120 protein-coding genes, 1 tRNA gene and 1 pseudogene (2 of these 122 running past the window's edge) are annotated in these 111,947 nt (G+C 69.1%); 59 read left to right on the top strand and 63 right to left on the bottom strand.

The genetic code is table 11. The features are described 5' to 3' along the window. Nucleotides 1-742 carry the 5' portion of an alpha/beta fold hydrolase gene (locus NM203_RS07060; protein ID WP_255059053.1) on the bottom strand. It extends 155 nt beyond the left edge of the window, so 742 of the gene's 897 nt are visible here — the first part of the coding sequence; the start codon lies at nt 740-742; the stop codon falls past the left edge of the window. An 86-nt stretch (nt 743-828) separates the two neighbouring features. Between NM203_RS07060 and NM203_RS07055 the strand changes: the two genes are divergently transcribed. Continuing rightward, nucleotides 829-2,715, top strand: coding sequence for an acetate--CoA ligase (locus NM203_RS07055; protein WP_255059052.1), 1,887 nt, complete (start codon nt 829-831; stop codon nt 2,713-2,715). Nucleotides 2,716-2,915: 200 nt separating this feature from the next. Here the strand turns inward: NM203_RS07055 and NM203_RS07050 are convergent, their stop codons facing one another. The 6 genes from NM203_RS07050 to NM203_RS07025 form a co-directional block, all read right to left on the bottom strand. After that, complete coding sequence (locus NM203_RS07050) at nt 2,916-3,182, bottom strand: hypothetical protein (protein WP_255059051.1); 267 nt, start codon at nt 3,180-3,182, stop codon at nt 2,916-2,918. Nucleotides 3,183-3,261: 79 nt separating this feature from the next. Further along, nucleotides 3,262-4,203: a Ppx/GppA phosphatase family protein gene (locus NM203_RS07045; RefSeq protein WP_255059050.1), complete on the bottom strand. Its 942-nt coding sequence runs from the start codon at nt 4,201-4,203 to the stop codon at nt 3,262-3,264. After that, the gene (locus NM203_RS07040) at nt 4,200-4,694 is read right to left on the bottom strand and encodes a DUF501 domain-containing protein (RefSeq protein ID WP_255059048.1); all 495 of its coding nucleotides are present in this window, start codon (nt 4,692-4,694) and stop codon (nt 4,200-4,202) included. The genes NM203_RS07045 and NM203_RS07040 overlap by 4 nt, the downstream gene beginning before the upstream one ends. Further along, the gene (locus NM203_RS07035; protein ID WP_255059047.1) at nt 4,687-5,385 is read right to left on the bottom strand and encodes a septum formation initiator family protein; all 699 of its coding nucleotides are present in this window, start codon (nt 5,383-5,385) and stop codon (nt 4,687-4,689) included. The genes NM203_RS07040 and NM203_RS07035 overlap by 8 nt, the downstream gene beginning before the upstream one ends. A gap of 42 nt (nt 5,386-5,427) precedes the next feature. After that, entirely contained in the window at nt 5,428-6,708 is a 1,281-nt protein-coding gene (eno, locus tag NM203_RS07030; protein ID WP_255059046.1) for a phosphopyruvate hydratase, read from the bottom strand. Between the two features lie 85 nt (nt 6,709-6,793). Beyond that, complete coding sequence (locus tag NM203_RS07025) at nt 6,794-7,525, bottom strand: lytic transglycosylase domain-containing protein (protein WP_255059045.1); 732 nt, start codon at nt 7,523-7,525, stop codon at nt 6,794-6,796. A 182-nt stretch (nt 7,526-7,707) separates the two neighbouring features. Between NM203_RS07025 and NM203_RS07020 the strand changes: the two genes are divergently transcribed. Beyond that, complete coding sequence (locus tag NM203_RS07020) at nt 7,708-8,637, top strand: EfeM/EfeO family lipoprotein (protein WP_255059044.1); 930 nt, start codon at nt 7,708-7,710, stop codon at nt 8,635-8,637. Next, nucleotides 8,634-9,905, top strand: a complete 1,272-nt coding sequence (locus NM203_RS07015) for a Dyp-type peroxidase (protein ID WP_255059043.1) — start codon at nt 8,634-8,636, stop codon at nt 9,903-9,905. The genes NM203_RS07020 and NM203_RS07015 overlap by 4 nt, the downstream gene beginning before the upstream one ends. 164 nt (nt 9,906-10,069) lie before the next feature. Here NM203_RS07015 and NM203_RS07010 read toward each other — a convergent pair whose 3' ends face one another. The 3 genes from NM203_RS07010 to mfd all read right to left on the bottom strand — a co-directional run bounded on the left by NM203_RS07010 (nt 10,070) and on the right by mfd (nt 15,919). Further along, nucleotides 10,070-10,930: a type IV toxin-antitoxin system AbiEi family antitoxin gene (locus NM203_RS07010; RefSeq protein WP_255059041.1), complete on the bottom strand. Its 861-nt coding sequence runs from the start codon at nt 10,928-10,930 to the stop codon at nt 10,070-10,072. 196 nt (nt 10,931-11,126) lie between these two features. Then, a complete protein-coding gene (locus NM203_RS07005; RefSeq protein ID WP_255059040.1) occupies nt 11,127-12,236 on the bottom strand; it encodes a nucleoside triphosphate pyrophosphohydrolase in 1,110 nt (369 codons plus the stop codon). Beyond that, nucleotides 12,236-15,919, bottom strand: coding sequence for a transcription-repair coupling factor (gene mfd / locus NM203_RS07000; protein WP_255059036.1), 3,684 nt, complete (start codon nt 15,917-15,919; stop codon nt 12,236-12,238). The genes NM203_RS07005 and mfd overlap by 1 nt, the downstream gene beginning before the upstream one ends. 149 nt (nt 15,920-16,068) lie before the next feature. Between mfd and lysA the strand changes: the two genes are divergently transcribed. Further along, nucleotides 16,069-17,409 (top strand): diaminopimelate decarboxylase, encoded by a 1,341-nt coding sequence (lysA, locus tag NM203_RS06995; RefSeq protein ID WP_255059034.1) that lies wholly within the window; start codon nt 16,069-16,071, stop codon nt 17,407-17,409. On the opposite strand, the gene NM203_RS06990 is transcribed toward lysA, so the two are convergent. Then, the gene (locus tag NM203_RS06990; protein ID WP_255059146.1) at nt 17,406-18,005 is read right to left on the bottom strand and encodes a TetR/AcrR family transcriptional regulator; all 600 of its coding nucleotides are present in this window, start codon (nt 18,003-18,005) and stop codon (nt 17,406-17,408) included. The genes lysA and NM203_RS06990 overlap by 4 nt on opposite strands. A gap of 98 nt (nt 18,006-18,103) precedes the next feature. On the opposite strand from NM203_RS06990, the gene NM203_RS06985 reads away from it, so the two are divergent. The 8 genes from NM203_RS06985 (at nt 18,104) to pth (ending at nt 24,041) form a co-directional block, all read left to right on the top strand. Next, nucleotides 18,104-18,175 (top strand) — tRNA-Gln (locus tag NM203_RS06985). Between the two features lie 18 nt (nt 18,176-18,193). Further along, the gene (gene glmU, locus NM203_RS06980) at nt 18,194-19,666 is read left to right on the top strand and encodes a bifunctional UDP-N-acetylglucosamine diphosphorylase/glucosamine-1-phosphate N-acetyltransferase GlmU (RefSeq protein ID WP_255059033.1); all 1,473 of its coding nucleotides are present in this window, start codon (nt 18,194-18,196) and stop codon (nt 19,664-19,666) included. A gap of 100 nt (nt 19,667-19,766) precedes the next feature. Next, complete coding sequence (locus NM203_RS06975) at nt 19,767-20,750, top strand: ribose-phosphate diphosphokinase (RefSeq protein WP_255059032.1); 984 nt, start codon at nt 19,767-19,769, stop codon at nt 20,748-20,750. A gap of 2 nt (nt 20,751-20,752) precedes the next feature. Beyond that, nucleotides 20,753-21,094, top strand: a complete 342-nt coding sequence (arsC, locus tag NM203_RS06970; RefSeq protein ID WP_255059031.1) for an arsenate reductase (glutaredoxin) — start codon at nt 20,753-20,755, stop codon at nt 21,092-21,094. Further along, entirely contained in the window at nt 21,091-21,756 is a 666-nt protein-coding gene (locus tag NM203_RS06965) for an LpqN/LpqT family lipoprotein (protein ID WP_408633302.1), read from the top strand. Before arsC ends, NM203_RS06965 begins: the two co-directional genes overlap by 4 nt. 13 nt (nt 21,757-21,769) lie before the next feature. After that, the gene (locus NM203_RS06960) at nt 21,770-22,648 is read left to right on the top strand and encodes an oxidoreductase (protein ID WP_255059030.1); all 879 of its coding nucleotides are present in this window, start codon (nt 21,770-21,772) and stop codon (nt 22,646-22,648) included. A 127-nt stretch (nt 22,649-22,775) separates the two neighbouring features. After that, entirely contained in the window at nt 22,776-23,450 is a 675-nt protein-coding gene (locus NM203_RS06955; RefSeq protein ID WP_255059028.1) for a 50S ribosomal protein L25/general stress protein Ctc, read from the top strand. A 12-nt stretch (nt 23,451-23,462) separates the two neighbouring features. Further along, on the top strand, nt 23,463-24,041 hold the full coding sequence (gene pth, locus NM203_RS06950) for an aminoacyl-tRNA hydrolase (protein WP_255059026.1): 579 nt from the start codon (nt 23,463-23,465) through the stop codon (nt 24,039-24,041). Here pth and NM203_RS06945 read toward each other — a convergent pair. Next, a complete protein-coding gene (locus NM203_RS06945) occupies nt 24,038-24,739 on the bottom strand; it encodes an MBL fold metallo-hydrolase (RefSeq protein WP_255059025.1) in 702 nt (233 codons plus the stop codon). The two genes, pth and NM203_RS06945, sit on opposite strands and share 4 nt — an antisense overlap. Before the next feature lie 22 nt (nt 24,740-24,761). Next, nucleotides 24,762-25,799, bottom strand: a complete 1,038-nt coding sequence (locus tag NM203_RS06940) for a 4Fe-4S binding protein (protein ID WP_255059023.1) — start codon at nt 25,797-25,799, stop codon at nt 24,762-24,764. A gap of 110 nt (nt 25,800-25,909) precedes the next feature. Between NM203_RS06940 and NM203_RS06935 the strand changes: the two genes are divergently transcribed. Both NM203_RS06935 and NM203_RS06930 read left to right on the top strand, forming a co-directional pair. Continuing rightward, the gene (locus NM203_RS06935; RefSeq protein WP_255059022.1) at nt 25,910-26,440 is read left to right on the top strand and encodes a DUF6611 family protein; all 531 of its coding nucleotides are present in this window, start codon (nt 25,910-25,912) and stop codon (nt 26,438-26,440) included. Between the two features lie 9 nt (nt 26,441-26,449). Next, nucleotides 26,450-26,980: a DUF6611 family protein gene (locus tag NM203_RS06930; protein ID WP_255059021.1), complete on the top strand. Its 531-nt coding sequence runs from the start codon at nt 26,450-26,452 to the stop codon at nt 26,978-26,980. Nucleotides 26,981-27,246: 266 nt separating this feature from the next. Here NM203_RS06930 and NM203_RS33480 read toward each other — a convergent pair. After that, nucleotides 27,247-27,909, bottom strand: a pseudogene (locus NM203_RS33480) (PGRS repeat-containing protein); the annotation flags it as partial. A gap of 655 nt (nt 27,910-28,564) precedes the next feature. On the opposite strand from NM203_RS33480, the gene NM203_RS06920 reads away from it, so the two are divergent. Next, nucleotides 28,565-28,852, top strand: a complete 288-nt coding sequence (locus NM203_RS06920; protein ID WP_255059020.1) for a DUF4242 domain-containing protein — start codon at nt 28,565-28,567, stop codon at nt 28,850-28,852. Nucleotides 28,853-28,859: 7 nt separating this feature from the next. Here the strand turns inward: NM203_RS06920 and NM203_RS06915 are convergent, their stop codons facing one another. From NM203_RS06915 to NM203_RS06900, 4 genes are all read right to left on the bottom strand, one after another. Then, a complete protein-coding gene (locus NM203_RS06915) occupies nt 28,860-29,666 on the bottom strand; it encodes an ABC transporter permease (RefSeq protein WP_255059019.1) in 807 nt (268 codons plus the stop codon). Beyond that, nucleotides 29,663-30,628, bottom strand: coding sequence for an efflux ABC transporter ATPase subunit, DrrA-related (locus NM203_RS06910; protein WP_255059018.1), 966 nt, complete (start codon nt 30,626-30,628; stop codon nt 29,663-29,665). The genes NM203_RS06915 and NM203_RS06910 overlap by 4 nt, the downstream gene beginning before the upstream one ends. A gap of 69 nt (nt 30,629-30,697) precedes the next feature. Then, nucleotides 30,698-32,335: a fatty acyl-AMP ligase gene (locus tag NM203_RS06905; RefSeq protein ID WP_255059017.1), complete on the bottom strand. Its 1,638-nt coding sequence runs from the start codon at nt 32,333-32,335 to the stop codon at nt 30,698-30,700. A 306-nt stretch (nt 32,336-32,641) separates the two neighbouring features. Further along, entirely contained in the window at nt 32,642-33,610 is a 969-nt protein-coding gene (locus NM203_RS06900) for a 4-(cytidine 5'-diphospho)-2-C-methyl-D-erythritol kinase (protein ID WP_255059016.1), read from the bottom strand. 198 nt (nt 33,611-33,808) lie between these two features. On the opposite strand from NM203_RS06900, the gene NM203_RS06895 reads away from it, so the two are divergent. Together NM203_RS06895 and NM203_RS06890 are read left to right on the top strand one after the other, a co-directional pair. Continuing rightward, the gene (locus NM203_RS06895; protein ID WP_255059014.1) at nt 33,809-34,609 is read left to right on the top strand and encodes a serine/threonine-protein kinase; all 801 of its coding nucleotides are present in this window, start codon (nt 33,809-33,811) and stop codon (nt 34,607-34,609) included. A gap of 72 nt (nt 34,610-34,681) precedes the next feature. Then, a complete protein-coding gene (locus NM203_RS06890; protein ID WP_255059013.1) occupies nt 34,682-36,178 on the top strand; it encodes an amino acid permease in 1,497 nt (498 codons plus the stop codon). A gap of 5 nt (nt 36,179-36,183) precedes the next feature. Here the strand turns inward: NM203_RS06890 and rsmA are convergent, their stop codons facing one another. The 3 genes from rsmA to NM203_RS06875 form a co-directional block, all read right to left on the bottom strand. Then, a complete protein-coding gene (rsmA, locus tag NM203_RS06885) occupies nt 36,184-37,113 on the bottom strand; it encodes a 16S rRNA (adenine(1518)-N(6)/adenine(1519)-N(6))-dimethyltransferase RsmA (protein WP_255059011.1) in 930 nt (309 codons plus the stop codon). Nucleotide 37,114: 1 nt separating this feature from the next. Beyond that, a complete protein-coding gene (locus NM203_RS06880; RefSeq protein ID WP_255059009.1) occupies nt 37,115-38,242 on the bottom strand; it encodes a resuscitation-promoting factor in 1,128 nt (375 codons plus the stop codon). Nucleotides 38,243-38,343: 101 nt separating this feature from the next. Further along, a complete protein-coding gene (locus tag NM203_RS06875; RefSeq protein ID WP_255059007.1) occupies nt 38,344-39,177 on the bottom strand; it encodes a TatD family hydrolase in 834 nt (277 codons plus the stop codon). Between the two features lie 25 nt (nt 39,178-39,202). Here NM203_RS06875 and metG point away from each other — a divergent pair, with 25 nt between their 5' ends. From metG to NM203_RS06855, 4 genes are all read left to right on the top strand, one after another. Next, nucleotides 39,203-40,792 carry a methionine--tRNA ligase gene (gene metG, locus NM203_RS06870; RefSeq protein ID WP_255059005.1) on the top strand — a complete coding sequence of 530 codons (1,590 nt, stop codon included), beginning with the start codon at nt 39,203-39,205 and terminating at the stop codon, nt 40,790-40,792. A 103-nt stretch (nt 40,793-40,895) separates the two neighbouring features. Beyond that, entirely contained in the window at nt 40,896-42,068 is a 1,173-nt protein-coding gene (locus tag NM203_RS06865; protein WP_255059004.1) for an NAD(P)/FAD-dependent oxidoreductase, read from the top strand. After that, nucleotides 42,065-42,949 (top strand): RNA polymerase sigma-70 factor, encoded by an 885-nt coding sequence (locus NM203_RS06860; RefSeq protein ID WP_255059001.1) that lies wholly within the window; start codon nt 42,065-42,067, stop codon nt 42,947-42,949. Before NM203_RS06865 ends, NM203_RS06860 begins: the two co-directional genes overlap by 4 nt. Nucleotides 42,950-42,971: 22 nt before the next feature. Beyond that, nucleotides 42,972-44,261 (top strand): aminodeoxychorismate synthase component I, encoded by a 1,290-nt coding sequence (locus NM203_RS06855; RefSeq protein WP_255059000.1) that lies wholly within the window; start codon nt 42,972-42,974, stop codon nt 44,259-44,261. Here NM203_RS06855 and NM203_RS06850 read toward each other — a convergent pair. Both NM203_RS06850 and rsmI read right to left on the bottom strand, forming a co-directional pair. Continuing rightward, nucleotides 44,189-44,578, bottom strand: coding sequence for a hypothetical protein (locus NM203_RS06850; RefSeq protein WP_255058997.1), 390 nt, complete (start codon nt 44,576-44,578; stop codon nt 44,189-44,191). The two genes, NM203_RS06855 and NM203_RS06850, sit on opposite strands and share 73 nt — an antisense overlap. Then, on the bottom strand, nt 44,578-45,438 hold the full coding sequence (gene rsmI, locus NM203_RS06845; RefSeq protein ID WP_255058996.1) for a 16S rRNA (cytidine(1402)-2'-O)-methyltransferase: 861 nt from the start codon (nt 45,436-45,438) through the stop codon (nt 44,578-44,580). Before rsmI ends, NM203_RS06850 begins: the two co-directional genes overlap by 1 nt. Nucleotides 45,439-45,462: 24 nt before the next feature. Between rsmI and NM203_RS06840 the strand changes: the two genes are divergently transcribed. Both NM203_RS06840 and NM203_RS06835 read left to right on the top strand, forming a co-directional pair. Beyond that, nucleotides 45,463-47,004: a dolichyl-phosphate-mannose--protein mannosyltransferase gene (locus tag NM203_RS06840; RefSeq protein ID WP_255058995.1), complete on the top strand. Its 1,542-nt coding sequence runs from the start codon at nt 45,463-45,465 to the stop codon at nt 47,002-47,004. A 129-nt stretch (nt 47,005-47,133) separates the two neighbouring features. Continuing rightward, the gene (locus NM203_RS06835; RefSeq protein ID WP_255058993.1) at nt 47,134-47,925 is read left to right on the top strand and encodes a type IV toxin-antitoxin system AbiEi family antitoxin; all 792 of its coding nucleotides are present in this window, start codon (nt 47,134-47,136) and stop codon (nt 47,923-47,925) included. A 51-nt stretch (nt 47,926-47,976) separates the two neighbouring features. Here NM203_RS06835 and arcA read toward each other — a convergent pair whose 3' ends face one another. Further along, a complete protein-coding gene (arcA, locus tag NM203_RS06830; protein ID WP_255058992.1) occupies nt 47,977-49,182 on the bottom strand; it encodes an arginine deiminase in 1,206 nt (401 codons plus the stop codon). Between the two features lie 46 nt (nt 49,183-49,228). On the opposite strand from arcA, the gene soxR reads away from it, so the two are divergent. Both soxR and NM203_RS06820 read left to right on the top strand, forming a co-directional pair. Then, nucleotides 49,229-49,660, top strand: coding sequence for a redox-sensitive transcriptional activator SoxR (soxR, locus tag NM203_RS06825; RefSeq protein ID WP_255058991.1), 432 nt, complete (start codon nt 49,229-49,231; stop codon nt 49,658-49,660). 40 nt (nt 49,661-49,700) lie between these two features. After that, on the top strand, nt 49,701-50,297 hold the full coding sequence (locus NM203_RS06820) for an alpha-ketoglutarate-dependent dioxygenase AlkB (RefSeq protein ID WP_255059143.1): 597 nt from the start codon (nt 49,701-49,703) through the stop codon (nt 50,295-50,297). Here NM203_RS06820 and NM203_RS06815 read toward each other — a convergent pair. Both NM203_RS06815 and NM203_RS06810 read right to left on the bottom strand, forming a co-directional pair. Then, nucleotides 50,294-50,953, bottom strand: coding sequence for a DUF5642 family protein (locus tag NM203_RS06815; protein WP_255058990.1), 660 nt, complete (start codon nt 50,951-50,953; stop codon nt 50,294-50,296). The two genes, NM203_RS06820 and NM203_RS06815, sit on opposite strands and share 4 nt — an antisense overlap. Nucleotides 50,954-50,963: 10 nt before the next feature. Beyond that, complete coding sequence (locus tag NM203_RS06810; protein ID WP_255059142.1) at nt 50,964-51,611, bottom strand: DUF5642 family protein; 648 nt, start codon at nt 51,609-51,611, stop codon at nt 50,964-50,966. A gap of 39 nt (nt 51,612-51,650) precedes the next feature. Here NM203_RS06810 and NM203_RS06805 point away from each other — a divergent pair, with 39 nt between their 5' ends. Genes NM203_RS06805 through NM203_RS06795 form a run of 3 tightly spaced genes read left to right on the top strand, consistent with a single transcriptional unit; the run spans nt 51,651 to nt 54,281 of the window. After that, on the top strand, nt 51,651-52,622 hold the full coding sequence (locus NM203_RS06805; protein WP_255058989.1) for a bile salt hydrolase: 972 nt from the start codon (nt 51,651-51,653) through the stop codon (nt 52,620-52,622). Nucleotides 52,623-52,675: 53 nt separating this feature from the next. Further along, nucleotides 52,676-53,383 carry an envelope biogenesis lipoprotein LpqN gene (locus NM203_RS06800; RefSeq protein ID WP_255058988.1) on the top strand — a complete coding sequence of 236 codons (708 nt, stop codon included), beginning with the start codon at nt 52,676-52,678 and terminating at the stop codon, nt 53,381-53,383. A gap of 34 nt (nt 53,384-53,417) precedes the next feature. After that, nucleotides 53,418-54,281, top strand: coding sequence for a vacuolar protein sorting-associated family 26 protein (locus NM203_RS06795; protein WP_255058987.1), 864 nt, complete (start codon nt 53,418-53,420; stop codon nt 54,279-54,281). A 5-nt stretch (nt 54,282-54,286) separates the two neighbouring features. Here the strand turns inward: NM203_RS06795 and NM203_RS06790 are convergent, their stop codons facing one another. From NM203_RS06790 to NM203_RS06760, 7 genes are all read right to left on the bottom strand, one after another. Then, entirely contained in the window at nt 54,287-55,111 is an 825-nt protein-coding gene (locus NM203_RS06790; protein WP_255058986.1) for a shikimate 5-dehydrogenase, read from the bottom strand. Beyond that, complete coding sequence (locus tag NM203_RS06785) at nt 55,111-56,112, bottom strand: acetyltransferase Pat (RefSeq protein ID WP_255058985.1); 1,002 nt, start codon at nt 56,110-56,112, stop codon at nt 55,111-55,113. The genes NM203_RS06790 and NM203_RS06785 overlap by 1 nt, the downstream gene beginning before the upstream one ends. A gap of 31 nt (nt 56,113-56,143) precedes the next feature. Next, nucleotides 56,144-56,596 (bottom strand): ATP-binding protein, encoded by a 453-nt coding sequence (locus tag NM203_RS06780; RefSeq protein ID WP_255058984.1) that lies wholly within the window; start codon nt 56,594-56,596, stop codon nt 56,144-56,146. A 32-nt stretch (nt 56,597-56,628) separates the two neighbouring features. Beyond that, nucleotides 56,629-57,003, bottom strand: a complete 375-nt coding sequence (locus tag NM203_RS06775; protein WP_255058983.1) for an STAS domain-containing protein — start codon at nt 57,001-57,003, stop codon at nt 56,629-56,631. A 60-nt stretch (nt 57,004-57,063) separates the two neighbouring features. After that, complete coding sequence (locus NM203_RS06770) at nt 57,064-57,495, bottom strand: hypothetical protein (protein WP_255058982.1); 432 nt, start codon at nt 57,493-57,495, stop codon at nt 57,064-57,066. A gap of 74 nt (nt 57,496-57,569) precedes the next feature. Beyond that, nucleotides 57,570-58,580 carry a DNA topoisomerase IB gene (locus NM203_RS06765; protein WP_255058981.1) on the bottom strand — a complete coding sequence of 337 codons (1,011 nt, stop codon included), beginning with the start codon at nt 58,578-58,580 and terminating at the stop codon, nt 57,570-57,572. 10 nt (nt 58,581-58,590) lie between these two features. After that, on the bottom strand, nt 58,591-58,806 hold the full coding sequence (locus NM203_RS06760; protein WP_255058980.1) for a hypervirulence associated TUDOR domain-containing protein: 216 nt from the start codon (nt 58,804-58,806) through the stop codon (nt 58,591-58,593). 335 nt (nt 58,807-59,141) lie between these two features. On the opposite strand from NM203_RS06760, the gene NM203_RS06755 reads away from it, so the two are divergent. Beyond that, complete coding sequence (locus tag NM203_RS06755; protein ID WP_255058979.1) at nt 59,142-59,567, top strand: STAS domain-containing protein; 426 nt, start codon at nt 59,142-59,144, stop codon at nt 59,565-59,567. A 27-nt stretch (nt 59,568-59,594) separates the two neighbouring features. Here NM203_RS06755 and NM203_RS06750 read toward each other — a convergent pair whose 3' ends face one another. From NM203_RS06750 to usfY, 3 genes are read right to left on the bottom strand one after another with little or no spacing between them, the layout of a single operon-like run. Continuing rightward, nucleotides 59,595-60,533, bottom strand: coding sequence for an acyl-CoA dehydrogenase family protein (locus NM203_RS06750; protein WP_255058978.1), 939 nt, complete (start codon nt 60,531-60,533; stop codon nt 59,595-59,597). After that, nucleotides 60,530-61,243, bottom strand: coding sequence for a glycosyltransferase family 2 protein (locus NM203_RS06745; RefSeq protein WP_255058977.1), 714 nt, complete (start codon nt 61,241-61,243; stop codon nt 60,530-60,532). Before NM203_RS06745 ends, NM203_RS06750 begins: the two co-directional genes overlap by 4 nt. Nucleotides 61,244-61,252: 9 nt before the next feature. Further along, entirely contained in the window at nt 61,253-61,564 is a 312-nt protein-coding gene (gene usfY, locus NM203_RS06740) for a protein UsfY (protein WP_255058976.1), read from the bottom strand. Nucleotides 61,565-61,714: 150 nt separating this feature from the next. Here usfY and NM203_RS06735 point away from each other — a divergent pair, with 150 nt between their 5' ends. Beyond that, nucleotides 61,715-61,876: a hypothetical protein gene (locus NM203_RS06735; protein ID WP_255058975.1), complete on the top strand. Its 162-nt coding sequence runs from the start codon at nt 61,715-61,717 to the stop codon at nt 61,874-61,876. Here the strand turns inward: NM203_RS06735 and NM203_RS06730 are convergent. The 4 genes from NM203_RS06730 to NM203_RS06715 form a co-directional block, all read right to left on the bottom strand. Next, entirely contained in the window at nt 61,873-62,418 is a 546-nt protein-coding gene (locus tag NM203_RS06730; RefSeq protein WP_255058973.1) for a type 1 glutamine amidotransferase domain-containing protein, read from the bottom strand. The two genes, NM203_RS06735 and NM203_RS06730, sit on opposite strands and share 4 nt — an antisense overlap. Before the next feature lie 125 nt (nt 62,419-62,543). Next, entirely contained in the window at nt 62,544-62,801 is a 258-nt protein-coding gene (locus NM203_RS06725; RefSeq protein ID WP_255058972.1) for a DUF7218 family protein, read from the bottom strand. Nucleotides 62,802-62,880: 79 nt separating this feature from the next. Further along, nucleotides 62,881-63,312, bottom strand: a complete 432-nt coding sequence (locus NM203_RS06720; RefSeq protein ID WP_255058971.1) for a hypothetical protein — start codon at nt 63,310-63,312, stop codon at nt 62,881-62,883. Between the two features lie 50 nt (nt 63,313-63,362). Next, on the bottom strand, nt 63,363-64,241 hold the full coding sequence (locus NM203_RS06715) for an alpha/beta fold hydrolase (protein ID WP_255058970.1): 879 nt from the start codon (nt 64,239-64,241) through the stop codon (nt 63,363-63,365). 113 nt (nt 64,242-64,354) lie between these two features. Between NM203_RS06715 and NM203_RS06710 the strand changes: the two genes are divergently transcribed. Then, nucleotides 64,355-65,725, top strand: a complete 1,371-nt coding sequence (locus NM203_RS06710) for a WS/DGAT/MGAT family O-acyltransferase (protein WP_255058969.1) — start codon at nt 64,355-64,357, stop codon at nt 65,723-65,725. Beyond that, complete coding sequence (locus tag NM203_RS06705; protein WP_255058968.1) at nt 65,726-66,529, top strand: siderophore-interacting protein; 804 nt, start codon at nt 65,726-65,728, stop codon at nt 66,527-66,529. A 5-nt stretch (nt 66,530-66,534) separates the two neighbouring features. Here NM203_RS06705 and NM203_RS06700 read toward each other — a convergent pair whose 3' ends face one another. Genes NM203_RS06700 through NM203_RS06685 form a run of 4 tightly spaced genes read right to left on the bottom strand, consistent with a single transcriptional unit; the run spans nt 66,535 to nt 69,023 of the window. Beyond that, complete coding sequence (locus tag NM203_RS06700; protein ID WP_255058966.1) at nt 66,535-67,680, bottom strand: serine/threonine-protein kinase; 1,146 nt, start codon at nt 67,678-67,680, stop codon at nt 66,535-66,537. 37 nt (nt 67,681-67,717) lie between these two features. Beyond that, entirely contained in the window at nt 67,718-68,638 is a 921-nt protein-coding gene (locus NM203_RS06695; RefSeq protein WP_255058964.1) for a TIGR03564 family F420-dependent LLM class oxidoreductase, read from the bottom strand. Nucleotides 68,639-68,645: 7 nt separating this feature from the next. After that, nucleotides 68,646-68,768 carry a hypothetical protein gene (locus NM203_RS06690; RefSeq protein WP_255058962.1) on the bottom strand — a complete coding sequence of 41 codons (123 nt, stop codon included), beginning with the start codon at nt 68,766-68,768 and terminating at the stop codon, nt 68,646-68,648. Nucleotides 68,769-68,825: 57 nt separating this feature from the next. Next, nucleotides 68,826-69,023 carry a hypothetical protein gene (locus tag NM203_RS06685; RefSeq protein ID WP_255058955.1) on the bottom strand — a complete coding sequence of 66 codons (198 nt, stop codon included), beginning with the start codon at nt 69,021-69,023 and terminating at the stop codon, nt 68,826-68,828. Nucleotides 69,024-69,236: 213 nt separating this feature from the next. Here NM203_RS06685 and NM203_RS06680 point away from each other — a divergent pair, with 213 nt between their 5' ends. After that, nucleotides 69,237-69,539, top strand: a complete 303-nt coding sequence (locus NM203_RS06680; RefSeq protein ID WP_255058953.1) for a DUF4193 domain-containing protein — start codon at nt 69,237-69,239, stop codon at nt 69,537-69,539. 1 nt (nt 69,540) lies between these two features. Here the strand turns inward: NM203_RS06680 and NM203_RS06675 are convergent, their stop codons facing one another. Then, complete coding sequence (locus NM203_RS06675) at nt 69,541-70,398, bottom strand: alpha/beta fold hydrolase (protein WP_255058951.1); 858 nt, start codon at nt 70,396-70,398, stop codon at nt 69,541-69,543. A 232-nt stretch (nt 70,399-70,630) separates the two neighbouring features. Continuing rightward, nucleotides 70,631-71,293, bottom strand: coding sequence for a TetR/AcrR family transcriptional regulator (locus tag NM203_RS06670; RefSeq protein WP_255058950.1), 663 nt, complete (start codon nt 71,291-71,293; stop codon nt 70,631-70,633). A gap of 105 nt (nt 71,294-71,398) precedes the next feature. On the opposite strand from NM203_RS06670, the gene NM203_RS06665 reads away from it, so the two are divergent. From NM203_RS06665 to NM203_RS06650, 4 genes are read left to right on the top strand one after another with little or no spacing between them, the layout of a single operon-like run. Next, on the top strand, nt 71,399-72,532 hold the full coding sequence (locus NM203_RS06665) for a VOC family protein (RefSeq protein ID WP_255058948.1): 1,134 nt from the start codon (nt 71,399-71,401) through the stop codon (nt 72,530-72,532). After that, nucleotides 72,529-73,467: a fumarylacetoacetate hydrolase family protein gene (locus NM203_RS06660; protein WP_255058947.1), complete on the top strand. Its 939-nt coding sequence runs from the start codon at nt 72,529-72,531 to the stop codon at nt 73,465-73,467. The genes NM203_RS06665 and NM203_RS06660 overlap by 4 nt, the downstream gene beginning before the upstream one ends. 2 nt (nt 73,468-73,469) lie before the next feature. After that, the gene (gene mhpA / locus NM203_RS06655) at nt 73,470-75,023 is read left to right on the top strand and encodes a bifunctional 3-(3-hydroxy-phenyl)propionate/3-hydroxycinnamic acid hydroxylase MhpA (protein ID WP_255058946.1); all 1,554 of its coding nucleotides are present in this window, start codon (nt 73,470-73,472) and stop codon (nt 75,021-75,023) included. Continuing rightward, on the top strand, nt 75,020-76,210 hold the full coding sequence (locus NM203_RS06650) for a cytochrome P450 (RefSeq protein WP_255058945.1): 1,191 nt from the start codon (nt 75,020-75,022) through the stop codon (nt 76,208-76,210). Before mhpA ends, NM203_RS06650 begins: the two co-directional genes overlap by 4 nt. Before the next feature lie 7 nt (nt 76,211-76,217). On the opposite strand, the gene NM203_RS06645 is transcribed toward NM203_RS06650, so the two are convergent. Both NM203_RS06645 and NM203_RS06640 read right to left on the bottom strand, forming a co-directional pair. Further along, the gene (locus NM203_RS06645) at nt 76,218-77,708 is read right to left on the bottom strand and encodes a serine/threonine-protein kinase (RefSeq protein WP_255058943.1); all 1,491 of its coding nucleotides are present in this window, start codon (nt 77,706-77,708) and stop codon (nt 76,218-76,220) included. Nucleotides 77,709-77,746: 38 nt separating this feature from the next. Beyond that, a complete protein-coding gene (locus NM203_RS06640) occupies nt 77,747-78,229 on the bottom strand; it encodes a Dps family protein (RefSeq protein ID WP_255058941.1) in 483 nt (160 codons plus the stop codon). A gap of 83 nt (nt 78,230-78,312) precedes the next feature. On the opposite strand from NM203_RS06640, the gene NM203_RS06635 reads away from it, so the two are divergent. After that, entirely contained in the window at nt 78,313-78,738 is a 426-nt protein-coding gene (locus NM203_RS06635) for a Fur family transcriptional regulator (RefSeq protein ID WP_255058939.1), read from the top strand. Here NM203_RS06635 and map read toward each other — a convergent pair. Beyond that, on the bottom strand, nt 78,735-79,505 hold the full coding sequence (gene map / locus NM203_RS06630) for a type I methionyl aminopeptidase (protein WP_255058937.1): 771 nt from the start codon (nt 79,503-79,505) through the stop codon (nt 78,735-78,737). The two genes, NM203_RS06635 and map, sit on opposite strands and share 4 nt — an antisense overlap. Before the next feature lie 86 nt (nt 79,506-79,591). Here map and NM203_RS06625 point away from each other — a divergent pair, with 86 nt between their 5' ends. Next, entirely contained in the window at nt 79,592-79,858 is a 267-nt protein-coding gene (locus tag NM203_RS06625; protein ID WP_255058935.1) for a helix-turn-helix domain-containing protein, read from the top strand. Here the strand turns inward: NM203_RS06625 and NM203_RS06620 are convergent. Genes NM203_RS06620 through NM203_RS06610 form a run of 3 tightly spaced genes read right to left on the bottom strand, consistent with a single transcriptional unit; the run spans nt 79,855 to nt 83,718 of the window. Then, nucleotides 79,855-81,390 carry an FAD-binding protein gene (locus NM203_RS06620; protein ID WP_255058933.1) on the bottom strand — a complete coding sequence of 512 codons (1,536 nt, stop codon included), beginning with the start codon at nt 81,388-81,390 and terminating at the stop codon, nt 79,855-79,857. The genes NM203_RS06625 and NM203_RS06620 overlap by 4 nt on opposite strands. Next, entirely contained in the window at nt 81,387-82,256 is an 870-nt protein-coding gene (locus NM203_RS06615; RefSeq protein ID WP_255058931.1) for an SDR family NAD(P)-dependent oxidoreductase, read from the bottom strand. The genes NM203_RS06620 and NM203_RS06615 overlap by 4 nt, the downstream gene beginning before the upstream one ends. A gap of 43 nt (nt 82,257-82,299) precedes the next feature. Continuing rightward, a complete protein-coding gene (locus tag NM203_RS06610; RefSeq protein ID WP_255058928.1) occupies nt 82,300-83,718 on the bottom strand; it encodes an MFS transporter in 1,419 nt (472 codons plus the stop codon). Between the two features lie 183 nt (nt 83,719-83,901). Here NM203_RS06610 and NM203_RS06605 point away from each other — a divergent pair, with 183 nt between their 5' ends. Further along, nucleotides 83,902-84,786, top strand: coding sequence for an endonuclease domain-containing protein (locus tag NM203_RS06605; RefSeq protein WP_255058926.1), 885 nt, complete (start codon nt 83,902-83,904; stop codon nt 84,784-84,786). A gap of 66 nt (nt 84,787-84,852) precedes the next feature. Here NM203_RS06605 and NM203_RS06600 read toward each other — a convergent pair whose 3' ends face one another. Continuing rightward, complete coding sequence (locus NM203_RS06600; RefSeq protein ID WP_255059141.1) at nt 84,853-87,201, bottom strand: AAA family ATPase; 2,349 nt, start codon at nt 87,199-87,201, stop codon at nt 84,853-84,855. A 196-nt stretch (nt 87,202-87,397) separates the two neighbouring features. On the opposite strand from NM203_RS06600, the gene NM203_RS06595 reads away from it, so the two are divergent. From NM203_RS06595 to NM203_RS06565, 7 genes are read left to right on the top strand one after another with little or no spacing between them, the layout of a single operon-like run. Continuing rightward, nucleotides 87,398-88,018 carry a superoxide dismutase gene (locus NM203_RS06595; protein ID WP_255058924.1) on the top strand — a complete coding sequence of 207 codons (621 nt, stop codon included), beginning with the start codon at nt 87,398-87,400 and terminating at the stop codon, nt 88,016-88,018. Nucleotides 88,019-88,059: 41 nt separating this feature from the next. Further along, nucleotides 88,060-88,500, top strand: coding sequence for a cupin domain-containing protein (locus NM203_RS06590; protein ID WP_255058923.1), 441 nt, complete (start codon nt 88,060-88,062; stop codon nt 88,498-88,500). Then, nucleotides 88,497-89,300 carry an SDR family oxidoreductase gene (locus NM203_RS06585; protein WP_255058922.1) on the top strand — a complete coding sequence of 268 codons (804 nt, stop codon included), beginning with the start codon at nt 88,497-88,499 and terminating at the stop codon, nt 89,298-89,300. Before NM203_RS06590 ends, NM203_RS06585 begins: the two co-directional genes overlap by 4 nt. Nucleotides 89,301-89,334: 34 nt before the next feature. Next, on the top strand, nt 89,335-90,294 hold the full coding sequence (locus NM203_RS06580) for a DNA polymerase domain-containing protein (protein ID WP_255058921.1): 960 nt from the start codon (nt 89,335-89,337) through the stop codon (nt 90,292-90,294). Beyond that, nucleotides 90,291-91,187 (top strand): NAD(P)-dependent oxidoreductase, encoded by an 897-nt coding sequence (locus NM203_RS06575; protein WP_255058920.1) that lies wholly within the window; start codon nt 90,291-90,293, stop codon nt 91,185-91,187. The genes NM203_RS06580 and NM203_RS06575 overlap by 4 nt, the downstream gene beginning before the upstream one ends. Then, nucleotides 91,180-92,154, top strand: a complete 975-nt coding sequence (locus NM203_RS06570; RefSeq protein WP_255058919.1) for an FAD-dependent oxidoreductase — start codon at nt 91,180-91,182, stop codon at nt 92,152-92,154. Before NM203_RS06575 ends, NM203_RS06570 begins: the two co-directional genes overlap by 8 nt. A 31-nt stretch (nt 92,155-92,185) precedes the next feature. After that, nucleotides 92,186-92,554 (top strand): SpoIIAA family protein, encoded by a 369-nt coding sequence (locus NM203_RS06565; RefSeq protein WP_255058918.1) that lies wholly within the window; start codon nt 92,186-92,188, stop codon nt 92,552-92,554. Here NM203_RS06565 and NM203_RS06560 read toward each other — a convergent pair. The 6 genes from NM203_RS06560 to NM203_RS06535 form a co-directional block, all read right to left on the bottom strand. Beyond that, nucleotides 92,532-93,827 (bottom strand): flavin monoamine oxidase family protein, encoded by a 1,296-nt coding sequence (locus tag NM203_RS06560; RefSeq protein WP_303624188.1) that lies wholly within the window; start codon nt 93,825-93,827, stop codon nt 92,532-92,534. The genes NM203_RS06565 and NM203_RS06560 overlap by 23 nt on opposite strands. Nucleotides 93,828-93,904: 77 nt before the next feature. Then, entirely contained in the window at nt 93,905-94,525 is a 621-nt protein-coding gene (locus NM203_RS06555; RefSeq protein WP_255058916.1) for a TetR/AcrR family transcriptional regulator, read from the bottom strand. Between the two features lie 45 nt (nt 94,526-94,570). Beyond that, nucleotides 94,571-95,530, bottom strand: coding sequence for a helix-turn-helix transcriptional regulator (locus NM203_RS06550; protein WP_255058915.1), 960 nt, complete (start codon nt 95,528-95,530; stop codon nt 94,571-94,573). A gap of 2 nt (nt 95,531-95,532) precedes the next feature. Continuing rightward, nucleotides 95,533-95,802 (bottom strand): YdeI/OmpD-associated family protein, encoded by a 270-nt coding sequence (locus tag NM203_RS06545; RefSeq protein ID WP_255058914.1) that lies wholly within the window; start codon nt 95,800-95,802, stop codon nt 95,533-95,535. Nucleotides 95,803-95,922: 120 nt separating this feature from the next. Next, on the bottom strand, nt 95,923-96,240 hold the full coding sequence (locus NM203_RS06540) for a hypothetical protein (protein ID WP_255058913.1): 318 nt from the start codon (nt 96,238-96,240) through the stop codon (nt 95,923-95,925). 156 nt (nt 96,241-96,396) lie between these two features. Further along, nucleotides 96,397-97,866: an amidase gene (locus NM203_RS06535; protein ID WP_255058912.1), complete on the bottom strand. Its 1,470-nt coding sequence runs from the start codon at nt 97,864-97,866 to the stop codon at nt 96,397-96,399. A 168-nt stretch (nt 97,867-98,034) separates the two neighbouring features. Between NM203_RS06535 and NM203_RS06530 the strand changes: the two genes are divergently transcribed. The 4 genes from NM203_RS06530 (at nt 98,035) to NM203_RS06515 (ending at nt 101,946) form a co-directional block, all read left to right on the top strand. Continuing rightward, nucleotides 98,035-99,411, top strand: coding sequence for a hemolysin family protein (locus NM203_RS06530; protein ID WP_255058911.1), 1,377 nt, complete (start codon nt 98,035-98,037; stop codon nt 99,409-99,411). Next, complete coding sequence (locus NM203_RS06525) at nt 99,404-100,417, top strand: hemolysin family protein (protein ID WP_255058910.1); 1,014 nt, start codon at nt 99,404-99,406, stop codon at nt 100,415-100,417. The genes NM203_RS06530 and NM203_RS06525 overlap by 8 nt, the downstream gene beginning before the upstream one ends. 115 nt (nt 100,418-100,532) lie before the next feature. Beyond that, nucleotides 100,533-100,841 (top strand): DUF222 domain-containing protein, encoded by a 309-nt coding sequence (locus NM203_RS06520; protein ID WP_255058909.1) that lies wholly within the window; start codon nt 100,533-100,535, stop codon nt 100,839-100,841. After that, nucleotides 100,831-101,946, top strand: a complete 1,116-nt coding sequence (locus NM203_RS06515; RefSeq protein WP_308212814.1) for an HNH endonuclease signature motif containing protein — start codon at nt 100,831-100,833, stop codon at nt 101,944-101,946. The genes NM203_RS06520 and NM203_RS06515 overlap by 11 nt, the downstream gene beginning before the upstream one ends. A 16-nt stretch (nt 101,947-101,962) precedes the next feature. On the opposite strand, the gene NM203_RS06510 is transcribed toward NM203_RS06515, so the two are convergent. Beyond that, complete coding sequence (locus tag NM203_RS06510) at nt 101,963-102,430, bottom strand: nuclear transport factor 2 family protein (RefSeq protein WP_255058908.1); 468 nt, start codon at nt 102,428-102,430, stop codon at nt 101,963-101,965. A 19-nt stretch (nt 102,431-102,449) separates the two neighbouring features. Continuing rightward, a complete protein-coding gene (locus NM203_RS06505) occupies nt 102,450-103,382 on the bottom strand; it encodes a LysR family transcriptional regulator (RefSeq protein ID WP_255058907.1) in 933 nt (310 codons plus the stop codon). 118 nt (nt 103,383-103,500) lie between these two features. On the opposite strand from NM203_RS06505, the gene NM203_RS06500 reads away from it, so the two are divergent. From NM203_RS06500 to NM203_RS06480, 5 genes are all read left to right on the top strand, one after another. Beyond that, nucleotides 103,501-104,373, top strand: a complete 873-nt coding sequence (locus NM203_RS06500) for an alpha/beta fold hydrolase (RefSeq protein WP_255058906.1) — start codon at nt 103,501-103,503, stop codon at nt 104,371-104,373. A gap of 89 nt (nt 104,374-104,462) precedes the next feature. Continuing rightward, a complete protein-coding gene (locus tag NM203_RS06495; RefSeq protein ID WP_255058905.1) occupies nt 104,463-104,741 on the top strand; it encodes a hypothetical protein in 279 nt (92 codons plus the stop codon). A gap of 32 nt (nt 104,742-104,773) precedes the next feature. Continuing rightward, complete coding sequence (locus tag NM203_RS06490; protein WP_255058904.1) at nt 104,774-105,172, top strand: ArsR/SmtB family transcription factor; 399 nt, start codon at nt 104,774-104,776, stop codon at nt 105,170-105,172. Further along, the gene (locus NM203_RS06485; RefSeq protein WP_255058903.1) at nt 105,169-106,413 is read left to right on the top strand and encodes an MFS transporter; all 1,245 of its coding nucleotides are present in this window, start codon (nt 105,169-105,171) and stop codon (nt 106,411-106,413) included. Before NM203_RS06490 ends, NM203_RS06485 begins: the two co-directional genes overlap by 4 nt. Continuing rightward, nucleotides 106,413-106,940, top strand: a complete 528-nt coding sequence (locus NM203_RS06480) for a copper resistance CopC family protein (protein WP_255058902.1) — start codon at nt 106,413-106,415, stop codon at nt 106,938-106,940. The genes NM203_RS06485 and NM203_RS06480 overlap by 1 nt, the downstream gene beginning before the upstream one ends. Nucleotides 106,941-106,953: 13 nt before the next feature. On the opposite strand, the gene NM203_RS06475 is transcribed toward NM203_RS06480, so the two are convergent. Then, entirely contained in the window at nt 106,954-107,997 is a 1,044-nt protein-coding gene (locus NM203_RS06475; RefSeq protein WP_255058901.1) for a hypothetical protein, read from the bottom strand. Nucleotides 107,998-108,207: 210 nt separating this feature from the next. Between NM203_RS06475 and NM203_RS06470 the strand changes: the two genes are divergently transcribed. Both NM203_RS06470 and NM203_RS06465 read left to right on the top strand, forming a co-directional pair. Then, nucleotides 108,208-109,572, top strand: coding sequence for a histidine phosphatase family protein (locus NM203_RS06470; protein ID WP_255058900.1), 1,365 nt, complete (start codon nt 108,208-108,210; stop codon nt 109,570-109,572). Nucleotides 109,573-109,594: 22 nt separating this feature from the next. Then, nucleotides 109,595-110,422, top strand: a complete 828-nt coding sequence (locus NM203_RS06465) for an IclR family transcriptional regulator (protein ID WP_255058899.1) — start codon at nt 109,595-109,597, stop codon at nt 110,420-110,422. 1 nt (nt 110,423) lies between these two features. Here NM203_RS06465 and NM203_RS06460 read toward each other — a convergent pair whose 3' ends face one another. After that, entirely contained in the window at nt 110,424-111,512 is a 1,089-nt protein-coding gene (locus NM203_RS06460) for an acyl-CoA dehydrogenase family protein (protein WP_255058897.1), read from the bottom strand. A gap of 44 nt (nt 111,513-111,556) precedes the next feature. Here NM203_RS06460 and NM203_RS06455 point away from each other — a divergent pair, with 44 nt between their 5' ends. Continuing rightward, a protein-coding gene (locus NM203_RS06455) for an acyl-CoA dehydrogenase family protein (protein WP_255058895.1) crosses the window boundary here: on the top strand, nt 111,557-111,947 show its 5' portion. Its footprint extends 362 nt past the window's final position; only the first 391 of its 753 coding nucleotides appear in the window; it begins with the start codon at nt 111,557-111,559; the stop codon falls past the right edge of the window.

Here is a 111,947-nt window from a genome sequence, read left to right as displayed (position 1 = left end):
CACCGACGCCGAACAACGCGCGAATGGGCATCGTCGCCCGGCGCTCCTCGGGGGTCCGTCCGTTCGCGGGCAGTTCGTTGACCAACCAGGTCCGGTAAGTGTCCCTGGCCGTTCGCGCGACGACAGGATCGCGGAAGCGGTCGGTGTACACCCGGCGATCCTCCCGGCTCACCCGATGCGCCTTCGGGCCGATGCCGAAGATCATCTTCCGCAGGTACGGCGTGCGCTGCTGTAGCGCAACGCCGGCGGCGGCCACGATCGGCTGGTAGTACAGGAAACGCCAGAAGTGCGGCGCCAGCGTGCGCGGCGTCTGCCAGGGGTGGGCCATGTTGCAGACCAGGTAGCCCTCGATGCGCTCGGGCGCGGTCAGCAGCATCCGATACCCGATGAAACCGCCCCAGTCGTGGCCGACGAGGAGGGTGCGCTCGATGCCCAGCGCGTCCAACAGCGCCAGCACGTCGTCGGCGACGTCCTGCTTGGCCCACTTGTGCGGCGGCGGTCCGGACCAGCCGTAGCCGGGTAGGTCGGGGGCGATGATCCGCAGTCCCGGCGGCGGGTCGGCCAGCAGGCTGCGGTACACCCAGTGGTGCTGCGGCCAGCCGTGCAGGCACAGCACCGGGCGGCCGTCCTCAGGACCCGCTTCGGTGACGTGGAAACGCACTCCGCGCGCTTCGACGAATGAGCGACGCACGCCGGCGATCGCCGGCGGCGCGGTCGTCGTTGACATGGCGTCAGTAATCATGCCCGAACTATACGGTACCGCCGGTATCGGCTGAAGTCACCGGCGAAGCGGCCGTGAAAGCGCGCTCGCAGCGATAGCGTTCGGGTATGTCCGGGTACCGCGAACTGTTCGACGCCTCCATCGATGATCCCGCCGCATTCTGGGCCGACGCCGCCCGTGCAGTCACGTGGACCCGTGAGCCGACCCGAATCCTCGACGACTCGAATCCTCCCTTCTACCGGTGGTTTCCGGACGGTGAGCTCAACACGTGCGCCAACGCGCTCGACAGGCACGTCGACGGCGGACGGGGCGACCAGGCCGCGTTGATCTACGACTCCCCGGTCACGGGGGCCAAGCGGACCTACACCTACCGCGAGCTGCTCGACGAGACGGCGCGTTTCGCGGGCGCGCTGCGCACCCTCGGCGTGAGCAAGGGCGACCGGGTCGTCATCTACCTGCCGATGGTGCCGGAAGCCGTCATCGCGATGCTGGCCTGCGCACGGCTTGGGGCGGTGCACTCGGTGGTCTTCGGCGGGTTCGCGGCCAACGAGCTCGCGGCCCGCATCGACGACGCCCGGCCCGCCGTCGTCGTATCCGCGTCGTGCGGGATCGAGCCGACCCGCACCGTGGCCTACAAGCCGATGCTGGACGCCGCACTCGAGATGGCGAAACACGACACCCCGGCGTGTGTGATCCTGCAGCGCGAGCAGCTTCCGTGCGACCTCGTCGACGGCCGCGACGTCGACTGGGCCGCCGCGATCGCTGGCGCCGAAGCCGTCGACCCGGTCCCGGTCGCATCGACCGACCCGCTCTACGTCCTGTACACATCCGGCACCACCGGCAAGCCCAAGGGCATCGTGCGCGACAACGGGGGGCACGCCGTCGCGCTGCTCTGGACCATGCGCCACGTCTACGACACCGATCCCGGCGACGTGTACTGGGCGGCGTCGGACGTCGGCTGGGTCGTCGGCCACTCCTACATCGTCTACGGGCCGCTGCTCCTCGGTGCGACGAGCGTGCTCTACGAGGGCAAGCCCGTCGGCACCCCGGACGCGGGGGCGTTCTGGCGCGTCGCCTCAGAGCACGGCGTCAAGGTGCTGTTCACCGCGCCGACCGCGATGCGCGCGATCAAGAAGGAGGACCCCGACGCCAAGTACCTCGCCGACTACGACCTGACCGGGCTGAAGTACCTCTTCCAGGCCGGCGAGCGACTCGACCCCGGCACGTACCACTGGGCGACGGAGAAGCTCGCGATCCCCGTCGTCGATCACTGGTGGCAGACCGAGACCGGCTGGTCGATCGCGGCGAATCCGGTAGGCGTGGAGCATCTTCCGCTGAAACCCGGCTCCGCGACGGTGCCGATGCCCGGTTACGACGTACGGATACTGCGGCCCGACGGCACCGAGGCCGACGTGGACGAGGAGGGCGCGATCTGCGTCAAGCTGCCACTGCCGCCCGGCACGCTGCCCACGCTCTGGGGTGACGACGACCGCTTCGTCGCCTCCTACCTCTCGGCGTTCGACGGCTACTACCTGTCGGGCGACGGCGGCTACCGCGACGGCGACGGCCACCTGTTCGTCATGGGCCGCACCGACGACGTCATCAACGTCGCCGGCCACCGGCTGTCGACCGGGGCCATCGAGGCCGTCCTCGCCGCCCATCCCGCGGTCGCGGAGTGTGCGGTGATCGGCGTCGCCGACGAGATCAAGGGGCAGGTGCCGCGCGGTTTCGTCGTGCTGAAGGCCGGCGCGTCCGACGAGGGTCTCGCCGATGCCCTGATCGCCTCCGTACGCGAGAACATCGGCGCCGTCGCGGCACTCAAGCGCGTCGACGTCGTCGCGGCGTTGCCGAAGACCAGATCCGGCAAGATCCTGCGCAAGACCATGCGCGGCATCGCCGACGGCCGAGCCGAAGCGCCACCGTCGACGATCGAAGACGTCTCCGTGCTCGAGGCGCTGACGCCCGTACTGCGAAGTGGTTCCCACTCACCGTGATTCGAACTATTGTGAAGTAGTCATATGTTGATAGTCGATTGAGTCAACAGAGGTGGTTCGCATGAAGTTTTCCCAGGCTCCCGTTCAGCGGGGCGGCTGTACCTGCAAGTGCAACGCGTGCGACGGCGGACACCACTGCGGTAATCCCCCGAACTGCAACGTGCGCCGCTGAGGCGGAATCGCCGCGGGCTCGCTCGCGATCAGCGAACAGTGTCGGAGTCGGTCCTCAACCAACTGGGGAACGGCAGTTCGGCGGCAGGCTCCTCACCCTTGCGGGCATCCGCCATGAAGTAGGCCAGGCTGATGCCGAATCCGACGGCAGCGGCGGCCCACGCGATGATGGCCGTCGCAGCGCTGCTCTGACCGAGTTCCACCGCGCCGATCACTCCCCCGATGATGGCTCCCACCACCAGGAGTAGTGCGCCCGTTGCGAAGATCTCCTTCAACGGATCGTCACCGTCTGCCATGGTCGCTCCCTCCGAAACCGCCTCGCCCGATGCGAGCAGACGACAGTTACCCGGACCCCTCGACGCTCAAACCGACGCGTCAGAGCAGTGACAGCGCGATGCCGTCCAGAATGTCGTGTTCGCTGACCACCAGTTCGTCGACTCCCGCGCGTTCCCCCAGCTCACGCGCCAGTTCCTCGACGACGATGGCGCCGCCGCCGATGACGTCGACCCGGCCCTCGTGCATCGGTCCGAGCACCGCCCGCTGCTGCCGCGTCATCGCGAGCAGTTCGCCACACACCTCCAGGAGTTCGGGGAACCCGACCCGCGAGAGGTGGATGGCCTCGGAGTCGTATGTCGCCATGCGCTTAGCGAGGGCGGCGAGCGTGGTGAACGTCCCCGCGACGCCCACCCACGTGCGCGCGCTCTCCACGGGCACGACGCGCAGGGCCTGGCCGAGAGCAGCCCGAACCACGGCCCTGGCCGCATCGATCTCGTCGGCCGTCGGCGGATCGGAGTGCAGACAGCGCTCGGTCAGCCGCACGCAGCCGATGTCCGCCGAGAAGCTCGCCGCGACGTCATGCTCACCCAGCACCACCTCCGTCGATCCGCCACCGAGGTCGACGACGACGAACGGCGCTGCGGCGCTGTCGAGTTCGCCGATCGCACCGTGGAACGACAACGCCGCCTCCTCGGTCCCGGTGATCACCTCGGCGATTGCTCCGGGCACCACCGCGCCGAGCACCTCCGCGGTCATCGAGAAGAACTCGTCGCGATTGCCCGCGTCGCGCGTCGCCGACGTGGCGACCATCCGCACGGTTGAGACATCGTGCACGCGAAGCAGTTCGGCGTACTCGGTCAGGGCCGCCCTGGTCCGCTCGATGGCATCCGGCGCGAAGTTCCCCGTCGCGTCGACCCCCTGCCCCAGCCGGACGATCCGCATCTCGCGATGCACATCGCGCAGACCGCCGCCCTCCGCCTGAGCGATCAGCAGGCGAATCGAGTTGGTACCGCAGTCGATCGCGGCCACTGTCCGGGTCACGGCACCCACCTCTCGGGGTCCAGAATGCCCGCCATCGCGGGTTCGACGGCCAGCATCGCCAAGGCCTCGTCACCGAAGGGGTTGACGCCCGGCCCCTTCGCCAGCGAATGAGCCATGACCACGTGCAGGCACTTGACGCGGTCCGGCATCCCGCCCCCGCTGAACGTGGTGCCGAGCGATTCGATGGCGTCCCGTTCGGCGAGGAACGACTCGTGTGCCCGGCGGTAGGCTGCGGCGAGATCCGGGTCCGCAAGCAGCCTTTCGGTCATCTCGCGCATCACACCGGCTGATTCGAGCCTGCTCGCCGCCGCGGTCAGCACGGGATGCGTCAGGTAGTACAGCGTCGGGAAGGGCGTGCCGTCAGGCAGCCGCGGCGACGTCTTCACCACTGCCGGTTCGCCGTTCGGACAGCGGTACGCGATCTCCAGGACACCCCGCGGCTCACGGCCCAGCTGCGCGGCGACGGCGTCCAGATCAGCCGGGTCAACCACCGGGAGCGGGGGGCGGTGGCGCGGGCAGGGGCGGCGCCGGGGTGGGCGACGAAACCCCGTGTGGCGCATCGGAAATGGTGTGCCACAGCGACGTGTACCACGGCTGACCGGGCGGTGGGCCGGCCGGTACGGCGCCGTCGGGGCTCGCGTCAGCGCCGACGCGGTTGGGCAGCTGCACCTGATAGGGGATCTCACCTGGCATGACGAAGCCCAGTCGCTCGCGGGCCTGCGACGCGATGTAGACGGGGTCGGCGAGCTTGACCCGCTGCTGCTCGAGATCGGCGATCTGCGCTCGCAGTTGCGCTTCGGCCTCGGCCAGTTGACGCATCTCGGCGCGCTGCGAGAAGTAGGTCCGCACCGGGCCCGCGATCGTCAACGTCAGCACGCAGACCACCGCGGCCAGGATCGCCGCGCGTCGCGCGGCCGAGCCGAAGCGCTGTTCCGACTGCTGCTCGGCGGCGTCGGCGATCGCCGACCGGATGGTGTCGATGACTCCGGCGTCGGCGGCCTCGTCGTCCGTCTCCTCGACGAGGTCCTCGTCGACGGGCTCCTGCACCGGTCGCGCCGGAGCCGCACGGATCTCCCGCCGGATCGGGGCGGCCCCGCCGGGTCGGCCCCGAACCCCGCCGCCCTTACCAGGGCGCGACGCGGGAGTGCGCCTCCTGGGGTCGGGTCGTTTGGCGTCGGGCATAGGCTTTCACGTTACGGGAGTACGTGATGAAAAGACCGAACCCTAGACCGCGAAGCGCGGGAACGCGGCGTCGCCCGCGTACCGGGCGGCGTCGCCCAGCAGTTCCTCGATGCGGAGCAACTGGTTGTACTTGGCCACGCGCTCGCTGCGGGCCGGGGCGCCGGTCTTGATCTGGCCGCTGCCCACCGCAACCGCGAGGTCGGCGATCGTGGTGTCCTCGGTCTCGCCCGAACGGTGGCTCATCATGGACTTGTAGCCGGCGCTGTGGGCGAGCGACACCGCGTCGAGGGTCTCGGTGAGCGTGCCGATCTGGTTCACCTTCACCAGCAGCGCGTTGGCGGCGCCCTTCTCGATGCCCTCCAGCAGCCGCTCGGGATTCGTGACGAACAGGTCGTCGCCGACGAGTTGGACACGGTCCCCGATGGCCGCGGTCAGCGCGACCCACCCGTCCCAGTCGTCCTCCGACAGCGGATCCTCGATGGACACCAGCTGGTAGGAGTCGATCAGATCGGCGTAGAACTCGATCATCTGCTCGGCGGTGCGGGTCTCCTTCTCGAAGGCGTAACCCGTTCCCTCCGTGTGGAACTCGGTGGCCGCCACGTCGAGGGCGAGCGCGACGTCGGTGCCGAGCTTGAGACCGGTCGCGTCGATGGCGGTGCCGATGAGGTCGAGGGCCGCCCTGGTGCCTGCGACGTCGGGGGCGAACCCGCCCTCGTCACCGAGGCCGGTAGCCAGGCCCTGCTTCTTCAGCACCGACTTCAGCGAGTGGTACACCTCGGCACCCCAGCGCAGCGACTCCTTGAACGTCGGCGCGCCGAGCGGGGCGACCATGAACTCCTGCACGTCGACACCGGTATCGGCGTGCGCGCCGCCGTTGAGGATGTTCATCATCGGCACGGGCAGGATGTGCGCGTTGGGCCCGCCGACGTAGCGGAACAGCGGCAATTCGGCGGAATCCGCGGCGGCCCTGGCGACGGCCAGCGAGACGCCGAGGATCGCGTTGGCGCCCAGCCGCGACTTGTCGGGCGTGCCGTCGAGATCCAGCAGCGCCTGGTCGACGAGCCGCTGGTCATCGGCGCTGAAGCCGATGACGGCCGGAGCGATCTCGTCGAGCACGGCGTTCACGGCCTTCTCGACGCCCTTCCCGAGGTAGCGATCGCCACCGTCGCGCAACTCCACGGCTTCGTGCTCACCGGTCGACGCCCCGGACGGCACCGCGGCGCGGGCGGCCGAACCGTCGCTCAGGGCGACCTCGACCTCGACCGTCGGATTGCCGCGGGAATCGAGGATCTCTCGGGCCGCGACCTGCTCGATGATGGCCACAGACGTCTCCTTGAAGGGTGGGCTCATTCGGACGGGCTCAGCCTAGTGGGTGTCGCCCAACCGTTCATCAGGGGCGAGCGGAGTGTTACAGCGGGCGGCCCTCGGCGTAGGCCGTCGCCCAATCGCGCACGGTGCGGGCGTACTGGTCGGACAGGTTGTAGGCGCGCAGGCCCTCCATCCAGCCGCGGGCGGTCTGCATGTCCTTGCCGCGCCAGCACAGGTAGCCCGCGGCCGACAACGCCGCGTCGTCGATGTTGTCCGGTGAGATGACGCGGTCGTTGTTGGCGTCGACGCCGTAGAGCTTCCACGTCTCGGGGATGAACTGCATGGGCCCCATGGCGCGATCGAGTTCGTCGTCGCCGTCGAGCTGGCCGCCGTCGGTGTCCTCGATGGCCAGGTTGCCCATCGAGCCGTCGAGACGCACTCCACGGATGGGCGGGACGACGTCACCCCCCGGCTCCACGTCCGACCCGCGGTACGTGCCGTGGTGGCTTTCCACCATGCCGATGCCCGCGAGCGTCGTCCACGCCAGATGACACTTGGGATTGACGACCTCGGCCACGCGGGCGGCGTACGCGTACGCCTCGAGTGCCGTCACGGGGATGCCCAGCGCCGGTGCCCGTTCCGCCGCCCACTGGTGCAGCTGGTCGGCGGGCCTGCCCTTGACCGAGATGTCGATCTGCGGCACCTGATCACCGGGCGGCGGCGGCACGCCCTCCGGAATCGGCGAGCCGGCCCGGAACGAACACGAGGACGCCATCAGCAGGGCTGTTGCGGCGATAACCACAACAGCCGTCAGCCAGCGCTTCGGTGACAACAGACTCCCTCAGATGAACGGTTCCGCATCAATAGTGCCCTGACCGTGGACCCCGGCTCCCAACGGTAAGCGAGAACGCACATCACGCGGTCGTCCCCCGAATGGTTTCTGGAAATTAGGGGTGCCTACCCTTTGCATGTCAGACGTTGTAGTGTCACGCGCGACTATTCAAAGGAGGCTGTATGAGAAGGCAACTCGCCTGGCCGGTGTCGGCTGTCGCAGTGGCTCTGGTTCTCGGCGGTTGCTCAGGCGGCGACAGCGGATCCACCGAGTCGAGCAGCAGCAGCGCGAGCGAATCCAGCTCGAGCACGTCGGCCGCGGCTGCCCCCAGCCCCGAACTGCAGAAGGCCGCCGACGAGTACAAGGCGTACGCGGTCGCGCAGGCCGACGAGTTGGTCGGCGCGGTCAAGGTACTGACCGACGCCGTCCGGGCCGGCGACGTCAAAGCCGCGCAGGCGGCGTTCGCGCCGTCCCGCCAGCCGTGGGAGCGCATCGAGCCCATCGCCGAACTGGTCGAGGACACCGACGCGAAGACCGACTCGCGCGTCGACGACTTCTCGGGCGTCGACGATCCGGCGTTCACCGGGTGGCACCGCATCGAGTACTACCTCTTCGAGAAGAACACCACCGAGGGCGCGGTGCCCTTCGCCGACCAACTCGACAAGGACATCGCCGACCTGAAGGCGGCGATTCCCGGCGTCACGGTCGAGCCGATCAACGTGGCCAACGGCGCCGCCGAGCTGATCGAAGAGGTCTCGCAGGGCAAGCTCACCGGCGAAGAGGACCGCTACTCGAAGACCGACCTGTGGGATTTCGACGCCAACCTTCAGGGGTCGCAGGTCGCGGTCGACAAGCTGTCGGCGGCGCTGTCGGCGAAGGATCCGGCGCTGCTCGGCGAGATCACGGCGGGCTTCTCCGAGCTCTTCGACACCATGCGCCCGCTGCGCCAGGGAGACGGCTGGGTGAACTACTGCATCGAGGGCAGCGAGTTCCCGTCCCCGCTGTGCCCGGCCGTGACCGTGCAGCCGCCGGTTGTCGACGCGCTCAAGTCGCAGCTGGCCGGCCTGTCCGAGAAGCTGTCGACGGTCAGCGGAGTCCTGGGCCTTAAGTGACGGAAGGGCAACCACGCCAAGGTCTCTCGCGTCGAGGCTTCGTCGCGGGAGCCCTGGGTGCGGGGGCCGGGGCGGCTGTCGGCGTCGGCGCCACCCTGGCGCTCACCGACTCCGGACGACACTCGGGAAAACCGTCCTCGCGAGGGGGCGGTTTCACCCCGTTCGAGGGACCGCATCAGGCCGGTATCACCACCCTGCCGATCCCCGAGCAGGGCCTGATCGCGTCGTTCAACCTGCAGACGCGGGACCGGGCCGGACTGCAGCGGGTGCTGGAGAACCTGACCGACGAGATCCGCGGACTGATGTCGGGCACGCCGCCGGAGGTGCGCAACCCCGAGTTCCCGCCCGTCGACTCGGGCATCCTGGGCTCGCATCCGCCTGCGGACGGCCTCTCGATCCTCGTCGGCCTGGGTGCGTCGGTGTTCGACAACCGCTTCGGACTCGTCGACCTCAAGCCGAGGGAACTGGTCACGATGCCGTTCCTCGCCAACGACCGACTGGACCCGAAGCTGTCCCACGGTGACATCTCGATCGTCTTCGAAGCCGGGCACAACGACACCGTGCAGTTCGCGCTTCGGCAGATCATGCGTCGCACCCGCAGCGACCTCACCCTCAAGTGGATGATCGACGGTTACGCCCGCGGAATCGGGGCGGGCCAGACGTCGGAGGCGTCGACACCCCGAAACCTGTTGGGCTTCAAGGACGGAACAGCCAACCTCGATGTCGAGGATCCCGGCGTCATGGATCGGCACGTCTGGGTGCAGCCCGGCTCGGGCGAGCCCGAGTGGACGGCGGGCGGGTCGTATCAGGCCGTGCGGATCATCCGGATGTTCGTCGAGTTCTGGGACCGCACGCAGCTCATCGAGCAGGAGAACCTGATCGGTCGCGAGAAGATCAGCGGCGCTCCGATGGGGATGAGCGACGAGTTCGACGACCCCGATTACGCGAGAGACCCGGACGGCACGCGCATCAAGCTCGACGCGCACATCCGACTGGCCAATCCGCGAACCCCGGAGACCGAGGAGAACCTGATCCTGCGCCGCGGGTTCAACTACTCACGCGGCTTCGACCGCGCGGGCCGTCTCGATCAGGGTCTGGCGTTCATCGCCTACCAGCGCAGCCTCAACAAGGGGTTCCTCGCGGTGCAGGAGCGCCTCACGGGCGAGCCGCTGGAGGAGTACATCCTGCCGGTCGGCGGCGGATTCTTCTTCGTGCTGCCCGGTGTGCAGGGCGCCGACCGGTACCTGGGCGACGGCCTGTTCGGCTGAGGGCTCGCGGCGGCGACCACCCTAGAGCAGAAATCGACCCTCGCCTCGCCCACTTCTGCGTGAGGGCTGCGATCCAGCGAAAAGCACAGCCCTAGTGCAGAATTCGATGCCCAGCGCGGCGAGTTCCGCATGGGGGCTGTCGTCGCCGCCGCCGATCACGACTCTCACGCAGAACTCGCGAAACGAGGTCGCCAGCCGCGCTGCTGGAATGCCGAGTCCACGCGATGCAGGATGTATGCGCGACTGTGTTCTTTCACGACCTTGATATCCAGCCAGCCCTGTCCGGCGACCAACTGCGAACGGCCGATATCGTGAACGTACTGGTCGCGATCCTCTGAATGGTGCTCCCCCTCGTAGTCGAGACCGACTTTGATCTCGTCGTAGCCCATGTCGAGGAACACCGAGGTGGCACCATCGGTGACGCGGATCTGCGAGCGCGGCCGCGGGTATCCCGCGTCGATCAGCAGGAGCCGCAGGGACGTTTCGCGCGGAGACTGGGCGCCGCCGTCCATGAGATCGAGTGCAACACGTGCCGCGCGGATCCCGCGTGCACCGCGATACCTCGCCAGCAGCGGAAGCACCTCGTTGATCGTCACGCCGGTCGCGGCGGCGAGCGCGTCCAATGCGGCTACGGCCTCGTCGCGGGGAAGGTGACGCGCGAGATCCAAGGCCGTGCGCGGGATCGACGTGACCGGTAGCCCGCCGATCTGCATGATCTCGTCGGCAGCCAGGCGCTCTTCGCGGACGATGACGCCTTCACGCGGACGAGTGTGGTCGGCGATGATCTCGATCGGCGTGCCGGCGTCAACCCAGTTCGCACCGTGCAGGGCGGATGCGGCCCGCCCGGCCACGACGCCGCGCCGACCGGTTCGCAGCCAGGCTGCGACGGCGTCGACGAGGATCGTCTGCTCAGCACCTTTGGCGAGGTAGACGCCAGGATGCAGCGACTCGTAGTTCCAGCGCAACCGCGCTCGGGTGAGAATTCCGTCGCGGATCGCCTCCGCGCCGATGAAGGGCATGTCCATGGCCGCGATGGTGGCGCCGCCATCCGACGAATCGCTGCTCCCGAAGCATTTTCCGCACTACGGCTGTGGATAACTCGTCGCGCGACCACCCTCGTGCAGAATTCGACCCTCGCCTCGCCCACTTCTGCGTGTGGGCTGCGATCCAGCGGAAAGCACAGCCCTAGAGCAGAATTCGACGCGCGCGACTCGCGAGTTCCTAGTCGGCGGCCGACTTCGCCTGCGCCGACTCCTCCGGAGGGATGGGCTCCAGCGATTCGAGTACCTCGCCGGCGGGCGCATCGGGGATCACCAGCGGCTCCACCTCGGGCTCGGGCTCCTCGGCCTCGACATCCGAATCCTGCTGCGGCTCAACGTCATCGGCAGACTCCTCCGCCTGCAGGGTCGGCCAGTGCTGCCGCCACTCCTCCTCGGTCACGGTGCCGAGGTGCGTGGCGTCGAGTTCCTCGGGCAGGTCGGGATTGCGCCTGCTGGCCGCGATCGCCTGCTCGACCTTGCGGACGGTGTCCATGAACTCCAGCGTCGCGCCGCGCAGCACGCTCTCGGCGTCCTCGCCCAATCCGACGCCGATCGACACCAGCCCCTCGGGGATCAGGTCGACGGGCATGCCCGCGGCGATCACCCGCTCGTAGACCTTCTGCGTCAGGGCCAGCGCCGGCTGCGCGGTCGGCACGTCGTCCATCGCCGACCCGCGAGGCTTCTCCCCCGCTTTGCGCTCCTCCCATTGGGCGAGTTGCTCGTCGAGCGAGATGGCGTGTCCGGCAAGCACCGACGGCGCCCGGTTGATCAGCTTGCGGACCAGCGCGTCGGCGACGTCGTCGATGCCGAACGGCAGCTGCTCGGCGTCCTCGGCGATGCGGGCGTGGAACAGCACCTGCAGCAGCAGGTCGCCGAGCTCCTCGCGCAGCTGCTGGCTGTCATCGGCGCGGACGGCGTCGAACAGCTCGTAGGTCTCCTCGAGCAGGTAGCGGCGCAGCGAGTCGTGGGTCTGTTCGCGCTCCCACGGACCCGACGTCCGCAGCTTGTCCATCAGATCGACCGCGTCGATCAGCCGCTCGCCGACTCTGGGAGCCGGCGCCGCGATCAGTCGCTCCCCGGCCGCCAGCCGCGCCTTCACGAGGGGATGCTCGGGATCCGACGACAGCAGTACCGGCGCGTCCTCACCGTCGTGCGACGGACGCGACGACGGCAGCGACCACGGGACCCGGATCGGCATCTCCTCGGTGTACTGCACATCGCCTGCCAGCAGCTCGATGGCTTCCACCGGAACCAGGGAGGGGCGCCGCGGATCGACCAGCACGACTGTCATCAGTTGCCTTTGCTCTTCGCGTCAGCAGTCCCCGCGCCGCCGCTTACGAGCTTCGTTATATCAACATCCGTCTGCGGCCTTCCATCCAGCGCGAGAAGCAGACCCGCCACCACTTGCAGTAGCTCGACGTCGCGGATGCGCGGCGACCCGACACCACTGCTCACCCGCGGGATCGGCATCGAGATCGTCGAGGTCGTCGCCCGGTACGACGCACTCGGGTACATGCGCTTGAGCCGAAGTTGCTGAGAGTCCTGCAGCGGCAACGGCGCGACTCGCAGCGTCGTCTCCGAGACGGAGCTGACCTCGGTGACACCGTACTCGCGGCACAGCAGCCGCAGCCGGGCCATCGCGACCAGCAGACGCGCCGGTTCGGGCAGCTCCCCGTACCGGTCGACGAGCTCCTCGACCACCGCCGAGATGCCCGCCGGATCGGGCGCCGCCGCCAGCCGGCGATAGCCCTCGAGACGAAGCCGGTCACTGCCGATGTAGTCGGGCGGCAGGTGTGCGTCCACCGGAAGGTCGATGCGCACGTCCTTCGGTTCCTCCGGCGCCACAACGGTTTTGCCGTCCACAGCCGCGCGATACGCCTCCACGGCCTCGCCGACGAGTCGGACGTACAGGTCGAAGCCCACGCCGGCGACGTGGCCGGACTGCTCGACACCGAGCACGTTGCCCGCACCGCGGATCTCGAGGTCCTTCATCGCGACGGCCATCCCCGCGCCCAACTCGTTGTTCTGCGCGATGGTCGCCAACCGGTCGTACGCCGTCTCGGTCAACGGCACCTCCGGCGGATACAGGAAGTACGCGTAGCCGCGCTCGCGACTGCGGCCGACGCGCCCCCGCAGCTGATGTAGCTGAGACAGTCCGAAGACGTCCGCGCGCTCGACGATCAGCGTGTTGGCGTTCGAGATGTCGAGGCCCGTCTCGACGATCGTCGTGCACACCAGCACGTCGTACTCGCGGTTCCAGAAACCCTCGACTGTGCGTTCCAACACCTCTTCGGGCATCTGGCCGTGCGCGACGACCACCCTGGCCTCGGGCACCATCGCCTTCACCCTCGCCGCGGCGGCGTCGATCGACTTCACCCGGTTGTGAATGTAGAACGCCTGCCCGTCGCGCAGGAGTTCGCGCCGAAGTGCGGCCGCCACCTGCTTCTCGTCGTTCGGGCCGACGTACGTCAGCACCGGGAACCGTTCCTCGGGCGGGGTCAGGATCGTCGACATCTCGCGGATCCCGGCCAGGCTCATCTCCAGCGTGCGCGGAATCGGGGTCGCGCTCATGGTCAGCACGTCGACGTGGGTGCGCATCGCCTTGATGTGCTCCTTGTTCTCGACGCCGAATCGCTGCTCCTCGTCGACGACGACCAGGCCGAGGTCCTTCCACGTCACGCCGGTCTGCAGGAGTCGATGGGTGCCGATGACGATGTCGACCGAGCCGTCCTTCATGCCCTCCAGCACCGCACGGGACTCGGCGGGAGCGGTGAAGCGCGACAGCCCCTTCACCGTCACCGGGAACCCGGCCATTCGCGAGGTGAACGTCTGCAGGTGCTGATCGGCCAACAGCGTCGTCGGCACCAGCACAGCGACCTGCTTGCCGTCCTGCACCGCTTTGAACGCCGCGCGCACCGCGATCTCGGTCTTGCCGTAGCCGACGTCACCGCAGATGACGCGGTCCATCGGCACGGGTTTCTCCATGTCGCTCTTGACCTCGGTGATGGCGGTCAACTGGTCGATGGTCTCGGTGAAACCGAACGCGTCCTCCATCTCCGACTGCCACGGCGTGTCCGGCCCGAACGCGTGGCCCGGCGCCGCCTGCCGCTTGGCGTACAGCGCGACGAGTTCACCGGCGATCTCGCGAACCGCCTTGCGCGCCTTCGTCTTCGTGTTGGCCCAGTCGCTGCCGCCGAGCTTGCTCAAGCCGGGCGCCTCGCCGCCGACGTACCGGGACAGCTGATCCAGCGAGTCCATCGGCACGTACAGCTTGTCGGACCCGCCGCCGCGCTTGGCCGAGGCGTACTCCAGGACCAGGTACTCGCGCCGCGCGCCGCCGACGATGCGCTCCGTCATCTCGACGAAGCGGCCGATGCCGTGCTGGTCGTGTACCACCAGGTCGCCCGCGGCGAGCGCGAGAGGGTCGACGACGTTGCGGCGCTTGGCCGCCAGCCGCTTGCCCTCGGGCGCGGTCGCGCGGTTGCCCGTCAGGTCGGACTCGGTGATCACCACGAGGTTGGCCCCCGGCACGATCAGACCGTCGTGCAGCGGCCCCTTGAGAACGCTGACCACCCCGGGCTTCGGCGTGACGCCGGACTCCAACATGGTTGCAGGCGTGTCGGCTTCGCCGAGCTGCTCGACCACGCGGTGCGCCGTCCCGGCACCGGGGGTGACGACGACGGCGGTACCGCCGGTCGCGACGTGCGCACGCAGCATCGCGAACGTCTCCTCGAGCGACGACACGTGTCCGCGCGCCGACGGCGCCGCCCGCACGTCCAGCTCGACGGCGGACTCCGACGCCAGCTGGCTCAGCGTCCACCACTGATGGCCTGCCGCGGCCGCGCCGTCGCGAACCTCGTCGAACGCACGGAAGCCGGAGCCGCCGAGCTGTTCGATGTCGATGGGGGCGTCACCGCCGATCGCCGCGACCGACCACGACGCCTCGAGAAACTCGCGCCCGGTCTTGATCAGGTCGGCCGCTCGGGTGCGCACCTTCTCGGGGTCGCAGATCAGCAACGGCGTGCCCACGGGCATCAGGTCGTAGAGCAGCGCGGGTTCGACCGGCTGCAGCACGGGCAGCAGCGCCTCCATGCCGTCGACGGGGATGCCCTCGGCGAGCTTGGCCACCATGTCGCCGATGGTTCCGGTGACGCTGTTCTCCCCCCTGGGGATCCCTGCGGACAGCGCGGCCGCGCGCTGGCGGACGTCCTCGGTGAGCAGCAGCTCGCGGCAGGAGACCGCGATGACGTCCGTGACCTCGATCTCGGGGATGGAGCGCTGGTCGGCCACCGAGAACATCCGCAACTCGGTGACCTCGTCGCCCCAGAACTCCACCCGTATCGGATGCTCCGCCGTCGGCGGGAAGAGGTCGAGAATGCCTCCGCGGACGGCGAATTCACCGCGCTTGCCGACCATGTCGACACGCGTGTAGGCCAGCTCGACGAGCCGGGCGATGACGGCTTCAAGTGTCGCGGCCGGAGCCGCTCCGGCGGCGACATCGGGAACCGCCCCGACCGTCAGCGTCACCGGCTCGACGTCGGACAGGCCGGCCGCCATCGGCTGCAGCAGCGAGCGAGCGGTGGTGACGACGACCCGCAGCGGCGCCCCGAGCCGCGCGTCGTCGGGGTGGGCCAGGCGACGCAGCACCAGCATCCGCGCGCCGACGGTCTCGACGCCGGGTGAGAGCCGTTCGTGCGGCAGCGTCTCCCACGACGGGAACATCGCGACGGCGTCGCCGAGAACCGCGCGCAGTTCGGCGGTGAGATCGTCGGCCTCCCGCCCGGTGGCGGTGACGACGAGCAGCGGCCCCGAGCGGGCGAGCGCGGCGGCGGCGTACAGCCGGGCGCCGACGGGCCCGACGAGCGCGGTCTCGCCGTCGCGTGCGATGAGATCTTCGAAGGTGGGCGCGGTCAGCGCCAGGTCGATGAGCCCCGCCATCGGGGTCTGGACAGAGTGGTGCCCCGGTGCGGTCATGATGTCCCCATTCTAGGGAGGCTCTCCGACGCGGCGTTCGAGCGGACGCTCTCACCCCACTGCCGCAAGACCGTCATGATCCGGGCACCGGCCGTGAGGGAAGCGTCAAGATCGCGGCTCGCCCCCGCGGGCCCGCGCACCGTGGAGGCATGACACTTCTCGACTCGCTGCACTCCCTGCATCGCGCCGCCCCGATGCGCATCGACCCCGCCGTCTGGCCGGTCACCGCGCGCGTCGACGTCGACGGGCGGCTGTGCGTGGGCGGTACCCCGCTGTGCGACCTCGCCGACCAGTACGACACCCCGAGCTACGTGATCGACGAAGCCGACTTCCGCTACCGCGCCCGCCGCTACCGCACCGCGCTGCGCGAGACCCGCATCGTGTACGCGGGAAAGGCGCTGCGCACCACAGCGGTCGCTCGCTGGGCCGCCGACGAGGGCCTGGGCGTCGACGTGTGCTCACCCGGCGAGCTGGCCGTCGCGCTGCGGGCCGGCGTGGACCCGCGTCGCATCGTCGTCCACGGCAACGCCAAGACGACCTGCGAGCTCCGGGAGGCCGCGAGGTCGGGTGTCGGCCGTATCGTGATCGACTCCGGCACCGAACTCGCGATGCTCGCCAGCCAGTTGCGGGCACCCCAGGACGTCCTGGTTCGCGTCACGCCGGACGTCGACATCCACGGCCACGCCGCGGTGACCACCGGCGTCACCGACCAGAAGTTCGGCTTCGCGATCGCGGGCGGAGACGCCGAGACAGCCGTGCGGCGAGTACTCGACCAGCCGATGCTCAATCTCGTCGGCCTGCACTTCCACCTCGGCTCGCAGGTCGCCGACGCCGAGGTCTACGCGGAGGGCATCCGCCGCACCATCTCGCTGATGGCCGACATCCGGGCGCGGCACGGCGTCGTGCTGGCGGAGCTCAACATCGGCGGCGGTCACGCAGTGCCGTACCTCGCGGGCGACGCCGAACTCGATCCGGCGGTACTCGCCGACGCCGTCGACGACGCCCTCGACTCGGCGTGCGGCGCCGAGCGCTACCCGCGGCCGACGATCGTCGTCGAACCGGGCCGCGCGTTGAGCGCTCGCGCCGGCGTGACGATCTACCGAGTCGTGTCGATCAAGCGGCAACCCGGCGGCCGCACGTTCGTCGCCGTCGACGGCGGGATGGGCGACAACCCGCGGGTGGCCCTGTACGGCGCCCGCTACACCGTCGCGGTGGCCAACCGGCACCCACTGGGGCCGACCCACCCGGTGACCGTCGTCGGCCGGTACTGCGAGGCGGGTGACGTCATCGCCCGCGACGTCGCGCTGCCGATGGACCTACACCCCGGTGACCTGCTCGCCGTTGCGGGGACGGGCGCCTATCACCACAGCATGGCGTCGACGTTCAACATGGTCGGCAGGCCGCCGGTGATCGGGGTCCGCGACGGCGCGGCGCGCGTGCTGGTGCGAAGGGAGACGACCGAGGACCTGCTGGCCCGCGACACGAGTTAGTTGTCGTACTGGTGCAGGACCGGGTCGGCCTCGAGGTGCGTCAGGCCGTTCCACATCAGGTTCACCAGATGGGCGGCGACGACCTCCTTCTTCGGCTCGCGGACGTCGAGCCACCACTGCGCGGTCATCGACACCGAACCGACGAGTGCCTGCGCGTACAGCGGCGCCAGGTCGGGATCGAGACCGCGGCGGGAGAAATCGCCGGCCAGGATCGAGGCGACCTGGCTGACGGCGTCGTTCAGCAGGCTGGAGTAGGTGCCGGTGGCGATGGACGCGGGCGAGTCGCGGACCAGGATCCGGAAGCCGTCGGTGCGCTCCTCGACGTAGGTCAGCAGCGCCAGCGCGACGCGCTCCACGCGCACCCGTGAGCGGTTGTTCGTGAGCGACGACGTGATGCCGTCGAGCAGCGCCGACATCTCGCGGTCGACGACCACCGCGTACAGCCCCTCCTTGCCGCCGAAGTGCTCGTAGACAACGGGTTTGGACACGCTGGCGCGCTGGGCGATCTCCTCGATGGAGGTGGCCTCGTACCCGCGCTCGGCGAACAGCGACTTGGCGATCTCGATGAGCTGCTGGCGGCGTTCGGTACCGGTCATCCGCGCACGCGGTGCACGCACTTCCTTGTCCGGGGCCGCCACGAATATCAGGTTAGCCTGCTGGTCGCGGTCGACTAGAGTCTCAGCCGCGGGAACAGTCCGTCGTGGTGTAATCGGCAGCACCTCTGATTTTGGTTCAGATAGTTCAGGTTCGAGTCCTGGCGACGGAGCAGCGAGCGAGAGTCCACATGAGTTCCCGAACCGATACCGCCGTCGTGGTGCTGGCCGCAGGCGCGGGCACCCGGATGCGGTCCGACCTCAACAAGGTCCTGCACCCCCTCGCGGGTCGCAGCATGCTGGCCCACGCACTGCACGCGATCGCCAAGCTGTCCCCGCAGCACCTCGTCGTGGTGGTCGGCAGCGACCGGGAACGCGTCGGCGCCGCCGTCGCCGACCTGGCCGACGACCTGGGCCGTCCAATCGACGTCGCCGTGCAGGACCGCCCGCGCGGCACCGGCCACGCGGTCGCGTCCGCGCTGCCCTCACTGCCCGCCGATTTCGCGGGCACGGTCGTCGTCACCACCGCCGACGTCCCCCTGCTCGACGCCGACACGCTGGCCGAACTGATCAGCAGGCACGGCGCCGCCGGGGCGTCGGCCACGGTCCTCACCACGACGGTGCCCGACCCGACCGGCTACGGCCGGATACTGCGCACGCAGGACGCTGAGGTCATCGGCATCGTCGAGCAGGCCGACGCCACGGACTCGCAGCGGGCCATCCGCGAGGTCAACGGCGGCGTCTACGCCTTCGACGTCACGGCGCTGCGCTCCGCGCTGGGCCGCCTGAAGTCCGACAACGCGCAGGGCGAGCTGTATCTCACCGACGCGATCTCGATCATCCGCGGCGACCGCGGCATCGTGCGGGCCCACCACGTCGACGACAGCGCGCTGGTCGCGGGTGTCAACGACCGCGTGCAACTGGCGGAACTCGGTGCGGAGCTCAACCGCCGCATCGTCGCCACCCACCAGCGCAGCGGCGTCACGGTCATCGACCCGGCCACCACGTGGATCGACGTCGACGTGACGATCGGCCGCGACACGGTGGTGCATCCGGGCACCCAGTTGCTCAAAGCCACCGCGATCGGCGCGGCGTGCACCATCGGGCCGGACACCACGCTCACCACGATGGAGGTCGGCGACCGCGCCTCCGTGATCCGCACCCACGGGGAGCTATCGGTGATCGGCGACGACGCGAGCGTCGGCCCGTTCACCTACCTGCGTCCCGGCACGCACCTCGGCGCCGACGGCAAGCTCGGCGCGTTCGTGGAGACCAAGAACGCGACCATCGGGACGGGCACCAAGGTGCCGCACCTCACCTACGTCGGTGACGCCGACATCGGCGAGCACAGCAACATCGGCGCATCGAGTGTCTTCGTCAACTACAACGGGGAAAGCAAGTCCCGCACCACAATCGGCTCCCACGTGCGCACCGGATCGGACACGATGTTCGTCGCTCCGGTCACCGTCGGTGACGGTGCGTACACCGGCGCGGGCACCGTCGTGCGCGACGACGTCCCGCCCGGCGCGCTCGCCGTTTCGGCGGGCCCGCAGCGCAACATCGAGGGCTGGGTTCAGCGCAAGCGGCCGGGCAGCGCCGCGGCTTCGGCGGCGGCGGCCGCGAATCAGGCCGGAGTGGCCGATTCCGATGACTCCGACGCCTGACGTCAACATTCCGGTAACCCGGCAGCGAACTGCCCGCAGGGCTACGTACCATTGCCCCGTATCGAATCCCGACCGGCGATGCGCCGTTGAGAGGGCAGAAGTGAGCAGCCACGACTGGACCGACAACCGCAAGAGCCTGATGCTTTTCTCGGGCCGGGCGCACCCCGAACTCGCTGAGCAGGTGGCCAAGGAGCTCGACACTCCCGTCACCGCGCAGACGGCGCGGGACTTCGCCAACGGCGAGATCTTCGTCAGGTTCGACGAATCCGTGCGCGGGTGCGACGCGTTCGTCCTGCAGAGCCATCCGGCACCACTGAACCAGTGGCTCATGGAGCAGCTCATCATGATCGACGCGCTCAAGCGCGGCAGCGCGAAGCGCATCACCGCGATCCTGCCGTTCTACCCCTACGCCCGGCAGGACAAGAAGCACCGCGGCCGCGAGCCGATCTCCGCGCGCCTGGTCGCCGACCTCTACAAGACGGCGGGCGCCGACCGCATCGTCACCGTCGACCTGCACACCGACCAGATCCAGGGCTTCTTCGACGGCCCGGTGGACCACATGCGCGCGCAGAAGCTGCTGACGGGGTACATCGCCGACAACTACTCCGACGAGGACATGGTCGTCGTCTCCCCCGACTCGGGCCGTGTCCGCGTCGCGGAGAAGTGGGCGGACTCACTCGGCGGTGTGCCGCTGGCGTTCATCCACAAGACCCGCGATCCGCTGGTGCCCAACCAGGTGAAGTCCAACCGCGTCGTCGGCGACGTCAGGGGCAAGACCTGCATCCTCACCGACGACATGATCGACACCGGTGGCACCATCGCCGGTGCGGTCAACCTGCTGCGTCAGGACGGCGCGAAGGACGTGATCATCGCCGCGACGCACGGGGTGCTGTCCGACCCCGCCGCCCAGCGGCTGGCCGACTGCGGCGCCCGCGAGGTCATCGTCACCAACACGCTGCCGATCGGCGAGGAGAAGCGCTTCCCCGCGCTGACCGTCCTGTCGATCGCGCCGCTGCTGGCCAACACCATCCGCGCGGTGTTCGACAACGGCTCGGTGACGAGCCTGTTCGACGGATCGGCTTAGCCTTGCCAGTTCGGATTTTCCACAACCCGAAGTGCTCAACCTCGCGCAAAACGCTGGAGTTGTTGCGCGAGAACGGGATCGAACCGGAGATCGTGCAGTACCTCAAGACGCCGCCGTCGCGCGCGGAGCTGGTGACGCTGATCGCCGACGCGGGCATCGACGTGCGGACCGCGGTGCGCAAACGCGAAGCGCTGTACGCCGAACTGAACCTCGCCGAGGCCTCCGACGAGCAACTGCTCGACGCCATGGCGCAGTACCCGATCCTCATCGAGCGGCCGTTCGTCGTCACCGAACGGGGCACCCGGCTGGCGCGGCCGATGGACTCCGTCCGAGAGATTCTGTGACGCTGCGCAGGCGCCTGTCGGTCGCGGTGGCGGCCGTCGCACTGACGACCGTCGGCTGCGGTCCCTCGGCGCCCGACTACCAGTCGATCTGGTCGACGACCCCGACCACGACGACCACCACGCCGACCGAGGCGCCCACGCAGTCGTTCTCGGAGTACCTCGAGAGCGTCGGCGTCGTCGGCCGCCCCGTCGCCGCCGACCAGCTGAAGGACCTGACGATCAGCATCCCGATGCCGGACGGGTGGCAGCCCTACGTCAACGAGAACCTGGCGCCGGGGACGCGAACCATCACCAAGGGCAACGGCTACCCGAGCGCGATGCTCGTCGTCTTCGAGCTGACCGGGAAGGTCGACGCCGCGGAGGCGATCAAGCACGCCGACGCCGACGCGGAGATGAGCGAGAACTTCAAGAAGCTCAACGGGTCGAAGGACAACTTCCGCGGCTTCCCCTCGTCGATGATCGAGGGCAGCTACGACCTTCAGGGTCAGCGGATGCAGAGCTACAACCGCGTCGTCATCGCCACCGGCAAGCCGACGAAGCCGGACGCGCCGGGTCAGCAGTACCTGGTCCAGTTGACGGTGACGAGCTTCGCCGACGAGGCGCAGGCCGACGGCCCCGACATCGAGGCGATCATCAAGGGCTTCACGGTCAAGGTGCCGTGATTAGGCTCACCGTATGAGCGACTGGACCGCCGCCCGACTTCCCTCCTTCGCCGGCCGCACCGTCATCGTGACGGGTGCCAACAGCGGGCTCGGCGAGGTCACCGCGCGCGAGCTCGCCCGCGTCGGCGCACGGGTGATCCTGGCGTGCCGCAACACCGCGAAGGGCGACGCGGCCGCGGCGGGCATGCCGGGAGACGTCGAGGTGCGGCCGCTCGACCTGCAGGACCTGGCGTCGGTCCGGGCGTTCGCCGACGGCTTTCTCGAATCCACCGACACCGTCGACGTGCTCGTGAACAACGCGGGCATCATGGCCGTCCCGTACGCGCAGACCGTGGACGGGTTCGAGAGCCAGATCGGGACGAACCACCTCGGCCACTTCGCCCTGACCAACCTGCTGCTGCCCAAGGTCACCGATCGAGTGGTGACGGTGTCATCGCTGATGCACCTGATCGGCAAGGTCAGCATCAAGGACCTGAACTGGAAATCGCGGCCGTACTTCGCCTGGCCGGCGTACGGCCAGTCGAAGCTCGCGAACCTGCTCTTCACCAGCGAACTGCAGGCGCGGCTGACGGCCAGCGGGTCGGCGGTCCGCGCCGTCGCCGCGCATCCCGGCTACTCGGCGACCAACCTGCAGGGCCAGACCGGCAACGAGTTCGGCACCAAGTTCTGGAAGGCGGCCAACGTCATGGCCACCAGTGCCGACTTCGGCGCCCGCCAAACGCTGTACGCCGTGTCGCAGGACGTGCCGGGCAACAGCTTCATCGGGCCGCGATTCGGCGCACGGGGCGCCACCGGGCTGAGTCCCCGCAGTCCGCTGGCCAGCTCCAAGGGCACGGCTCGAGCGCTGTGGGAGCTCTCCGAGCAGCTCACGGGCACCGGATTTCCGCTCTGAGGCCCTGATCGGATAACCTTGCCGACGATCACGGCGAGGGTGGTACCGAACCACCGTTATCGACGGGACTGCAAGAACCCTTGCGACCTGGCCGTGCACTGACCACCGGTTACAGGAGCAACATCACATGGCCAAGTCCTCGGCGAAGTCCACCCCCAATCAGCTGGTCGCCGCCGTGCGCACGCGCACCGGCAAGGGCGCATCGCGCCAGGCCCGTCGCGAGGGCAAGGTGCCCGTCGTGCTGTACGGCCACGGCACCGACCCGCAGCACCTCGAACTGTCGGCACACGACTTCGCGGCCGTGCTGCGCCACTCGGGCACCAACGCGGTGCTGACCCTCGACGTCGAGGGCAAGGAGCAGCTGGCGCTGACCAAGGCGCTCGAGATCCACCCGATCCGTCGCAGCATCACCCACGCCGACCTGCTGGTCGTCCGCCGGGGCGAGAAGGTCACCGTCGAGGTCAACGTCCTCGTCGAGGGTGACGCGGCTCCCGAGACGCTGGTCAACCAGGAGGCCAACGCCATCGAGATCGAGTCCGACGCGATGTCGATTCCCGAGAACTTCACCGTCTCGGTCGAGGGCCTCACGCCCGGCACGCAGATCACCGCCGCGGACGTCCCGCTGCCCGACGGCGTCACGCTCATCTCCGACCCCGAACTGCTCGTCATCAACGTCATCCCGGCGCCGACGGCTGCGGACCTCGAGGCCGAGGGCGGCGGTGCGTCGATCGAGGAGCAGGTCGAGGAGTTCGCGGAGGCCGTGGCCGAAGCCGAAGAGGCCGCCGAAGAGAAGTCCGAGTAGGCGACCGCTGTCATGGCCGAACCGCTTCTGGTGGTCGGCCTCGGCAATCCCGGCCCGCAATACGAGAGCACCCGGCACAACCTCGGTTTCCTCGTCGCCGACATCCTGGCCGATCGCATCGGCTCGGGATTCAAAGTGCACAAGAAGTCGGGTGCCGAGGTCACGACGGGCAGGCTCGGTGGCAAGTCGGTGGTGCTCGCCAAGCCGCGCACGTACATGAACGAGTCGGGTCGCCAGGTCGGGCCGCTCGCCAAGTTCTACTCGATCGCACCCGCCGACGTCATCCTGCTGCACGACGAGCTCGACATCGACTTCGGCCGCATCCGGCTGAAGTTCGGTGGCGGGATCGCCGGTCACAACGGCCTGCGTTCCGTCGGACAGTCGTTGGGTAGCAACGACTTCGGGCGGGTGCGCCTCGGTATCGGCAAGCCGCCGGGCAGGCAGTCGGGGGCGTCGTTCGTGCTCGAGAACTTCAACTCGCGCGAGCGGCCCGAGCTGGGCGTGTTCCTGGAGCAGGCCGCCGACGCCACCGAGATGCTCATCCGCGACGGACTCGAACCCGCGCAGAACATCGTGCACGCCTGGGGTTAGTCCGCGTCGACGCGCTGCCTCAGCCAGTCCCGTTGCCGCCGAACGAAATCGGCGTCGACAACGGCGCCGTGCCCCGGCACGTAGCGCGCATCGGGGCCACCCGCGGCCAGGACGACGTCGAGGGTGTCCGCCCACTCCGCGGGGTGACTGTCGTCCGCGATGGCCGGGTCACCGGACTCCTCGACCAGATCGCCGCAGAAGACGACCGTCGGCGCACCCGGCACGACGACGACGAGATCGTGGCCGGTGTGGCCGCGACCGGGACTCAGCAGCGTCACCACGCGATCACCGAGGTCGATCGTCGACTCCACGCCGCGGCGATTCAGCGGACGCAGCGCCGCCACGGTGGCGGCGATTTCGGCGGCATCCGCCCCGTAGGAGACGGCGTCGGCCGCCAGTGCACCCGCGTCGCGCAGTGCCGCGAGCACCTCGTCGGCGCAGTGGGTTCGCGCGTCGGCGAACACCGAGCACCCCAGGACGTGGTCGAAGTGGTGGTGTGTCAGCACCAGATCCGTGACGCCGCGCGGGTCGAGACCGCGGACGTCGTCGGCGATGGCGCCTGCTTCGGCCAGCGTGGTGCCAGAGTCGATCAGCACCACCCCGTCGCGACCCGTGACGGCACCGACCGTCACGTCGAGAAACGGCAACCGGCAACGGTATACACCGTCGGCAACCCGCTCCCACCGGTAGGTGCTCACGGCGCCATCGTAGGCAACCCCGCTACCGGCGGCCCCGGATCCCGCTGTCGACGACCTTGGTGGGCTTGTGGGGGAAGCGGCGTTCCGCGTGTTCCTTCGCAGCCGAATCGGGCAGAACGTAGAGCGTCTCCCGCTTGTCCTGCAGCGGCTTGAGGACCAGCTTGACGAAGCCCTTGCGGTCCTCGAGGTACGGCTCGATGACCTCCTCCCCGGCCGGGCACACCGCCAGACAGTAGGCGGCCTTGTAGTTCGCCTTGAAGGACAGGCTCTGCCACATCGACGCGTTCTCCGAATCGGTGACACGCGAGCGGAAGTCGGCGGCGTCGGCACTGTCGGCGATGGTCTGCGCCCAGTCCGTGAAACCACCCATGAACTCGCGGTAGTTGTGTACCGAGCACGCCACGAAGTCGAACTCGCCGTCCTTGCCGATCGCGCCGACCGGACAGGCGGCGACGCAGAGCTTGCACTCGAGGCACGGCGAGTAGTCCAGCGGCTCACCGTATTCGGAGATCTCCTCGGCCACCACGATGGTGGCGAGCAGGATGAAGTTGCCGAAGCGGGGATGGATCACGTTGCGGTGGATGCCCATGACGCCCAGGCCCGACGCCACCGCGACCGGCTTGTGCGCCACGACCCAGATGCGGCCGGGGAAGTCGTCCATCTCCATCGGGAACGTCGCCGACGGGTTGAGCGCCCGATAGCCGGCGTCCTGCAGGGTGCGGGTGATGCGGTGCGCAGCCTCGTTGATCACCTCGCCGGTGCGATGGAACTCCTGGTTGGCCACACTGCGCGCGGGTGAGCGCACGTTGTCGCGGTTCATCTTCACGACGAGGGAGATGAAGCTGCGCGCACCCGGCAGCGCGTGCTCGACGTGCTCGCGCTCCGATTCCAGTGCGGGGTTCTCGACGCTGGCGAACGCGACGTCGTCGGCACCCGCCTCGAGGCACAACCGGCGCAGCCAGCCGGCGTCCAGCGCGCCGGGCGGGGTCGACGGTGCACGCTCGCGCATCGTGCGCACCGTCGGATGGTCGGCCAACCGCCGCGGCAGCTTCTCGGTCATCAGCTGAGTATAGTCAGCTATATCTAGCTGCCGTCAAGATGCGGAGCTGCGGCGTAAGGATTCCGTATGGGCCGCGCATCGCCCGAGTGGGCGCGAGTAGACCGGCGTACATGACGACACCGCCCACCCGATCGACCCGCGCGCCCCTGCTGCGCACACTGCTCGACGGCGAGCGCACCTGGGGTGGCCTGGAGGTCTCCGACGGCCGCTACGGCGTCGCGCGCTACCGCCTCACGGTGTACCCGCCCGGCCTCGGCCGCGACGAGCGGATCCCGCTGCGGCTCTGGCGCGCGTTCCCGATCTGGGGCCTGGTGCTCTGGCTGGTCCTCCAGGTGACGCTGATGACCGCCGCGTCGCCGACCGTCGCACTCGCGGTGGCGACGGGCACCTGCCTGGCCGCCGGATTCGCGGTCATGGCCATGGCGGGACGAGTACGCGGGCAGGTCCGCACGATGACCGTCGTGCGCATGGTCGGTGTTCGCGACCTCGACGTCCTCGCCGCGTACTACGAGCTCGGCGCACTCGCCGAGCAGCTCATCCGCGCCGACACCCGGCTCGCCTCGGGCGAGCTCACCACGGTCGAGCACGAGGCCGAAGTCTGGCGCGTGTACACCCGCATGGGCGACCGCATCTCCGGGTAACCCCCGCCCATGACGACCCTTCCGACCCGGTCAGGCCGCACACCGCTGCGCGCGCTCCTCGAGGGTGCACAGGCGTGGGGAAACCTCGAGGTCTCCGACGGCCGCTACGGCGTGGCGCGCTACCGCCTCACGGTGTACCCGCCGGGGCTGACCCGCGAGGACCGTATCGCGCTGCGACTCTGGCGCACGTTCTCGATCTGGGGGCTCGGCCTCTGGCTGCTGGTCGAGGTGTCGCTCATGACCGTGCTGGCCCCGTGGACCGCCGTCGCGGTGACGACCGTCGGATGCCTGATCGTCGGCGCGGCGGTTCTCGCGCGAGCCGGTCGACACCGTCACGGCGTGCGGACCCTCGCCACAGCGCTGGTGACCGGTGCGCACGACCCAGACGCCGTCGCCAGCCACCGGATGTTGTGCGACCTGGCCGACCGGCTCCGGCGCGCCGACGCCCGCTTCGCCGCGGGCGAGCTCACCGCGGGCGAGCTCACCGCGGTCGAGCACGAGGCCCAGGTGTGGGCCGTGTACGACCGCATCGGCGGTTAGCCGTCGGCGCCGTCCGGACCGTTGCTGCCGTCGCTGGTCTTCCCGTCGCCACCGGCACCGCCGGCGCCACCCGGCCCGCCGAAGCCGCCCTGCCCACCCGCGCCGCCCGCACCGCCGAAGCCGTTGTGATTCGTCGAGGTGCCGGTGCCACCCGACCCACCCGCGCCTCCGGCCGACGCGAGGCCGCCCGCGCCACCGTTACCGCCACTGCCGCCGAACGCGGGCCCGTTCGCCCCTTTTCCGTTGCCGCCCGTGCCGCCGGCGCCACCGTCGCCGCCGAAGGCTCCCCCGTGGCCGCCGGAGCCCGCCGAGCCGGAGTATCCGCGATCACCGGTGGCCGAGCCGCCGTCTCCGCCCGCGCCGCCGGCGCCCCGAACGTGCGCGTCGCCCCCGCGACCGCCGGTGCCGCCCTGCGCGTCGGCCTTGGAGCCCCCGGCACCGCCGTTTCCGCCGGCACCCGCCGGGCCCGAAACCGCGTCGCCGCCGTTACCGCCGTCGCCGCCGAACGCCTCGCCCTGGACGCTGGCCGCGTTGCCGCCGGTTCCGCCGCGACCACCGGCACCGGATAGGGCGCCGCCGCTGCCACCGTTCCCTCCGGCACCACCGACCGCTGTGCCGTCGTTGGTCGCGTTGCCACCGGCGCCTCCGCTGCCTCCGTTGCCCGCGAGCAGGCCGCCGTTACCGCCGTTGCCGCCTGCGCGTCCCGTCCCGCCGTCGGCACTGGTGGCGTTGGCCCCCTGACCGCCGTCGCCACCGTTGCCGAAGAGGCCGGCGGCACCGCCGTTGCCCGCGGGTAGCACGGACGTTGCGGCACCGCCCCTTCCGCCGTTGCCGAACAGCAGGCCGCCGCGGCCGCCGTTCTGGCCGGCCGCTCCGTCGGCCCCGTTGCCGAACAGCAGGCCGCCGTTCTCCCCCGGTTCGTCCCCGTTGCCGACGAACACGGCGATCAACGCGGAGAACAAGTCCCCCGGTGGACCGGGCGCCAGGGTCGGCGGTAGAGCGAGCGGTGGCGCCACCTGGCTCGCCACGGCGCCGATGCGCCCACTGCGGGCCCTCGTCTCGGGTCCACCTGAGGTCGGCCTGAACGACAGCGCGGTGTGGCCCGCCACCGTCACCACCGAGATCGTGCCGCCGCTGATGTGCACCTCGGCCGCGGCGGGCTCGCTCGCCGGCTGACCGACGGCGGCGACGGGCGCTGCCACGTCGTCGACTACCGTCGCCTTCGGTACCTGTATGTGATGGTGTGCGGGCCCGATCGGGGTCGCCGCGACCACGGCGCGCGGGGGGTCGGGGGCGTCGACGGTGTTCCCCGGTGCGAGCGCCACCCCCACTCCCAGTGCGACGGCGAGCGCGCCGACCCTGCCGATGTTCATCAGTTCTCGTTTCTCGTTCACCGTGATCTCCATGGGTGTCGTCGGGTCGATCGGAATGGAGCCACCGTCACGCGCGTCGCCTTCGCGGCGCTGAAGCAATCGTGAAACACCCGTTTCAGAACCCCTTCACGAGCGCCGCACACTCCAGAGCCACCGTTGAACCGTTGCGCGACGTCCGTCGTGACTACGGAGAACGAACAGGAGAAGTGCCGTGAAGCGCTATTTGATCGAACGAGAGATCCCCGGAGCCAGCGAGCTCACCGAAGCCGAACTGGCCGACATCGCAGCGAAATCCAACGAGGTGGTCTCGTCGCTGGGCGTGCCGTACCGCTGGATCACCAGTTACGTCGCGGGTGACAAGATCTACTGCATCCACGAGGCCCCCAGCGAGGAGGCCGTCCGCGAGCACGCCCGCTGCGGAGGGTTCCCCGCCAACAGCATCTCGGAGGTGTCGGGCGAGTTCGGCCCGCACAGCGCCGACGTTGCGGCGACCAGCTGAGCGATCGCTAGTCGGACGTCCTGCGGGCATAGGCGCGCAGGGCGAACGGCGCGAGCACGGCCGTCATCGCGAGCGACCACAGAACCGTCGACAGCACCGGATGATGCAGCGGCAGTTGTGCATCCGGCGGCGCCGCGGGTCCGTTGCCCCAGAGTTCGCGCATCGCCTGCGCTAGTGAGGACACCGGATTCCACTCGGCGACCACTCGCAGCCACCTCGGCATGGGTTCGGTCGGCGCGAAGGTGTTGGCCAGGAACGTGATCGGGAACAACACGGTGAACATCACACCGTTGACGGCCTCGACCGACCGCATCAGCGAGCCGATCAGGATGCCGAACCAGATCATGCCGAAGCCGAACACCAGGATCAGCACGAACGCCAGAGCGGCGTCGAGGACTCCACCGCGGATGCGCCACCCGATGCACAATCCGGTGATCGCCATGACGACCACGCCGATCGACGAGTGGATGAGGCTGGCGACGCTGCGGCCGATCAGCACCGACGACCGACGGATCGGCAGCGACCGGAACCGGTCGATGACGCCCTTCTCGACATCGGCGGTGATCCCCGACGCCACGACGAACGCGGTGAACACGATGGTCTGCGCCTGGATGCCCGGCAGAAGGAACTCACGGTACGACGCGCCGCCGCTGGTGGCGATCGACGCGCCGAACACGAATGCGAACAGCAGCACGAACATGATCGGCTGCACCGTCACGTCGCTCAGCATCTCGGGCATGCGCCTGGTGTGAATCATGTTGCGCTTGACCATGATCCACGACTGCTGCGCGAGGTTCGTCGGCTGCCCGGTCACGCGGACACCTCCTGGTCCTCGTCGTCGGCGCGGTGCCCGGTGAGCGAGAGGAACACGTCGTCGAGGCTGGGCCGCGACAGCCCGATGTCGTCGACCTCGATCCGGTCCTCCTGCAGCCAGCCCGCCACTCTCGTCAGGTCGGCGATGCCGTCGGCCGCCGCGGTGAGCTGCCGAGCGCCCTCGTCGACGTGCACGTCCGCTCCGGTCCGCGCGAGCAGTTCGCGGGCCGCGCCGAGGTTCGCCGCGTGCGACACCGTGACGACGAGGCTGGCGTTACCCGCCTGCCGCTTCAGCTGCAGCGGGGTGCCCTGGGCGATGATGCGGCCGCGGTCGATGACGACGATGTCGTCGGCGAGTTGATCGGCCTCCTCGAGATACTGCGTCGTCAACAGCAGCGTCGTCCCTCCGGCGACCAAGCCGCGCAACACCTCCCACAGATCACTGCGGCTGCGGGGGTCGAGGCCCGTCGTCGGCTCGTCGAGGAACAGCACCGGCGGCGCGGCGATGAGGCTGACGGCCAGGTCGAGGCGGCGCCGCATCCCGCCGGAGTACGACCGGACCGGCCGGTCGGCGGCGTCGACGATGTCGAAGCGCTCCAGAAGCTCGTCGCCCAGTCGCCTGATGTCCTTGCGGCCGATGCCGTAGAGCCCGCCGATCATACGGATGTTCTCGCGGCCCGTGAGCAGTTCGTCGACGGTCGCGGCCTGCCCCGTGAGACCCATGTTGCGCCGCACCAGGTCGGGCTCGGTGCGCACGTCGTAGCCCGCGACCCTGGCCGTTCCGCTCGTCGGCACGGTGAGCGTCGTCATCATCCGCACCGTGGTGGTCTTGCCGGCACCGTTGGGGCCGAGCAGACCGAGCACGGTGCCCTGCGCAACGGTGAAGCTGACGCCGTCGACCGCGAGCTCGTCGCCGAAGCGCTTGACCAGATCGATCGCCTCGATGGCCGGGGTTTCGGTCACACCGATCACGCTACCCAGTGACTTCGGCGTGAAAACCGTCGCTAGGCGAACGTTTTCACGCCGAAACCGCTAGCCGGTGACGAGCGAGACCGAGTTCGCGCGGCGCAGCTTGCCCGACGACGTCTTGGGAATGGTGCCGGGGCCGAGCACGACGACGTTGCGCGGCCGCACGTCGACCTCGGTGACGACCTCGTGGGCGACCTGATGCTCGATGCGTCGCACCTCGGCCGGGTTCTGCCAGGCGTTGGATTCGACTGCGACGGCGAAGGTTTCACGCGAGTGCCCGGCGTCGAGCCGAACCGCGACGGCGCAGCCGATCCGGACGCCCTCGACACGGCCCGCGGCCCGCTCGATGTCGGTCGGGTAGATGTTGCGGCCCGCCATGATGATGACGTCCTTGACGCGGCCGCAGACCACGATGTGACCGTTCTCCATCTGGTAACCGAGATCGCCGGTGTCGTACCAGCCGTGCTTGTCCTGCGCGGGCAGGAAGCCGCCCATGGTGATGTAGCCGGGCGTCACGCACTCGCCGCGCAGCTCGATGACGCCGACGCCGCGAGCGGGCATGATGTCGCCGTTCTCGTCGACGACGCGCGCCTCGAGATCCTGCAGCAGCGGGCCGAGCGACGCGAGCCGCCGCGTGTTGCCCTTGGTGGAGGGGACCGCACGGCGCAGCGCGGCCAGCAGGTCGGCGTCGACCTCGTCGACCACCAGGCCCGCGTTGCACTCGGAGAACGACACCGCGAGCGTCGTCTCGGCCATGCCGTATGCGGGCAGAATGGCCGACGGCTTCAGCCCGAACGGTTTGCCGGCATCGAGCAGGTCCTCGACGTCGGCGGGATCGACGGGCTCGGCGCCCGAGAGCGCGAAGCGCAGCGTCGACAGGTCGAACTGGCCGGGCTCGGCCTGCTTGCGCAACCGCTTCGCGAACAGCGCGTACGCGAAGTTCGGCGCCGCGGTCATGGTGCCCTTGTACTTGTCGATGAGCTTGGCCCACAGCAGCGTGTCGCGCAGGAAGTCCATCGGGGTGACCTTGACGAGCTCCGCACCGAAGTACATCGGAATGGTCAGGAAGCCGACCATGCCCATGTCGTGGAAGCAGGGCAGCCAGCTGACCATGACGTCCTTCTCGACGTCGTACTCGGCGCCGATGAACATGGCCTCGGCGTTGGAGTAGATGTTGCGGTGGGTGATCTGCACGGCCTTCGGAGACCCGGTCGAGCCGGACGTCAGCTGCATCAGCGCGAGGTCGTCCTCGTCGGTCTCCACGGGGTCGATCGGCTCACCCTCGAGCAGATCGCCGATCGTGAGCACCTTGATGCCCTTCTCCTCGAGAACGGGGATCGCGACGAGGAACGGCTCGGACACGATGACGGCCTCGGCCTCGATCATGCCGATGACGTTCATGGTGTCCTCGGCCCACACGGCGAGGTCGGTACGGGGGGTCGGCTGGTGCAGCATCGTGAGGCTGGCACCGCGCATCCACAGCGCCTGGGCCGTGGGGGCGATCTCCACCGGGAAGCCCGCCAGGACACCGACGGCGTCACCCTTGCCGACACCGGCCGCGGCGAGGCCGCCTGCGATGCGGCGGGCGCGCTCGTGCACCTCGAGCCACGTGTGGCGCACCGGCTCGTAGGGCTCACCGGTGACCATGCCCCGGTCACTCTCCCGCGCGTTGCGGAACATCTTGTCCGTGAACCTGCTCACGACAACCTCCTCGGTTTACGGGCAGCTAATACCCGGATGTAATGCTCCGACGTAACCTTGGCGCTTTCTTGGAGGCGCGCTCGCGTTTCGGAACCGGTTAGGTCTCGAAACGGTGTTGCACCAGCGAACGTGTCACCGTCCGAATGGACGACGCGAGTCCACCCGCCCCGGCATCGGGCGGGTCGTGTCGTCGCGTGGTCCGCGTGACCGTTGGCATTCACCGCGGATCATCTTAAGAGACTCTTAAGTAACCTACAAACCAAAGGCCGAATTGAGGCCTCCGTCACACTACGGCAACCGGCGTTGTCAGGTGATGGACGACGGCGTCGGCACCACCCGGGCGCCGTGTACCGGGCCGCTGGCGGCCCGCACCGTCCGGCACACGCCCTCGCCGGCCAGCTGCACGCCGACGTCGATGGCCGCCGACGCCGACCGGCAGAGGAACGCGCACGTCGGCCCGGAACCCGACACGATGCCCGCCAGCGCGCCCGCGTCGACACCCGCGCGCAGCGTGCGCCGCAGCCGGCTGTCGAGGCTCAGCGCCGCCGGCTGCAGATCGTTGCCGAGCAACACGGCCAGGTCGTCGGCACTGCCCGACGCGAGCGCTGCGAGCACCGGTTCCGGATCGTCGAGCCGCGCGGGCAGGTCGCGGGCACCGTCGGCGCGCAGGCGGTCGAGCTCGCCGAACACCTTCGGCGTCGACAGCGATCCCTCACTGAAAGCGAGCACCCAGTGAAAGGTGTTGCGCGCCAAAACCGTTGCCAGCTGTTCGCCTCGCCCGGTACCCAGCGCGGTGCCGCCGTGCAGCGCGAACGGCACGTCGCTGCCGAGTTCGGCGGCCAGCGCATGCAGGTCTCGGCGGGGCAGACCCAGCTCCCACAGCGTGTTGACCGCGACGAGCACCCCCGCGGCGTCGGCGCTGCCGCCCGCCATTCCCCCGGCGACCGGAATCGACTTCTCGACGGAGATCGCCACGTCCGGCGCCCGCCCGACGTGCTCGGCCAGCAGTTCGGCGGCCCGCCACGCCAGATTGCGGTTGTCCGTCGGCAGATCCTCGCTGCCCTCACCCGTGGACCGCACCGACAGGGTGTCGGCGCTGCGCACGGTGATCTCGTCGAACAGCGATACGGCGTGGAACACCGTGTTCAGTTCGTGGTAGCCGTCGTCGCGGGTGTCACCGACACCGAGGTACAGATTGACCTTGCCGGGAACGCGCACCGTCACCGACCCGGTGGGGACCCATTCGGATGCGGTGTTTCCATCGGACGCGGGCACGACACGACAGTATCGCCGGGGCGGCGACGACAAGTACGGAAGTGGTGAGATACCCCTCGTAAATCCCGCCGCTGAGCACCAGGTACGCCCGGCAACACCAGAATTCCCACGCTAGTGTTTGCTCGCGTGATGTGTCAAGGATCACAGCTCGTCCCCGCTCGACGGGTGCGGTGGGCGGGCCGACCCTAGGCTCGACGTGTGCTCACCACGGGGGATCGCGTTCGGGACTACGTCGTCGACGGCGTAGTCGGACATGGCGGATCCGCGACGGTGTACCGCGCTCACCACGCCGACGATCCCGGTGCCGCGGTAGCCCTGAAGGTGCTCGACGATCACCACCGCGACAACGTCCACCTGGCCCGTCTCGCGCGGGAGTACGACTTTGCCGGCACCTGCAGGCACCCGCACATCGTCGCCATGACCGAACGCGGTCCGTACTGGCTCGCCATGGAACTGCTCACGGGCGGACCCGTCAGCGGCCTCACCGACCGGGCCGACATTCTCGTCGCGCTGGGCCAGATCGCCGCCGCCCTCGATTTCGCACACTCGCTCGGCGTCGTGCACTGCGATGTCAAGCCCACGAACATCTTGCTCTCGGAACACTTCTCAGACCGTGGCGCGGTACTCGTCGACTTCGGGGTGGCACGCGCGCTGACCGACCACCTGGGGCGCGATATCACACACATCGAGGCGTCGCTGCCCTACACCGCACCGGAGGTGCTGTACGGCCGCACCCCCACTGCCGCAACGGATCTCTACGCGTTGGCTTGTACCGCGGTCGAACTCCTTACCGGAGCAACGCCTTTCACACGCTCGACGACGTTCGCGCTCGCCGATGATCATCTGCGCTCCCCGGTCCCCACATTTTCACGCCGAATCGACTGGGCGACACACGCTTTCGATTCGATCCTCGCGAAGGCCATGGCCAAGGACCCGGAGCTCAGATACGACACGTGCACCGAGTTCGTCACGCTGATCACCCGCGCATTGCCGGTGTGAACAATAGTTACGTAACGTAACTTTTACCCTCCTCGAGTGTCGGTACCGGTCGGGCGGGGTTAGCGTCGGAAAATGTCGACCCCTACCGAATACGACAACTCCGCGCTCGCCCACGAAGAAGAGGGCTATGACAAGGGCCTGAAACCCCGCCAGTTGCAGATGATTGCGATCGGCGGCGCCATCGGCACCGGCTTGTTCATGGGCGCAGGCAGCCGACTCGCCAGCGCCGGCCCCGGCCTGTTCATCGTCTACGCGGTGTGCGGGGTGTTCGTCTTCTTCATCCTGCGCGCACTGGGTGAGTTGGTGCTGCACCGGCCGTCATCCGGGTCGTTCGTGTCCTACGCGCGTGAATTCCTCGGCGAGAAGGCCGCTTACGTCGCCGGCTGGATGTACTTCTTCAACTGGGCGTGTACGTCGATCGTCGACGTGACCGCCATCGCGCTCTACATGCACTACTGGGGAGCCTTCGAAGCTATACCGCAGTGGGTGATAGCCCTGATCGCACTGGTGATCGTGTTGAGCATCAACATGATCTCGGTCAAGTGGTTCGGAGAGATGGAGTTCTGGGCGGCGTTGATCAAGGTGGTCGCGCTGGTGACCTTCCTGGTGGTCGGAATCGTATTCCTGGCCGGTCGTTTCACGGTGCAGGGCGCGACCACCGGTCCGTCGGTGATCGCCGACAACGGAGGCATTCTGCCGAACGGTCTGCTTGCCCTCGTCGTCATCACGTCGGGCGTTATATTCGCCTACGCCGCAGTGGAATTGGTCGGAACCGCGGCCGGCGAGACGGAGAACCCCGCCAAGGTCATGCCCAAGGCCATCAACTCTGTGATCTTCCGCATCGCAGTGTTCTACGTCGGGTCGCTGATCCTGCTCGCACTGTTGCTGCCGTACACCGCCTACAAGGCCGGCACCAGCCCGTTCGTCACGTTCTTCTCCAGCATCGGTGTGCCCGCCGCCGGTGACATCATGAACTTCGTCGTGCTGACCGCGGCACTGTCGAGTCTCAACGCCGGCCTCTACTCGACCGGTCGCATCCTGCGGTCGATGTCGCTGAACGGCAGCGCACCGGTGTTCACCTCGAAGATGTCCAAACGCGGTGTGCCGTGGGCGGGTATCGCGCTGACGGCGTGCTTCACCGTCGTCGGCGTCTTCCTCAACCTGGTGGTTCCGGCAGAGGCGTTCAACATCGCGCTCGACCTGTCGGCGCTCGGCATCATCGCGTCCTGGGCCACGATCGTGATCTGCCAGATTCAGATGTACCGCTGGTCGCAGACGGGGATCCTGGAGCGGCCGGCGTTCAGATTGTTCGGTACGCCTTACACCAGTTACGCCACCTTGGCGTTCCTGGCCGCGGTGACGCTGCTCATGTGCATCGAGAACTACTGGAACGCCGTCGCATTGCTGGTTATCGTCCCCGCACTCATCGGCGGGTGGTACGCCGTGCGCGGCCGCGTGCTAGCGGTCGCTCAAGAGCGCGTCGGGATCACCGGCAACTACCCGATCGTGGCTGAAACCCCGCTGCAGGCTGAATTCCTGGCGAAGGACGCCAAGGAGTCGGAGGACTGACCGCGTCAGAAGGCGTGGACGTGCTCGTCGTCGCCGCTGTCCCCGGCCGTTTCCGGGGCCTGCGGCGGCCACGTGCCGGACCGCTGTAGCAGCCGGACGAAATCGGCGATCGACAGCGTCTCGCCGCGACGGGACGGATCGATGCTGGCGGACAGCAGTCGCTCCGCGGACTCGTTGCCGGAACCGGCCCACTCGGCGAACGCGTTGCGCGACGTCTTGCGCCGCTGCGCGAACGCGATGTCGATGAGTTCGAAGACCTGGTCGCGGAAGCCCGCCTCCACCGGCCACGGCGATTCCTCATAGCGGTCCAGCCGGACCAGCCCCGAGTAGACGCGCGGAATGGGCCAGAACACGGTCGGCGACACCATGCCGTGCCTGCGGACCTTGCCGTAGAACCGGACCTTGGCACTCGGCACGCCGTAGTCCTTACCGCCCGGTTCGGCGGCGAGTCGCTCGGCGACCTCGGCCTGAACCATCACCATGACGGTGCGAACGGTCGGGAAGGTAGCGAGCAGGTGCAGGATCGCGGGCACCGCGATGTTGTACGGCAGGTTGGCCACCACGGCGGTCGGCGGCTCTTCGAGCCCCTCCTCCTCGCCGGTGACCGTCAGGACGTCCTTGTTGATGACGTTCAGGCGGTGTACCTCGCTGTGCGAGTGGTCGGCCACGGTTTTGGGCAGCTGATGGAACAGCACGGGATCGATCTCGACGGCCGTCACCTTGGCGCCGCGGTCGAGCAGCGCTAGGGTCAGCGAGCCGAGGCCGGGGCCGACCTCGAGAACGTGGTCGTGGCGGTTGACGCCGGACGCGGAGACGATACGTCGCACGGTGTTGGCGTCGTGTACGAAGTTCTGGCCGAAGGCTTTCCGAGGTCGGAAGTCGAGTTCCTTCGCCAAGTGGCGGATTTCGGTACGACCGAGGAGTCGAATCGTCACGTCAGCGCACACCCAACCTTCCGCTACAAGTCGGCCACGCCCCCCAACCCTGACGCGCCCGAGTTACCTCAGCAATTGCGATCTGCTCTTCACGCGTAGCCAGATCCGCCCGCTGAGCATACCTCAGTCCACCGTTTCGCTCCCAGGTGTTTTGATCAAATTGGACGCCACCGAAAAATCCGTTGCCGGTGTTTATAGCCCAATTACCACCTGCTTCGCAGCGCGAGAGCGCGTCCCAGGTACCCCCGTTCTGCACCTCCGGAACCTCGGTTCCGGGCTTCGCACCGACCCTCACGAGGGCGTCTCGGGCAGGGGTCATGACGACATTGGCTACTGGCAGTCGGCCCGTTTCCGCACCGTTGACGGTAGATACAGCAAACGTCACGCTTTGTGTACCGGGTGTTCCAGGATCTTCGACCACCGTGCGGCTCATGTTCAGGTTCGGGTCCGGGACGGTCTTGTTGAGCGGAGCCAGCGGCATCACTTCGGTAACTTTTTGGATCCGCACGCGTGTCACCTTGATCAGCATGCCGTCCAGGACCGGGGACGTGGCGGCGGGCTCGACGGTGTCGCGCTGCTGCAGCGGGACGCCCGCGGCCTCGAGCAAACCGGACACGTTCGCGGCGGGCAGCGTGACGCTCCGGATCGCGCCGCCGTCGTCGAGTTGGACGGTGCGCGCGCTCACGACCGGCAGGGACATGCCCTCCAGCGGAACCCTGCTGCCGCGCGACGCCGCCGCGGGTGCGGTGTCGGTCAGCGACAGCTGGACGAGCGCCTCCTGCACCGTCGCGGCCGTCGTCCAGACCTCTCGGCTGTTCCGGCCGTCGAGGGAGATCTGCAGTGGCCTGCTGCGACGCAGCACGATCGTGTCCGCCTGGTGCACAGCCGCGTCGGCGGCGGGGAACAGGTCGTCGCGCTCGCCGACGTCGAAACCGTTCTCCTGGACCACGTCGATGACCCGCGTCTTCATGGTCGACACGGTCATCGGGGCGCCGTCGACCGTCAGCGTGACGGTTTTGTGCGCCACCACGGCGTAGCCGCCTGCGAAAGTCAGCGCCACCAGCAGGGCCGCGACGACGAGTCGCAGCATCGGCGAGCGCGCTTCATCGAGTTTTTGCAAAGCGTTCAAAAGTGTCTATCCCGACTAATCAGGTCGTCAGGCAGTGATCGCGCCGCCGACCGCTTCGATTACAGGACGGTAACGAAAAGCCGAAGGGCCAGCAACTCGCTCTAGCTGCGGATTCCGTAGGTCCGAGCGGCATTCCGAGACGTCTCGTCGGCGAGCGCCTCGGCGGGACGGCCAACGACCTCGGCCAATGCCCGAACCGTGTACGGCAAACAGTACGACTCATTCGGTGCCCCACGGTACGGGTGTGGCGTGAGGAACGGCGCGTCGGTCTCGACGAGCAGCTGATCCGGCGGGATGAGCAGGGCCGCCTCGCGCAGGTCGCGCGCATTCCGAAAACTGACGGTCCCGGAAAGGCTCAGCAGCCAGCCGGCGTTCACGCACTCCCTGGCCATCTCGGGACCCGACGAAAAGCAGTGGAAGATCACTGTGTCGGGCGCGCCCTCGGCGCGCAGCACGTCCAGCACCGCGGCATCGGCGTCGCGATTGTGGATCATCAACGGCTTGCCCGTCCGCTTGGCCAGGTCGATGTGCCACGCGAAGGCTTCGCGCTGCTCGGCGGGCTCGGCGCACCCGTCGAGCTTCCCCGGCCAGTACAGGTCCATGCCCGTCTCGCCGACGGCGACGACCCGCGGGTGCGCTGCGAGCCTCTCGAGTTCGGCACGAGCCGCGTCGTCCAGCGCGTTGGCGCGCGTCGGGTGCAACGCGATCGCCGCGTAGACGCGGGGATCCCACTCCGCGGCCTGCACGGCCCACTGCGCAGCGTGCAGATCGTCGGCGATGGTGACGACGGCCGTGACACCGACGGCCTCGGCGCGGTCGAGGATCGCGGTCACATCGGCGGCGTCGGATGCGCCGCAGGCGTCGAGGTGCGTGTGGGCGTCGATCAGCGGTGCGAGCGGCTCGGGAGGAGGCGGCGGGGGACGTCGGGAGCTCACCGGCACACCATAAGCTTGGGCTCAAATGAGGCCAGAACATCTCCCCGGCGCGGGGACGCGCACCCAGGGAGCCCCGTACTACGTCACCACCGCGATCGACTACCCCAACGGTGCGCCGCACATCGGGCACGCGTACGAGAAGATCGCCACCGACGCCATCGCTCGATTCAAGCGACTCGACGGCTTCGACGTCCGCTTCCTCACCGGAACCGACGTGCACGGACTGAAGATGGTCCAGACCGCCGAATCCGAGGGAACCTCGACGGCCGAACTGGCGCTGCGCAACTCCGACACGTTCGAGGCGATGCAGACCCGGTTCGGAAACTCGTTCGATCGCTTCATCCGGACGTCGGACGCCGATCACGTCGACGCGTCGATCGAGATCTGGAAGCGGATGGACGCCGCGGGCGACATCTACCTCGACTCGTACTCGGGCTGGTACTCGATACGCGATGAGCGCTTCTACACCGACGATGAACTCGAGACGCGCGACGACGGTGAGAAGTACTCGATCGAGACCGGCACGCCCGTCACGTGGACCGAGGAGCAGACCTACTTCTTCCGGCTCTCGGCGTACGCCGATCGGCTGCTGGCCCACTACGAGGCCCACCCCGAGTTCATCGGCCCCGACGTGCGGCGCAACGAGGTCGTCAGCTTCGTGTCGAGCGGACTCCGGGACCTGTCGATATCCCGAACCACGTTCGACTGGGGAGTGCCGGTACCGGACCACCCCGACCACGTCATGTACGTCTGGGTCGACGCGCTGACCAATTACCTGACGGGAGCGGGCTTTCCGGACACCGACTCCGAGAGCTTCCGCAAGTACTGGCCCGCGGATCTGCACGTCATCGGCAAGGACATCATCCGGTTCCACGCCGTCTACTGGCCCGCGTTCCTGATGTCGGCGGGAATCGAGTTGCCGCGCAAGGTGTTCGCGCACGGCTTCATCAACGTCAAGGGCGAGAAGATGAGCAAGTCGGTCGGCAACGTCGTCGACCCCATCGCGCTCGCCGACGCGTTCGGCGTCGACGCCGTGCGCTACTTCCTGCTGCGCGAGGTGCCGTTCGGACAGGACGGCAGCTACAGCGAGGAGGCGATCATCGGACGCATCAACGCCGATCTCGCCAACGAGCTGGGCAACCTGGCGCAGCGCTCGCTGTCGATGGTGAACAAGAACCTCGGGGCACGCGTGCCGGAGCCCGGCGAGTTCACCGACGCCGACCGCGAGCTGCTGGCCCTCGCCGACGGGCTGCTGCCCAGGGTGCGCGCGCACTTCGACGTACCCGCCATGCACCTCGCACTGGAGGCCATCTGGGCGATGCTCGGCGCCGCCAATCGGTACTTCTCCGCGCAGGAGCCGTGGGTGCTGCGCAAGTCCGAGGCGGCCGCCGACCAGCAGCGGTTCTCGACCGTGCTGTACACGACGCTCGAGGCGGTACGGATCGCGGCGCTGCTGGTACAGCCGGTGATGCCGGGGTCCGCGGCCACGCTGCTCGACCTGCTGGGCCAGCCCGCCGACAGCCGGGATTTCGCCGCGATCGGCACCCGGATCGCGCCGGGGGTTGAGCTGCCGAAACCCGAGGGCGTGTTCCCGCGCTACGTCGCCGAGGAGTGAGCCCCGTCACATCCCGCTTCCGAGCTGTCACACTTCTGGACGTGGCGGTGTCTTGAGGTCAGCCCGGCTCAGCGAGGAGCCGACTACCTCAGAGGAGTGAGAGATGAACGAGCAGAACAACCGGGTCGTGGTGATCGGCGGCGGGTACGCCGGCGTGATGGCGGCCAACCGTCTGGCCGGCGCGGGTGCGCACGTCACGCTGGTGAACCCCCGTGCGGAGTTCGTCGAGCGGATCCGACTGCACCAGTTGGCAATCGACAACGACGACGCGGTCGAGGACTACGCGACGATTCTGAACTCGAGCGTGCACCTGGTCGTCGACAGCGCCGACCGCATCGACGCATCCGCGCGCCGGGTCGAGCTCGCGTCCGGGGCGAGGCTGACCTACGACTACCTGGTGTACGCCGTCGGCAGCACCGGAGCGGTACCGGCCGGGGTTCCGGGCGCGGCCCAGTTCGCTTATCCCATATCGGAATTGGAACAGGCGCAACCGCTGCGCGCGGCGCTTGCGACAACCCCGGCCGACGCCCCGATCGTCGTGGTGGGGGCGGGGCCGACCGGCCTGGAAGTGGCGACCGAGTTCGCCGAGGCGGGCCGGAACGTCACCCTCGCCTGCGGCGGCCCGCTCGGCCCGTACCTCACCGACAACACCCGCAAGGCGGTCGCCAAGCGCATGCGCAAGCTCGGCGTGACGGTCGTCGACGGACCCGAGTCGCTGGTGATCGAGGTGCGCGCCGACGCGGTGAAGCTCGCCAACGGTCAGTGGCTGGCCAGCACGGTGACGGTCTGGACCGCCGGATTCGGCGTCCCGGACCTGGCCCGCCGCAGTGGACTCGACACCGACGCGTTGGGCCGGCTGCTCACCGACGAGACGCTCACCAGCGTGGACAACCCGTACATCGTCGCCGCGGGCGACGCCTCCGCGCCATCGGACACGCCGCTGCGGATGAGCTGCCAGGCGGCGCTTCCGCTCGGAGCGCAGGCCGCCAACACGGTGCTCAGCCGCATCGCAGGCACGGAACCCGCCACGGTGAATCAGGCCTTCACCGGGCAGTGCATCAGCCTCGGACGCACGGGCGGCACGATCCAGCTGGCCCACCTCGACGACCGGGTGATGCCGATGTACATCAGCGGACGCGTCGCCGCGTCGATCAAGGAGGCCGTGTGCAAGGGCACGCTGTCCTTCCTGACGCGCGAGGCCCGCAAGCCCGGCTCGTACTTCTGGCTCAAGGGCGGTAAGCGTGCGCAGCGCCTCGCCGCCGTGTCGGTCAAGTGAACGAGCACGCCGAGCGGTTCACGCATCTGCGTCCGCTGCTGTTCACGATCGCCTACGAGATCCTCGGCTCGGCAACGGAAGCCGACGACGTGCTGCAGGACGCTTACCTGCGCTGGGCCGAGGTCGACCTCGCCCACGTCCAGGACACCAAGGCCTACCTGGCGCAGCTCGTCACCCGGCAGGCGCTCAACGCGCTGCGCGCCGCGTCCCGACGTCGAGAGGACTACGTCGGCCCGTGGCTGCCGGAGCCGCTGCTGGTCGACACCGACGACGCCTCGACGGATGTCGTTCTGGCCGAATCGGTGTCGATGGCGATGCTTGTCGTGCTCGAATCGCTGAGCCCCGATGAGCGGGCGGTGTTCGTACTCCGCGAGGTGTTCGGGTTCGGCCACGACGAGATCGCTTCGGCAATAGGCAAATCCAGCGCGGCGGTGCGTCAGATGGCGCACCGCGCGCGCGAACACGTCCAGGCCAGGCGCAAGCGATTCGAGCCCGTCGACCCGCAGCAGTCGATGGCCATCACCGCGCAGTTCTTCGCGACGGCGTCGACGGGCGACCTCGACGCACTCATCACGATGCTCGCGCCCGACGTGGTGTGGACGGCCGACAGCGCGGGCAAGGTCAGCGCTGCGCGCAGGCCGGTGTTCGGCGCCGACAGGGTCGCGCGACTGGTGCTCGGCCTGCTGCGGGTCGGCGGCGACGACGGCCGCGTCGAACCGGCGTTTTACAACGGCGCCCCGGCGCTGGTGCTCTACCTCGACGACCACCTGGAGGGCATCATCACCGTCGAGATCACCGACGGCAGGATCAGCCACTTCTACGCGATGCGGAACCCCGACAAGCTCGGTGCTGTGTTGGTCGCGCGGGAGATCAGCCGGTAGTCGCTTCTGCCATGCTGAGCCGATGCGCGCCGAGCGGATCGCCGAGGGTCACCAACCCGTGGCCGTGCTGCGCGCGCTGGCGGCCGCGACTCGGCGGCTCGGCCTGCCACCACCCGCGGCGCTGACGGGCGACTGGTTCGGTGCGCGCGCGGTGATCGTGCCCAGCGTCGCGGTCGAACAGGTCGCGCCGTCCGAGGTCTTCGACGTCGCGCCCGGCCCCCGCGGCGAGCAGATCGGCGGCGGCTGGATCGGCTACCTGTCCTACCCCGACGGGGCGGGAGCGCGCATCCCCGAGGCCGCGGGCGGGTGGACGGACTGCGTGTTGCGCCAGGACGCCGCCGGATCCTGGTGGTACGAAAGCCTTTCCGGGCAGCCGATGCCCGACTGGGTCGCCGGCGCGTTGCGGACGCCCGGCGCGGCGGCGCCGTGGCGCATCGAGTGGACCCCACCCGACCGGGAGGTGCACCGGGCGGGCGTGCTGGCGTGCCTCGAGGCGATCGCCGCCGGCGAGGTCTATCAGGCCTGCGTGTGCACACAGTTCGTCGGCGTCGGCACCGGTGCGCCCGTCGACTTCTTCGGCGATCTGGTCAGCCGGACGGCACCGGCCCGCGCGGCGTTCGTCTCAGGTGACTGGGGCGCCGTCGCGTCGCTGTCGCCGGAACTGTTCCTGCGCCGCACCGGCGACACCGTCACGTCGAGCCCCATCAAGGGCACGCTTGCGCTGGACCGGCCGCCCTCGGCGCTGCGCGAGTCGGTGAAGGACGTCGCCGAGAACGTGATGATCGTCGACCTCGTCCGCAACGATCTCAGCCGTGTGGCGCGCACCGGGACCGTGACCGTGCCCGAACTGCTGGTGGTGCGTCGCGCTCCCGGCGTGTGGCACCTGGTGTCGACCGTGTCCGCGAACGTGCCGGTCGACGTGCCGATGGCCGACGTGCTCTCCGCGACGTTCCCGCCCGCGTCGGTGACGGGCACCCCGAAACGGCGGGCTCGCGAACTGCTCGGCACGTGGGAGCCGGAACACCGCGGAGTCTACTGCGGCACAGTCGGTTTCGCGTCACCGATAGCGGGCGTCGAGCTGAACGTGGCGATCCGCACCGTCGAGTTCACGGCCGCGGGCGACGCGGTGCTGGGTGTCGGCGGCGGCATCACCGCCGACTCGGACCCCGATGCCGAATGGCAGGAGTGCCTCGACAAGGCGGCGTCGATCGTCGGCTCGGTGGGTCGTGGCCCGGAGGCTCAGGCACCCGCCTGGTTGGGCGACAACGCGGTGAGCGCCGTGACCCACTCGCCGATACCGGAGAAGACGTAGAAGCCGACCTCGCCCGTCGCCGTCGCCACGATCAGATGCGTCTGTCCGCCCACCACCGAGCCGTTGAACACGGTCGCGGACCTCACCCCCGTGATCGATGCGAGAGGCACCTCGATGGTCTTGCCGGTGAGCGTCCGGAAGACCAGCCGCCGCCGGGTCAGGGCGATCAGCCCGGCGTTCTTGACTCGGGGAAAACCCGCCGCGGTGCTACCGCGGTAGGACCCCTTCTCCGGCGGCAGGACCAGGGTCTCGCCTTCTAGTTCCTCCGATAGCTGTTTGCTCGCGGCTTCCGCACGACGCCGCAACCAACCGATCATTACCGCCCCTCCCGTTCACGTGATCGCAGAACGGAATCGTAGAGCTCTCGACGCGACGGCGCACCGGGGTTTGCCGCGATCACCTCGGCACAGGCGTCCTTGACGCGGGCGCCCGCCTCGACGAGTTCGTTGACCGCCGCGACCAGCGTGTCGACATCGGCGGTGGGAACCGCGCCCGCGAGTACGACCGTCAATTCGCCGAGCACGCCGTCGGCGGCCCATTCGGCGAGCTCGGCGAGCGAGCCGCGCCGGACCTCCTCGTGGGTCTTCGTGAGCTCGCGGCACACCACCGCGCGACGGTCCGGACCGAGGGCGGTGACCGCGTCGCCCAGGCATTCGGCGAGCCGCCGGGGCGACTCGAAGAACACCGTGGTGCGCTGCTCACCGGCGAGCGTCGCCAGCCACGACAGCCGCGCTCCGCGCTTGCGCGGCGCGAAGCCCTCGAAGCAGAAGCGGTCCGACGGCAGCCCGGAGACCGCGAGCGCCGTCGTCACGGCCGACGGGCCGGGCAGGCACGTCACGATCAGCCCGGCGTCGGCGCACGCGGCGACCAGTCGATAGCCGGGGTCGCTGATGAGCGGCATCCCGGCGTCGCTGACCACCAGCACCGAGGCTCCCGCGGCGACCTCCTCGACGAGCTGCGGCACCCGGGACGCCTCGTTCTGGTCGAAGAAGCTGACGATCCGGCCGGTGGGCCGGACCCCCAGCGCCTGCGCCAGGGTGCGCGCGCGGCGGGTGTCCTCGGCCGCGATCACATCGGCGGTGGACAGCGCGTCGATGAGGCGCGCCGACGCGTCACCCGGCTGGCCCAACGGCGTGGCCGCGAGGAGCAGGCGGCCGCCTGTTGGAGGTCCCGTCACAGTCGACAGCCTACGATCGCCTCTGTGACCGCTCCCCCGCTCGACGCGCCACGCGAGCGGTCCGTACCCGTGATCAGCCCCGGCCCGCTGATGCCGGTGGCGGACTTCGGGCCGCTCGACCGGCTGCACGGCTGGGTGATGACGGCCGTGATCACCGCTCTCGCGGCGCTGACGCGGTTCCTCAACCTCGGGTCCCCGACCGACGGCGGCGTGCCGATCTTCGACGAGAAGCACTACGCGCCGCAGGCGTGGCAGATGCTCGGCAACCACGGTGTCGAGGACAACCCCGGCTACGGCCTGGTGGTGCACCCGCCCGTCGGCAAGTTCCTGATGGCCATCGGCGAGGGGATCTTCGGCTACAACGGGCTGGGCTGGCGGTTCAGCGGCGCTGTGTGCGGCGTGATCATCGTCGTGCTGGTCGCGCGCATCGTGCGGCGGATCACGCGCTCGACGGTGATCGGCGGGATCGCGGGGCTGCTCATCATCGCCGACGGGGTCAGCTTCGTGACGGCCCGAACGGCGCTCCTCGACGTCTTCCTGGTGGTGTTCGTCGTCGCGGCGTTCGGGGCGCTGATCGTCGACCGCGACGAGATGCGCGAGCGGATGCACGTCGCGCTGCTCGAGGGCCGCATCGGCGAGACGGCCTGGGGTCCGCGCCTCGGCGTGCGGTGGTGGCGGTTCGGCGCCGGTGTGCTGCTGGGCCTGGCGTTCGCGACGAAGTGGTCGGGTCTCTACTTCATCCTGTTCTTCGGGGTGATGACGCTGGCGTTCGACGTCGCGGCCCGCAGGGCGTACCGAGTGCCGCGGCCGTGGCTGGGCACGCTGCGGCGGGACTTCGCGCCGACGCTGTACGCGCTGACCGTGATCCCCGTCGCCGTCTACCTGGGTTCGTACGGGCCGTGGTTCGCGTCGGAGACGGGCACCAACCGCCACGAGGTCGGCAGGACCATCGGCGAGGGCGGGCTGCTGCCCGACGCGGTGCGGTCGCTGTGGCACTACACCTACGGGGTCTACAAGTTCCACTCCGAGCTGACCAACGCGGCGGGCAACCACCACCCCTGGGAATCCAAGCCCTGGACGTGGCCGATGTCTCTGCGGCCGGTGCTGTACGCCATCGTGCAGGACGGCGTCGACGGCTGCGGACCGCAGTCGTGCGTCAAGGCCGTGATGCTCGTCGGCACGCCCGCGATGTGGTTCCTCGCGGTGCCGGTGCTGGCGTGGGCGGCGTGGAAGTCCTTCGTGAAAAGGGACTGGCGCTATGCGGTCGCGCTCACCGGCTACTGCGCCGGCTTCCTGCCGTGGTTCGCCGACATCGACCGGCAGATGTACTTCTTCTACGCCGCGCCGATGGCTCCGTTCCTGGTGATGATGATCGCGCTGATACTCGGCGACATCCTCTACGCCCCGAGACAGAGCGCGGAGAGACACACGCTCGGGCTGCTGGTGGTGTGCTTCTACACCGCGGCCGTGCTGACCAACTTCGCGTGGCTCTACCCGGTGCTGACGGGATTGCCGATCTCGCAGGCCACCTGGAACATGCAGATCTGGCTGCCCAGCTGGCGCTAGCCGGGCGTCGGCCCGTGCAAGGCTCGCGGTTTCTACGCTCGAGTCGTGCTCGCCGAGTTATCCACAGCGCAGGCGTAGAAGTCGCGATCGGCCACGCAGTCTGTCGGGGGTCAGCGCCACGATCCGAGCGTGGACGAAGCCAGTTACGGATCGGATTTGCTCGGCGGCGGACTGACACCGGGCCAATTGCGTTGGCGCTACGAGAAAGTGCTGCCGGGGGTCTACGTACCGCGAGGGGCCGAGACCTCGGTAGCACTGAGCGCACACGCAGCGTGGCTGTCAACCGACCGAACGGGCATCATCGCCGACCACCGTCGTCGCAGACGAACGGTCGTCGTGCGTGAGGAGCGCATCGACTGGGACGAAGTGTGCATGGTCGGCGAGCTGGCCGTGACCACTCCGGCCCGCACCGTGTTGGATCTGGCTCGGCACCTGCCCCGCCTCGAAGCGGTCGGACACCTCGACGCGTTAGCCGCGGCGACGGGGATCACAGCGGCCGACGTCGCCGTCCTCGTCGACAGATATCGCGGCGCGCGCGGCATGAAGCGGGCGCGAATCGCCCTGGCACTCATGGACGGTGGCGCACAGTCACCGAAGGAGACCTGGTTGCGACTACTCGTCGTCGACGCCGGCTATCCACGCCCGACGACCCAGATCCGCGTCACCGACGGGTGCACCAACGCGTTCGTCGACCTGGGTTGGGAGGAGCCGCGAATCGGCCTCGACTACGACGGCGAGCATCATCAGACCAAGCGAGACCAGTTCGTTCACGACATCGGGCGGGCGGAGTTAATCGACAGTTGCGATTGGCTCGATCTGCACGTCGTCAAGGAGCACACGCCCGCGTTCATCCTCCATCGACTGGGTGAGGCGTGCGAGCGGCGCGGGTGGATCCCCCTCGCGAGATCTGCGCCTCGGTAGTGCACAAGCGCAGGCGCACGACGAAAGCGTAGAACTCGCGGGGCTGGCGAGCTACAGCGGGTCGCGTGCGACCGGGCACGACATGCAGCGCGGACCGCCGCGACCGGTACCCAACTCCGACGCCGCGATCGGAAGCACCTCGATGCCCGAATCCACAAGGCGCGCATTGGTTTCGGCGTTGCGCTCGTAGGCAACGACGACACCGGGGGCCAGCGCCAGCGTGTTGTTCCCGTCGTCCCACTGCTCGCGCTCCGCGGTGACGGGGTCGAGACCGGTGTCGATGACCCTCAGCTTCTCGATGCCCATGGCGTCGGCGGCAGCGTCGACGAACGGTGCCGCGCTGTCGATCTTCACGCTGTCCGCGGTGCGGCGAATGGTGAACGCCGACAGCGAGCCGACGATGTTCGGGTACATCACCACCGCGTCGACGTCGACCATCGTGCAGACGGTGTCCAGGTGCATCTGCGCGCGTTCCTGCGCGATCGGCACGGCCAGCACGGTGTGCGCCAGATCGTCGTCGAACAGGCTGCGCGCCAACGCCTCCGCACCGGCGGGAGTCGTCCGCTCCCCGACTCCGACGGCCACGACACCGGGGCCGAGCAGCAGGATGTCGCCCCCCTCCACCGGCGCCGACCGCGACTCGTAAGCCCGCCGGACCCCGAGGAACCGGGGGTGGTGGGCGTAGATCAGGTCGGTCAGCGACGTCTCGCGCACTCGCGCGGGCAGGGCGAGCGACGTGATGGCCACGCGCGGGCCGATCCACACCGACGAGTCGCGGGTGAACAGCAGGTTCGGCAGCGGGTCGATGACGAAATCGCCGCCGTGGTGCATGCGGCGCACCAGCGACAGTTCGCGCTCGTCGAACGGCAACTCGTTGAACGTCATTCCCGCCATCAGCACCCGCGCCAGTGCGGTCGGCTCTAGGGTCCGCAGATAGACCGAAAGCTCCTGCGCGAGCGGCAGTCCCAACCGTCGCGAGTCGACCGCCGCCGAGATGCCGTGCATCCGCGCCGCGCCGCTGGCCAGCGCCTCGGTGAGCAGGTCGCTGAGCAACAGCACCTCGACGTCGCGCGATCGCAACACGTCGGCGAAGGCGTCGTGCTCCTCCTGCGCCCTTGCCACCCAAGGCATGCCGTCGAACAGCAGCGCGTCGTTGTTGCGCGGGGTCAGCCGCTGCAGTTCGGCACCCGGCCGGTGCAGGATCACCGTCCGCAGCCTGCCGACCTCCGAATTGGAACCCAACGCAGTACCCGTCACATGAAGCACGGTAGTCGCAAAACTCACCTCAAGTATGGTTGAGGTCATGGAATCACCCGAGCTCACCCCCGGCGACATGTCGCGGCGTAGCGGGGTTGCGGTGTCCGCGCTGCACTTCTACGAACGGGAGGGGCTGATCGTCAGCAGACGGACGTCGGGCAACCAGCGACGCTACCCGCGTGAGGCCATTCGGCGGGTCGCCTTCATCAGGATGTCGCAACGACTCGGCATCCCGCTGGCCCGCATCCGCGAGGCCCTCGCGACGCTGCCCACCAATCGCGTTCCCACGAGCAAGGACTGGGCGCGACTGTCCGCAGGCTGGCGCGCCGACCTCGACGAGCGGATCACCCACCTGGAACGCCTGCGCGACAACCTGGCGGGCTGCATCGGCTGCGGGTGCCTCAGCCTCAAGGTGTGCGCACTCGCCAACCCCGGTGACGTCCTCGCCGCACAGGGCCCCGGCGCCGCCAATCTCTGATAATCGAATGTATGTGCGATAGCATGCAGGCGTGACTGGGATCGGAACGGCGATTCAGGGATCGCTCTTCGACCACGCCGAGCGGCGTCCGCTCGGCGACGGCGCCTGGATCGACGTCCGGGCGGGCTGGCTGACCGGTGCGGAGGACCTGTTCGACGAACTCGTCGAGTGCGTCCCGTGGCGCGCCGAACGCCGGCAGATGTACGACCGCGTGCTCGACGTGCCCCGCCTGGTCAGCTTTCACGACCTCACCACCGGGCCCGCCCCGCACCCCGCGATCACCCGGCTTCGGGTGCGGCTCAACGACATCTACGCGCGGGAGATGGGTGAGCCGTTCACCACCGTCGGCATGTGCCTGTACCGCGACGAGAACGACAGCGTCGCGTGGCACGGCGACAACATCGGCCGCAGCAGCACCGAGGACACCATGGTCGCCATCGTCAGCCTGGGCGCACGGCGGGCCTTCGCGCTGCGCCCACGCGCGGGCGGGCGCAGCCTGCGCCTCCCCCAGGGACACGGCGACCTGCTGGTGATGGGCGGCTCCTGCCAGCGCACGTGGGAGCACGCGGTGCCGAAGACCGCCAAGCCGACCGGACCGCGGATCAGCATTCAGTTCCGGCCGCGGGACGTCCGCTAGCTGCCGCGGACGAGTGCGACAGCCGACGCCAGCAGTTCACGCGCCCTCTCGGTATTCGTCGGTAACACCGGCTTGTTCGGCTCGACCAGCGGATTGGCGGTCACGATCACCAGGTACGAGCCGAAGCTCGCCACGTAGTTGTACAGCTCGCCGCTGCCCGTCACCTTGCCGTTCGCCACCGTTTGGACGAACCGGTGGGTACCCAGCGTCGTGGCTCCGTCGATCGCGGGCGCGTCGGCGACCTCGACGAGCCCTCGCGCACCGGGTCCGGCGAACGCGACCTTGCGGCAGTTGTCGCCGGGCTGCGGTGGCGTCACCGCCTCCGACGTTTCGACCGCGATGACGATGAACCGGTTACCCGCCCCCTCGGCGGTCACAGCGGCCATGTTCCCCTTGAGCCCGTCGGGAAGTGTGAGTCCGGTCGCGAACGTGCCGCAGTCCGGCGGGTCCAACGTCACGCCCTGCGGAAGCGGCTGCGGCGCAAGCAGACGCGGATCGATTCCCGTCGGCTCGACGGTCGACAACGTGTAGTCGGGCCCGAACGTCGACCTCAGATCGACGACCTTGGCGATGTCACCACGCACGTCGGCCGGTTGGCCGCCGCCACACGCGGCGAGCAGCAGGGCACACGCAAGGGCGAACAGCGTCCGAGACATCCGGGCCAATCTACCCGCCCCGCAGCGTGGCGACGGTCTTGACCAACAGCGTGGCGGCGAAGTCGGGCCCCAGCGGCGGACCCGTCGAGCCGGGGTCGGTCACGACGGTGACGGAGACGACGTGCCCGCCGAGATAGGCGCTGAAGGTCTCTGCCCGCGAATGGGTTTCGGTGCCACCCTCGACGACGGTGGTCGCGTCGCTGGTCATGCCGACGGTCGCGGCGTCGTCGATTACGGGCCCGTCTATCAGAGCGACCCGAGCGCCGGTGTGGCCCGCCGACGCGGTCCACGCACCGCATTCGCGCGTCACCGCCTGGTCGAGCTCCACCGTGGTCTCGACCACCGCTGCGTATACGATTCCGCCGGGCCCGGACGCGGACCAGCCGCGCACCGGCGCATCGGGCGCCGCAGGCTGACCGAGCACCGCGCATTGCGCGGGATCGGCGGTCCACTCCCGGCCCAATCCCCAGAACGCGGCGGGCGACGAGCGATCCGCGAGGTCGCCCACCTCGTATCCGGCGGGTAGTTCGGTGCGCGCCCGCGAGATGTAGTCGGCGTTGACAGTGGGCGCGGCCGCGCTGTCCGCCGATTGGGGCGCCGCGGGCGGCGGGTGGCCACACGCCGCACACAGCGCCAGCACGAGGCATGACGCGAACATCCGCACGGGGCCATGAAACCACAGCTACGCTTCACCTCGATGTGTACTCGAGTCCTCTGGAACAGCAACGACTTCGCGGTCCTGGCGGGACGCAGCATGGATTGGCCCGAGTCGACCGAGCCGCTCATCGTGGTGTTCCCGCGCGGTAGGCAGCGCGACGGTGGGTTGCTCGTCACCGAGGTGGTCGTGCCGGACAACCCGCTGCGCTGGACCAGCACCTATGGCAGCGTCGTCACCACCGTGTACGGGCTCGGAACCGTCGACGGCGTCAACGAGAAGGGGCTCGGCGTCCACGCGCTGTACCTCAAGTCGACCGATGTCGGCACCCGCAATCCCGACCTGCCAGGGCTGCACACGGGGCTGTGGGCGCAGTACCTGCTCGACGGGGCCGCCACCGTCGGCGAGGCGCTGGCGCTGATGGACGGCGTCCAGTTGGTGATGGTCGGAGCCAACGGCCACGACGCGACGTTGCACCTGGCGATCGAGGATGCCGCAGGCGACTCCGCGATCATCGAACTCGCGGGGGGCGAACTCGTCGTGCATCACGGCCGCGAGTTCACGCTGATGACCAACGACCCGACCTACGACGAGCAACTGCGCCTGCTGGCCGCCCAGGACTTCTCGCATCCCAGCCGCGACATGCCGCTGCCCGGCAACGTGAATCCGGTGGATCGCTTCCAGCGCGCCGCCTACTACTCGGCGTTGCTACCCACTCCCGTCGCCGAGCGACCAGCGGTCGCCAGCGTGATGGCGATCATGCGTAACGTCTCGGTGCCGTTCGGCGCGCCCTACGGCGAGTTCGGCGTGTACAACACCGAGTACCGCACGGTCACCGACCTGACTCACCTGACGTACTTCTTCGAGTTGACGACGAGCCCCAGCACTCTGTGGACTCGGCTTTCCAAGCTCGACTTCACAGAAGGCGCACCGGTTCTCGCGATCGACCCGTACGACGAATCCCTAGTGGGCGACGTGACTCCGAGTTTCGCCCCGCGGCACATCGGTTTCTGACGCGCCGCGGGTTCACATGCGCAGGGACTTTGCCAACGGCTAGGCTCCGCCGTGTGAAGGCCTGGAGCACCGCGACGGCGTTGGCCGCGCTGGTCGTGGGCGGCCTCGTCGCCTGCGGATCGGCTGCCGAGCCCGAGCAGCCGCCCTCACCCTCGTCCGCGTCGTCGTCGGCGTCGTCCGCGACATCGGCAACCAGTCCGCCGAGCGCCGCACCGACCCAACCGCCAACCGGGGCGCAACCGACCATCGCCGACTACATCAAGCAGGCCGGCATCACCGAAACCAAGGTGAAGCGAGGCGATCCAGGCTCCCCGACGATCACGCTGCCGGTACCCGCGGGGTGGCGCGATGCCGGTCCGCAGACACCGCAGTACGCGTACCAGGCCGTCGTCCTCAACGATCCGGCTGCGGCGGCCGACCCCGCGTCGGTGATCGCTCTGGTCTCCAAGCTGACCGGGCCCGTCGACGCGGCCAAGATCTTCGAATTCGCCCCCGGCGAACTCAACAACCTGCCCGGCTACAACGGCGCAACGGAGGGCAAGAGGGGCACGCTGAGCGGCTTCGACGCCGTCGAGGTCGGTGGCAGCTACATCAGCGACGGCACGCAACGCATGATCGCGCAGAAGACGGTGGTCATTCCGGCCGCAGACGGCTCCGGACTCTTCGTTCTGCAGCTCAACGCCAACGGTCAGGGGGGCCAGATGAACCAACTACTCGACGCGGTCAGCGAGATCGACACCAACACCACCATCACGCCGTGAACGTCTCCCCGGACGAACCGACGGATATCAGGCGGTGGCAGACCTAGTGGGTCCGCTCAACCGATCGGGCGGCGTGCGGATCACCGTGACGCCGGATGCGGTGCGACCCCGACAGACCGTGACGGCCACCGTCACCGTCGAGACGCCGATCGACGAGGTCGGCTCGGCGCGCCTCGAGTGGGGCTACGACAACTTCTACCGCTACCACGTCGGCAGCACCGACGGCGGCGAACGCGACGCCGACGGCTGGGTGTGCGTCACCAGGGTCGAGATACCCATCGCCGCAGGCGAATTCGCCGGAACGTCGAACTCGTTCCGGATCCCGTCGTGGGCACCCGGCTCCTCACCTCAGCTCGCGCGCTGGGCCTGCCGGCTGGTGATCGATCGCGGCGACGTCGACGTCGACGAACGCGGCGTGTTCGACGTCGTCATCGGCGCGGACGACGTCGACGCCACCGACGAGGCCGCCGCGGAGACCGAGCCGTACCCGGGCGGCGGCGCCACCGAGATCGATATCGTCCTCCCGTCACCGGTGTGGCGTGCCGGCGAGCCCATCACCGGTCACCTGGTACTACGGCCAGGGGAACGGGTCCCGCTCGCCGAGGTCGCCGTGTACTGGCAGCGGCACCGCGAGCACCATCCGATCGAGCGCTCCCCCGCCCGAAGCGGCGTCATCGACGGACCGCCGACGTACCTCGGCACGCAGATCCCGCTGCCGCCCGGCGATGAGTACGACATGCCGTTCGAGGTGCCGCTGCCCGCCGACGCCGCGCCGTCGGGCACCTCGGTGAACTCCTCGGTCACCTGGCAACTCGGCGCGCGAGTCGTCTACCAGGGCGCTACCCGGCGCCAGATCGAACGCGCGCGTCGCCCGATCGTCGTCGTCAACGCGTCCTGAGGGCACTACGCCCGCGACACCGCCGAGGCCGCGGCCACCTGATCCGCGGTCGGCCGCACCCCGGTGTAGCGCTCGAACTGTTCGGCGGCCTGAAGGGCGATCACCTCCGCCCCGGTGATGACCGCGACGCCCGCGGCCCGCGCCGCGACGATCAGCGGCGTCTCCGACGGCAGGGCGACGACGTCGAACACGGTGCGCGCGTTGGCAATCGCCGCTGTGTCGAACGCCTGCCGGTGTTCTTCGGGCCCGCCCGCCATGCCGATCGGGGTGACGTTCACGATGACCGCCGCACGACGGTCACCGACTTCGGGCGCGTAGTCGTAGCCGAGCCGATCCGCGAGCGCGCCGCCCGTGTCCTCGTTGCGGGCGACGACGGTGCCGGATGTGAAGCCGTGGTCGCGAAAAGCCGCGCCGACGGCACTGGCCATCCCGCCGCTCCCCCGGATCAGCACCGTGTCCGACGGATCGAGTGCGTGCTCGTCGATGAGCCGCTGGATCGCGAGGTAGTCGGTGTTCGACGCGGTGAGGAATCCGTCGTCGTTGACGATGGTGTTGACGGAGTTGATCACCCGCGCCGACGGCTCGACCTCGTCGACGAGCGCGATCACGTCCTCCTTGAACGGCATCGACACCGAGCAGCCCCGAATGCCAAGGGCGCGAACGCCTCCGATGGCCGCGACGATGTCCGTCGTGGTGAACGCCTTGTAGATGAAGTCGAGACCGAGCTGTTCGTAGAGGTGGTTGTGGAAGCGCGTGCCGATGTTGCTCGGCCGCGCCGCCAGCGAGATGCACAACCGGGTGTCCTTGTTCAGCGGCGGCCTCTCACCCATCAGCCGACCACCCTCATGACCTGCCGCGCCGTGGCGCGGATCTCGCGGTACATCTCCGAGGACAGCGACAGCTCGCGAACCGTTGGCACGTCGATCACCGTAGTCACCACTCCGAGGTCGTCGCGGTGCCAGCGCGCGCCGTGCCGGTCGAGGATCCTGCGCATGGCGAGGTTGTCGGCGAGCACCCGCGCGGTGAACCGCCGCACCCCGTCGCTGCGCGCCGCGACCGATACCGCGTCCATCAGGAACGAGCCGATCCCGCGGCCCTGGTAGTCGTCGCCGACGATGAACGCCACCTCGGCGACCGTTGGATCGGCCTCGTCGCGGACGAACCGGGCGTCGGCGACCACGGGCCCGTCCGGACCGTCGGTCAGCACCCACACGAAGTGATCGACGTAGTCGACTTCGAACAGGTAGGTCATCAGCGCGCGGGTGGGCGTTCGGGTCGACTGGAAGCGGCGGTACAGCGTTTCGCTCGAGAACTGGACCGGTCCGTGGACGACGCGTTCGTGGTCGCCCGGTAGCACCGGCCGCAGATACAGCACGGAACCGTCGCGCATGGTCACCGGGATGGAGGTGAGGTAGGTCGCGAGCCGCTGCCGTGCCGTGCGCAGCAACTTGTCCACCATGCAGGGCACTTCGAGCATGGTGGCCAGCGCCTCGCGGCCTCCGACCCAGCCGGCGAGCTCGTCGCGCGCTGTCACGGTCGCGTTGCGGGGGGCGTCCCGCAGCAGCGCCATCTCACCGACGATCAGACCGGGACCGACCTCCACGTCGACCGGATCGCCGTCATCCGATCCGACGTGCGTCACCTCGGCGTGCCCGCTGCCGATGAGCAGAAAGGACACGGCGTGCTCGCCCTGACGCATCAGCACCTGACCGGGTGCGGCTGTCAACGGCCGCAGCTGAGGAGCCAGCGGCCTCAGTGTTTCCTTCGGGCAGCCGGCGAAGAACTCCAGACCCGCCAGATCGTCGGCGCTGGCGGTAGTGGATCCCACCACGACTCCGAGGCTACGTCATGGCGGCTGCAGGTCAGCCGGACCGGGCCTCAGGCCCCCGGCAGCCCTCGAAGGACATCAGCACTCTCGTTCCGCCCGTCCTGCGGTCCAGGGTGAAGTAGTCGGACAGCGCGCGCATGAGCATGAGGCCACGCCCTCGAGATAGCGACTGGGCGGTGGCATCGCTCTCCCGCCACTCGCCGCCGTCCGCGACCTCGATGTCGAGCCGGGAATCACACGGCGTGTAGGACACGCTCAGCGTGACGTCACCTCCACCCGTGCCCGCGTAGGCGAACTCGGCTGCGTTCGACAGGGCTTCGTCGACGGCGAGCACGACGTCACTGCGTCGCTCGTCGTCGAGGTCGAGTTGGCGGTGCAGCCACGTGGCGAACTCGCTGCGCCACGCCACCACCGTGGCGGGTGCGGCGGCGCCGACGCGATGGAAGCCCAGTTGCGCGGTCGGCGCCTGCGGTTCGGTGATGGACATGATGGTTGGGGGCTACCCACAACCCACCAAGGTCACGCCCCCAAGTCGGTCACAGCATCCGCGAGCGTCGGGTAGAGCGCGATCAGTTCCGTCAGTCCGGTGATCGTCAACGGCCGCGACGTCGCGGGCCCGTCCGCGACCACCGCCAGCTTGGTGCCCGGTCCAGCGGCCCGGTGCCCTTCCACGAGCGCCGACATCCCGGCTGATGCGAGGAAATCCAGCCGGGACATGTCGACGATCACCGCCTGGGGAGCTTCGCCGATCGCGGCCAGCAGATCTTGGGTGAAATCACCCGCGGTCAGGATGTCCAGGGCGCCGGTGACGGACAACACGATCGTCTGATCCTCTCGGCGCCTGGTCACCCCGTACGCCGCGAACCCCCCCGTCGAGGCCCCTGTGTCACTCATCAGTCGAGATTATCCGGAGCCCCGAGAACACGACGCGCCGCCGGGTCTATCCGGCTCACGTCAGGGCAGGTAGCCGATGGAGTCCATGGGCGGACCGTCGAGGTTCGCCACTTCTCGGGCCGCGACCGCGGTGGCGACTGCGGTCCCGTCGCGCATCTCGCCGACGATCGTCACCTCGTCGTTGACTCCGAACGGCGCCGTCCCCACTCCGCCACCCTCCGGGGTGACCGATGTGGTATCCGGCGTCACCACGTACGTCCGAGCGGAACCGTCCGCGCTCTGCGCGGTCAACGAGTTATCGGACAACGCCACGACGGTGCCCTCCTGCGCGACGGGTTTCGGATGCGATTCGAAACCGGCGGACGGGCCGTCCGGCGCGGACAGGAGGAACACGCCCACCGCGGCCGGCGCGGCGGCGAGCAGTGCTCCCGCGGCACCCACGGCGCGGGTGTCGATGAGTCGTCGATTCTGCTTTCGATGCCTGGAGCCCATGGGCCCGTACCTCCCAGTCGGTTAGCTGAGGCGTACCCAAGTGCGTGCTGAGGAAAACACCGGGCCGACAGATTTCAGCGAGCGACCTTGCGAATCATCGAGCGCGTGGCCTTTTCGAGTATCGCCTGGGCCTGCTGCGGATTCCGCTTCCGCTCGGCTCGCTTACAGGCCGCCTCGATGGTGATGTTCTGCTCGTAGGCCCGCACGACGCGCGGGTCGACGTAGGAGGTCCTGGCGACGGCCGGGGTGTTTCCGAGCTCCGCCGACACCTCTTTCATGACGGCGGAGACGACGCGCTTGACCACCTTCGGGTCGACGGGCGGGTCGGCGTCGACGAAGGCCTCCGCCGCCAGCACGGTGCCGTGCCAGGTGCGCAGATCCTTGACGGTGTACTCGTCGCCGACCATCTCCTTGAAGCGCGCGTTGAGGTCGGCGGCATGAACCTCCGCCCAATCGGTTCCCTTGCGGTGCACCAGGAATCGGTTGCTGTCGCATTTGCGACGCTGCATCGAGCGAACGGCCTTCACGATCTCCGGATCGTCGATCTTCACGGTGCGCTGCACCCCGCTCTTGGCGGGGAAGTCGAAAGCGACGGCGTTCTTGCGCACCGTCACGTGCTCGCACAGCAGCGTGGACAGACCGTAGTGCTCGAATTCCTCCGCGGACTGATCGCCGCCCGCACGGAAGTAACCGCGGTCGACGAGGTGCAGTGCCAGGGCCAGCACCCGTTCGCGGGCGAAGCCGCGACCGCGCAGATCCTTCGCCGTGTCCGCACGCCACTCCGGCAGCTTCTTCGACAGTTCGAGCACCCGGTCGAACTTCTCCTCGGCCCGCTCCTCCTGCCAGGCCTGGTGATAGAGGTACTGCCGCCGACCCGCGATGTCGGTACCGACGGCCTGAATGTGACCGTTGGCGTGCGGGCTGATCCACACCTTCTTCCACGCGGGCGGAATCACCAGCTCCTCGATGCGCTGGAGCGTCTTGGCGCCCACCTTCCCCCCGTCGGATCGGGTGTAAGAGAACCCCTTTCCGCGTCGCTGGCGCGTGATCCCCGGCCCGGTCACCTCGCTGCGCTTGAGCTTCACCCGCGGGCCCTCAGCTCCGGCGGCGCAGTGCGCCGGGCTTGTGCACGGCGGTGCCGCCGCTTTTGTCGCTGCGCACGAGATACTGCGGCTCATCCTTGGACGCGCGGACGGTGCGACCGGCGGCCTCGGTATCGCCGGTGATCTTCTTCTCCACGACCCCCTCGGCGGTGCCGCCGTGGCTGTCCCATTCGACCTTGTCGCCCTTGCGAAACTGCTGATCGCTCATGGGCGGTTATTACCCGCGGCGGCGCGATTTATTCTCGCAACATTCGCCGGCCGGATACTTCCGCGCGATGCACAACGAAATCCGTTGCGCGAGCGCGATCTTGCCTGTGAGCCAGTGCACATCCAGCGAACATTGACGCGCTGAACTGCAACTTTCCGCCGATCAACAGTCATTGTGCAGGTCAGGGATTCGTACTACCGTTCATGTCAGGTTGAGTGAACAGCCCCTGGAGACGTCATCGACGCCCGGCCGGAACTCCGGGCGACGGCTTTCAGACGCTAGAGCCTCACCCTGACGTGAACCCCAGTACGAGTCTCACTGATGGAGTTTCACCGATGTCCGCAGCGTTATCCACCGTTCCCGGGAAGCCCGCGCCGCTTCCGTTCCAACCCGCGACCTACACCAGCGTCCTCATCGGATCGGCCATGCTGTCGGTGACCGCCGAGGGCGAACTCGACGCCCGTAACGCCAGGGGCCTTGCCGAGTACATCGAGACGGTTCTCGACGGGAAACGCAGGCTCATCGTCGATCTGCGGGGCCTCACGTTCTTCGGCACCCAGGGATTCTCGGCGCTGCACTACGTCAACGTCACCTGCTCGCGGCGCCACGTGAACTGGGTCGTCGTGCCCGGTGTCGAGGTCGACAGACTGCTGCGCATTTGCGACCCGGAGGGCGGACTTCCGGTGGCCGACACGCTCGAGTCGGCGATCGCCGTCGTCACGCGGCCACCGCGCACGCACCTCAGGCCGATTCGGCGCTGACCGCGAACCGCGCTCCGCTGCCGGCTCTCATCGCGCCGCCGCCCTGCCCAGAGCGGCCAGGTCGCGTTCGGCGTGACTCTGGCGGACGTACATTCCGAGGTCGAGGACGCGTTGGGCGTGCTCGGCGTCGGTGACGAGTTGGGCGGGCCCGAGCGCCCTGCCGGATCGCGAGATGGCCTCGTCCACAGCGGTTTCCACCACCGCCCTGACTCGCCGGGCGATGAGTTCCGCGTCGTCCTCCGGTTGCGCGTCGACGCGTGCGGCCGCCCACCACAGCATCGCCTCCGCGGCGGCGAGCGCCGCATCGACCGCGCCGAGGTGTGCGTGTGCGTGGGTGTCGTGCGCCGCTCTGCCGTGCTCGTCGCCGACCGCCCGGTAGAGCGGAGTCGCGACAGCCCGCGCGCCGCCGAGCCAGCACGCCGCCACCCCGATGGCACCGTGCCAGAAGCCGGGCCGCTGCAGATACCGCCCCGGAGCGCCGACGGGCGTCGCCGCAGCGCCGTCGAACCGTACCGAGCGGGTGTCGCTCGCGACCATTCCGGGGTGGTGCCACTCCGACTTCATGGGCACCACCTCCGGCGCGTCGAGATTCACCGCGTACAACCCGCGCACGTCGTCGGCCGTCCGCGCCGTGACCAGCGCACGCGTGCACAGGCCCGCTCCGGAACACCACGCCTTGACGCCGTCGAGCCGCACGCCGTCGCCGTCGTCCGTGACCGTCACGACGGCGTCCGGAGCCTCCGCCGCCCACACCCCCCATAGCTGATTCCGTTCCACCACAGGCGATCCGAGCTCGGCGAGGATAGCCATCGCGTCGGTGTGCGCTTCGGCGAGTCGGCCCGCGACGACGTCGCACTCCGTGAAGGCTGCCAGCTTGGCCCAGCGCTGGCCGGTGCGACCCGCACCCGGTAGCGGCAGGTCCAATTGACCGGCCTGCAGCCAGCGCCACACTCGGTCCGCGGTCACGCCGAATCCCGCTGTGCGCGTGGCGTGAACGCTCTCAGGTGGCCGGCGAATCCCCTCGGCGCCCTGCCCACCTGGCGCGCGGAGGTGACGACGGACAGTCGATCGTTGCGGGCGATTCGACACCTGTGCGCCTCGAAGCGACGTACCAGGTCGACGTCCTCCCCCGTCTTCAGGGCCGCGAAGCCGCCCACCCCCCAGTATGCGTCCGCGGCGAACCCCATGTTCGCCCCGTGCACGTGCCCGTGTTCGCGACCGCGCCGCTTGGCCCGATAGGCCCGCACGTACCGACGGATCGCATCGGCGGGAACGTTGCGCCAGTTCGCGACTCGGACGACGCCGAGCACGACGTCCGCGTCCGCGTCGAGTTGCTTGAGCAGCCAGTCCGGGTCGACACGACTGTCGGCATCGGTGGTGGCGTACCAGACGTGAGCATCGTCGACCCCACGGTTGCCGCACAGCGTACGGGCGTACTCGAAGCCACGGTGCCTGGTGGCCCCCACGTTGCGTTCGTCGACGTCGATGAAGTGCACGTCGGCACCGTACCGACCCGTCAGTGCTCCACTTCCGTCGTCACAGGCGTCGAGCACGACGACGATGCTGACGGGAAGCCCCGCACACGCACTCGCGGTCACCAGCGCTCGAAGACACTTCGGCAGGTTCCGCGCCTCGTTGTGAGCGGGAACGACGACCACCGCACGCTCGTATGTCATGCCCCTGCGTCAGCTCGCCGGTGGCTGGACGTCGGCCTCGGGATGATCGGCAGCCCATTGCAGCTCGTCGCGGCGCACCCGTCGATGCGCTACCGCGAGCCAGACTCCGCCACTGACGACCAGCACCGCCGCGATCGCCGCGGCGACCGCCCCCGGCCCGTTCTCCCCTGACGCGAACGTCGCCATCGCGACGACGAATGCGACGACGCCGACCGCGATCATGATCAGTCCCGGCGCGTTGTACCCGTTCTTCATCGTCTCGCCCGCATGTTGGCGGGTCGTCCTGGCGTGATCGATCGGATCACTTGAGGTGTTGCCCATCGAGTGCTCCTTTCTCCGAAGATCGAGCGCGAGAAGCGCTGCTGGCGCTTACCCGTGTTCGCCCTGGCGAAACCGGGGTGGAGCGCGGGTTAGGTTCACGCAACGGGGCTATACCCACCGGGGACGCGTGTCCCACGAGGAGGTAGTGACATGACGGGTCGACATCGGCGGCAGTCCGAAGAGGACGTCCAGGACGATCCACACGTCGCGGCATCGCGAGAGGGCAACCACGGCGAGTACGTGGGCCGCACGGCCGACGACGACTCATTCGACGCAGGCGAGACCGGCGCCGAAGCGCGGGGCGGCACCTAGCCAGCGGCGAACCGTTCGACGATCTCACGACAGAACGCCGGGAGATCATCGGGCGACCGGCTGGAGATGAGGTTGCCATCGACGACGACCTCCTCATCCGCCACATCCGCACCGGCGTTGCGCAGGTCCGTCCGCAGGCTCGGGTACGAGGTCAGCGTGCGCCCCTTCGCGACGCCCGCCTCGATGAGCGTCCACGGCGCGTGGCAGATTACGGCCACGGGCTTGCCGGATTCCACGAAGTCCCGCACGAACGCAATAGCGGCACCGTCGATCCTCAGTTTGTCGGCGTTCACGGTGCCGCCGGGAATCACCAGGCCGTCGAACTCGGCGACCTCGACGTCCGCTACTCGGCGGTCGACGGTGAATTCGCCCGCCTCCTCCAGGTCGTGGTTACGCGCGTCGATGGAGCCGGACTCCAGGGATACCAACTCAGTTCGGCCGCCGGCGTCGTCGACCGCCGCGCGCGGTTCCGCGAGTTCGCGCCGCTCCACTCCGTTCGTCGCCAGGAACGCGATCCGCTTACCTGCTAGCACGTCGCTCACGCCGTCACTCCTCGTCGTATCGGTGTTCGGGGTCGCTTTCCCGCGCTCCGGTGGAGCAAACGGGTTTCGGCCCGATCACCGGCACTCGGTGATCGGGCCGAAGTTCCATCGAACCCAGTGGCTTCTCAGTGATTGCGCAGTTCGAAGATCAGGTCGCTCTTGCTCAGACTCGAGTATCCGGTCAGACCCAATTCCCTTGCACGCTCGCGGAGTTCGAGCACCGTCCACGTGTCGTACGGGCCGGACCGACCGCCACGGCGGCCGATCCTGGATCTTCCGCGTGACGCTGCCGCATTGGAGATGCTCGCAGCCTTCTCCTTGGAGTCACCCTGGTCCCGCAGTTCGTCGTACATTACGTCGTCCTTGATAGACGCATTCGGCATACCTGCACCTCCCGCGATGTCAGCCCTTGATTAGAGAGGGGTAACCCGCATGCGCCTCGGCTAATCCCGATGTGACGACTTAGTCGGGGTGGGCCTCGTGGCCGGGCCGGCCCTTGGTCCGACGCTTCTCCTTCATGTGCGCTTCGAAGACGTGCCGCTCGCCGTTCTGCAGGTCGTCGCGAACGCGTCGCTCGTGCTCACGGAACCGGGACCAGTACCCGTCGTCGAACTCCTCGACGAGTTGAAAGGTCCAGCGACCGTTGATCACGTTGCGCCCCAACATGTCGGTGCGCAGGCGGTCGGCGGCGTCGGCGTGCCCCGCTTCCTCCAACGCGTCGCACGCGTCGCCGAGCAGGAGATCGGCGTGCCCCATCAACTGGTGGAAGGAGTACAGGTGTCCCCGCGCCCGCTCAACGAATTCGAGCGCCTCGGAGACTTTGCCCACCGCTTCGACCGTGTCCTCGTCGAGTCCGGGGCCGCGCTGGGCCGGATCTGCATGTTCGCCACTCACATCGGGCGCATACCCGGTCCGACCTGCGGACAATCACGATCAACGAACGGTTAGCCGTTGGGCACCGTGGACACGTCGGAAGCCGAAGTCTGCGAGATGAATTCGTCGAGGAGCTCGGCGACGAGGTCGGGCGCCTCCACGTGGGCGAAATGACCCACATCGGGCAGCACCTCGAGTCGGCAGTCGGGACGCACCTCCAACGCGGCGTACGCGTGGTCGACCGGGATGATCGTGTCGTCCTCGCCCCAGATCGCGAGCGTCGGCATCTCCGCACGCATCTGCAGACGGTTGAGCGCGCTGACCGCCTGCCCGCGGTAGTCCACCACCGACCGCAGCGTGCGCAGGAATGCGGACCGCGTCGCAGGGTCGGCGAACGACGAGTAGGCGCTCCACATCTCGGCGCCGCGCGGTGAGCGAAGTCCGCGCGCGCTCAGAAACGACCGGACGGCGTTGCCCGCCTTCAGCACCGGCTGAGGCGCGATGATCGGCATGACCAGTTCGGCTCCCGGTGCGGACAGCAGTCGCAACACCAGGCCGACGTCCTGCCCCAGTCCGCCACTGCTGATCAACACCAGCCGTCGGCAGTAATCGGGGTGTTGGTAGAGGAACTGCATCGCGATACCGCCGCCCAGCGACTGACCGACGACGGTCGCGGACTCGATACCGAGTTCGTCGAGCAGGTCGCGCAGTCCGACGGCGAACGCGCCCAGCGAGTAGTCGGACCGCGGTTTCGACGACTCCCCGTGGCCGAGCAGATCGGGTGCCACGACGCGGTACTTCTTGGCCAGCTTCGGCATGATCGCGCGCCACGTGTGGGAACTACCCGCCATTCCGTGGATGAGCAGCAGCGCCTCTGGCGCGTCGGGGTCGCCGGCCTCGCGGAACGCGATCCGCTCGCCGTGTATGTCGATGAACTTCAGGTCCGTCACGTCATCCCCTCGATGTGCCCACCGGTCTCCGAGCCTACCCGTCGGTAACCTTCTCGCCACACATTCCCTGTAGTCGCCACATACCCCCAGCAAGCACGAGTAAATTCACCGCCATGGAATTCATCTCGCCGACCGACTCACTGTTCCTCGTCGGCGAATCCCGCGAACATCCGATGCACGTGGCGGGTCTGTCGCTGTTCGTGCCTCCCGAGGACTCGGGCCCGGACTTCGCTCGCCACGTCTATGAGCAGATGGTCAAACAGGACGACTTCCAGCCCACGTTCCGCAAGCATCCGGCCCGCCTGTTCGGCGGCATCACGAACCTGGCCTGGACGGTTGACGACGACGTCGATCTCGATTACCACCTGCGCCGCTCGGCGCTGCCGCGACCGGGCCGCGTCCGGGATCTGCTGGAGCTCACGTCGCGCCTGCACGGGACACTGCTCGATCGGCACCGCCCGCTGTGGGAGACCCATCTGATCGAGGGCCTCGGCGACGGGCGCTTCGCCGTCTACGCCAAGTTCCAGCACTCACTCATCGACGGCGTCTCGGCGCAACGACTGCTGATGCGCACCATGACGCCGGATCCGGACGATCGTGAGATCCGGGTGCCGTGGAATCTCGCGCCCAGGAAGCGGAAGCGGACCGACGTGGCCACGCGGTCGCCGGTGCAGAGCGCTCTGAGTACCGCGGGATCGATTGCGGGACTGGCCCCGACGACGCTGTCGCTGGCCAAGTCCGCGCTCATCGAGCAGCAGCTGACACTGCCGTTCCGCGCGCCGAAGACGATGTTCAACGTCAACATCGGCGGGGCGCGCAGAGTCGCGGCGCAGTCGTGGCCGATCTCCCGGATCCGGAACGTCAAGACCGCGGCGGGCGCGGGCACGACCGTCAACGACGTCGTGCTCGCCATGTGCGCGGGCGCATTGCGGGCCTACCTCAGCGAGGCGGACGCCCTGCCCGACACCCCGCTGATCGCGATGGTTCCGGTGAGCCTGCGCACCGAGGACGACCAGGACGCCGGCGGCAACATGGTGGGCACCATCCTGTGCAACCTCGCGACTCACCTCGACGACCCGGCCAAGCGGCTCGCGGCCATCAGCACGTCCATGCACGACAACAAGAACGTCTTCGCCGATCTCGGGAAGACGCAGGCGCTTGCACTGTCGGCGTTCCTGTCCTCGGGTATCGCGTTCGGGTTGATCCCCGGGTTCGTGTCGACGGCGCCGCCGCCGTTCAACATCGTGATCTCCAACGTGCCGGGTGCGCGCGAGCCGATGTACTGGGGTGGCGCTCGACTGGACGGCAACTACCCGTTCTCGATTCCGCTCGACGGGCAGGCGCTGAACATCACGCTCACCAACAACGCGGACAACCTCGATTTCGGGCTCGCCGGGGGGCGGCGGGAGGTGCCGCACATGCAGCGCCTGCTCCTGCACCTCGAGGACGCACTGACCGAACTCGAGGCCGCCGTCGGGCACTGAATGACTTCTTCGTACGCCTCGGTGGTCGAGGCGCGTCGGCTGAGTGCGCGCATCGTCCGGATCACCCTGCGAGTCGAGGACCCGGCCGCCCTCGATGTCGCACCGGACGGCGACTCCGCGGTGGGCGTCTACTTCGGGGCGGACCATGGCGAGGGCAGAACCTACTCGGTACGGGCCCACGACGGCGACCGCATCGATCTGGACGTCGTGCTGCACACCCGCGGCCCTGGAACGACGTGGGCGGCCACCACGCGCCCCGGCGACCGCGTCGGGCTCGATCACGCCCGGTCGTGGTACCGCCCCGCCCCGACCGCGGACTGGCAGCTGCTGGTGGCCGACCTGGCCGGGCTGCCCGCGGCCGCGCGCATCATCTCCGAACTCCCCGACGACGTCGCCGTGACCGCCATTCTGGAAGTACCGGATCACGACGACCTCGACTATCTGCCAACCCGGCCGAACGTCACCGTCATCCCCGGAATCGGCACTGGAAACGGTTACGCACCAAGCAGATTGGCGCAGCTGGTTCGCGACTTCGACGCGCCCGCCGGCGAGGGTTACTGCTGGTTCGCCGGCGAGGCCGCAGAGGGGCGCGCCGTTCGCAAGCACCTCCGCGGGCTCGGGTGGACCGTCGACCAGCTCGACGTCACCGGGTACTGGCGCTTCGACTCGGAGACCTGGGATGCCAAGTACGCCCTCGTCTCAGACGAGGTCGCGGCGGTCTGGATCGACGCCCGCGCGGCCGGCAAGAGTGAACGACTGGCCGGCGAGGAATTCGACCTGGCGCTCGAACGGGCTGGCCTGTAGGCGCGTCAGCCCCGGGGTTCCTCCGGGCCGATCTCCTTGGGCGCACTGGTCTCAACGGGCTCCTTGGCGGCATTCCCCGGCTCTGGTGACGACCAGGCGCCGTTGGGCGGAGGGGCGACGGGCGCCACGGTGCTGATCGGCTTCAGCGCGGGATCCGCCGCCGGGGTGCTCAGCACGAATACCAGGCCCGCCAGCGCGATCGCGATCAGAACGGCCACGGCCGCAGCCACTTTCGGCCACGCCGACGTCGAACGGTGCGGCGCGGGCGTCGCGACGGGAGCCGGCGGGTAGGGCCGCGCCGGCGGCCGCAGTGTCGGTCTGGGACAGACGGCGGGCACCGGCGGCGCCTGCCCGTGCAACGCGGCCCGCATGTCGTCGGCGCTCGCGAACCGCGCCCGCTGATCACGCGCCATGGCGCGTTCGATCGTGGCGATCAGCGCGGGGTCGGCGTCGGGCGCGAAGAAGCGCAGCGGCGGCGCGTCGCGCAGCAGGATCGCGTGGGTGATGGCCGCGAGGTCCTCCGTCGGACCGAACGGGTGATGGCCGGCGAGCGCTTCGTACCCGATGACACCGAGAGCGAACAGGTCGTCGTCGACCGACGCCTGCACGCCGGTGAGCCGCTGCGGACTGAGGTAGGCGAAGGTGCCGAAGACCTCGCCGACGACCGTTTGCGTGGCGACGCTGGTCTTGGCCAGTCCGAAGTCGGCGAGCTTGTAGCCGTTGCCCGCTGCCAGCAGGTTGCCCGGCTTGATGTCGCGGTGCAGGATGCCGCGGGCGTGTGTCGCCGACAGCGCGGCGAGGATCCCGTCCAGAATGGCGCGAACCCGATCCTGGGGTATAGGCCCGCGCTCGATCTCCTCGGCGAGGGTGCCGCCGGACAGTCGCTCCATGACGATGAACGGCGTGCCGTTCTGATCGCCGCTGGCGTACACGTTGACGATGTTGGGGTGGCCGATGGCGGCGGCCGCCGCGGCCTCGGCGTAGAACCGGCGCACGATGTCCGCGCGATCGGCGAACTGCGGATGCAGCATCTTGATCGCCACCGGGGATCCGGTGGCGTGATCCCAGCCATCCCAGACGTCGGCCATTCCGCCGCGCCCGAGCAGGCCACCCACCTCGTACCGGCTGTCGAGCAGCATGGTGCCCTGCATGGTCTCTATAGTGCCCCGTCACCTCGCCGGCTAACCCTCACGACGCGGATGACAGCGATCGCAGCAGGTCACGGGCGCGGATGAGCGACGTCCTCCGGTCGGGCCCCACCGGGGTGAGCTGTGCCCAGACGTCGGTGGCGCCCGCGTCGATCAGGCGGTTGAGCTGCTGGGTCACCTCGCGTTCGGTGCCCACGATCGCAGCCTCCGCGGGATCGGAGACCCCGCCCCTGTCCAGAATGCGGCGGTAGTTCGGCATGCCGGCGTACGCGCCGGAGGTCGCGGCTATCGCCTCGCGGGCCTGCGCGGCGTCGTCGTGCACGACGATCGGCAGGCCGGCGACGATTCGGGGCGCGGGCCTGCCAGCGGCCTCGGCCGCGGCGGTCAGCGTCGGGGCGACGTGCCTGTCGATCGCCTCCGCGGTCGCCATCCACAGCACGGTGCCCGCCGCGAGCTCGCCCGCCACCCGGAGCAGCCGCGGTGACAGCGCGGACAGCAGCACGGGCACCGGGTGATCCAGGGTGGCCATGCGCCCGTCGCTGTGCGTGGTCCAGTCCTCGCCGTCGACGTCGACGCGCTGACCGTCGAGCAGCGCGGTGACGATGCGCAGGTACTCCTCGGTGTTGCGGCCGGGGTGGTCGTAGTCGAGGCCGAGCACACCTTCGACGAGCGGCCGGTGCGACGGCCCGAGGCCGAGGGTCAGGCCGGGGCGGTTCATCGCGTTGGCCGCGGCGGCCACCCGGTTGGCCTGCAACAGGGGGTGACACGGATACGTCTGCAATACCGCGGTGCCGAGCTCGATACGGGAGGTGGCGCGGCCCGCCAACGCCATCGCGGTGAGCGGATCCCCGGCCACGTTGCTCGCGTACCAGAGCGCGCTGAAGCCGTCGGCCTCGGCGCGTTGCGCCTGGGCGACGATCTTGTCGACCGTGCCCGCACCGCCCGTCAGTCCGAATCGCACCGGGCGCTCAGAAGAGCTCGTCGTAACGCTGCATGAATTCGCCGATCTCGTCGTCCATCTCGAGTTCCAGTGAGCTGAACATCCTGGCGAGCGTGTCGTAGGCGCCGACGGTGAAGATCACGTCGAGCACATCCCTTCCCCGACACTGCGTTTAGGCGATCGCCCAAATGATGCCAGAGGACGGGGATCACGCGGCGGTGCCGCTCGCCTCCGCGTGGATCAGATCGGAGTGGGTCAGCTCGGAGTGGACGTGCTGACACGCGCCGCAGCGAACCTGGTACTCGACGGTGCCGTTGCCCAGGTCGAGGAAGCGGTACTCCGCGTGGACCATGCACCTCGGGCAACGCGCCACTCCGAACTCCACAGTCTTGCTGTCGGCTTTCATGGCGGTGCCTCACGTCAGGGGAACTTGCCTGGTAGGTGCCCGCATTCGGACTCGGCGAAACACCGCGCGCACCGGCATTCGCGGCACGCCGGTAAATGGTTTGTGAACGACGGGCCATCGACGGTTTACTCTGTCCCGCGCGTGGGAACATCTGCGCTTCCAACGACGTTGCGAAGGCACTGGGACCACGAAACCGAGAGGATGGGCTGCCACATGGCGACCGACTACGACGCACCCCGACGCAACGAGAGCGACGATGTGGCCGAAGAGTCGCTCGAAGCCATCGCAGGCCGCCCGCGCAACGACGCCGCCACCGCGGTGCTGGACGTGGACGACGGCGACGTCGTCGATTCCTTCGACCTGCCCGGTGCCGATCTCTCCGGTGAAGAGCTGACCGTCCGCGTCGTGCCCAAGCAGTCCGACGAGTTCACCTGCTCGAGCTGCTTCCTGGTGCATCACCGCAACCGGCTGGCGATCCAGCGCGACGGGCAGCTGTTCTGCTCGGACTGCGTCTGAGTCAGTCCGTCCCGACGAGGAACCGGTTCACCAACGCCGACACCTCGTCCGCCGCCTCGTCGAGTGCGAAGTGGCCGGCGTCGATGACGTGCACCTCCGCCTTCGCAACGTCACGCTGATAGGCGTACGCCTCACCGGTCTCGAATGACGGGTCGTGCCGGCCCCACACCACGAGCAGCTTCGGCTGATGTTCACGCAACCACTGCTGCCACGCCGGGTAGCTCGCCACATTGGTTCGATAGTCGTAGAACAGGTCGGTCTGAATGTCGTGCTGGCCGGGCCGCCCGAGGAACGCCAGTTCATCAGTCCACAGGTCCGGGTCGTAGCGCTCGGGTCGCGGACTGTTCCCCACGTGGCGCAGACGAGTCGCGTTGGGCGAGAAGAAGTTCTCCCTCAGGGCCGCCTCGTGCGCCGCGCGGTCGTTCCAGAACGCGCGACGCGTCTCCCACAGCGGTCCGAGTCCGTCGTCGTGACACACCGCGTTCTGCACCACGAGCGCCGTGAGACGTTCCGGCCTGCGGACGGCCAGGCGCATCCCGACCGGTCCGCCGTAGTCCTGCACCACGAGTGCGTACCTCGCGAGCCCGACCGCATCGGTGAACGCCTCGACCACGTCGGTGAGGTGATCGAACGTGTAGTCGAAGTCGGCGGCCGCCGGGGCCGAACTGTGGCCGAATCCAGGGTAATCGGGCGCCACCAGCCGATACCGGTCGCCTAGCCGGTCGAGCAGCGGCTGCCACATTCGCGACGATGACGGGAAACCGTGCAGCAGCAGGACGGCGGGCGCATCCGCCGGGCCGGCCTCGCGGTAGAACACGTCGAGGCCGCCGACGGCGACGGATCGGTAACTCGTTGACATGACGGTGATCCTCCCCCACCCCGCGGGTCCGTCCTACACTTCGGCCGTGACAGAGGCGCCGCACCGCTCGAGGATTCGACGTCGCTACCGCCGGGACCGACTGGACTGCAACAGCTTCCGGACATTCTGGTGCGGATCAGCAAGGCCCGGCGGTGTCGATCGCGGCGATCCGCGGCCGTGCCACCGGGGTCGGCTGGGTTACCACGTCGGGCAGTTGGGCGACGCGGAGTAGCTAGGCCACCGAATCGGGCTGCCGCAGTTCCGACAGGTCGGGCAGCGGGCGCTGACACACCTCGGTGGCCTCCTCGGGCGTCATCCCGAACAACAGCAGGACATCTCGGGTAACCGCGTCGGCGGCCGCTTCGTCATCGCGATCCGGTTGGGCGCGAAGCAGATTGCCGAGCCCGAGCAGTGCGCCACCCGCCACGGCGAGCGACAGCTGCGGATCCTCGACGCGGAACCGGCCCGCCGCCACGGCCGCGGTGATGTCGCGCATCGCCCGCGGCGCCAGGCCGCGATCGGACTGCAGTAGCGACATTCCGTTGGCGAGCAGGATCGAGCTCTCCTGCGGGAGTCGGCGGAAGAGGCGGCCGGTGAGCCGGAAGCAGGTGGCGAACGTCTCGGCGGGATCGTCGATGGCCGAGGTGTACTCGTCGAGGATCGCGCCGTGGGCGTCGAGCACGTCGAAGACCGCCGCCTCGAACAGCTCGTCCTTGCTCTGAAAGTGGTTGTAGAACGAGCCCATACCGACATCGGCGGCCTGCGTGATCTCGAGCACTGGGACGTTGAGCTTGCCCTCGGCGATGAACGCCTGCGCAGCGCGGATCAGCGCGGCGCGCGTGCGCTGTTTGCGCCGCTCCAACCGGCTGACGGGCTCAGCCGTGCTCTCCGCCATGCGGGCCACTTTAACAGCCGGAGTCAATACTGAGGAATTCGTCAACACCACTTGACTGATCCTGTCGTCGTATGTGACGATTTCGTCAGCCAAGGAGGTGGACGCATGGCCCGCACACACGCCGACGTGCACGAGAAGCTGCACAGCGAGCGGGGCGCTCGCAAGCACGAGCACACCGGCCGGTCGCGCAATCCGGTCATCAAGGTCGCCGATATCGCGTGGCTGGAGTTCGAGAAGCCCGATCTGATCCGTGCCGAGGCGTTCGCCCGCGCATTCGGCTTCCAGGCGGCGATGCGGGCACCGGACGAGCTGCACCTGCGCGGCACCGACGCCGGCGCGCCGTGCGTCATCCTGCGGGGCGGGGAGCGCAGCCGATTCACCGGAGTCGCGTTCCGCGCCGACGACGAGGTCGACGTGCTGCGGCTCGCCGATCACACCGGCGCACCGGTCCTGGCGCTTCCCGAGGCCATCGGCGGGCTCGGCGTGTCACTCGCCGATCCGAGCGGCGTGTCCGTGCGGGTCGTAGCGGGAACGCACCCGCTGCCCGAGCTGCCCGCCCAGCAGCCGCACGTCATCAACGTCGGCCACGCGAGCACCCGCATCAACGCCACTCAGCGGCCGCGCCGGGTGCCCGCCCGCGTGCAGCGCCTCGGGCACGTTGTGCTGCAGTCGAACCGGTACCTCGAGACACTGAACTGGTACCTCGACCACCTCGGCCTGATCGTCAGCGACTTCCTCTACTTCCCCGGCCAGCGCGACCGCGGACCGGCCATGAGCTTCATCCGCTGCGACCGCGGCGCGACACCCACCGACCACCACACCCTGGCCCTGGCACTCGGTCCGGCTAACCGGTACGTGCACTCCGCGTATCAGGTTGCGGACTTGGATGCGCTGGCCGCGGGTGGCGAATACCTGAGTGAGCGTGGCTATCTCCGGTCCTGGGGCATCGGGCGGCACATCCAGGGCAGCCAGTTGTTCGACTACTGGCGCGATCCCGACGGGTTCATGGTCGAGCACTTCACCGACGGTGACCTCTTCGACAACACGCTGGAGCCGGGCTGGGCGCCGTTCACCGCATCCGGCCTCGCACAGTGGGGCCCTCCCGTCACCGCGGATTTCCTGGGCACTCATCCCAGATCCGCAGGCCACGAAGTGCGATCGATGCTGACCGCACTGCGTGGCGACAACGAGTTCGACGTCCACCGCCTCCTCGGCCTGTTGAAAGCAGCGAAATCATGACCACCACCATCCTCCGCACCGCCGACGCCTGGTGGGTCCAAACGGCCAAGGGCGCCAACCGGATTCACACCGAGGCGGGCACGACGCGCGAACTGCTCGCCGATCGCGCGGCGATCGACGCCGCTACGGGCAGCGGCGACTCCGTACCCGTCGACGGCCTCGACCTGATCTCCCCCGTCACCCGGCCCTGCCGTGTCGTCGCGCAGATGACGAACTTCGAGTCGCACGTCAAGGACGCCGGCATGGACCCGACGACGGTGCCGCTGACCTTCTTCCGCAAGTCGTCGGCCTCCATCAGCGGACCCTTCGACGACGTCGTGAAGCCCGGCCACGTCCGCTTCCTCGACTACGAGGTCGAGATCGGCCTGGTGATCGGCAGCGACATCCCCGTTGGCACCACGCTCACCGACGCCAACCTCGCCGACTACATCGCCGGCCTGGTCGTCACCAACGACGTGTCGGCGCGTGACATCCAACTGCCGCAGACGCAGTTCTACGAGGCCAAGTCCTACCCGACCTTCACCCCCGTCGGCCCGGCACTGGTGCTGACCGACGGCGACGAACTGAAGCGCTTCGGCGATCTGCGGCTGCGCCTTTCGGTCAGCGGTGACGAGCGCCAGAACGCCGTCGTCGAGGGCGACATGCTGTACCGGCCGCTGGAGGCGCTGCAGTCGCTGGCCCGGTTCCAGGATCTGGCCGCAGGCGATCTGGTTCTGACCGGCACGCCGGTCGGCACGGCCCTCAGCGCCCCGCCGAAGCCCGTGGAGATCATCGGTCACCTGCTGCCGCCCGCGGTGAAGTGGAAGGCGTTCTTCAAGAGCCAGTCCAGGAACCCCAAGTACCTTAAGCACGACGACGTCATCGAGGCGTCCGTCGCGACGGACGACGGCGTCATCGACCTCGGCACGCAGCGCATGCGCGTGCGCTACGCGTAGCCATGGGGGACAACGCCGTTGACGCGAGCGATCGCCACTACCCCGTCGTCATCGTCGGTGCGGGACCCACCGGCGTCACCGCCGCGACGCTGCTGGCCCAGTACGGCATCGAGAGCCTCGTGCTCGACCGGTGGCCCGACGTGTACGCGCAACCACGCGCGGTGCACCTGGACGACGAGGTGTACCGCATCATCGCCCGCCTCGGTATCGCCGACGAGTTCGCCGCGATCTCCCGGCCCGCGCTGGGGCTGCGGCTGCTCGACAGCACCCACGACGTCCTCGCGGAGTTCGCGCGCGACCCCGGCGCGCGCGCCCACGGTTTCCCGCAGGCGAACATGTTCGATCAGCCGGAGCTCGAGGCGCTGCTGCGCGCCAACCTCAAGCGCTACCCGCAAGCCGACCTGAAGGGCGACGTCGAGGTTATCGACATCGCCACCCACGGACAGGGCCCTGTCCGCATCACGGCGGTCGGCAGAGTCGACGGCGAACAGCACACGGTGACCGCCGACTACCTGCTGGGCTGCGACGGGGCGAACAGCCTGGTGCGCAGCAGGATCGGGGCGACGATGCACGACCTGAGGTTCGAGCAGCGCTGGCTGGTGGTCGACGTCGAGACATCGGCCGATCTGCGTCAGTGGGAGGGTGTGCACCAGCTGTGCGACCCCCGTCGTGCGGGCACGTACATGCGGATCGGCGACACGCGCTACCGCTGGGAGTTCCGCCTGCACCACGACGAGTCCGCCGCCGACTTCGACACGATCGCCGCACTGGAGCCGCTCATCAGGCCCTGGACCGCCGGCGCCGCGACCGCCGAACTGCGCCTGGTCCGCGTCACGGAGTACACGTTCCGGGCACAGCTCGCCGACCGCTGGCGCGACGGGCGGGTGTTCCTACTCGGCGACTCCGCCCACCTGACCCCGCCGTTCGTCGGTCAGGGCATGGGTGCGGGGCTGCGCGACGCGATGAACCTGACCTGGAAGCTGGCCGGCGTGCTATCCGGAACGCTGCCGCCCGCGCTCCTCGAGACCTACGAGGAGGAGCGGAAACCGCACGCGCGCAGCATGATCGGCCTGGCCCTCAACGTCGGCCGCGCGATGACCGCCGGCGGCGAGCTCGGTCGGCTGGCGCGACGGTTCATCGTGCCGCGCATGCACCTGCTCCCCGGCCTGCGGGCCAGGGTGCTCGATTCGGCGACGCCGGCGCTGCGCGGATCGGGCCTCGCCCGCACATCGTGGCGACGCCGTGCCCTGATCGGTCGACTGTGCCCCAACTCGCTGCTGGACAACGACTCTCGGCTCGACGACGAAATCGGTGCCGGCTTCGCCGTGCTCAGCACCGCCGCGCTCACGATGGCGCAGCGCGAGCTCGTCGAGGGGCGCGGCGCCGTGGTCCACATCGCGCGCGGCGAGCTCGCGGCGTGGCTGCGCGGTCACCACGCCACCGCCGCCGTGATCCGGCCCGATCGCACCGTGATGCGCGCCGGACACGACGTCGCCGCGGTGTGCGCGGCCCTGCCGGAGTTCCATGTCCCCACCACCGTCAGGAGAGCCCGATGATCACGACGATCAAGGGGACGCCGAGCTACCGGCCCGACATCTACACGCGCGACGCGATCCTCCACCCGTACCCGCACTACCGTCGGCTGCGCGAGCTGGGTCCGGTCGTGTGGCTGCCGCGCCACCGGGTGTACGCACTGCCGCGCTACGCCGAATGCAAGGCCACCCTGCGCGACGACGCGACGTTCGGATCGACCGAGTCGGTCGCGATGAACCCGGTGAGCAACCGGCTCTCCCGCGGCACCACCCTCGCCAGCGACGGCACCGAGCACGATCAGCGCCGCAAGCTCGTCGCCCACCGGTTGATGCCTCGGGCGCTGCGGTCGATCGCCGAAAGTGTCGACGCCGCCGCCGCGGCCGTCGTCGACTCCGCCATCAAGCGGGGCACCGTGGACGGCGTCGACGATCTGGCGACCGTGCTGCCGCTGGCGATCGTGCCCGATCTGGTCGGTTGGCCACGCGACGGGCGTGAGCACCTGATCGCCTGGGGTGGAGCGACGTTCGACATCCTCGGGCCGCTGAACCGGCAGGCGGTGAAAGCCATTCCGCGGACGTTGCAGATGTTGCGGTTCGCCCGCCGCGTGGTGCGCCGACGCACGGTGCTCGAGGGCAGCATGGCCCACGAACTGCTGGCGGTCGCCGATGAGGGGAGGCTGACGCACGACGACTTGCCCGCGCTGATGGTCGATTACATCGCTCCGTCGCTGGACACCACGATCAGCGCCATCTCCAACGCGTTGTACCTGCTCGCCACCCACCCCGAGCAGTGGGAGCTGCTGAAGAGCGATCGCACTCTCCTCACCTCCGCCGTCAACGAGGTCGTGCGCGTTGAATCGCCGTTGCGCGCTTTCGCCCGTGGAGTCCGGGCCGATACCGAACTAGGCGGTGTCGCACTGCCTTCGGGCTCGCGCGTCCTGGTGATATACGCGTCGGCGAACCGCGATGAACTCGAATGGGACGACCCGGAGACGTTCGACATCCGCCGGGACTCCGGCCGCCACGTCGGCTTCGGCAACGGCGCGCACGCCTGCGCGGGGCAGGGCCTGGCACGGCTGGAGACCACCGCGATGCTCAATGCACTGCTCGACCGCGTCGACCGCATCGAGGTGGCGGGCGAACCGACGTGGGCGGTCAACAACATCATCCGTCGTCACCACCACCTGCCGGTGAGACTGGTCGGCGCGTGAGGCGCGCTCAGATCGGCGCGTTGAGGAACCACTGGTCGTAGAGCTCCTGCGGCGTGCCGTCTCCCCGTGCCGTGACGACGCACGTGTCCCGGTCGGGATCGTCGAAGATCACCTCGACGAACGACCTCACCATCCCGCGGTACCAGCGCACCTTGCCCGACCCGCTGGCGCGCGTCCAGTCGGCTTCCCGAACCTCGGATGACGACGACGGGTAGAGGGTGTCGAACCCCTCCTTGCGGTCGAGCGTGTTGCAGGTCACCCACATCATCTGATTCGCCATGCAGTTGATCTCCCCCTCCACGTCGCCGGACGTGAACGCGCACATGCTGGTTCCCCGATAGCCCTCGCCACCCGGCGTCGCGGGAATGAGGCCGGGGAACTTCGCGGCAATCGACGCCGCCTGCCCCGACCAGGGTGCGTTCGGATCCGATGGGCCCGAAGTGGTCGTGGTCGTTTTTGAGGTGGTCCTGCCCCCGGTGGTCACCGGGGCGTTCGACGACGCCGCCGGGTCGCTCCCGCCGCCCCGAAGACCGACCGCCAGCACCACCGCGACGGAGACCGCCACCGCGACGCCCGCCGCCGCGAGGATCCACGTCCTGCGATGTCCGTGTTCGGGAGCCGTGGCAGGCAGCGGTCCGGGAGCGAACGACTGCTCGTGCGGCCGCGTCGGCGGCGCAACCACGGTGGGTTCGGCCAGGGCGGCGCGAGCCTCCGCGGCGAACCCACTCGCGGTACTCGGTCGCGCCGCGGGATCCTTGGCCAACCCGTGGGCGATCACCGCGTCGAGCGCGCGCGGGACGCCCCGCACCACCGCGGACGGCCGCGGCGGGGGCGTGTGCAGGTGCCCGGCCATCTGCCGCTCCGCACTCTGGCCGGGAAAGGGTCGCTGACCGGTCAGGCACTGATGCAATACACACGCGAGCGAGTACACGTCCGCGCGGTGGTCGTAGCGGTCGGAGGCGAATCGCTCCGGCGCCATGTACGCCCACGTGCCCACGGCGACACCGGTACTGGTCAAGCCGGTGTCGTCCACCGCACGGGCGATGCCGAAGTCGATCAGGTACGCGAAGCCCGCGTCCGTGACGATGACGTTGGACGGCTTGACGTCGCGGTGGACCAGACCCGCGGTGTGCGCGGCCTGCAGCGCCGCGCCGATCTGTTCGACGATGGCGACCGCGGTGGCGGGCGGCAGCGCCCCGTCGTCGAGGATCGCCCCGAGATCGCGCCCCTCGATGAGGCGCATGTCGACGTACAGCCGGCCGTCGATCTCGCCGAAACCGTGGATGGGTACGACGTGTGGATCGTTCAGCGACGCGGCGACGCGGGCTTCGCGACGGAAGCGCTCCTTGAACTGCTCGTCATCGGCGAGATTGGCCGGCAGCAGCTTCAGCGCGACGGTGCGATCGGTCTCGATGTCGTGAGCTCGCCAGACCTCACCCATCCCGCCGCGGCCGAGCAGGGCCTCCAGCCGATACCGCCCGAACGACACACCCTGCACCCCGCCACCCTAAGCAGAGCGTGGCGGGGTGGGGTGCGTCAGTTCGCGATGTGGCGCAGCTGCGAGGCCAGCATCCACCGCTGCTTCTCGAGCGACTCCAGGACGCTGTGCAGGATGTCGGCGCTCGTCGGATCGGCGGCGTCGACGTCGTCGTGCACACGGCGAATGACGGCGACGACGGAGCCGAGGCGCTCGGCGATGACTGCGACCGCCTTCTCCACGCTCACTTCACCCTCGGGGAACGAGGTCAACGTCGTGGTGTTGGCGACGGTCCGGGTGCGGCCGTCCGGCACGGCGTTGAGCGCGCGCATCCGCTCGGCGACGGTGTCGGCGTGCTCGCGGACCGCGTCGACGATCTCGTCCAGTTCGAGGTGGACGGAGCGGAAGTGCGGTCCGACGAGGTTCCAGTGCGCCTGCTTCCCCTGGCCCTGCAGTTCGAGCAGTTCGACGAGGACGGCCTGCAGGTCGGCTGCGAGGACGGGTGAGGCGACGAATTCCGTGGTGGCGATTCCGGTGGTCATATCGGTAACAGTACACCCTGTCTTGAACTAGTCAAGATAATGACTCAGTACTTAAAACGGTTAGGTCATGCTAACCTGAGTTCATGAGCACCTCGGTCGAGCGGTACAAGCAGGAGTTGCGCGACGCCGATCTCCGGGCGACGTCGGGCCGGCTCGCCGTCCTCAGCGCACTCGAGGAGTCGCCGCACTCGACGGCCGAGAGGGTCTACGAGCTGATCTCACCGACGCTGCCCGCGACGTCGTCGCAGGCCGTCTACCTGGTCCTGCACGACCTGACGCGCGCCGGACTGATCCGTCGGTTCGAGCCCGCGGGGTCCGCCGCGCGCTACGAACGGCGCATCGGCGACAACCACCACCACCTCGTCTGCGAGTCGTGTGGCGCCGTGCAGGACGTCGACTGCGCCGTCGGCGCCGTACCGTGCCTGACGCCGAGCGACGACGCCGGCTTCCGCGTCCGTGAGGCCGAGGTCACCTACTGGGGCGTGTGCGCGGACTGCCAGGCGCGCTAGGCCGCGCGGGCGGTGAGCACGCGAGGGCCGTGCTCGGTGATCGCGATGGTGTGCTCGGAGTGCGCCGTGTTGGATCCGTCCGCCGAGCGCAACGTCCAGCCGTCGGGATCATGGGCCAGCTTGTTCGTCCCGCGGGCCCACCAGGGCTCCAGCGCCAGGGTCATGCCCGGCCGCAGCGGAAGTCCGCGCCCGCGCTTTCCGAGATTCGGAACGTGCGGATCCTCGTGCATGGTCCTGCCGATGCCGTGGCCGCCGAAGTCGGTGTTGACGGCGTAGCCGGCCCCCTTCGCCACCTCACCGATCGCCGCCGAGATGTCACCGAGGTGGCCGCCGGGCACGGCCGCCGCTATCGCCGCGTCCAGGGCCCGGCGGGTGGACTCGACGAGTGCGGTGTCGGCGGGGTCGGCGGCACCGACGATGACGGTGTGCGCGGAGTCGGCCGACCAGCCGTCGATCGTCACCGCGAAGTCCATGGTGAGCACGTCTCCGTCCTTCAGCGTGTAGTCCCATGGAAGTCCGTGCAGCACAGCGTCGTTGACTGAGAGGCAGATGACGTTGCGGAACGGGCCGCGGCCGAACGACGGCGAGTAGTCCCAGTAGCACGATGTCGCGCCGCGATCGGCGACCAGCTTCCTGGCGCGGTGCTCGAGGTCCATCAGGTTCACGCCCGGCGCGGCTTCGCCGGCCAGAGTGGCCAGCACGTGGCCGACGAACTCGCCGGTGACGGCCATCTTGTCGATCTCGCCGGGCGTCTTGAGTTCGATCATGCGGGTGGCGCTCCATCTGGTCGGTATTTTTATACCGTGCCGACGATACCAGCACCGGTATTCAAATACCGGCTATGCTGACGGCCATGGTCCGCATCCCGCTGAGCCCCGACCAGATCCGCGCCGGCCAACGCCTCGGCACGCTGATCAGAACGGCACGGGCCGGCCGCGCACCCGAGGCCATCGCCCGCGAGGCGGGAATCTCCCCGGAGACGTTGCGCAAGATCGAGGTCGGCAGAATGCCCAGCCCGAGCTTCGGGACGGTCGTGAGCCTGTGCGACGCACTGGGTCTACCGCTTCAGCAGGCCGTCGACGTGTGGCGTGGCGCGGGGGCCGAACAGATCGCGATCTAACCCCGAGCCATGTGCAGCGCGGCGCGATGGCTGAACACCATCGACGCGCCGATCGGATTGCCACCGCCGGGATACGCCTCCCCGGACACCGCGGCCATCGTGTTACCGGCCGCGTAGAGACCGGCGATCGGGTCGCCGGCGGTGTTCAGCACGTTGCCGTGCACGTCGGTGCGCAACCCGCCCTTGGTCCCGAGGTCCGACACCCCGAACGCCGCTGCGCGGTACGGCGGGGTGTCGATGGGCACCAGAGGCGAGGCCCCGATGAACGCGCGGTCGAAGGGTTCGCGGCCGCGTCCGAAGTCCTCGTCGTCGTCGCGGTCGGCGAGTTCGTTGAAACGCCTTACCGTCTCGGCGAGGGTGTCGGCGGGGACGCCGATCTGCTCGGCGAGGTCGGCCAGCGTGCCCGCCTCGCGCCACAGCCCCTCGGATCGGTACTCGTCGGTCGGCGAGAACGACACGTTGGTCGCCATCACCGGCGGCTGCTCACCGGTTCGGCTGTCGTACACCATCCAGAACGGCGTCCCGACGGTGCCTGCGGCCATGGCGCGCAGGATCTCCCGGCCCGACCGGTCGTAGGCGGTGGACTCGTTGACGAAGCGGCGACCCGCCTTGTCGACGAAGATGCCACCCGCGAAGCACAGCGCGAACGCGGCCCGGCCGTCCGGGTGGATGAGGCCCGGCGACCACCACGCCTGATCCATCAGGTCGGTGGCGGCGCCCGCCGCGATCGCGGCCCGATGTGCGGCGCCTGTGCACCCTGGCGCACCCATCGTGTCCGAAGCGCTTCCCGGAACACCGAATTCGTCTCGCATCGCCTGGTTCTGCTCGAAGCCGCCCGCCGCGAGCAGCACGCCGCGCCGGACGCGGATCACGCGGCTCTCGCCCTCGTGCTCGACGACGGCGCCGATCACCCGGCCGTCGTCCACGATCAGGTCGACCAGGTGGGTGTGGAGATGTGCTGTGACGGCGTCGTTCCCGGCCATTGCGGCGAGGAATCGGCCGATCAGCGCGCGCCCGCCGGTGAGGAGGTCGGGCTGCGACGCCCCCAGGCGTTCGTGGTCGAGTGGGCCGCGGACCCGGCCGGCGAATCGACCCAGCCTCTCGTCGGGAACGGCCTTGGACACGATGTGCCGCATCCCGTCGGCGCGCGCGCCCGGCACCGTGCCGTAGTAGTCCGGCCACGGCAGGATCTTGAACGCGAATCGCTCGTCCTGCTCGAGGTATTCGATCAGCGCGGCGCCCCCGCGGACGTAGGCCTCCTGCAGTTCGACCGGAGTGCGGTCGCCGACGACGTTGTGGAAGTACTCGAACGCCTCGTCGAGGGTGTCGTCGACGCCGGCCCTGACCAGCACGGGGTTGCAGGGGAACCACATGCCGCCGCCGCCGGAGTAGGCCGTCGTGCCGCCGAAGAGTGCACTCGCCTCCACCAGCGCGACTGAAAGCCCCTCGCGCGCAGCGGTGTACGCACCGGTGACCCCACCGCCGCCCGAGCCGACGACCAGGACGTCGACGACTTCGTCGAGCGCCTTCACAGGTGCCTCGAACGGTTGACGAAGCGATCCTCCCGCGGCGAGAACAGCCATCCACCACCGGCTTTCGTGCCGCCGTCGACCGGGATGTTGTGCCCCGTCACGAAGGACGACAGGTCGGAGGCGAGAAACAGTGCCACCCTGGCCTGGTCCTCGGGCCAGCCGACTCGGCCCACCGGCGCCCAGGAGGCCCACAGAGCAGCGTCGTCCTCGTAGCCGGTCAGGTAGTCGACCTGCGGGGTCTGCGCCAGGTCGGTGCCGATCCCGTTGACCCGGATGCCGTGCCTGCCCAGGTCGACCGCCAGGCACGTGGTGAAGTGCGCCGCGGCCGCCTTCATCGCGCCGTAGACCGGATCCTTCGGGTAGCCGCGCATGCCCTCGACGGAGTGCACGGTGACGATACTGCCCGAGCGCGCGTCGGTCATCGTCGGCACGAATGCCCTTGTCACGGCGAACACGTGGCGCAGGTTGACGTTGTAGATGGCCTGCCAGGAGTCCGGTGTGGACTGCGCGAACGGCACCAGCGGGCGGTAGTCGCCGACGTTGTTGACCAGGACGTCGACGCGGCCGTGGGCGGCGAGCACCGCCTCAGCGAGACGGGCGACGTCGGCATCGGAGGTGACGTCGACGACGTGGCTGCGGATGCTCCCGCCCGCTGCGGTCACCTCGGCGCGGATGCGCTCGGCTCGCGTCGCGTCGATCTCGGCGACTTCGACGTGGGCGCCGTGCTGCGCGAACAGCCTCACGATCCCGGCTCCGACGCCGTCGCCTCCGCCGGTGACGACGGCGACCCGGCCGTCGAGCAGTCGGTTCCAGTCGTCGATGGGAGGGACGTCCTCGGCGGTCCCGGACCGTGCGTGACCCGTCATAGCGCCGGACCCTACGCGAGCACCGCCGCCGACACGGGCGATTTCAGGCCCGAGCGGTGCCGGTTACGTACGCACCCGCGCTCGGCGGCAGCCGCAGCGCTCCGTACAGGGTCGCCGCCATCAGCAGTGTCAGCAGGACGAACGCGCCGCCGAAGTCGCTGGCCGCGAACGGTATCCAGCCGTGGTCGAGCAGAGCGGCGCCCGCGGCGGTGGCGACCACCGCGCACGCGACGCCGATCCCCGCGAACAGCTCCTGGGCGCACGCGTGAATCGTGTTGGCGTCCGTCAGCTGCGCGGCGTCGACGTCGGCGAACGCCAGCGTGTTGTACGCGGTGAACCCGATACTGCGCAGCGCACCGCTGACGCACAGCAGCGCGGCGATCACCCAGAGTGGCGTGCCGGGCGAGATGAGGGAGAGGGCGCCGGTCACGACGATCGAGGCCAGCAGTGTCACGACGAGCAGGCGCTTGATGCCGACAACGCGCATCAGCGCGGTCGTCGTCGGCTTGACGATGACGTTGCCGAGGAACAGCGCGGACACCAGCGCTCCGGCCTTCACCGCCGACCAGTCGAAGCGCAGCTGGAACATCAGCGGCAGCAGGAACGGCACCGCGGTGATGACCGCGCGGTAGCACGACCCGTACACCGTCACCGAACGGAACGTGGCGATCCGCAGCACGTTCGTGTTCACCAGCGGGTGCGCCGTCGACCGCAGATGCCGCGCGGCGATCGCGGTGACGATCACGCACACCGCGGCGGCGGGCAGCAGCACCGGCCAGTGCACGGACCCGACCCGGATGGCGTCGAGTCCCACCATTCCCGCGGCGACCGCGAGCACGACGGTGACGATCCCCCACCCGTCGATCGGCCGGTGTTCGGCGGGCGCGTCCTCTCCTGGCATCATGCGCCATGCCACGGCGAGTCCGATCAGCGCCAGCGGCACGTTGATGAGGAAGATCCACTGCCACGTCAGATAGGTCGCGATGAGCCCGCCGAGCAGCGGCGCCAGGACGGGTGCGACGAGCGCGGGCCAGGTCAGCCAGGCGATCGCGGCGACCAGTTGGTTGCGGTCCACCGCGCGCAGCACCGCGAGCCGGCCGACCGGAACCATCAGCGCGCCGCCGAGCCCCTGCAGGACCCGCGCCGCGACCAGCATCGGCAGTGACGTGCTGAGCGCACACAGCGCCGACGCGACCAGGAAGACCGTGATCGCGACGAGGAAGACGCGGCGCACCGTGAACCGCTCCGCGAGCCAGCCACTGACCGGGATCACCACCGCGACGGTGATCAGATACGCCGCGACGGCGAGGTTCGCGTCGAGCGGGTCCACGGACAGGTCGGCGGCGATGGCGGGCAACGCGGTGACGATGATGGTGCCGTCGAGGATCTCCATGAACAGCGCCGCCGCCACCAGCAGTGCGACGCCGCGCGGAAAGTCCCGTCCCGCGCCCGCGTTCACCACGTGTGCAGAGTAGAGGGCCGGGCGCGTCCCCCGGCGAGCGTGCGTGTCTGTACCCCGACACTCCGTGCCGGGCGTACAGCCTCCGCACGCTCGAGGCAGCGCGGTCATCCACAGTCGACGGTTGATCCACAGATCGATCGACGCGTCTTCAGCTGGGCCCGCGCCCGACGCACGCTCGTCAGCATGGATGCACTCGATGCGCTGCTGGCGACTCAGGACGGCGTGGCGACCACCGGACAACTACTCGAGCTCCTCGGCCGACGCAGGCTCGAGACCCTGATCGACGCAGGCAATCTGGTGAAGGTGTGGACGGGCGTCTACGCACCTCCTGAGGTGGACGATCTCACCCGTCTGCGCGGTCTGGACCTCCGTGCGGGGCAACGGGTTCCGATATGTCTGGCGACGGCTGCCCGCGCGTACGGCTTCGACACCGAGGACGAGGTCGATCTGCACGTGCTGAACCCCGCGTACGGACAGCTGCGCCGTGCCGACGGGCTGGTTATCCACCGACGCGAGGGAGCACCGCTGAGGATGATCGAGGGGCGGCTGGCGACGACGCCGGCGTGGACTGCCGTCGAGGTCGCGCGCAGCCTGCGACGCCCGCGAGCCCTGGCCACGCTGGATCTCGCACTGCGCACCGGCACGTGCAATCGGCAGGATCTGCACATGGCCGCGGTCGAACAGTTCGGGCGACGCGGCATCGTCCACGTGCGTGAGCTGATTCCACTCGCCGAGGCCGCAGCTGAGTCAGCGATGGAGAGCGAAGCCCGGCTGGTCATGCACGACCACGCATTGCCCAGGCCCGAACTGCAACACCGGATAGTCGACCGGGACGGCATCACGTGGCGAGTCGACTTCGCTTGGCCCGATCGCAGGCTGGCCGTCGAATACGAGGGCTTCGACTATCACAGCTCGCCGGACGACCTGCGCCACGATCGGCGAAAGCGCAACGCGCTGAGTCGGATCAACTGGCGTGTGATGAGCATCGTCGCCGACGACGTCCGGAAGCGGCCAGCCGAGATGGCACGCGACATCGCAACCGATTTGAGAGCACGAGCGGCGGCATGAGCGTGCGTTGGCTGTACGCCCGGCACGGAGTGTCGGGGTACAGACACGCACGCTCGCGGTAGAACGTCAGGAGTCGCGGGACTCGAGCCAGGCGAGGAAATCGGCGGCGGAGAAGACGGGTTTGCCCCACTCGAGTGCCTTGCGGGCCTTACCGGACTGGCTGCCGACCTCGGCGGTGATGAGCACGTCGCAGCGGGTCTTGCTGACGGTCCGGACGGGCAGCAGCCCGGCGGACGACGCGCGATCGTGCATGTCGTCGCGGTCGATCACGCGGCCGCGGCCGTCCTCCGCGGTGCCCGTGAAGCACACGCGCGCACCGGGTATCAGTACCGCGGCGATGTCGTCGCCGACCGGGGCGGCCGACACCTCCCCGATCTCGACACCGAGATACCCCTCCACCGCGCGCAACCGCTGCAGCGCCTCGTCGGTCATCGGCACTCGCGACGCCGCCACCCGCAACTGATCGGCAACCGAGAACCGCGCCGCCGCGTGCCACGGCGTATCGGGCACCGCCTCCGGCGCCGACCGCCCGAGCAGAAGCGCGCCCACCGGTCGGCTGACGTCCAGCAGCGCCGACAGCGCGGGCAGGTGCACCGCCGTCGGCGTCGGCACCTCGGCGTCGCGGCTGACCAGGCAGCCGGTGGGCGACTCGGCCGTCTCGGGGTCGTCGAACGCGAGCGCGCCGGAATCGCCTGTCCCCGAGGCGAGAAACGCATCCAACGCCGCGCGAGCCCGGTCCAGCGCCGTCCCCCTCGCCAACCTGCCGGCCCGAATCTCGACGCCCAGCGGCGTGGCCACCACCAACCCCAGCCGCTTCAGTTCGAAGTCGATCAGCCCGAGCGTCTCGTCGATCCCTGCGCCGACGGGTGTGCACCCCGCCAGCATCGGCGCGACGACCTGCCACACCTCGGCGAGTGTCGGCGCCAGCAGCACGTCGGACACCGTGATGCCGAACTCCCGCCGTGCGTCGGCCAGGTCGCGCTGCGGGTTGACCAGCGTCGTGACCGCGGTGCCGTCGTCGAACGCCACGGCGAACTCCACCGGCCGCGGCCGGGACATCCGCCCCTCGTCGCCCACGGTGAGAATGCCGATGCCGCAGTACCGTCGGACACCGTCGTCCGCCGTGGCCTGCCGGAGGAACCGGACGACCCGCTTGTCGGTCTTCAGATCCTTCGGCAGCACAGGCCGTTTCAGCACCAGCCCGTTCAACGACGTGCACCGGCTCAGCGCCACGTACAGCTGACCGAACGAGAACATGCCACCGCTGAGGTCGACGACCATCCGGTCCAGCGTCTGCCCCTGGCTCTTGTGGATCGTGATGGCCCACGCGAGCTTGAAGGGCAGCTGCGTGTACGTGCCGATCACCTCGCGGCGCAGTGAGCCGCCGTCGACGACCGGCCGCGTCGCCTCCCATGTGAACGGACGCACATCGCAGACCTCACCGTCGGTGAACTCGACGGTGACCACTATGCCGTCGTCCATCCGCACACCGGTCACGCGGCCGAGGGTGCCGTTGACCCAGCGGTCGAACTGATCGTTGTTCAACATCATCACCTGTGCGCCGACCTTGAACCGCAGCTCGTCGTCCACCGGCGGATCGAACAGGCTCAGATCGCCGGTCCTCCTTGCCAGATAGGTGATCTCGTCCTCGGGCAGCCGAGCCAGCCGCTCCCGGTTGCGCGCGGTGACGAGCCGGTTGGTGGGGGCCAGCGTCAGCCAGAACTCGTCGTCGGGTGGGACGAAGTCGGGATCGGTCCGTGCGTTGAGCTCGTCGCGCGCGCGGCCGACGAGCACGCCTTCACGAATCTCGTTGAGAATGGCCGCCATCCGGTTGTCACCGAGCTGGCGGAACACCGTGGTGAGGGCGATCGTCGGAAAATCCTCGCGGCGGAACGTCTCGGCGGAGAAGAAGTACGGCGTCTCGTACCTCGCGTTGAGGTAGCCGGCCTCCGCTTCGTGTACGACGGGGGGCAACTGGTAGAGATCGCCGACGAGCACGATCTGCACGCCGCCGAACGGCGTCCCCGGCGCCGGACCGAACCGCTCGAGCGCCGCGGCGAACTGGTCGAACAGATCGGCCCGCACCATCGACGCCTCGTCGACGATCAACGTGTCGAGCGACGCCAGCGTCTTGGCGAACCGGCCGGGGTAGTACCGGCCCGTCCGCACGTCGTCGAGCGACGTCGTGGTGGTGAACCCGAACAGTCGGTGGATGGTGTACCCGTCGACGTTGAGTGCGGCGATCCCGGTCGGCGCCACGACCACGACGTTGCGCTCGGTCTCGGCGATGAAATGCCGGATCAGCGTCGACTTGCCGGTGCCAGCCTTGCCCGTCAGGAAGACGTGCCGGCCACCGCCGAGCAGGTCGAGAGCTTCGGTGAACTCGCCGGTGAGGACGAGACCGGGACCGTTCATCGCCGCCTCCTCCTCGAGGCGAGCGTAAACCACCCCAAGAGTCTCGGGACAGCGGTGCGGGCCGACCCTCGCCCGGCTGGCAAGTCGTCTCCGTGATGTGCTGCATCGACGTCGCACGCGGTCGGCCCGCAATCTCACAATAACACAACATGTGAACAGGTGGACAGATAACCGAAGCGCTCCTAGGGTCGTGGTCATGGCCGAATACACCCTTCCCGAACTGGATTACGACTACGGTGCGCTCGAGCCGCACATCTCGGGACAGATCAACGAGCTCCACCACGGCAAGCACCACGCGACCTACGTCAAGGGACTCAACGACGCCATCGCCACGCTCGAGGAGGCGCGCGCGAACAGCGACCACGCGGCGATCCTCCTCAACGAGAAGAACCTCGCGTTCCACCTCGGCGGCCACGTCAACCACTCGATCTGGTGGAAGAACCTCTCACCCCACGGCGGTGACAAGCCGGCCGGTGACCTCGGAGCCGCCATCGACGACCAGTTCGGCTCGTTCGACGGGTTCCGGGCGCAGTTCGCGGCGGCCGCCAACGGTCTGCAGGGGTCGGGCTGGGCGGTGCTCGGCTACGACACGCTGGGGCAGCGTCTGCTGACCTTCCAGCTCTACGACCAGCAGGCCAACGTGCCGCTCGGCATCATCCCGCTGCTGCAGGTCGACATGTGGGAGCACGCCTACTACCTGCAGTACAGAAACGTGAAGGCCGACTACGTCACGGCCTTCTGGAACGTGGTCAACTGGGAGGACGTGCAGAACCGCTTCGCCAACGCCACGAGCAAGGCGCAGGGGCTGATCTTCTAGCCGCTCTTCTCGTCCCGACGACGCCGCCGTACGCTCGCCACGTGCGGACGTTCATCACCGGTGTCGACGTCGACGGGAAGTCTTACGTCGTCAGTCAGGACGAGTTGACCGTCGACCAGGTGGCCCCCGGCTTCGGGATGGGCATTCCGTACGCCACGTCCACCAGTCCGCCACCGGCCCGACCCGCCGGCAGTGCGCCCCTGATCGACCAGGGCATCGCCCCCGGCGTCGTGCGGTGGATGGTCGTCGATCTCGGCCCGGACTCCGAGACCCCGCTGCACCACACCGACACCCTCGACCTCCAGACCGTGGTGTCGGGCACCGTCGATCTCGTGCTCGACGACGGTGCACACCGCCTCGAGCAGGGTGACCTGGTCGTGTTGACCGGGGTCGACCACGCCTGGAGGACCGGATCGGAGCCGTGCCGGTTGAGCGCGGTGCTTATCGGAACTCCCCCACCAGCCGCCGAGGATGCGCAGTGACCGAATTCAGCAGCCACACCGCGCTTTTCGATCTCACCGGCAAGCGCGCACTCGTCACCGGCGGAACCCGCGGCATCGGCCTGATGATGGCCCGCGGCCTGCTGCAGGCGGGTGCCCGCGTCGTGATCAGCTCGCGCAAAGCCGAGGCCTGTGAGCAGGCCAGGGCGCAGCTGGCCGAGTTCGGCGACGTGACGGCCATCCCCGCCGATCTGTCCAGCCACGACGAATGCCGAAGGCTCGCAGGCCTCGTCACCGCGGACGACCAACCGCTGCACATCCTGGTCAACAACGCGGGTGCGACGTGGGGCGAACCCCTCGAGACCTTCCCGGACTCGGCGTGGGACAAGGTGCTCGACCTCAACGTGAAGTCACCCTTCTGGATGGTCCAGGAGCTGGCACCGGCGCTGAAAGCCGCCGGCACAGCCGATGACCCGGCCCGCGTCATCAACGTCGGCAGCATCGACGCCATCCACGTCAGCCTGCTGCCCGTGTACTCCTACGCCAGCAGCAAGGCCGCGCTGCATCAGCTGACCAGGGTGCTCGCCCGCGAGCTCGGGCCTCAGCACGTGACCGTGAACGCCGTTGCGCCAGGACCCTTTCAGTCGAAGATGATGGCCGCCACCCTCGACGCGTTCGGCGAGTCCATCGCCGCGGCGGCACCGCTTCGCCGGATCGGCCGCGACGACGACATGGCGGGTATCGCGGTGTTCCTCGCCAGCCGGGCCGGCTCGTATCTGACCGGGGCGATCATCCCCGTCGACGGCGGCATCGCGACGACGGCGAGCGGATCGACCGGCTAGCCGGCCGGGGCGAGCGAAGCGACGGGAGAAGGGTGTGGCGGTCAGCGAGCAGCGCGCGGGCGTCGATCTCACCAACCTCGACGAGCCCCTGAGCCCCGACGCCGGGGCCACCAAGCGCGACCTCGTCGACTACCTCGAGGCCGTGGCCGACCGAATGCTGCCCGCGCTCGCCGGGCGCCCGCTGACGGTGAAGCGGGTGCTGCGCGGCCAGCGACCGTTCATGCAGAAGAACGCGCCCAAGTACACCCCCGACTGGGTGCGCACGACGCCGATGTGGGCCGAGGCATCGCAGCGCGAGGTGCACTACGTGCTGTGCGACGACCTGCGCACCCTGCTGTGGCTGGGGAATCAGCGGGCCGTCGAATACCACCCGACGCTCGGTCTCGCCGCGAACGTGTACCGGCCGACGCATCTGGTTCTCGACCTCGACCCGCCGGACGACGACTTCACGAAGGTCGTCGCCGTGGCCCACCTGGTGCGGCAGGCGCTGGCCGACAGCGGGCTGGACGGCGCGGTGAAAACCAGCGGCGCCAAGGGGATTCACGTGTTCGTCCCGATCGACGACGCGTCCCCCGTCGAGGACGTCGCCGGGGCGACGCGCGCCCTCGCCGCCCGCGCGGAGTCGCTCGACCCGGACATCGCCACAACGGCGTTCATCGTCTCCGATCGCGACGGCAAGGTGTTCGTCGACTCGACCCGCGCGGGTGGCGCGACGGTCGCAGCGGCCTACAGTCCCCGCTTGCGTCCGGGCACCCCGGTGTCGTTCCCGCTGGCGTGGTCGGACCTCGATAGCGTCACGCCCTCCGACTTCACCGTGCACACCGCACTCGCGAAACTCGAGGGACGACCGTCCTGGGCGCAGTCGATGCCTGCGCCGCAGCGCATTCCCGACGACCTCGTCGAGCAGGGCAGGACCATTCCCGTGGCCAGGGTCGCGGCCATGCACGAGGGGAAACGACGCGCCCGCGCCAAGCGAAAGGCCGCGGAGCAGTGAGCGTCGGCTTCATCGGGTTGGGCAACATGGGATTGCCGATGGCCACCCGACTGGTCGACGCCGGACACGGCGTCGTCGTGTTCGACGTGCGGGCAGACTCCGTGGAACGCATGGTCGAGTGTGGCGCCGTGGCGGGGTCGTCGGCGCGCGACGTCGCCGACCGCACCGACACCGTGCTGGCGAGCCTCCCGACGCCGCAGGTGTCCGAAGTGGTCGCGGCCGAGGTGTCCGGCGGCAGCGCCGTGCGCCGCTACGTCGACCTGTCCACCGTGGGTGCGCAAGCAGCACAACGCAATAGCGCCGTCCTCGCCGAACACGGGATCACCGCGCTCGACGCGCCGGTCAGCGGCGGCGTGCACGGCGCGGAGGCGGGCACCCTCGCGGTCATGGTGTCCGGTCCGCGGGCGGACTTCGCGGCGATGGAATCGGTGTTCGCCGCGATCGGTCGCGCCATCTTCGTGTCCGAGCAGCCGGGCGCCGCCCAGACGATGAAGTTGGTCAACAACCTGATGGCCGCCACGACGCTGGCCGCCACCGCCGAGGTCATGGTCATGGGCGTCAAGGCCGGTCTCGACGCGCACGTCATGATCGACGTGCTCAACGCGGGTTCGGGCGGCACTCACGCCAGCCGCGACAAGTTCCCGCGGGCCGTGCTGCCGCGCACCTTCGACTACGGGTTCGCGACGGGACTGATGACCAAGGACATCCGGCTCTACCTGGACGAGGCGCGGTCGCTCGGAGTGCCGTCGCGCGTGGCGGAGACGGTCGCCGCGCTGTGGGAGACCACGCTGGCCGAACTGGGCGCGGACTCCGACTTCACGTCGATCGTCAAACCCATGGAGGACGTCGCGGGCGTCGTCGTGGGCGGGGAGGAGCACGGCGGCGGTGGCTGACGTCGTCGTCGTCGGCGCCGGCGTCGTCGGGTTGACGACGGCGCTCACCCTCCTCGGCGATGGTCACCGCGTGCGGGTGGTGACGGCGGACCCGGTCACCGCAACGACGTCGGCCATCGCCGCGGCGGTCTGGTTCCCCACCCACGTCGGGCCTCCCGACCGGGTACTGCGCTGGGGCGCAGACACTTTCGACGCCCTCGTCGATCAGGCCGGCAGGCGGGTACCGGGGGTGGTGATGCGCGATTCACTGGCGCTGTACCGTGAGCCGCCCGGCGAACTGGACTGGATGGCCGCGGTCGGCGGCGTGCGCGACGCCCGCGCCGACGAGCTGCCGCCGGGCTATCCGCACGGACTGCGCTTCGCGGTACCGCTGACGGACATGCCGCGGTACCTGCCCTGGCTGGAAGCCGAGATCAACCGTTGCGGTGGTGGTTTCATTCAACAGAGGCTCCACACGCTCGACGAAGTAGACGGCTCCGACCTCGTCGTCAACTGCACCGGGCTGGGTGCCCGCGACCTGGTTGACGACGGTGCGGTGTACCCGGTCCGCGGCCAGGTGGTCCGGGTGGTCGACCCCGGCCTGCGCCTCTCCGTGCGTGACGAGCACCACCCGGCGGGACGCGCATACGTCCACCCGCGCGGCGACGACTGCATTCTGGGCGGCACCCTGGACGAGAACGTCTGGGACACCAGGGTGAATCCCGCGACCGCGCAGTCGATCCTCGAGCGCTGCTGCGACCTGGTTCCCGAGCTACGCGGCGCGACGATCCTCGGCCACGCCGTCGGATTGCGGCCGGGGCGACCCACCGTGCGGCTGGAGCAGGGGGACACGCTCTCGACCGGTGCGCGTCTCATCCACAACTACGGGCACGGCGGGGCGGGGATGACGTTGAGCTGGGGCTGCGCGCGGGAGGTGGCGCGGATGGCGGGGGGCATGGCGCCCGCGGCTCGGGAGGAGTACTCCTGAAGGCGGGGACGTATGAGCGAGAGGATCGGTGATGATCGAAGCGCTAACCGACATGCCGGAGGGCGTGAGCGGGATCCGGGTGTCGGGACGGATCACGGGTGACGACATCCGCTCGTTCAAGCCCGAGATGGACACGATGCTGGCCGGCGACGAACTCCGCTTCGTCGAAGTCATCGCCCCCGATTACGAGGGCTTCGGCAAGGGCGGTCTCGTCGAGGATCTGAAGCAGGGGTTCGGCGTGCTGTTCGAGCACCACGCCGCGTTCAAGCGGATCGCCGTCGTGTCCGACATGGAGTGGGTGGCCCACACGTTGCACGCGCTGTCGTGGATGGTGCCCGGCGACCTCAGGATCTTCGGGCTCGACGACCTCGAGGCGGCTAAGGAGTGGGCCGCAGGCTGAGCGCGGCGATCACCTCGCGAGCGGCCCGCTCGCCGGCCTCGACGGCTCCGTCCAGATAGCCGGGGTGATGGTCCGCGGTTTCAGCACCCGCCCAGTGCACGTCGCCAGTGGGAGTGGACGACATCGGACAGAACCCGTCCGTCGTTCCCGCCTCGGGCAGAGCCAGGTAACCACCACCGACGAATTCGTCTCGGTGCCAGGCCTTCTCATGCCAGCTCACAGGACCGAGCACGTCGGCGCCGAAGTGTGCGACCAGCGGGCCGAGAACAGCCTGCCTGCGCGCGGCGGCATCCAGGGGGTCGAGCGACCGGGCGGCCGGACCGCCGATGAGGACGCACAGGTGCCCCGGCCCGCCGGGCGCTGTCGAGTCGAACACCACGCTGCCGGGGCCGTCCAGGACCACGCACTCCCCGCCGGAGCGCCCCCGCCAGAACGGGCGCTCGTAGACCGCGATGGCCTTGTAGACCGAGCCCATGTAGGTGTTGCGTTCGAGTGCCGAGCGGGCCGCAGGCAGCGGCGGGTCGTGGTCGATCCGCGCCGCGACCGGTGGTGGGACGGCGACGATCGCCTTCTCGGCGCGGACGTCACCCGCGTCCGTGCGCACGGTGACGCCCGCGTCGGTGCGGACGATCGCCGTCACGCGTCTGCCGGTGCGCACGCGGTCGCCGAGCTCGGCCGCAATGCGCTCGGCGAGCGTTCCGGCCCCCTCGACGAGGAGCGTCTCCTGCGCCCCGCCCTTCGTCGAGAGGATGTTCACCAGTCCGCCTTGGCGCCCGATCATCTCCGTCATCGCGTGGACCGACATGCGGTCGAGGTCGCCGGTCCACGAGGTCAGCGCTACGACCTCGAGCAGGCGTCGGGCCCGCCGGCCGGGTACACGCCGCAGCCACTGGTCGACGGTGACGCGGTTCCACCGCTTCGGGGTGCCGACGCGGGCCAGCACTGCGACTCCGACGAGCGCCAGCGCCGCGACGAGCATCGTCGTTCCCTTCGCCCGGCGTGCACCGTCGAGCACCGCGGGAATCGACCCGGTGTGCATGGGGTACGTCGTCAGACCCAGCTCGGCGGCCATGGCCGCCACCCGGTGATGGTCGGGCCCGAGCCACTGGCCACCCAGATCGAGGCGCGACCCGAGCGCGGACGTCTCGCTCATCGAGCGCCCGCCAACCCGGTCCGCGGCTTCGAGCACGACCACGTCGACACCGGCGCGGTGCAGGTCACGCGCGGCCGTCAATCCGGATAGGCCAGCCCCGACGACCACCACGTGCACCATGCCCATCACTCCTCAACTAAGTCGGACAACCGTCCGAGTTGAGTGAAGCATGACTACCGCCGAAAGCGCAACGACGATCAGCGGGAGCGGCCGGCGACGGGTCGCGGATCGGCGAGCAGGACGACCATGTCCACCGCGCGATCGAGATCGCGGTGGGCCCGATCCGAATCGGGGCTGGCGATGTACTGCAGGATCAGCCCGTCCACCAGTGCGAGGGAGAGGCGGGCGAGCACCCCGAAGTCGACGGCGCAGCGCTCCCCCGCATCGCGCGCCGCCCGCTCGCAGAGGTCCGCGATGAGCGACGTGTAGCGCTCATACTGCAGCTGCGCCAACCCGCGCGGCCCCTCGCTTCGTGCCGAGTACAGCTCCAGCTCGTATTGCATTATCTGCAAACCGATTTCACCCTCGACCAAGGTCTTCCAGAACGTCGTGACCCCGGTGCGCATCGCGTGTGCCACCCCACTGCCGACGTCGAGGTCCGATTGCACCGTGTCCAGTACGTCGTCGATGACGGCGGCGATCACGGCGCGCAGTAGCTTGTCCTTGGACGGGAACACGTAGTGCAGCGTGCCCAGTGGCACGCCCGCCTCGGCCGCCACCCCGCGCAACGTCGTGTTCGGCACGCCGATGTCGCTGAGGACGCGGATGGCGGCAGCGACGATCTGCTGCTCACGCTCGACTGCCCGCACGTAGGCCATCGACTCAGTGTCGCACGGCATGTCGGACAACCGACCGAAGCGTCCTCAGGTACCGGCCCGCAGCGTTCGAATCGGGCTCTCACCGTAGGCCTCGCGATGGAACGCGGCGAACCGGCCGGCGTGGCCGAACCCCCACCTGAGGGCGATCTCGCCCACGGTGACGACGGCCGGATCGGCCGACGCCAACTCGACGTGGGCGTGGTGCAGTCGGACTCTGCGCAGGTACTCCAGCGGCGTGACGTCGCGGTGCCTGCGGAACAGGTACTGCAGCGCCCGCGGAGTCACCGACGCGGCGGCGGCGATGTCGGCGAGGCTGATGTCCCGTGCCGCGTTGTCGTCGACGAAGGCGATGGCGCGACGGAGGTGCTGCGGCGTGCCGTCGCGCCGGTCCGCAACGCCTGCGTCGATCCGCGCGGTGTTCGGGAACGTCGCGAGGACGGCCGCCGCCACGTGCCGCCGGATCTCGCCCGCCAGCACCGGGTTGTTCCCGTTGAGCACGCGATCCGAGACATCGCGCACGTAGTCGATGACGTGGGTGAAGTACCTGTTCGCATCGTCGTCGATCGGCCGCAGGCCGGTGAGTCGGACGGGGCGGGCGGAGCGTGCGAACGACGTCGAGGCCGTCTCGTCGAGGGCCTTCGCATCGAGAACCAGTTGACTGAACCGTCCCGCGTGCACGTCACCGCTGAAGGGAACACCCTGGTGCGCGCCGAGGGCGACCACCGCGCCGGGACCGGCGTAGACCGGTGCGACGCCCGGTAGCCGTTGGTCGAATCCGCCCGAATGGGGAACGCAGAACATCAGATTCGCCATCGGCTCGGCTTCGTACCGGAAGTCGGCGCCGTAATCCAGTTCCTGGAACGCGAGCGGCCCCGTTCCCGATTGGGTGATGCGGAATCTGGTGGCCGCGCCGGCCGACGCCGAGAGGCGGATTCGGGCGAACTGCGCGGCCAGCACCGCTTCGGCTTCACCGAGGTCGTCGGTGTCGAGGAGGATCTCGCTCACCGCTACGCCGTGCCGGTCCGCTCGCGGTGCTTGCACCCCGGCCAGCAGCAGGGCCTGCGCATGCCCTCCTCGAGTTCCTCCTGGGTTCGGCGGATACGCCGTTCGCGCGTGGCGGCCTGCTTGGCGTCCTCCACCCAGCAGATGAACTCGTTGCGCGCGAGCGGCGTGATGTCGATCCAGGCTCTGAGAGCAGTGTCGTTGGCCGCCAACGCCTTACGCAGATCCGTCGGCAGTTGGTGCACCACCCCGCCAGGCACTCGAGTAGCGCTCATACCCAACGATAACGCCGGAGGTCACACCACTAGCTGCATTCCGTCCTCGCCGACGGTGATCCGGCCGTGAAAGTGATCGGACACGCCCCTGGTGAACAGGAAGCTGCGGTTGTCGAGGGCCTAGGCGGTGGCCCGCGTCGCCGCACGCGGCTCCGGTGTGCCCGTCCCGCAGAGCAACACGCGAATTCCGCTGGGGTCGTTGGAGAATGAGTTCTGATCCGCGGACTGCAGTCGATCCCGGATCGCGTAGTCGACGATCGATTCGCGTGTGAGGTAGATCAGTGCGCACGTGGCGAGGAGGACGACGAGGACCACGGCGCCCATGCCGACGGCCACCCAGAAGTTCGCGTCGGCGAGCAGGCCCTCCAGCGCGACGGCCGCGACCAGTGGGAGCGCGTCCGCGACGGCGACCGGCCGAACCTGTCCTGGCTGTTCCACGACGGTCCGCCGGGGCCGAAGCTGGAGAAATCAACACCGGGACTGCTGCTGCGTTTCGAGCAGGCGATCACCGACGCGTTCAACGACCGCGGCGACGACGGGCCGGGTCAGGCCGAGCTGATCACGACGGCGTTCACCGTGCTGCGCGGGATCCAGTCAGAGCGGTGCCACCCGGTCGGCCCACGGCAGCGCCGTCTCCAGCTGCGACGCCAGCTCGATCAGCAGCGTCTCCCCCGCCAGCGGCGCCACGAACTGCACACCGAGCGGAACGCCCGCCGACGTCTGGTGCAGCGGTAGCGATATCGCCGGTCGCCCGGTGATGTTCGCGAGCTGCGTGTACGGCACCCAGCCGAGGTTCTTGTCGACCATGTCGTCGACGACGTTCGTGAAACCCAGCAGACGCGTCGTACGCGTCTTCAGCAGCACGTCGGACGCCCGCTGCAGCGGAACCGGCAAGTCGAACTCGCCGATCCTCGGCGGCGGCGTGGCGAGCGTCGGGGTGAGCAGCAGATCGTAGGACTCGAAGAACGCACTGAGCCTGCGGGTGTGCTCGTGCCTGCGCTGCACGGCGTCGACGTAGTCCACGCTGCCGGTCGCCCGGCCCAGCGCGGCCATGATGAGCGTGTCCCGCTCGAACTTGTCGTCCCCGGCACCCGTGCGCGCTTTCGCGTCGGCGACTTCCCACGCGACGTACGCGAACCAGGTCAGCAGGAACTCCTTCGCGAGTGCCGCATCGTCGAACGGCGCCTCCGGTAGTTCCTCGACGTGGTGGCCGAGATCGGTGAGGGCCTGCACGGTCGCCTCGACGGCGGCGAACGCCTCGCGGTCCGGGTGCGGCGTGATTGCCGACGGCACCCGCACGCCGATCCGCAGCGTGCCGGGATCCCGGCCCACGGCAGTGGCGAACGGCGCATCGGGCAGCGCGGGCGCGAACGGCCCGGACGGCTCGCCGCCCGCGAGGACGTCCAGCATCGCGGCGGTGTCGCGCACGGTGCGCGAGACGACTCCCTGCACCGCCGCACCGTGCATCGACTCCGCCGTGACAGGACCGTTCGGGGTGAGCCCGCGGCCGGGTTTGAGGCCGACGAGGCCGCAGCACGCCGCCGGGATGCGGATCGATCCGCCACCGTCGTTGGCACCCGCGCACGGCACGATGCCCGCGGCCACCGCTGCGGCCGAACCGCCCGACGACCCACCTGGCGTCCGGTCGAGGTTCCACGGATTGCGGGCCGGGCCCCAGGCCTCGGGCTCGGTGATGCCCTTCGCGCCGAACTCCGGGGTATTGGTCTTACCGAAGATCACCAGGCCCGCGTCGAGCCAGCGCTGAACGACGGTCGCGTGCTCGGCTACCTTGAGCGACATCAGGGCACGCGAACCAGACGACGTGGGCAGGCCCGCGTAGTCCTGGGCGAGGTCCTTCACCAGGAAGGGCACGCCCGCGAAGGGACCGGTGACCTCGTCGGTCGGCGCGGCGGGGACGTCGCGCACGATCGCGTTGATCCGCGGGTTCACCGCGGCCGACCGCTCGCGTGCCAGCGCCAGTAACTCCGCAGCCGACACCTCCTTGTCGGCGACCAGTTTCGCCAGCCCGGTGGCGTCGTACGTGCGGTACTCGTCGAAGTTCACCGTCCGACCGTATGCCGCGGCGGCTGAGAGTGTCACAGCTACGCGGGGAACTCCACGGCGCGGCCGTTCGTATAACCACCCGAAGCCTGTCGCCGATCCGAGAGACCGAATGAGACGCGCTAAGCGCAAACGCCGACGACCTAGTGTCCGACCCCGCGGGTGTGCGCCGTGCTGATCGCAGGGAGCATCGCGCTCGGCGTCCTCGTCGTCCTGCTCATCACCGCGTTCACCGCGTACTTCGTCGCGCAGGAATTCGCCTTCATGGCGGTGGACCGCTCACAACTCAAGGCCAGTGCTGCGGCGGGTGACGCCGGGGCCGCCCGCGCGCTGTCGGTCACGCGGCGCACGTCGTTCATGTTGTCGGGTGCCCAACTCGGAATCACCGTCACCGGCCTGCTGGTCGGCTACGTCGCCGAACCGCTGATCGGCCAGGGCATCGGTCAACTCCTGGGGATCGCCAACGTGCCCTCAGGCGTCGGGATCGCGATCGGCGGCGTGCTCGCCATCCTGTTCTCCACGCTGGTGCAGATGGTGTTCGGCGAGCTCTTCCCGAAGAACCTCGCCATCGCCCGACCCGAGCCCGTTGCGCGCAGACTCGCAACGTCGACCACCGTGTACCTCGCGGTGTTCGGTTGGCTGATCAAGCTCTTCGACGCGTCCTCCAACCTGCTGCTGAAGGCGCTGCGAATCGAACCGGTGCACGACGTCGAGCACTCGGCCACCGCCCGAGACCTCGAGCACATCGTGGCCGAGTCCCGCGACGCCGGAGAACTACCGCGCGAGCTCTCGGTGCTGCTCGACCGAATCCTGGACTTCCCCACCCGCACAGCCGAACACGCGATGATCCCGCGTGGTCGTGTCGACCTCGTCGACGCCGACGCGACCACCGACGCGGTGCTCGCGACGATGGCGGCCGGCCACACCCGCTACCCCGTCGTCGACAACGGGTCGATGGAGCCCATCGGCGTCGTGCACCTGCACGACCTGCTCGACCCGGCCGCTTCGGGTACGGCGCGCGGTGTGACGCGGCCCGCCGTCATCGTGCCGACGTCGCTACCACTGCTGGGGGTGGTGCACGAACTGACCACCGCCGGTGAGGAAATGGCGCTCGTCATCGACGAGTACGGCGATTTCGCCGGGATCGTCACCGTCGAGGACCTGGCCGAGGAACTCGTCGGCGAGATCGACGACGAGCACGATCTCGAGGGAGAAGCGGACGACTTCCAGCGGGACGGCGACAACTGGGTGATCCCCGGCGACGCCCCGGTGGACGAGGTGGAGCGCACGCTCGACACCGAACTGCCCGAAGGGGATTACGAGACTCTGGCCGGCCTGGTGATCACCGCGGGTGGTGGACTGCCGGAGGTCGGCGACGTCGTGGAGATCGAGCTGCCCGACGATCCCGCCGACCTACTCCTCGACGAACGTCCGCCCACCCGCGTGCTCCGCGTCGAGGTTCTCTCCGTCGACCGGCACGTGCCCGCCTCCGTGTCGGTGTCCCTGACGACCGCCGCCCCGAAAGCCGAAGAGCAGAACGATGAATGACCCGTGGATCATCGCGGCCATCACGATCGGGCTGATCGCCGCGAGCGCGTTCTTCGTGGCCGTCGAGTTCGCGTTGATCGCCGCACGGCGACACCGCCTCGAGGATGCCGCACCCCGCAGCGCATCAGCGCGCGCAGCGCTGCGGAGCGCGTCCGAACTATCGGTACTACTGGCCGGGTCGCAGCTGGGCATCACGGTGTGCACGCTGGCGCTCGGGGCGATCACCAAACCGGCCGTGCACCATTGGCTGACACCGCTTTTCACGTCGTGGGGTGCGCCGTTGTGGGCCGCCGACGTGGTGGGCTTCGTCCTGGCGCTGATCATCGTCACGTTCCTTCACCTGGTCGTCGGCGAGATGGCGCCCAAGTCGTGGGCCATCGCACACCCGGAACGGTCGGCGATCATGCTGGCGTTGCCGATGCGCACGTTCATGTGGGTTACCCGTCCGCTGATCGTGCGGCTCAACACGCTCGCCAACTGGTGCCTGCGGAAGGTCGGCGTGGTGCCGGTGGACGAGGTCGGCAGCGCCCAGAACCCGGATGCGCTCAAGCAACTCGTCGAACACTCCGCCACGGCCGGGACGCTCGACGAGCGCTTCCACGGCCGCCTCACCAGCGCGCTGGAACTACAGTCGCTCACCGTCGGCGACATCGTGCCCGCCGGAGCATCGTCGAGCAGCGTGGCGCCCACGGCATCCGTCGAGGAGGTGAAACGCGCAGCCCGCCGGACCGGTCACCTGCGCCTGCTGGTCGCCGATGGTGACAACATCGACGGTGTCGTCCACGTCCGCGACAGCCTGAGCGCGCCCGCCGAGTCGCTGGCCGCCGACCTGATGCGGCCCGCGCTGGTCCTTGACGTGAAAGTACCCGTGTACGAGGCGCTTCGGACGATGCGTGAGACTCGTAGCCATCTCGTCGTGATCACCAAGGGCGCCGCCGTGGTCGGGCTCATCACGCTCACCGACGTACTGGACCGACTGCTGCCGACGGGCCGTTCCGCGGCCTAGCACAGGACGCCGACTCGAAACACGTTGCGCGACCGACTTATCCACAGTCCGAGGTTCATCCACAGGGCGGCTCCGTGCGATCGAAATCGTCAGCGATCGAAGGTATGTTCGAAGCATGTCGATCGACGAGGCACTCGCCGCGTTCACCGCCGGGGTGGACGCACTGCTGACCGCCGACGTCGACACCCCCTCACACCACGAGCTGCTGACCCACTTCACCCGGATCGAGGACCAGACCCGCCGCATCCCGACCGCCGGCTACGCCATCCTGGCCCGCCTGCAACGCGAAGCGTCCCCCGTCGAACTGGGCGCCACCTCCTGGACCAAACTGCTGACCCTGCGCACCCGGATGAGCACCGGCCGCGCCCGCAGACTGCTCACCCGCGCCCGACAACTCGCCCCCCGCCCGCACCCTGCACGGTGAGCAGCTGCCCCCGCAGTGGGAGCACACCGCCACCGCCCTGGCCGACGGGACCATCGGCGACGAACACGTCGAGGTCATCGCCAAGTTCCTCGCCGCCCTGCCGGCATCGGTGGATCCGACCACCTCCGCCCACGCCGAAGCGTCCCTGGTTCAGGCCGCCGCCACCCTGGACCCGCGATCGCTGACCGTCGCCGCGATCCACCTGCTGGCGCTACTGCACCCCGACGGCGACGAACCCGCCGACGCCGCCGCGCGCAAGGCGGGCCTGCACCTGGGCAATCAGCAACCCGACGGCCTGAGCTACCTGTCCGGATGGATCTCCCCCACACTGCGCGCCCTCATCGAACCCATCCAGGGCAAATTCGCCGAACGCGGCCGCCACCCCCGACCCCAACCCGAAGCGGAGTCGGAGCCGCCGCCCGAACCCGCTGCCGCCGAGAACGATCCGTTCGCCCCGCACCCCGACGACCCACCACCCCCGCCGCCCAACCCGGTCCTGGACCACCTGTGGCGCACCAGAGCCCAGTACACCCACGACGCGTTCGCCACCGCCCCGGACCTGCTGCTGCGCTCGAACACCCTCGGCACGCTCAACGGACTGCCCACCACCGTGGTCGTCACCACCACCCTGCAGGAACTCCAAGCCGGCGCCGGTTACGCCGTCACCGGCGGCGGCACCCGCCTGCCGATGCGCGACCTCATCGCCATGGCCGCCGACGCCTACCACTACCTCGCCGTGTTCGACGGCCACACCTCGATGGCCCTGCACCTCGGCCGCGCGCAACGCTGCGCCACCGGAGCCCAGAAACTCATGCTCTTCGGCCGGGAACGCGGATGCACCTGCCCCGGCTGCACCGTGGACTACTACCGCACCCAAGCCCACCACGGCGTCGCCGACTGGAAACACCACGGCCAGACCAACATCGACGACCTCACCCTCGCCTGCGGACCCGGCAACCAGATGATCGAGGACACCGGCTGGAAAACCCGCCGCCGACCCGACGGCCGCTACGCGTGGATCGACCCCGTCACCGGCCGACCCCACGTCAACAACCTCCACCACCCCGAACGCCTCCTCACACCACGAGACGACGACCCCTTCTAACCGGGTCGGGCGTACGTCAGCGCAGCGGGATGTCGCGGCCGGGCCCCCGCTCGTCCTCCGACCGTGGCCCGAAGTAGCGGCGGTCGGACTCGGCGATGGTGACGTCGTTGATGCTGGCCTCCCGGCGCCGCATGAGGCCGCCGTCGGAGAACTCCCACAGTTCGTTGCCGTAGCTGCGGTACCACTGCCCCGCGGCGTCGTGCCACTCGTAGTGGAAGCGCACCGCGATCCTGTTCTCCCGGTAGTCCCAAAGGCTCTTGCGCAGAACGTAATCCAGCTCGCGCTCCCACTTGGCGGTGAGGAACTCGATGATGGCGGGCCTGCCGGTGATGAACAGGTCGCGATTACGCCACGTGGAGTCCTCGGTGTACGCGAGGCTGACCCGGTGCGGGTCGCGGGTGTTCCAGGCGTCCTCGGCGGCCTGCACCTTCTCGAGCGCACTGGACAGGTCGAACGGCGGGAACGGCGGTCGCTTGTCCGACATCGTTTGCCCTCTCTTGTGGTTACGGTTCGGCGTACTGCAGGTGGTCGGGTTGCGTGATCCAGCCGTCGGGCACGTCGGCCGACAGCACCAACTGGACGAACCGGCCGATCGCCGCCGTCGCGGCTCGGATCGGACACCACTGCAGGGTGTACGGCATGTACTGCGCCGGCGAGGTGGGCAGCATCCGGTAGGCCTCGGCGGACCTGGTGACGGAGTGGGTCGTCACGATCCAGTCGACATCGGCCTGCGCCCACCAGCGACCGGCGGACAGATCGGTGTCGATGAGTTCGGCGGTCGGCGGCGCGACGCCCGCAGCGTCGAGCACCTGCCGAATGCCCATCGACCACGCGGGGAACAGATCGTCGCTGTGCACGCCGAGAACCTCTCCCTCGAGATCGGACAGATTCACCGAATCCTGCTGTGCCAGAGGGTGTTCGGGTCGCAATGCCACCACCAGGGGTTCGGCGCAGAACACCTCGCCGATGATGCCCGGCGGCTCGTCGACGAGGCCCGACGTGATCGCCACGTCGACCTTTCCGTCGGGGATCGCCGTCTGCAGGTCGGGCAACCACATCCGCCGCACCGTGAGTTCGACGTTCGGCGCCTCGGCACCGAACGCGGCGACCAGGTGTGGTGCCAGCGCGGGCGCGACCGGCGGGGTGATGCCGAGCCGCACCGTTCCCGCGTCACCACCCACGATCCTGCGCACCGCGGCGGCGGCGCCACGGACGTCCTCGAGAATCGCATCGGCGCGGTTCAGCAGCTCGACACCGGCCTCGGTGAGCGCCACCCGTCGCGTCGTCCTGGTCAGCAGCGGCGTCCCCAACTCACGCTCCAGCCGCCGCACCATGTCGCTCAACGTCGGCTGGCTCATGTGCAGCTTCTGCGCCGCACGCCCGAAGTGCAGTTCGGTGGCCACGGCGACGAACGCCTCCAACTGCCGCAACTCCATCGGTCGATCGTATGCCGACGACAGGCCGTCACCGCCGCTCCATTGATCGGGATTCGCTATCACCGCGATAGGCGATCGCCCCTTTTTCCAGCCCCTGATGCGGGCCCATGGTGGGGGCATGACGACATTCGACACCCGCTACCAGACCGTCCTGATCGACGGACTCGACGTGTTCTACCGCGAAGCCGGTGACCCGTCCAAGCCCACCGTGCTACTACTGCACGGGTTTCCGTCGAGCTCGCACATGTTCCGAAACCTGATCGCGTCGCTGTCCGACGACTACCATCTGATCGCGCCCGACCACATCGGCTTCGGCAGGTCCTCGACGCCGTCGGTGGACGACTTCACCTACAGCTTCGAGCGTCTGACCGAGATCACGGAGAAGCTCATCACCCACCTCGGCCTGGAGCGCTTCGCGATCTACATCCACGACTACGGCGCACCCATCGGACTGCGCATCGCCACCGCGCGGCCCGAGCGCATCACGGCGATCATCACGCAGAGCGGCAACGCCTACATGGAGGGCTTCACCCCGTTCTGGGACATCCTGTTCGCTCACGCCCGGGACAGGGCGGCCAACGAGGCCGGGGTGCGCGAGTACCTGACCGCCGAGAAGACGCAGTGGCAGTACACCCACGGCGTGCCCGCCGATCGGCTCGACCGCATCGCGCCCGAGACCTGGGTGCTGGATCAGGCGGGGATGGACCGGGCCGGCAACAAGGAGATCCAACTGCAGCTGTTCTGGGACTACCAGTTCAACCTCGACTCCTACCCCGCGTTTCAGGAGTACTTCCGCACGCACCAGCCGCCGCTGCTGGTGACGTGGGGCCGCAACGACGAGATCTTCGGGGTCGCAGGAGCGGAGGCCTTCACACGGGACTTCCCGAACGGCGAGTTCCACCTGCTCGACGCGGGCCACTTCGCGCTGGAGTCGCACGGCGAGGAGATCAGCGGCTACATCCGCGGCTTCCTCGGTCGCGTCCTGACATGAGCCGCCGAATCTCGTGATCGGTAGCGGCCGCGCCGGGGTCGACTTGGCCATCGCCGACCGACGGCCGGCACCGAGGTCAGGAGCACGACATGACACGCACCGAGCGTCTGAGCAGAGCCTTCACCGCGGCCGTGCTGGCCGGTGGGCTCGCGATCGCCGGGTTCGGCATCGTCGCCGGCGTCGCGCAGCTCGCCGGCGATACGACGATCGCCGCCTTCAACCCGCAGCCCGAGCCGCCCACGCGACCCGGCCGCATCGATCCGGGCGGCCGCGTCGGGTTCGACCCGCAGCCCGACCCGCCTGGTGCCACCCGCGGGTTCGATCCGCAGCCGGAACCGCCGACCGGAGGCATCGCCGTCGGCCGCTAGCCGCCCGGTAGCGCATCCTCTACTATCTGCGTATGAACGCAGATAGTAGAACAGGGCGTCGCCTCGACGACGATCAGGCTGCGCTCGTCGTCGAGGTCTTCCGGATGCTGGCCGACTCCACGCGCATCCAGGTGCTGTGGGCGCTCGTCGAGGACGAACTCTCCGTCACCGAACTAGCCGAGTACGTCGGCAAGCCCGCTCCGTCGGTGTCCCAGCACCTCGCCAAGCTGCGCATGGCGCGCCTGGTTCGCACCCGCAGGTCCGGCACCACCATCTTCTACAGCCTCGAGAACGAGCACGTGCGCCAACTGGTGCGCGACGCCGTGTACAACGCCGAGCACTCCGGACCCGGCGTGCCCGCACACCACCGGGACGCCCCCGCCGTGCGCCCACTCGAGGCACGAAAGCCGCGGAAACGCAGCGGAACATGAGCCCGTTGCGCGACCCCACGTTCCGTCGACTGTTCGCCGCGCAGGTCGTCGCCCTGATCGGCACCGGGCTGCTGACGGTCGCCCTGGGCCTGCTCGCCTACGACCTGGCGGCAGGCGAGGCCGGCGCCGTGCTCGGGACGGCGCTCGCCATCAAGATGGCCGCCTACGTCGTCGTCGCCCCCGTCATCACCGCGGTCGCCTACCGGCTGCCGCGACGTGGACTCCTGCTGAGCGCCAACGCCGTTCGCGCACTGATCGCCGCGGCGCTGCCCTTCGTCGACCACACCTGGCAGATATACGCGCTCGTCTTCGTCCTCCAGGCCGCCTCGGCGACCTTCACCCCGGCATTCCAGTCCGTCATCCCCGCGGTGCTCGTCGACGAGGCGTCCTACACCCGCGGGCTGTCGCTGTCCCGCCTCGCCTACGACCTGGAATCGCTGCTCAGCCCCATCCTCGCCGCGGCCCTACTGACGGTGATGACCTACCACCACCTGTTCTTCGGCACCGTCGTCGGGTTCGGCGTGTCCACCCTCCTGGTTCTCACGACCGCCATCCCGGAGACACGGGTGGCCGATCCCATCGAAACCTTCTGGCGGCGAACCACATCGGGGGCGCGGGCGATGCTCGACAACCCCGTACTCCGCGGCCTGCTCACCCTGAACATGGTGGTCGCGACGGCCACCGCTCTGGTCGTCGTCAACTCCGTCGTCTTCGTGCACGACGTGCTCGGCTCGGCCGGTTCGGCGCTCGCCGCGCTGCTCGCCTGCTACGGAGCCGGGTCGATGGTGGTGGCCCTGGCGTTGCCGCACCTGCTGACCAGGGTTCCCGATCGCACGGTGATGCGTACCGGCGCCACCCTGATCCCGCTGACACTGACCGCGATCTCGGCGGTCCTGGTGGCCGACCCGACGCCGAGCGTCGGCTGGGTCGCGTTCGTCGTCGCATGGGCGATCCTCGGCGCGGCGACATCCCTGATCTCCACGCCGTCGGCACGGCTGGTGCGCTACGAGTCGACGCCCGACACGCGAACATCGGTGTTCACCGCGCAGTTCTCGCTATCGCACGCCTGCTTCCTCATCACCTACGCGTTGGCGGGCTGGCTCGGAGCCCTTGCGGGTCAACCCGTCACCGTGGCGGTGCTGACCGTGCTCGCGCTCGGCGCCGGGGTGGCGGCGTTCCGACTGTGGCCGCGAGATCGCGCGGCCGTCCGCCAGCGCCCGCACCTGGCTACAGTCGGGTGATGCTTCTCCTGCGCTGGCTGGTCGCCGTCGCCGCCGTGCTCGTATCCGTGTCCACCGCGTCCCCCGCGTTCGCGCATGCCGCGTTGATCAGCAGCGACCCCGCCGACGGCGCGGAACTCGACACCCCGCCGACACGCATCACGCTGACCTTCAACCAGGACATCGAGCGGCAGTTCGCGACGGTGACGGTCAGCGGACCCGATGGCACTCCGTACGCCGACGGCGCCGTGCGCGTCGACGGGCCGACCGTGGTGGTCGACGTGAAACCGCTCGGCGCCGCCGCGGCCTACGCCGTCGCCTACCGCGTCATCTCCGCTGACGGCCACCCGATCTCCGGCAAGTACAGCTTCCAGCTCACCAGAGCCGCACCCACGGTGACGAGTTCAGCGGCTCCGACGGCGAGCGCGGCCCCTGCCGCCGCCGCGCCGGCCGAGTCCGACGAGCGGGGCTTCCCCGCGTGGATCGCCGTCGCCGCGGCCGTCGTGCTCGCCGGACTCGCGGTGGTGATGGTGCGTCGACGCGGCTGAGGCGGCTCGACGTCTAACCCCGGTAGCGGTTGCGCGCCAACAGCGTGGTGTGCAGATCCTCGATGAGCGGGTTGAGGAAGTCCTGCTTGTACTCGTCGTCACCGACCGACCGCGCGCTGACGTACATGAAGGTCAGCGAGATGAGGACGAGCGTCATGTGGATGAGCGACTGCGGCACCGGGATCGTCATGCCGAGAACGGTCCCGTCACTCGACCCGCCGCCGGTCCACTTGTTCAGCACCTCCGGGCTCAGCACGATGAGGCCGAGCACGAAATAGATTGCGGCCGTGCAGATCGCAACCATCATCAGATGCGCTATCTGCGCGCCGGCCAGCACCGCGATGACGTTGAGCCGCTCGCCACGCGTCAGCGGCTGCTCCTGCTGCGGGTCCGGTAGCTCGGCGAACGGCGTGCCGTCGAGTCGGTGCGATGTGTCGTGCGGGTCGGTGAGCGACGCGAGCATCGACTTCACTCGCGTGCGACTCGTGGACACCAGGAACGCCGACGTCACGAGGAAGAGGAAACCCAGTGCCGCCCAGAGGCGGTCGCGGCTGATCGACGCCGCCATCTGCCAGACGTAACTGTTGAAGAACACCACCACGGTCAGCAGCATCACCGGCAGGGCCCGAACGAACAGGCCGCCCATCGCGGCGGCCTGATTCATGGTCAACCGCACGGCCCAGCCCAGCACCGCGCCCGCACCGCTTGCCGTGACGAGGGCGATCATCACCACGACGGCGCCCGTGGTGAGCAGATGCCACAGGCCGCCCTGGATCAGGTCCGCAACCGCGCCGACGACCACCGACGCGATAGCCACCACGGCCTGCTTGCGGCGATCGCGCAGCCGAATCACCCACCGCGCGGCCCATGCCGCCACGGGGACGACGAGCACAAGGACCCCCAGCACCGCCGTCTCGGCGGGTGTGGGTGCGCCGTCGATGTAGATCTCGCTGGTGCCGAGCAGGAAGTAGACGATCAGCAGCGCGACGACCACGGCGGCGTAGGCGGCGAGCGCCGGGGCCATCCGGGACAGCAGATGATGCGACCGGCCCCCCACCGTCAGGACGGCGGGCAGACCGCGAGCGAGGAACCAGCTCTCGGGTGTGTGCTCGTCGATGCCCGAACCCTAGTCCAGCGTGCACTCGCGAACTGACGAACGCGACAGTATTCGTCCGGTTCAGTCTCGGTGAGTGGGATCACACCTTGTTGACAGGTCGGACCGAGATCCACCGTGTGCTGTCTACATCACCCTCAGGAGGACTTTTCCATGACGACACCGGTTCCACCCCGGCCCTGGATGAACGCGGGCAGGGTTCTCGGCATCGCGCTGGTCGCGTTCGCGCTGCTCGTCGGCGCCGCGATTCCCGCGTCCGCCGCCGAGTTGATGAGGGTGACGTTCGTGCGTCACGGCCAGTCGGCGGGTAACGCCTCCGGCAACATCGACACGTCGACCCCCGGCCCGCTGCTCACGCAGTTGGGCCAGGATCAGGCGAAGGCCGTCGTGCGCACGCTCGGCGCCAACAACTACGACGCCGTTTACGCGTCGACGATGATCCGCACCCAGCTGACGGCGGGTCCGACATCGGAGTTCCTGCACCTGCCGATTCACGTACTGCCCGGACTTCAGGAGATCGAGGCCGGCGTCTTCGAGGGCACCCCGGAGAGCCAGGCCCAGAACGGGTACGGACGGTTCCCGCTGGCGTGGGCGCTTGCCGGCCAGCGCGACCTGAGGATTCCCGGCTCGATCGACGGCAACGAGTTCGACGCGCGCGTCGACGGCGCGCTGCGCACCGTCTACGACAACGGCGACCGCAACTCCGTGGTGTTCTCCCACGGCGGCGCGATCATGTTCTGGACGATGATGAACGCAACGAACCTGACCGCGGAGCAGAAGCTCGACCTGCTGCGGACCGCCGCGCTGAAGAACACCGATTACGTTGTCGTCGAGGGCAATCCGACTGACGGCTGGCGCCTCGTCAACTGGAACGGCCGGGAGTTCGGCGCCCAGCCGACGCTCGAGGCCGACGTCCAGTTGCAGCTGCGGACGCTGCAGCGACAGCTCGCGGCGCAGGCCAGGAACGTGGCCGACGCGTTCGCGACGCTGAATCCGGCGAAGGTGCTCGCGGCGATCACCGCGAGCGCCGTCGAGGCCACGTACTCGGTGGTGAAGTTCGCCGGAGCGGTGACCAATCGAGTGGTGAAGGAACTCGCCACCCGCGTCGAGCCCACCGAAACGGTGACCACCGCGGCGGCGACCACGGCCACCCCGGCGGCTGCCGCCAGGACCGTCGCCGTCGAAGCCCCGGCGGCCACGTCGACCGGCCTAGTGACCACCCCCTCCACCGCCCCCGGCGTCGAGACCGGCGACGCGCCGAACCCGAAGTCGGAGAACACGGTTGACGACCACCCGGCCACGACGACCACCGAGGCGGCGGTGCCGTCCACCGGCGGGACCGACCTGACGGACGGTAACAAGGCGGTACCCGGCGCGACCGGTGAACCGCAGGGCGCCGTGTCCGGCGACGTCAAGGAGACGGTCGCGGTCGGCGTCGGTGCGGACTCCGGCACCGACGGCGGCGATACCGGCTCGGACAGCGCCGGCTCGGACGGTGCGGGCGGCGATTCCGAGTAGCCACCCGCTCTACAGTGGGACCGTGTCCGCGCCGGCGTCGATGGTGGCCAGGGTTGCCCTGATCGTCAACGCGTTCGATCGCGCGGGCACGGTGCTGCGCCTCGACGAGGTGGTCGACCGGACCGGGCTCCCCCGGTCCTCGACGCATCGAATCCTGAACCAGCTGCACACCTCCGGCCTGCTGCAGCACACGCCGGACAGTTATTCGTTGGCGGCGTCGTCGCTGCCCGCGTCGGGCGCCATCGATCACTCGCAGCTGCGCAGCGTCGCGTCGCCGGTTCTCGAGCGGCTGCACGCCGACACCGCGCTCGTCGTCCATCTCGGCGTACTCGCCGGCGCCGACGTCGTCTACCTCGACAAGGTCGCAGGCGGTGGCGGCGCGGCCGTGCCGACTCGGGTCGCGGGCCGGACGCCTGCGCACGCGAGCGCGCTGGGCAAGGCGATGCTCGCACGACTGCGCGCCGAGGACGTCGACGGAATCCTCGACGCCCCGCTGCGCAAGTGCACGCCCTCGACCATCGACGACCTGCCCACGCTGCACCAGGAGCTGGCGCGGATCAGGTCGCGGCGCGGGCTGGCCTACGACGATCAGGAGCTCGCCGTCGGCTTGGCGAGCATCGCGGCCCCCATCACGATGCCGGGCCCCCACCACGCGGGCCTGTCCCTCACCGGCGCGGCACCGGCGCAGCGATTGTCGCGGGTGGCGCCGTTCCTGTCCCGCGCCGCCAACGGCATCTCGGAGCGGCTCGGCAGGTCCCCGGCGGGCGCCGAACAGGTCGCGGCGGAGGCGGTCACCGAGGACATGCTGTCGCGCGTCCTGCGCACACTGTCCTCCGACGACTGGGTGTGAGTCACCAGATCAGGTCGTCGACGTCGAGGCCGACGGCGTGCCTGCCCACCACCGACAGCACCTGATCGACATTGCTCGCGACGTGCATGCGTGCGGTCTCCACGTCGCGCCGGATGCGTTCCAGCAGCGTCTCATCGACACCGGAGCGTGGATCGTCGGCGATCACACCGACCGCCCGCCACCCACGATCCGATGCCATCACCTGATCGCGCCGCGTGCGCAGCATCAGCTCGGCATCCGGATAACCGCCCGCGACAACGCATTCCACCTGCGCTGCCACATTGCGGCTGATCTGGCGAAGCGACAACTCGACGTCCGACCTGGCCATCGCAACCCGGCTCAGCGGTCGGTCGTCGCGGGTCCGCCGCAGCTCGAGCAGGCGTTGCGCCGCGCCCAGAATCGGAATGGTCCCCGCGAGGGTGTAGAGCGTCGGTTGCGGCAGCCTCTGCAGCGCGGGCACCTCCGGATCGAAGACCGTGTCGAGCCAGCTGAACACCCGGTGCTCGGGCACCAGCGCTCCGGTGACGACGACGTCGTCGGCCCCGATCCCGCGCAGTCCCAACCCGTTCCAGGTCGAGACGACGGTGTAGTCGGACGCGGGCAGAAGCACCGCGAGGAAATCCTGTGCAGCACCGTCGCTTCCGACCAGCAGCCCCGCGACGCTCAGCCACGACGCGTGCCGCGCACCCGTGCACCGGGTCCACCGTCCGGTCAGCCGGAAGCCGCCGTCGACGCGCTCCAGTCGGCCGGTCGGCGCGTACGAGGAGCAGAGGAGCGTCCGCGGATCGGCGCCCCAGATCTCCTGCAGCACCCGCTCGTCGCGTACCGAGAGTCCCCAGTTGTTGACCGCCAACCAGCCGGCGAGCCACCCCGTCGACATGCACGCCGACGACAGCTCGCGCGTAGCGGTCAGATACTCGTCCGGGTCGGCGTCCAGACCACCGTAGGCGGGCGGCTGCAGCAGTGCGAAATAGCCAGCGTCGTGCAGCCGCTCGATGACGAGCGGATCGACGGAGCCGGTGCGATCGACGTCGTCGGCCGCCCCGGTGATCTCGGGAAGCAGCGCTCGGACGGAGCTCAGAACGGACATGCCACGATCGTGTATACCAGTTGACGACCCCCGTGGAGGTGAGTATGCCGAAGACGAAAGCGCCGCTCGACGAGTTCGTCTGCACCGTAATCGAACTCGCCACCGCTGACAGTTCGCGCGGTTGGCTGGCCGCGATGTACGGCGCCGCCGCCTACGACGTGCCCGACCACGACGGGGCGAGGATCGCCGTCGGGCACCGCGGCACCGCGGACCACGTCGACGGGCGGCTGACCGGCAGGTGGGAGTCGGTGATCGGCGCCGAACACGCCGACCGGGTGCTGCTGTCCATCGGCCCGGCGAGCCGGGCGTTGCTCGCACGTGACGCCGTGCACGTCGAACCGGTTTCTCGCCGAACAGGTCTCGACGAAGCGGGCGTCTGCGAGGTCGTGGTGTACAACGCCGACGTCGAGCACGTTCTGACCGGTGCAGCCACTC

Source organism: Mycolicibacterium arenosum (assembly GCF_024320865.1).
GTDB lineage: Bacteria > Actinomycetota > Actinomycetes > Mycobacteriales > Mycobacteriaceae > Mycobacterium > Mycobacterium arenosum.
Note: the sequence above shows the minus strand (reverse complement) of the source record. Positions and strands in the feature narration are given on the sequence as shown.

Excerpts from the sequence above, each read along its gene's own strand:
- NM203_RS06565 (WP_255058918.1), top strand. The coding sequence starts at position 92,186 with ATGATCGAAGCGCTAACCGACATGCCGGAGGGCGTGAGCGGGATCCGG.
- NM203_RS06810 (WP_255059142.1), bottom strand. The coding sequence starts at position 51,611 with ATGTTCGCGTCATGCCTCGTGCTGGCGCTGTGTGCGGCGTGTGGCCAC.
- NM203_RS06520 (WP_255058909.1), top strand. The coding sequence starts at position 100,533 with ATGTCGATCGACGAGGCACTCGCCGCGTTCACCGCCGGGGTGGACGCA.
- NM203_RS07010 (WP_255059041.1), bottom strand. The coding sequence starts at position 10,930 with ATGGACATGCCCTTCATCGGCGCGGAGGCGATCCGCGACGGAATTCTC.
- NM203_RS06595 (WP_255058924.1), top strand. The coding sequence starts at position 87,398 with ATGGCCGAATACACCCTTCCCGAACTGGATTACGACTACGGTGCGCTC.
- NM203_RS06735 (WP_255058975.1), top strand. The coding sequence starts at position 61,715 with ATGACGGGTCGACATCGGCGGCAGTCCGAAGAGGACGTCCAGGACGAT.
- soxR (WP_255058991.1), top strand. The coding sequence starts at position 49,229 with ATGGAATCACCCGAGCTCACCCCCGGCGACATGTCGCGGCGTAGCGGG.
- NM203_RS06495 (WP_255058905.1), top strand. The coding sequence starts at position 104,463 with ATGACACGCACCGAGCGTCTGAGCAGAGCCTTCACCGCGGCCGTGCTG.
- mfd (WP_255059036.1), bottom strand. The coding sequence starts at position 15,919 with ATGACCGCACCGGGGCACCACTCTGTCCAGACCCCGATGGCGGGGCTC.
- NM203_RS06675 (WP_255058951.1), bottom strand. The coding sequence starts at position 70,398 with ATGTCAACGAGTTACCGATCCGTCGCCGTCGGCGGCCTCGACGTGTTC.
- NM203_RS06505 (WP_255058907.1), bottom strand. The coding sequence starts at position 103,382 with ATGGAGTTGCGGCAGTTGGAGGCGTTCGTCGCCGTGGCCACCGAACTG.
- NM203_RS06890 (WP_255059013.1), top strand. The coding sequence starts at position 34,682 with ATGTCGACCCCTACCGAATACGACAACTCCGCGCTCGCCCACGAAGAA.
- NM203_RS06855 (WP_255059000.1), top strand. The coding sequence starts at position 42,972 with ATGCGCGCCGAGCGGATCGCCGAGGGTCACCAACCCGTGGCCGTGCTG.
- NM203_RS06770 (WP_255058982.1), bottom strand. The coding sequence starts at position 57,495 with ATGGGCTCCAGGCATCGAAAGCAGAATCGACGACTCATCGACACCCGC.
- NM203_RS06680 (WP_255058953.1), top strand. The coding sequence starts at position 69,237 with ATGGCGACCGACTACGACGCACCCCGACGCAACGAGAGCGACGATGTG.
- mhpA (WP_255058946.1), top strand. The coding sequence starts at position 73,470 with ATGGGGGACAACGCCGTTGACGCGAGCGATCGCCACTACCCCGTCGTC.
- NM203_RS06555 (WP_255058916.1), bottom strand. The coding sequence starts at position 94,525 with ATGGCCTACGTGCGGGCAGTCGAGCGTGAGCAGCAGATCGTCGCTGCC.
- NM203_RS06510 (WP_255058908.1), bottom strand. The coding sequence starts at position 102,430 with ATGTCGGACAAGCGACCGCCGTTCCCGCCGTTCGACCTGTCCAGTGCG.
- NM203_RS06635 (WP_255058939.1), top strand. The coding sequence starts at position 78,313 with ATGAGCACCTCGGTCGAGCGGTACAAGCAGGAGTTGCGCGACGCCGAT.
- NM203_RS06755 (WP_255058979.1), top strand. The coding sequence starts at position 59,142 with ATGTCCGCAGCGTTATCCACCGTTCCCGGGAAGCCCGCGCCGCTTCCG.
- NM203_RS06805 (WP_255058989.1), top strand. The coding sequence starts at position 51,651 with ATGTGTACTCGAGTCCTCTGGAACAGCAACGACTTCGCGGTCCTGGCG.
- NM203_RS06760 (WP_255058980.1), bottom strand. The coding sequence starts at position 58,806 with ATGAGCGATCAGCAGTTTCGCAAGGGCGACAAGGTCGAATGGGACAGC.
- NM203_RS06460 (WP_255058897.1), bottom strand. The coding sequence starts at position 111,512 with ATGTCCGTTCTGAGCTCCGTCCGAGCGCTGCTTCCCGAGATCACCGGG.
- NM203_RS06725 (WP_255058972.1), bottom strand. The coding sequence starts at position 62,801 with ATGCCGAATGCGTCTATCAAGGACGACGTAATGTACGACGAACTGCGG.
- NM203_RS06670 (WP_255058950.1), bottom strand. The coding sequence starts at position 71,293 with ATGGCGGAGAGCACGGCTGAGCCCGTCAGCCGGTTGGAGCGGCGCAAA.
- NM203_RS06470 (WP_255058900.1), top strand. The coding sequence starts at position 108,208 with ATGACGACACCGGTTCCACCCCGGCCCTGGATGAACGCGGGCAGGGTT.
- NM203_RS06525 (WP_255058910.1), top strand. The coding sequence starts at position 99,404 with ATGAATGACCCGTGGATCATCGCGGCCATCACGATCGGGCTGATCGCC.
- NM203_RS06665 (WP_255058948.1), top strand. The coding sequence starts at position 71,399 with ATGGCCCGCACACACGCCGACGTGCACGAGAAGCTGCACAGCGAGCGG.
- NM203_RS06560 (WP_303624188.1), bottom strand. The coding sequence starts at position 93,827 with ATGGTGCACGTGGTGGTCGTCGGGGCTGGCCTATCCGGATTGACGGCC.
- NM203_RS06850 (WP_255058997.1), bottom strand. The coding sequence starts at position 44,578 with ATGATCGGTTGGTTGCGGCGTCGTGCGGAAGCCGCGAGCAAACAGCTA.
- NM203_RS06780 (WP_255058984.1), bottom strand. The coding sequence starts at position 56,596 with ATGTCCATCACCGAACCGCAGGCGCCGACCGCGCAACTGGGCTTCCAT.
- NM203_RS06660 (WP_255058947.1), top strand. The coding sequence starts at position 72,529 with ATGACCACCACCATCCTCCGCACCGCCGACGCCTGGTGGGTCCAAACG.
- NM203_RS06650 (WP_255058945.1), top strand. The coding sequence starts at position 75,020 with ATGATCACGACGATCAAGGGGACGCCGAGCTACCGGCCCGACATCTAC.
- NM203_RS06705 (WP_255058968.1), top strand. The coding sequence starts at position 65,726 with ATGACTTCTTCGTACGCCTCGGTGGTCGAGGCGCGTCGGCTGAGTGCG.
- NM203_RS07035 (WP_255059047.1), bottom strand. The coding sequence starts at position 5,385 with ATGCCCGACGCCAAACGACCCGACCCCAGGAGGCGCACTCCCGCGTCG.
- NM203_RS06640 (WP_255058941.1), bottom strand. The coding sequence starts at position 78,229 with ATGACCACCGGAATCGCCACCACGGAATTCGTCGCCTCACCCGTCCTC.
- NM203_RS07050 (WP_255059051.1), bottom strand. The coding sequence starts at position 3,182 with ATGGCAGACGGTGACGATCCGTTGAAGGAGATCTTCGCAACGGGCGCA.
- pth (WP_255059026.1), top strand. The coding sequence starts at position 23,463 with ATGGCCGAACCGCTTCTGGTGGTCGGCCTCGGCAATCCCGGCCCGCAA.
- usfY (WP_255058976.1), bottom strand. The coding sequence starts at position 61,564 with ATGGGCAACACCTCAAGTGATCCGATCGATCACGCCAGGACGACCCGC.
- NM203_RS06710 (WP_255058969.1), top strand. The coding sequence starts at position 64,355 with ATGGAATTCATCTCGCCGACCGACTCACTGTTCCTCGTCGGCGAATCC.
- map (WP_255058937.1), bottom strand. The coding sequence starts at position 79,505 with ATGATCGAACTCAAGACGCCCGGCGAGATCGACAAGATGGCCGTCACC.
- NM203_RS06930 (WP_255059021.1), top strand. The coding sequence starts at position 26,450 with ATGACGACCCTTCCGACCCGGTCAGGCCGCACACCGCTGCGCGCGCTC.
- NM203_RS07005 (WP_255059040.1), bottom strand. The coding sequence starts at position 12,236 with ATGACAGTCGTGCTGGTCGATCCGCGGCGCCCCTCCCTGGTTCCGGTG.
- NM203_RS06745 (WP_255058977.1), bottom strand. The coding sequence starts at position 61,243 with ATGACATACGAGCGTGCGGTGGTCGTCGTTCCCGCTCACAACGAGGCG.
- NM203_RS06790 (WP_255058986.1), bottom strand. The coding sequence starts at position 55,111 with ATGGGTGAGAGGCCGCCGCTGAACAAGGACACCCGGTTGTGCATCTCG.
- NM203_RS06490 (WP_255058904.1), top strand. The coding sequence starts at position 104,774 with ATGAACGCAGATAGTAGAACAGGGCGTCGCCTCGACGACGATCAGGCT.
- NM203_RS06940 (WP_255059023.1), bottom strand. The coding sequence starts at position 25,799 with ATGACCGAGAAGCTGCCGCGGCGGTTGGCCGACCATCCGACGGTGCGC.
- NM203_RS06605 (WP_255058926.1), top strand. The coding sequence starts at position 83,902 with ATGGATGCACTCGATGCGCTGCTGGCGACTCAGGACGGCGTGGCGACC.
- NM203_RS06935 (WP_255059022.1), top strand. The coding sequence starts at position 25,910 with ATGACGACACCGCCCACCCGATCGACCCGCGCGCCCCTGCTGCGCACA.
- lysA (WP_255059034.1), top strand. The coding sequence starts at position 16,069 with ATGACACTTCTCGACTCGCTGCACTCCCTGCATCGCGCCGCCCCGATG.
- NM203_RS06600 (WP_255059141.1), bottom strand. The coding sequence starts at position 87,201 with ATGAACGGTCCCGGTCTCGTCCTCACCGGCGAGTTCACCGAAGCTCTC.
- NM203_RS06545 (WP_255058914.1), bottom strand. The coding sequence starts at position 95,802 with ATGAGCGCTACTCGAGTGCCTGGCGGGGTGGTGCACCAACTGCCGACG.
- NM203_RS06485 (WP_255058903.1), top strand. The coding sequence starts at position 105,169 with ATGAGCCCGTTGCGCGACCCCACGTTCCGTCGACTGTTCGCCGCGCAG.
- NM203_RS06480 (WP_255058902.1), top strand. The coding sequence starts at position 106,413 with ATGCTTCTCCTGCGCTGGCTGGTCGCCGTCGCCGCCGTGCTCGTATCC.
- NM203_RS06685 (WP_255058955.1), bottom strand. The coding sequence starts at position 69,023 with ATGAAAGCCGACAGCAAGACTGTGGAGTTCGGAGTGGCGCGTTGCCCG.
- NM203_RS07055 (WP_255059052.1), top strand. The coding sequence starts at position 829 with ATGTCCGGGTACCGCGAACTGTTCGACGCCTCCATCGATGATCCCGCC.
- NM203_RS06990 (WP_255059146.1), bottom strand. The coding sequence starts at position 18,005 with ATGACCGGTACCGAACGCCGCCAGCAGCTCATCGAGATCGCCAAGTCG.
- NM203_RS06815 (WP_255058990.1), bottom strand. The coding sequence starts at position 50,953 with ATGTCTCGGACGCTGTTCGCCCTTGCGTGTGCCCTGCTGCTCGCCGCG.
- NM203_RS06960 (WP_255059030.1), top strand. The coding sequence starts at position 21,770 with ATGAGCGACTGGACCGCCGCCCGACTTCCCTCCTTCGCCGGCCGCACC.
- NM203_RS06955 (WP_255059028.1), top strand. The coding sequence starts at position 22,776 with ATGGCCAAGTCCTCGGCGAAGTCCACCCCCAATCAGCTGGTCGCCGCC.
- metG (WP_255059005.1), top strand. The coding sequence starts at position 39,203 with ATGAGGCCAGAACATCTCCCCGGCGCGGGGACGCGCACCCAGGGAGCC.
- NM203_RS06775 (WP_255058983.1), bottom strand. The coding sequence starts at position 57,003 with ATGAGTGACACAGGGGCCTCGACGGGGGGGTTCGCGGCGTACGGGGTG.
- NM203_RS06615 (WP_255058931.1), bottom strand. The coding sequence starts at position 82,256 with ATGACGGGTCACGCACGGTCCGGGACCGCCGAGGACGTCCCTCCCATC.
- NM203_RS06700 (WP_255058966.1), bottom strand. The coding sequence starts at position 67,680 with ATGCAGGGCACCATGCTGCTCGACAGCCGGTACGAGGTGGGTGGCCTG.
- NM203_RS07020 (WP_255059044.1), top strand. The coding sequence starts at position 7,708 with ATGAGAAGGCAACTCGCCTGGCCGGTGTCGGCTGTCGCAGTGGCTCTG.
- NM203_RS06865 (WP_255059004.1), top strand. The coding sequence starts at position 40,896 with ATGAACGAGCAGAACAACCGGGTCGTGGTGATCGGCGGCGGGTACGCC.
- NM203_RS06500 (WP_255058906.1), top strand. The coding sequence starts at position 103,501 with ATGACGACATTCGACACCCGCTACCAGACCGTCCTGATCGACGGACTC.
- NM203_RS06625 (WP_255058935.1), top strand. The coding sequence starts at position 79,592 with ATGGTCCGCATCCCGCTGAGCCCCGACCAGATCCGCGCCGGCCAACGC.
- glmU (WP_255059033.1), top strand. The coding sequence starts at position 18,194 with ATGAGTTCCCGAACCGATACCGCCGTCGTGGTGCTGGCCGCAGGCGCG.